This window comes from Bacteroides sp. AM54-2NS, assembly GCF_003602935.1.
GTDB lineage: Bacteria > Bacteroidota > Bacteroidia > Bacteroidales > Bacteroidaceae > Bacteroides > Bacteroides xylanisolvens.
Genome location: NZ_QTMZ01000001.1, coordinates 115,344 through 230,686, shown reverse-complemented (window position 1 = coordinate 230,686; position 115,343 = coordinate 115,344). Strand labels below are relative to the sequence as shown.

At 42.9% G+C, this 115,343-nt stretch carries 85 protein-coding genes, 1 tRNA gene and 11 pseudogenes (2 of these 97 cut by a window edge); 40 read left to right on the top strand and 57 right to left on the bottom strand.

Annotated features, from left to right (window positions below):
• The 5 genes from DXA05_RS00860 to DXA05_RS00840 form a co-directional block, all read left to right on the top strand.
• Positions 1-391, top strand: the final stretch of a protein-coding gene (locus DXA05_RS00860) for an arylsulfatase (RefSeq protein ID WP_008023830.1). It extends 1,115 nt beyond the left edge of the window; 391 of the gene's 1,506 nt are visible here — the last part of the coding sequence; its start codon lies off the left edge, out of view; its stop codon occupies positions 389-391.
• 22 nt (positions 392-413) lie between these two features.
• On the top strand, positions 414-1,574 hold the full coding sequence (locus tag DXA05_RS00855) for a glycoside hydrolase family 76 protein (protein ID WP_118218538.1): 1,161 nt from the start codon (positions 414-416) through the stop codon (positions 1,572-1,574).
• Positions 1,575-1,612: 38 nt separating this feature from the next.
• Positions 1,613-3,082, top strand: coding sequence for a glycoside hydrolase family 125 protein (locus DXA05_RS00850; protein WP_118218540.1), 1,470 nt, complete (start codon positions 1,613-1,615; stop codon positions 3,080-3,082).
• A gap of 162 nt (positions 3,083-3,244) precedes the next feature.
• Positions 3,245-4,312 carry a tyrosine-protein phosphatase gene (locus tag DXA05_RS00845; protein ID WP_118218542.1) on the top strand — a complete coding sequence of 356 codons (1,068 nt, stop codon included), beginning with the start codon at positions 3,245-3,247 and terminating at the stop codon, positions 4,310-4,312.
• A gap of 114 nt (positions 4,313-4,426) precedes the next feature.
• Complete coding sequence (locus DXA05_RS00840) at positions 4,427-6,352, top strand: DEAD/DEAH box helicase (RefSeq protein ID WP_128858647.1); 1,926 nt, start codon at positions 4,427-4,429, stop codon at positions 6,350-6,352.
• Positions 6,353-6,448: 96 nt separating this feature from the next.
• On the opposite strand, the gene DXA05_RS00835 is transcribed toward DXA05_RS00840, so the two are convergent.
• The 5 genes from DXA05_RS00835 to ruvB form a co-directional block, all read right to left on the bottom strand.
• The gene (locus DXA05_RS00835) at positions 6,449-8,590 is read right to left on the bottom strand and encodes a S46 family peptidase (protein WP_128858646.1); all 2,142 of its coding nucleotides are present in this window, start codon (positions 8,588-8,590) and stop codon (positions 6,449-6,451) included.
• Positions 8,591-8,609: 19 nt separating this feature from the next.
• The gene (locus DXA05_RS00830; protein WP_004313751.1) at positions 8,610-9,965 is read right to left on the bottom strand and encodes a TIGR00341 family protein; all 1,356 of its coding nucleotides are present in this window, start codon (positions 9,963-9,965) and stop codon (positions 8,610-8,612) included.
• 2 nt (positions 9,966-9,967) lie between these two features.
• Positions 9,968-11,464: an oligosaccharide flippase family protein gene (locus DXA05_RS00825; RefSeq protein ID WP_004313750.1), complete on the bottom strand. Its 1,497-nt coding sequence runs from the start codon at positions 11,462-11,464 to the stop codon at positions 9,968-9,970.
• Positions 11,465-11,494: 30 nt separating this feature from the next.
• The gene (locus DXA05_RS00820) at positions 11,495-12,268 is read right to left on the bottom strand and encodes a dienelactone hydrolase family protein (protein ID WP_032812014.1); all 774 of its coding nucleotides are present in this window, start codon (positions 12,266-12,268) and stop codon (positions 11,495-11,497) included.
• Positions 12,269-12,333: 65 nt separating this feature from the next.
• The gene (gene ruvB / locus DXA05_RS00815) at positions 12,334-13,365 is read right to left on the bottom strand and encodes a Holliday junction branch migration DNA helicase RuvB (RefSeq protein WP_004313748.1); all 1,032 of its coding nucleotides are present in this window, start codon (positions 13,363-13,365) and stop codon (positions 12,334-12,336) included.
• A gap of 127 nt (positions 13,366-13,492) precedes the next feature.
• Here ruvB and DXA05_RS00810 point away from each other — a divergent pair, with 127 nt between their 5' ends.
• Both DXA05_RS00810 and ybeY read left to right on the top strand, forming a co-directional pair.
• Positions 13,493-14,725, top strand: coding sequence for a nucleoside recognition domain-containing protein (locus tag DXA05_RS00810; RefSeq protein ID WP_128858645.1), 1,233 nt, complete (start codon positions 13,493-13,495; stop codon positions 14,723-14,725).
• Positions 14,726-14,741: 16 nt separating this feature from the next.
• A complete protein-coding gene (gene ybeY / locus DXA05_RS00805; protein WP_008770468.1) occupies positions 14,742-15,161 on the top strand; it encodes an rRNA maturation RNase YbeY in 420 nt (139 codons plus the stop codon).
• Between the two features lie 168 nt (positions 15,162-15,329).
• Here ybeY and DXA05_RS00800 read toward each other — a convergent pair whose 3' ends face one another.
• The 10 genes and pseudogenes from DXA05_RS00800 to DXA05_RS00755 all read right to left on the bottom strand — a co-directional run bounded on the left by DXA05_RS00800 (position 15,330) and on the right by DXA05_RS00755 (position 32,689).
• Positions 15,330-15,746, bottom strand: a complete 417-nt coding sequence (locus tag DXA05_RS00800; protein WP_008770469.1) for a lipocalin family protein — start codon at positions 15,744-15,746, stop codon at positions 15,330-15,332.
• 6 nt (positions 15,747-15,752) lie between these two features.
• Positions 15,753-18,476 carry a prolyl oligopeptidase family serine peptidase gene (locus DXA05_RS00795; RefSeq protein ID WP_128858644.1) on the bottom strand — a complete coding sequence of 908 codons (2,724 nt, stop codon included), beginning with the start codon at positions 18,474-18,476 and terminating at the stop codon, positions 15,753-15,755.
• Complete coding sequence (locus DXA05_RS00790; RefSeq protein WP_008770470.1) at positions 18,460-20,814, bottom strand: DPP IV N-terminal domain-containing protein; 2,355 nt, start codon at positions 20,812-20,814, stop codon at positions 18,460-18,462. Before DXA05_RS00790 ends, DXA05_RS00795 begins: the two co-directional genes overlap by 17 nt.
• Before the next feature lie 17 nt (positions 20,815-20,831).
• Positions 20,832-23,190 (bottom strand): annotated as a pseudogene (locus DXA05_RS00785) (DPP IV N-terminal domain-containing protein).
• Positions 23,191-23,235: 45 nt separating this feature from the next.
• A complete protein-coding gene (locus DXA05_RS00780) occupies positions 23,236-24,948 on the bottom strand; it encodes a PKD-like family lipoprotein (RefSeq protein ID WP_004313742.1) in 1,713 nt (570 codons plus the stop codon).
• Between the two features lie 17 nt (positions 24,949-24,965).
• Entirely contained in the window at positions 24,966-25,724 is a 759-nt protein-coding gene (locus DXA05_RS00775) for a DUF4843 domain-containing protein (protein ID WP_128858643.1), read from the bottom strand.
• Between the two features lie 43 nt (positions 25,725-25,767).
• Positions 25,768-27,282, bottom strand: coding sequence for a RagB/SusD family nutrient uptake outer membrane protein (locus tag DXA05_RS00770; protein ID WP_128858642.1), 1,515 nt, complete (start codon positions 27,280-27,282; stop codon positions 25,768-25,770).
• A gap of 10 nt (positions 27,283-27,292) precedes the next feature.
• Positions 27,293-30,633, bottom strand: a pseudogene (locus tag DXA05_RS00765) (SusC/RagA family TonB-linked outer membrane protein).
• 39 nt (positions 30,634-30,672) lie between these two features.
• Positions 30,673-31,872, bottom strand: coding sequence for a FecR domain-containing protein (locus DXA05_RS00760; RefSeq protein ID WP_128858641.1), 1,200 nt, complete (start codon positions 31,870-31,872; stop codon positions 30,673-30,675).
• Positions 31,873-32,119: 247 nt separating this feature from the next.
• Positions 32,120-32,689: an RNA polymerase sigma-70 factor gene (locus tag DXA05_RS00755; RefSeq protein ID WP_004307824.1), complete on the bottom strand. Its 570-nt coding sequence runs from the start codon at positions 32,687-32,689 to the stop codon at positions 32,120-32,122.
• A gap of 1,360 nt (positions 32,690-34,049) precedes the next feature.
• On the opposite strand from DXA05_RS00755, the pseudogene mnmG reads away from it, so the two are divergent.
• From mnmG to deoC, 6 genes and pseudogenes are all read left to right on the top strand, one after another.
• Positions 34,050-35,935, top strand: a pseudogene (mnmG, locus tag DXA05_RS00740) (tRNA uridine-5-carboxymethylaminomethyl(34) synthesis enzyme MnmG).
• Positions 35,936-35,985: 50 nt separating this feature from the next.
• Positions 35,986-36,516: an adenine phosphoribosyltransferase gene (locus tag DXA05_RS00735; RefSeq protein WP_004313735.1), complete on the top strand. Its 531-nt coding sequence runs from the start codon at positions 35,986-35,988 to the stop codon at positions 36,514-36,516.
• A 69-nt stretch (positions 36,517-36,585) separates the two neighbouring features.
• Positions 36,586-38,430, top strand: a complete 1,845-nt coding sequence (gene uvrC / locus DXA05_RS00730; protein WP_128858639.1) for an excinuclease ABC subunit UvrC — start codon at positions 36,586-36,588, stop codon at positions 38,428-38,430.
• A gap of 166 nt (positions 38,431-38,596) precedes the next feature.
• Entirely contained in the window at positions 38,597-39,049 is a 453-nt protein-coding gene (dtd, locus tag DXA05_RS00725) for a D-aminoacyl-tRNA deacylase (protein ID WP_004313732.1), read from the top strand.
• Positions 39,050-39,088: 39 nt separating this feature from the next.
• Complete coding sequence (locus DXA05_RS00720) at positions 39,089-39,427, top strand: nucleotide pyrophosphohydrolase (protein ID WP_009041169.1); 339 nt, start codon at positions 39,089-39,091, stop codon at positions 39,425-39,427.
• On the top strand, positions 39,414-40,316 hold the full coding sequence (gene deoC, locus DXA05_RS00715) for a deoxyribose-phosphate aldolase (RefSeq protein WP_004313730.1): 903 nt from the start codon (positions 39,414-39,416) through the stop codon (positions 40,314-40,316). The genes DXA05_RS00720 and deoC overlap by 14 nt, the downstream gene beginning before the upstream one ends.
• 183 nt (positions 40,317-40,499) lie before the next feature.
• Here deoC and DXA05_RS28265 read toward each other — a convergent pair whose 3' ends face one another.
• Positions 40,500-40,691, bottom strand: a complete 192-nt coding sequence (locus tag DXA05_RS28265) for a hypothetical protein (protein ID WP_008770476.1) — start codon at positions 40,689-40,691, stop codon at positions 40,500-40,502.
• 22 nt (positions 40,692-40,713) lie between these two features.
• On the opposite strand from DXA05_RS28265, the gene DXA05_RS00705 reads away from it, so the two are divergent.
• Entirely contained in the window at positions 40,714-41,394 is a 681-nt protein-coding gene (locus DXA05_RS00705) for a DUF1266 domain-containing protein (protein ID WP_055235650.1), read from the top strand.
• Here DXA05_RS00705 and DXA05_RS00700 read toward each other — a convergent pair whose 3' ends face one another.
• The gene (locus DXA05_RS00700) at positions 41,395-42,369 is read right to left on the bottom strand and encodes a polyprenyl synthetase family protein (RefSeq protein ID WP_055235632.1); all 975 of its coding nucleotides are present in this window, start codon (positions 42,367-42,369) and stop codon (positions 41,395-41,397) included.
• A gap of 88 nt (positions 42,370-42,457) precedes the next feature.
• Here DXA05_RS00700 and polA point away from each other — a divergent pair, with 88 nt between their 5' ends.
• Both polA and DXA05_RS00685 read left to right on the top strand, forming a co-directional pair.
• Positions 42,458-45,307, top strand: coding sequence for a DNA polymerase I (gene polA / locus DXA05_RS00695; protein WP_128858638.1), 2,850 nt, complete (start codon positions 42,458-42,460; stop codon positions 45,305-45,307).
• A 389-nt stretch (positions 45,308-45,696) separates the two neighbouring features.
• Positions 45,697-46,092, top strand: coding sequence for a DUF3836 domain-containing protein (locus DXA05_RS00685; RefSeq protein WP_128858636.1), 396 nt, complete (start codon positions 45,697-45,699; stop codon positions 46,090-46,092).
• An 89-nt stretch (positions 46,093-46,181) separates the two neighbouring features.
• On the opposite strand, the gene DXA05_RS00680 is transcribed toward DXA05_RS00685, so the two are convergent.
• Entirely contained in the window at positions 46,182-46,961 is a 780-nt protein-coding gene (locus DXA05_RS00680; protein ID WP_008641602.1) for a LytTR family DNA-binding domain-containing protein, read from the bottom strand.
• A pseudogene (locus DXA05_RS00675) lies at positions 46,958-48,999 on the bottom strand (histidine kinase). The gene DXA05_RS00680 and the pseudogene DXA05_RS00675 overlap by 4 nt, the downstream one beginning before the upstream one ends.
• Before the next feature lie 123 nt (positions 49,000-49,122).
• Here DXA05_RS00675 and DXA05_RS00670 point away from each other — a divergent pair.
• The 17 genes and pseudogenes from DXA05_RS00670 to DXA05_RS00575 all read left to right on the top strand — a co-directional run bounded on the left by DXA05_RS00670 (position 49,123) and on the right by DXA05_RS00575 (position 68,115).
• Complete coding sequence (locus tag DXA05_RS00670; protein WP_004296704.1) at positions 49,123-50,028, top strand: serine acetyltransferase; 906 nt, start codon at positions 49,123-49,125, stop codon at positions 50,026-50,028.
• Between the two features lie 16 nt (positions 50,029-50,044).
• Positions 50,045-51,484, top strand: coding sequence for a THUMP domain-containing protein (locus DXA05_RS00665; RefSeq protein WP_087321068.1), 1,440 nt, complete (start codon positions 50,045-50,047; stop codon positions 51,482-51,484).
• Between the two features lie 145 nt (positions 51,485-51,629).
• Complete coding sequence (locus DXA05_RS00660) at positions 51,630-52,211, top strand: ORF6N domain-containing protein (RefSeq protein WP_128858635.1); 582 nt, start codon at positions 51,630-51,632, stop codon at positions 52,209-52,211.
• Positions 52,204-54,402: a DPP IV N-terminal domain-containing protein gene (locus DXA05_RS00655; RefSeq protein WP_128858634.1), complete on the top strand. Its 2,199-nt coding sequence runs from the start codon at positions 52,204-52,206 to the stop codon at positions 54,400-54,402. Before DXA05_RS00660 ends, DXA05_RS00655 begins: the two co-directional genes overlap by 8 nt.
• A gap of 68 nt (positions 54,403-54,470) precedes the next feature.
• A pseudogene (gene purD / locus DXA05_RS00650) lies at positions 54,471-55,744 on the top strand (phosphoribosylamine--glycine ligase).
• Between the two features lie 113 nt (positions 55,745-55,857).
• Positions 55,858-56,868, top strand: a complete 1,011-nt coding sequence (locus tag DXA05_RS00645) for a hypothetical protein (protein WP_117683636.1) — start codon at positions 55,858-55,860, stop codon at positions 56,866-56,868.
• Entirely contained in the window at positions 56,853-57,332 is a 480-nt protein-coding gene (locus DXA05_RS00640; RefSeq protein WP_008023780.1) for a YqaA family protein, read from the top strand. The genes DXA05_RS00645 and DXA05_RS00640 overlap by 16 nt, the downstream gene beginning before the upstream one ends.
• A gap of 51 nt (positions 57,333-57,383) precedes the next feature.
• Complete coding sequence (gene mnmD / locus DXA05_RS00635) at positions 57,384-58,118, top strand: tRNA (5-methylaminomethyl-2-thiouridine)(34)-methyltransferase MnmD (RefSeq protein WP_087321035.1); 735 nt, start codon at positions 57,384-57,386, stop codon at positions 58,116-58,118.
• A 38-nt stretch (positions 58,119-58,156) separates the two neighbouring features.
• Positions 58,157-59,016 (top strand): annotated as a pseudogene (locus DXA05_RS00630) (zinc ABC transporter substrate-binding protein).
• Between the two features lie 105 nt (positions 59,017-59,121).
• Entirely contained in the window at positions 59,122-59,958 is an 837-nt protein-coding gene (locus DXA05_RS00625; protein WP_008770478.1) for a metal ABC transporter ATP-binding protein, read from the top strand.
• Positions 59,959-60,519: 561 nt separating this feature from the next.
• A pseudogene (locus tag DXA05_RS00620) lies at positions 60,520-63,932 on the top strand (DUF2723 domain-containing protein).
• Between the two features lie 111 nt (positions 63,933-64,043).
• Positions 64,044-64,658, top strand: coding sequence for a polysaccharide deacetylase family protein (locus tag DXA05_RS00615; RefSeq protein ID WP_128858633.1), 615 nt, complete (start codon positions 64,044-64,046; stop codon positions 64,656-64,658).
• 634 nt (positions 64,659-65,292) lie between these two features.
• Positions 65,293-65,523 carry a hypothetical protein gene (locus DXA05_RS00600; RefSeq protein ID WP_087318000.1) on the top strand — a complete coding sequence of 77 codons (231 nt, stop codon included), beginning with the start codon at positions 65,293-65,295 and terminating at the stop codon, positions 65,521-65,523.
• 99 nt (positions 65,524-65,622) lie between these two features.
• A complete protein-coding gene (locus DXA05_RS26330) occupies positions 65,623-66,114 on the top strand; it encodes a hypothetical protein (protein ID WP_165861457.1) in 492 nt (163 codons plus the stop codon).
• A gap of 20 nt (positions 66,115-66,134) precedes the next feature.
• The gene (locus DXA05_RS00585; protein ID WP_008023763.1) at positions 66,135-66,770 is read left to right on the top strand and encodes an outer membrane beta-barrel protein; all 636 of its coding nucleotides are present in this window, start codon (positions 66,135-66,137) and stop codon (positions 66,768-66,770) included.
• Between the two features lie 102 nt (positions 66,771-66,872).
• Complete coding sequence (locus tag DXA05_RS00580) at positions 66,873-67,595, top strand: hypothetical protein (RefSeq protein ID WP_128858632.1); 723 nt, start codon at positions 66,873-66,875, stop codon at positions 67,593-67,595.
• A gap of 49 nt (positions 67,596-67,644) precedes the next feature.
• Positions 67,645-68,115, top strand: coding sequence for a lipocalin family protein (locus DXA05_RS00575; RefSeq protein WP_087321050.1), 471 nt, complete (start codon positions 67,645-67,647; stop codon positions 68,113-68,115).
• Between the two features lie 117 nt (positions 68,116-68,232).
• Here DXA05_RS00575 and DXA05_RS00570 read toward each other — a convergent pair.
• From DXA05_RS00570 to metK, 14 genes and pseudogenes are all read right to left on the bottom strand, one after another.
• Positions 68,233-69,473 (bottom strand): annotated as a pseudogene (locus tag DXA05_RS00570) (DUF4861 domain-containing protein).
• A 258-nt stretch (positions 69,474-69,731) separates the two neighbouring features.
• Positions 69,732-70,535, bottom strand: coding sequence for a gluconate 5-dehydrogenase (locus tag DXA05_RS00565; RefSeq protein WP_049701506.1), 804 nt, complete (start codon positions 70,533-70,535; stop codon positions 69,732-69,734).
• Positions 70,536-70,575: 40 nt separating this feature from the next.
• Complete coding sequence (kduI, locus tag DXA05_RS00560) at positions 70,576-71,418, bottom strand: 5-dehydro-4-deoxy-D-glucuronate isomerase (RefSeq protein WP_008023755.1); 843 nt, start codon at positions 71,416-71,418, stop codon at positions 70,576-70,578.
• Positions 71,419-71,827: 409 nt separating this feature from the next.
• A tRNA-Gln gene (locus DXA05_RS00550) sits at positions 71,828-71,898 on the bottom strand.
• Between the two features lie 107 nt (positions 71,899-72,005).
• On the bottom strand, positions 72,006-73,298 hold the full coding sequence (tyrS, locus tag DXA05_RS00545) for a tyrosine--tRNA ligase (RefSeq protein WP_087317989.1): 1,293 nt from the start codon (positions 73,296-73,298) through the stop codon (positions 72,006-72,008).
• Between the two features lie 87 nt (positions 73,299-73,385).
• The gene (locus DXA05_RS00540) at positions 73,386-74,072 is read right to left on the bottom strand and encodes a TatD family hydrolase (RefSeq protein ID WP_087317990.1); all 687 of its coding nucleotides are present in this window, start codon (positions 74,070-74,072) and stop codon (positions 73,386-73,388) included.
• A gap of 24 nt (positions 74,073-74,096) precedes the next feature.
• Positions 74,097-74,318, bottom strand: a complete 222-nt coding sequence (gene yidD / locus DXA05_RS00535; protein ID WP_032841922.1) for a membrane protein insertion efficiency factor YidD — start codon at positions 74,316-74,318, stop codon at positions 74,097-74,099.
• A gap of 50 nt (positions 74,319-74,368) precedes the next feature.
• On the bottom strand, positions 74,369-74,758 hold the full coding sequence (gene rnpA, locus DXA05_RS00530; RefSeq protein ID WP_009040713.1) for a ribonuclease P protein component: 390 nt from the start codon (positions 74,756-74,758) through the stop codon (positions 74,369-74,371).
• Positions 74,759-74,763: 5 nt separating this feature from the next.
• Positions 74,764-75,510: a uroporphyrinogen-III synthase gene (locus tag DXA05_RS00525; protein ID WP_008023747.1), complete on the bottom strand. Its 747-nt coding sequence runs from the start codon at positions 75,508-75,510 to the stop codon at positions 74,764-74,766.
• A gap of 4 nt (positions 75,511-75,514) precedes the next feature.
• Complete coding sequence (locus DXA05_RS00520; protein WP_049701501.1) at positions 75,515-76,348, bottom strand: DUF4271 domain-containing protein; 834 nt, start codon at positions 76,346-76,348, stop codon at positions 75,515-75,517.
• Positions 76,345-76,932, bottom strand: a complete 588-nt coding sequence (locus DXA05_RS00515; protein ID WP_049702242.1) for a TIGR00730 family Rossman fold protein — start codon at positions 76,930-76,932, stop codon at positions 76,345-76,347. Before DXA05_RS00515 ends, DXA05_RS00520 begins: the two co-directional genes overlap by 4 nt.
• 500 nt (positions 76,933-77,432) lie before the next feature.
• Positions 77,433-77,804 (bottom strand): DUF3244 domain-containing protein, encoded by a 372-nt coding sequence (locus DXA05_RS00510; RefSeq protein WP_128858631.1) that lies wholly within the window; start codon positions 77,802-77,804, stop codon positions 77,433-77,435.
• Between the two features lie 126 nt (positions 77,805-77,930).
• Positions 77,931-79,598, bottom strand: coding sequence for a tetratricopeptide repeat protein (locus tag DXA05_RS00505; protein ID WP_120068316.1), 1,668 nt, complete (start codon positions 79,596-79,598; stop codon positions 77,931-77,933).
• Between the two features lie 182 nt (positions 79,599-79,780).
• Positions 79,781-81,073: a methionine adenosyltransferase gene (gene metK, locus DXA05_RS00500; protein WP_008023738.1), complete on the bottom strand. Its 1,293-nt coding sequence runs from the start codon at positions 81,071-81,073 to the stop codon at positions 79,781-79,783.
• A gap of 228 nt (positions 81,074-81,301) precedes the next feature.
• On the opposite strand from metK, the gene DXA05_RS00495 reads away from it, so the two are divergent.
• Entirely contained in the window at positions 81,302-81,490 is a 189-nt protein-coding gene (locus DXA05_RS00495) for a hypothetical protein (RefSeq protein ID WP_008023736.1), read from the top strand.
• On the opposite strand, the gene folK is transcribed toward DXA05_RS00495, so the two are convergent.
• The 17 genes from folK to DXA05_RS00415 all read right to left on the bottom strand — a co-directional run bounded on the left by folK (position 81,465) and on the right by DXA05_RS00415 (position 99,553).
• The gene (folK, locus tag DXA05_RS00490; RefSeq protein ID WP_128858630.1) at positions 81,465-81,950 is read right to left on the bottom strand and encodes a 2-amino-4-hydroxy-6-hydroxymethyldihydropteridine diphosphokinase; all 486 of its coding nucleotides are present in this window, start codon (positions 81,948-81,950) and stop codon (positions 81,465-81,467) included. The two genes, DXA05_RS00495 and folK, sit on opposite strands and share 26 nt — an antisense overlap.
• Positions 81,950-83,008 carry a tRNA preQ1(34) S-adenosylmethionine ribosyltransferase-isomerase QueA gene (gene queA, locus DXA05_RS00485; protein ID WP_004302895.1) on the bottom strand — a complete coding sequence of 353 codons (1,059 nt, stop codon included), beginning with the start codon at positions 83,006-83,008 and terminating at the stop codon, positions 81,950-81,952. The genes folK and queA overlap by 1 nt, the downstream gene beginning before the upstream one ends.
• 17 nt (positions 83,009-83,025) lie before the next feature.
• On the bottom strand, positions 83,026-83,748 hold the full coding sequence (truB, locus tag DXA05_RS00480; RefSeq protein WP_004302892.1) for a tRNA pseudouridine(55) synthase TruB: 723 nt from the start codon (positions 83,746-83,748) through the stop codon (positions 83,026-83,028).
• Positions 83,748-84,539, bottom strand: a complete 792-nt coding sequence (locus DXA05_RS00475) for an undecaprenyl-diphosphate phosphatase (RefSeq protein ID WP_128858629.1) — start codon at positions 84,537-84,539, stop codon at positions 83,748-83,750. The genes truB and DXA05_RS00475 overlap by 1 nt, the downstream gene beginning before the upstream one ends.
• 9 nt (positions 84,540-84,548) lie before the next feature.
• Positions 84,549-84,785, bottom strand: coding sequence for a DUF3098 domain-containing protein (locus DXA05_RS00470; RefSeq protein WP_128858628.1), 237 nt, complete (start codon positions 84,783-84,785; stop codon positions 84,549-84,551).
• Between the two features lie 113 nt (positions 84,786-84,898).
• Positions 84,899-85,780: a permease-like cell division protein FtsX gene (locus DXA05_RS00465; protein WP_128858627.1), complete on the bottom strand. Its 882-nt coding sequence runs from the start codon at positions 85,778-85,780 to the stop codon at positions 84,899-84,901.
• A gap of 3 nt (positions 85,781-85,783) precedes the next feature.
• A complete protein-coding gene (locus DXA05_RS00460; RefSeq protein ID WP_004298876.1) occupies positions 85,784-86,683 on the bottom strand; it encodes a methyltransferase domain-containing protein in 900 nt (299 codons plus the stop codon).
• Between the two features lie 388 nt (positions 86,684-87,071).
• On the bottom strand, positions 87,072-87,401 hold the full coding sequence (locus DXA05_RS00455) for a hypothetical protein (protein WP_128858626.1): 330 nt from the start codon (positions 87,399-87,401) through the stop codon (positions 87,072-87,074).
• A gap of 92 nt (positions 87,402-87,493) precedes the next feature.
• On the bottom strand, positions 87,494-87,874 hold the full coding sequence (locus DXA05_RS00450; protein WP_258998519.1) for an Imm65 family immunity protein: 381 nt from the start codon (positions 87,872-87,874) through the stop codon (positions 87,494-87,496).
• A 264-nt stretch (positions 87,875-88,138) separates the two neighbouring features.
• On the bottom strand, positions 88,139-88,516 hold the full coding sequence (locus DXA05_RS00445) for a hypothetical protein (protein ID WP_256331860.1): 378 nt from the start codon (positions 88,514-88,516) through the stop codon (positions 88,139-88,141).
• A 5-nt stretch (positions 88,517-88,521) separates the two neighbouring features.
• Positions 88,522-93,477, bottom strand: a complete 4,956-nt coding sequence (locus DXA05_RS00440) for an RHS repeat-associated core domain-containing protein (RefSeq protein ID WP_258998517.1) — start codon at positions 93,475-93,477, stop codon at positions 88,522-88,524.
• Between the two features lie 47 nt (positions 93,478-93,524).
• Positions 93,525-96,680, bottom strand: a complete 3,156-nt coding sequence (locus DXA05_RS00435; protein WP_128858625.1) for a hypothetical protein — start codon at positions 96,678-96,680, stop codon at positions 93,525-93,527.
• A 119-nt stretch (positions 96,681-96,799) separates the two neighbouring features.
• The gene (locus DXA05_RS26325; RefSeq protein WP_005681936.1) at positions 96,800-96,895 is read right to left on the bottom strand and encodes a smalltalk protein; all 96 of its coding nucleotides are present in this window, start codon (positions 96,893-96,895) and stop codon (positions 96,800-96,802) included.
• 5 nt (positions 96,896-96,900) lie between these two features.
• Positions 96,901-97,437 (bottom strand): N-acetylmuramoyl-L-alanine amidase, encoded by a 537-nt coding sequence (locus tag DXA05_RS00430; RefSeq protein WP_128858624.1) that lies wholly within the window; start codon positions 97,435-97,437, stop codon positions 96,901-96,903.
• A gap of 101 nt (positions 97,438-97,538) precedes the next feature.
• Positions 97,539-98,057 carry an HU family DNA-binding protein gene (locus tag DXA05_RS00425; RefSeq protein ID WP_004302871.1) on the bottom strand — a complete coding sequence of 173 codons (519 nt, stop codon included), beginning with the start codon at positions 98,055-98,057 and terminating at the stop codon, positions 97,539-97,541.
• A 203-nt stretch (positions 98,058-98,260) separates the two neighbouring features.
• Positions 98,261-99,130: a DUF4373 domain-containing protein gene (locus DXA05_RS00420; RefSeq protein ID WP_128858623.1), complete on the bottom strand. Its 870-nt coding sequence runs from the start codon at positions 99,128-99,130 to the stop codon at positions 98,261-98,263.
• 21 nt (positions 99,131-99,151) lie between these two features.
• On the bottom strand, positions 99,152-99,553 hold the full coding sequence (locus DXA05_RS00415) for a hypothetical protein (RefSeq protein WP_008023700.1): 402 nt from the start codon (positions 99,551-99,553) through the stop codon (positions 99,152-99,154).
• Positions 99,554-100,036: 483 nt separating this feature from the next.
• Between DXA05_RS00415 and DXA05_RS00410 the strand changes: the two genes are divergently transcribed.
• Entirely contained in the window at positions 100,037-100,750 is a 714-nt protein-coding gene (locus DXA05_RS00410; RefSeq protein ID WP_121960409.1) for a S24 family peptidase, read from the top strand.
• Between the two features lie 183 nt (positions 100,751-100,933).
• Here the strand turns inward: DXA05_RS00410 and miaB are convergent, their stop codons facing one another.
• Positions 100,934-102,307 (bottom strand): tRNA (N6-isopentenyl adenosine(37)-C2)-methylthiotransferase MiaB, encoded by a 1,374-nt coding sequence (gene miaB, locus DXA05_RS00405; RefSeq protein ID WP_004298847.1) that lies wholly within the window; start codon positions 102,305-102,307, stop codon positions 100,934-100,936.
• Positions 102,308-102,643: 336 nt separating this feature from the next.
• On the opposite strand from miaB, the gene DXA05_RS00400 reads away from it, so the two are divergent.
• Both DXA05_RS00400 and DXA05_RS00395 read left to right on the top strand, forming a co-directional pair.
• A complete protein-coding gene (locus DXA05_RS00400) occupies positions 102,644-103,105 on the top strand; it encodes a hypothetical protein (RefSeq protein ID WP_008023697.1) in 462 nt (153 codons plus the stop codon).
• Between the two features lie 143 nt (positions 103,106-103,248).
• The gene (locus DXA05_RS00395) at positions 103,249-104,748 is read left to right on the top strand and encodes an acetyl-CoA hydrolase/transferase family protein (RefSeq protein WP_004298843.1); all 1,500 of its coding nucleotides are present in this window, start codon (positions 103,249-103,251) and stop codon (positions 104,746-104,748) included.
• Positions 104,749-105,061: 313 nt separating this feature from the next.
• Here DXA05_RS00395 and dacB read toward each other — a convergent pair.
• From dacB to DXA05_RS00380, 3 genes and pseudogenes are all read right to left on the bottom strand, one after another.
• Positions 105,062-106,467, bottom strand: a pseudogene (gene dacB / locus DXA05_RS00390) (D-alanyl-D-alanine carboxypeptidase/D-alanyl-D-alanine-endopeptidase).
• A gap of 156 nt (positions 106,468-106,623) precedes the next feature.
• Positions 106,624-107,967 carry a dihydrolipoyl dehydrogenase gene (gene lpdA, locus DXA05_RS00385; RefSeq protein ID WP_118196221.1) on the bottom strand — a complete coding sequence of 448 codons (1,344 nt, stop codon included), beginning with the start codon at positions 107,965-107,967 and terminating at the stop codon, positions 106,624-106,626.
• A 41-nt stretch (positions 107,968-108,008) separates the two neighbouring features.
• Positions 108,009-108,461: a PH domain-containing protein gene (locus tag DXA05_RS00380; RefSeq protein ID WP_087318029.1), complete on the bottom strand. Its 453-nt coding sequence runs from the start codon at positions 108,459-108,461 to the stop codon at positions 108,009-108,011.
• Between the two features lie 106 nt (positions 108,462-108,567).
• Here DXA05_RS00380 and nadB point away from each other — a divergent pair.
• Positions 108,568-110,138, top strand: a pseudogene (nadB, locus tag DXA05_RS00375) (L-aspartate oxidase).
• 2 nt (positions 110,139-110,140) lie between these two features.
• Positions 110,141-110,416 (top strand): DUF4884 domain-containing protein, encoded by a 276-nt coding sequence (locus tag DXA05_RS00370; RefSeq protein ID WP_128858622.1) that lies wholly within the window; start codon positions 110,141-110,143, stop codon positions 110,414-110,416.
• A gap of 157 nt (positions 110,417-110,573) precedes the next feature.
• Here the strand turns inward: DXA05_RS00370 and rbr are convergent, their stop codons facing one another.
• On the bottom strand, positions 110,574-111,152 hold the full coding sequence (gene rbr, locus DXA05_RS00365; protein WP_004298806.1) for a rubrerythrin: 579 nt from the start codon (positions 111,150-111,152) through the stop codon (positions 110,574-110,576).
• A 249-nt stretch (positions 111,153-111,401) separates the two neighbouring features.
• Between rbr and sulP the strand changes: the two genes are divergently transcribed.
• On the top strand, positions 111,402-113,081 hold the full coding sequence (gene sulP, locus DXA05_RS00360; RefSeq protein ID WP_008641509.1) for a sulfate permease: 1,680 nt from the start codon (positions 111,402-111,404) through the stop codon (positions 113,079-113,081).
• A gap of 293 nt (positions 113,082-113,374) precedes the next feature.
• On the opposite strand, the gene DXA05_RS26760 is transcribed toward sulP, so the two are convergent.
• A complete protein-coding gene (locus DXA05_RS26760) occupies positions 113,375-113,899 on the bottom strand; it encodes an FN3 associated domain-containing protein (RefSeq protein WP_284515336.1) in 525 nt (174 codons plus the stop codon).
• A 225-nt stretch (positions 113,900-114,124) separates the two neighbouring features.
• Positions 114,125-115,343, bottom strand: a pseudogene (locus DXA05_RS26755) (beta-N-acetylhexosaminidase); its annotated part runs 214 nt beyond the window's last position; the annotation flags it as partial.

Genomic DNA, 115,343 nt, shown 5'->3' with positions numbered 1-115,343 from the left:
TGAAGAAGCTGTAGATAGTTACAGTATATGGCCTATATTAAGTAAGCAAGGGGCTTCTAACCGCAAAGACCTTGTTTATGAATCAGGAAAAGGATATCTGTCTCTGCGTACACCACAACTTAAACTAGTATTCAATGGAGGTTCAGGCGGATGGGGATACCCTAATAAACCCGCAGATCTAGCACAATTACCTCCAATGCAACTATTTAATCTTAAAGAAGATCCATCGGAGAAAGAAAATATTATTCACGATAAATGCTACGAGCAAGAAGTAAAAGAAATGACACAGCTCATTAGAAAGTACGTGAAAGAAGGACGTTCTACACCAGGAGCAGAAGTAGCAAACGATACTGAGAACGATTGGAAACAGGTAAATATTTTTATGCAATAATCATTTATAAAACAACAAAACCATGCATTACTTACTAGTGAACATTTTCTGTGCATTGACTCTATCAACAACCAGTCCTAACGCAGAAAGAGCCCAACAAACTTTGGATGCCCTCTACAAATATTATGCAGCACCCAATACTTGTTTGCTGCGCGAAAATTATCCTTCTGACCAGAACAACAAAGCAACTTATCTGGCGTCAGAAGAACAAGCAAAAAGACATAATGAATATTCTTATCTTTGGCCATATTCGGGTACATTCTCTGCAGTAAACGCACTGTTGGAGAGCACTGGAAACAAAAAATACAAGAAACTTCTGGAAAATAAAGTACTACCCGGACTAGAAGAGTATTTCGACACACGAAGAGAACCATTCGCTTACTCATCCTATATCAGTAATCAACCTCTCTCTGATCGCTTTTATGATGACAACGTTTGGTTAGGCATTGATTTTACCGATTCTTATCGTATGACTAAAAAACAAGCCTATCTGGAAAAAGCCGAACTGATATGGGAGTTCATTCTTAGCGGTAAAGACGAAGTGCTCGGAGGAGGGATCTACTGGTGTGAGCAGAAAAAAGAGTCCAAAAACACTTGTTCAAATGCACCGGGAGCCGTTTTTGCTCTCAAACTATTTCAGGCAACTCAAGACAGCACCTATTTGAAACAAGGGAAAGAGTTATACGAATGGACTAAAAAGAATTTAGAAGATCCAACAGATCATTTATACTTTGACAACATTGCACTCAACAAGAAAATCGGGCGTGCCAAATTCGCCTATAATAGCGGCCAAATGATGCAAGCAGCCGCCCTACTCTACCAAATTACAAAACAGAAAAACTATCTGGAAGATGCTCAAAATATAGCCGAAGCATGTCACAAGCACTTTTTCACTCATTTCACCTCGCCGAACGGACAAACATTTCAATTACTGAAAAAAGGAAATATCTGGTTCACAGCAGTCATGCTAAGAGGATTTATAGAACTTTATCACACAGATCACAATAAGACCTATCTAGCCGACTTCCAAAAAAGCCTTGATTATGCATGGCAATATGCCAGGGATGAACGGGGACTCTTCCAAACAGATTGGAGCGGAACAGATAAAAATGAGAAAAAATGGCTTTTGACACAAGCAGCTTTTGTAGAAATGTACGGCAGATTAGCCGGAATCAAATTATAATAACCACTTTTAATAATCCTCTCAAAAACACTGTAAAGATGAAGAAAAGAAACATCGGAATATGCATTATTACAACCACCCTATTAATGGGAAGTCATGCGAATGCTACTGAACTTATTCTTGCTAAAGATCATACCAATGTAGTCAATCAGGCAGCTGAAGTGGCCGCTTATAAAAGTAACCGTCCACCTGTAAACAAGCGTCTTTTTACATCAAAAGCTGTGGAAGCAGAAATTATCAGAGTAAAAAAGTTGCTTACTAACCAAAAATTGGCGTGGATGTTCGAGAATTGTTTTCCCAATACCCTTGAAACAACGGTTCATTATCGCACAACAGACGGCAAGCCTGATACTTTTGTTTATACAGGCGATATTCATGCCATGTGGCTACGTGACTCGGGAGCACAGGTTTGGCCTTATGTACAACTGGCCAATAAAGACCCGGAATTAAAGAAAATGCTTGAAGGAGTGATCCGCAGACAATTTAAATGTATCAATATTGATCCATACGCTAATGCTTTTAATGACGGAGCTGTCGGAGGGGAATGGATGTCCGACCTGACCGACATGAAACCTGAATTACATGAAAGAAAATGGGAAATAGATTCTCTATGTTATCCACTACGTCTGGCCTACCAATATTGGAAGGAAACCGGTGACGCCAGTATTTTCGACAGTGAATGGATACAAGCCATCACCAATATCCTGACTACTTTTAAGGAGCAACAACGCAAAGAAGGAGTGGGACCTTATAAATTTCAACGCAAAACAGAACGTGCACTCGATACATTGAACAATAATGGCCTAGGTGCTCCGGTAAATCCTGTCGGACTTATTGTTTCAGCTTTCCGCCCATCTGACGATGCTACAACCCTGCAATTTCTCGTGCCGTCTAACTTCTTCGCTGTTTCTTCGCTAAAGAAAGCTGCCGAAATTCTAAATGCTGTAAATCAAAATGCAGAACTGGCAAAACAATGCACAGATCTGGCAAAAGAAGTAGAAGCTGCACTAAAAAAATATGCGACTTATAATCACCCTAAATATGGTACAATTTATGCCTTTGAGGTAGATGGCTTCGGAAATCATTTCTTAATGGATGATGCTAATGTACCAAGTCTGCTGGCAATGCCTTACCTTGGTGATGTAGAAATCAACGATCCTATCTATCAAAATACACGCCGTTTTGTATGGAGCAAGGATAACCCTTATTTCTTCAAAGGAAAGGCAGGAGAAGGTATTGGCGGGCCTCACATCGGTTATGATATGGTATGGCCGATGAGCATCATGATGAAAGCATTTACCAGTCAGGACGATCAGGAGATCAAAGATTGTGTAAAAATGCTGATCAATACGGATGCAGGGACAGGCTTTATGCATGAATCTTTCCACAAAGATGACCCCAATAACTTCACCCGTGCTTGGTTTGCATGGCAAAATACCTTATTTGGCGAACTTATTCTAAAGTTAATCAATGAAGGAAAAACGGATTTATTAAACAGTATTCAATAAAGCTGATTCAAGCAACTTCTCATTCAGGGCGCTCTTCCACCGGAAGATGCGCCCTTTTTTAACACGTAAATTACTATTAACTTTGGCTAATTATCGCAAAGGAATTATCACATCTTCGGGTAATTCTTATCTTTGCAGTATACGATTCAAGACAAAGAAACTATGTATAAAAACCTGTTAAGCTGGCTTACTGTTTTATTAGTGCTCCCGTCGTGCTCCGGCACATCACCTGCTATATCTGTGGTGTGTGAGGAAAATAATATAGGAAACTGTATTATCAAATGGGAAACAACACCGATATTAAAAGGACAGGTAAAAGTATACACCTCTACTTCTCCGGAAATAATTCCGGAAGATTCTCCCATTGCAATGGCTAGCATCTCCAGTGGTAAAATGACAATCGTAACCAACGATCCGTCCCAACGTTATTACTACTTGATGGTGTTTAACAACAAATACCGTATCAAAGTAGCTACCCGCAACATCAATATCCCCGGTATACAGAACTTCCGCGACTTAGGAGGATACGAATCTGCCAACACCGGAAAATCTCTTCGTTGGGGAATGATATACCGTTCCGCACAAATAGACAGTATCCCTCCTTGTTCCCGCCAAGAGCTTAAGAATATGGGAATACGAACAATCATAGACTTACGTTCTGAAAGTGAACGCCAAAACTATCCGCAACTACATGATGACAAGTTTAAAATCGTACATATTCCCATCCTCACAGGGAACATGGAAAAAATTCTGCAAGGTATTCGGGAAGAAAAAATAAAAACTGATACCATCTACCGCCTCGTAGAACGAATGAACCGGGAATTAGTTACAAACTACCAAAAGGAATTCAAAGAGCTGTTCACCATTCTTCTCGACCGTAGCAATTATCCGGTTGTCATTCATTGTACATCCGGAAAAGGACGTACAGGAATTGTTTCCGCACTCTTACTCGCCGCTCTAGGCGTCAATGAAGATGTGATAATGGAAGATTATCGTTTGAGTAACGATTATTTCAATATCCCCAAAGCCTCTAAATACGCCTACAAATTGCCGATCAACTCTCAAGAAGCAATCACTACCATCTATTCGGCTAAAGAAGATTTCCTGAATGCCGCAAAGGAACAGGTTGAATCTGAATATGGGAGTGTACAAACCTATCTGAAAAAAGGAATCGGACTTTCTACGGAAGATTTAAAACAGTTGCGCAGCATTTTATTAACAGATAATTGATTGTTGATAAATGATAAATACGATGACGTCTACAATAATTATCCGTTATCAACCATTTATTATCAACTAAATTAACTATCTTTGCAGCTGAAATAAAAGATATACAGAGATTTAATGAAGACATTTGAAGAGCTTGGCGTTTCTCCGGAGATACGTAGAGCAATTGAAGAAATGGGATACGAGAATCCCATGCCGGTACAAGAGGAAGTGATTCCGTACCTTTTAGGAGAAAATAATGATGTAGTAGCTCTTGCACAGACAGGAACAGGTAAAACAGCCGCATTCGGTTTGCCCTTGCTCCAACAGATTGACGTAAAAAACAGAATTCCACAATCGCTTATCCTCTGCCCTACCCGCGAGCTTTGTCTCCAGATAGCAGGAGATCTGAACGACTATTCCAAATACATTGACGGACTGAAAGTGCTGCCTGTATATGGTGGTTCTTCCATTGATAGCCAAATACGCAGCCTGAAACGAGGTGTACATATCATCGTTGCCACACCAGGACGTCTGCTGGACCTGATGGAACGCAAAACCGTATCTTTATCTACCATCCACAACGTTGTAATGGATGAAGCGGACGAAATGCTTAATATGGGATTCACAGAGAGTATCAATGCCATCCTGGCTGATGTACCGCAAGAACGTAACACACTACTGTTTTCTGCAACAATGAGCCCGGAAATCGCACGTATCTCCAAGAACTACTTACGTAACGCGAAAGAAATAACTATTGGCCGTAAGAATGAAAGTACCAACAACGTTAAACACGTTGTTTATACCGTACAAGCTAAAGATAAATATGAAGCTTTAAAACGTATCGTCGATTACTACCCACAAATATACGGTATCATTTTCTGCCGTACCCGTAAAGAGACTCAAGAAATTGCAGACAAATTGATGCAGGAAGGTTACAATGCCGATTCTTTGCATGGCGAACTTTCCCAAGCACAACGGGATACCGTTATGCAGAAATTCCGCATCCGTAATCTGCAACTGCTCGTTGCAACTGACGTGGCTGCCCGTGGACTTGACGTAGACGATCTGACACATGTCATCAATTACGGATTGCCTGACGACACAGAAAGCTATACACATCGTAGCGGACGTACAGGGCGTGCCGGAAAAACCGGAACTTCCATTGCCATCATCAACCTCCGCGAAAAGGGAAAGATGAGAGAAATCGAACGGATTATCAGCAAAAAATTTATTGTCGGAGAAATGCCGACAGCGGCAGGTATCTGTCAGAAACAGCTGATTAAGGTAATTGATGATCTCGAAAAAGTAAAAGTGAACGAAGAAGAGATTGCCGACTTTATGCCGGAAATCTATCGCAAACTGGAATGGCTAAGCAAAGAGGACTTGATTAAACGAATGGTTTCTCACGAATTCAACCGTTTTGCAGAATATTACCGCAACCGTCCTGAAATAGAACAACCAACCGATATGCGTGCAGAACGCGCCGGACGTGGTGATCGTAAAGAAGGTGGTTTCGAGAAAAGAAGCCGAAAAGCTGCTCCAGGCTTCAACCGCTTATTTATCAATCTGGGTAAAACAGACAGCTTCTTTCCAAGTGATCTTATCGGACTGTTGAACAGCAATACAAGAGGGCGCATTGAATTGGGACGCATTGACCTGATGCAGAACTATTCTTTCTTTGAAGTACCCGAAAAGGAAGCGACCAATGTAATTAAAGCGCTGAACAAAGCTAAATGGAACGGACGTAAGGTCGTTATTGAAATAGCCGGTGAAGAAAGCGGAAAAGGACGCGAAAGCAGTTCTAATGAGCGCAAGGGAGGTAAACGATTCGGCGGCAAAAGTGACGAACGTGCACCACGCTATGAGAATAAGGATAGAAAATCGAGAGATGCTTCTGCAAAAGGTGCTAAATCAGCTAAAAAAGATAAACCTAGTCGTGCAGAACGAGGTTATTCTGATGCCCGTGGTCCAAAAAAGAAAGATGACTGGCAAGAATTTTTCAAAGACAAAGAGCCTGACTTCAGCGAGGAAGGATGGGCACGTAGAAAACCCAAAAAGTAAAAAGGAATTCATTTAAATAAAATAGAAAGGCAACTAACTACCACAGATTAGTTGCTTTCTATTTAGTAATATATATCTTTTATCGAAACATTTACTTCATCGAGCTATCTTCAACTCCTGAACAAGATTGCCCGCCTTACCATATTTCTCCATAATAAAGAGCATATACCGCACATCTACTCCGATGCAACGCTGCAAGTCAGGTTCAAATACGATGTCACTGCTCATTGCTTCCCAGTTGCCATCGAAAGCCAGCCCAAGCAATTCTCCTTTGGCATTGAACATGGCACTGCCGGAATTACCGCCTGTAATATCATTATTAGAAATAAAGCAAACATTCATGTCTCCCTGTGCATTGGCATATCTTCCGAAATCACCGGAAGAAAGCAAACTCAACAACTCGGGCTGGACGGCAAAGTCAATATCACCTGCATGTTCTTTCACCTTCTCAAAGATGCCTTTCACGGTGGTATAATAATCGTAAGTGGCCCCATCAAAAGGAGTATATCCCCCAACCGTTCCGAAACTAAGCCGCATAGTGGAATTGGCATCCGGATAGAAATTACGATCAGCATACATACGGCGCATGGCAGCGTTGAACAAGCGTTCCCCTTGCTCTATCTGCTCGGAAGCTTCGGAAATACTCTGATTCATCTCATAATACTTCACGATCAGGTCCAGACTCAAGGAAACAGCCGGGTCCTCTATCAGATTATACGTAGTATCCCGCTCCAGGAAACGTTTTAGGCCCTTAGGAGACGTTATATTGGACGTTGCATACAAAGAGTCTACATAAGCCTGAATATTCCCGTTATAGAGTGTATCTATCTTTTCATACATAGCAGGCAGATACTTCTTATCCACTTTCAACTGATACTCTTTGAGCATGGCAGCAAAAACCTCCTTATCAATGGAAAGATCAAGATTATCATACTTCTCCAATAACTTCTTCATGCGGGTAATCACCAGCTTCTCCTCGGCCTCAAAGTCGAAATTGAGAATTTCAAGAGCAAACTGCACCAATTCGGGACCATTGATAAACGATTCACCGAAATAAGCCAACGCACGATTTGTTTCCCGACGATTACTATAACTCAACTCCAGAGAAGAGAATAAACGAATCAGTTTCTCTCTTTCTTCCGGATGAGACTGAATCCAGTCGCGAAGTGCTGCTTCAGCCGCCCGTTTCTTTTCCAATACCTTCAGATGCTTGATGGCCTTGTTTGTCCCGATACTATTTTTCCAATAATTGGAGCTTTCATCGTATTTTGAAGCATACTTGATACGAATATCCGGACGACGATCCATCTCCCGTTTCCAAACTGCTTGTTTTACTCCCCGCACATCAATCATTGCCTGATTGATTCCATTCATCATCTCTTCGATACCATACGAAGAAAGATAGCGTTCCGTACTTCCCGGATAGCCAAGCGTCATGCAGAAAGAACCTTCTTTGTATCCATCCAAAGAGATGGGCGCTACATATTCAGGGTGATAAGGGACGTTGTCAGGAGAATAATCAGCCGGACCATTCTTGGTGTTTGCATAGATACGAAATACGCTGAAATCGCCCGTATGTCGCGGCCACATCCAATTGTCCGTATCCCATCCGAACTTCCCGACAGAAGAAGGAGGTGCAAAGACTAAACGAACATCGTTATAATCACGATAAACGGAAAGCCAGAATTCATTACCTGCATAATAAGCATCGACAATACCGGTCAGCGTAGAATCTTTTTCGGAAACTTCCATACCGATTACATTCATGATCGAATCGACAGCTACACGGCGTTCTGTTTCCGTTTTAGCATAGCGGGCAGCAGATAATACCCGTTTGGTTACGTCTTCCGTACGAAGCAGAAAACGGACATACAACTCCAGATTCGGCAGCTCTTCGTCAAGGCTACGTGCAAAAAAGCCATCTTTCAGATAATCATGTTCTACAGAAGAGTGTTGCTGGATACTGCTGAAACCACAATGATGATTGGTAAACACCAGACCGTCTTCGGAAACCACCACTCCCGAACAGAAACCTCCAAAGCTGACAACAGCATCTGAAAGAGAGGGTTTCTTCGGATTATATATTTTATTCACAGGCATTTGCAAACCAAGTTCTTTCATTACCCGGTCTGTCTGTTTGTTTTTGCGTAGGTTTCCCAGCAGCCACATTCCCTCATCGGCAAATACATTTGACAGACAGAGGGAAAAGACTATCAAGACGGTTAGTCTGAATTTCATATTACTATTTTTAGATTCATTATTCGGTAATCAGCCTCAACTTCTTCGCTCCTACACGGGCTTTCAGCCATTCGCTGATTTTCTGTTTCTCGGCAGCAGACGGATGTCTGTCGAATTTCAAAACAGCCAATGTTACCGTATCGGTCTTCATCGAGTCAACCCGCACTTCGAGCGAATGAGCGATGGAGAGCGTAGTGATGGAAGGGTAAAGCACTTTCAGTTCGGGCACTAATGTACGACTCATTGCATCATACGTTCTGTATTGTTCCAATGTTGTCTCCAGTTGGGAAATCTTCACTGCCTGTTGCTGAAGTCGCTGCTCGCTGTTTTTGTAGAAGTCTTCCATGACCATGGCACGGATAGAAGTCACATCTACCGCTTCATTGTTCATCCCCTGCAATACAACCAGCTTCGTATCTTCCAACTTATATTCTTTCATCTTGCTACGGGCAATAGAAATCGAAGCATCAGGCACTTCAGGACCAATCAAAACAACCCGCACTTCTTTATGTTCATAACTGATCTTTTTATCGAGTACCTGTGTATTCTCAAAGCTTAACTGATCGCTAATAAAACGATTGGCTGCCGCCTCATAGAAAGTGCTTTTTATAATTCCAAATGTCAGATAAACCGCAGGGCACATGGTAAGCACCACAATCAGAACGATGTATTTACGTACGGTCTTCTCACGGGTTTTATCTACAAATTCCTTCCGCTGGAAATGCATCACACGAACTCCGAGGAAAGTGGCCAGACTGATAAAAACAGAGTTGATGAAGTAAAGATAAAAAGCACCCAGGAAATAAATAAGATTACCGGAGGCCAGTCCGTAACCTGCCGTACAAAGCGGTGGCATCAATGCAGTAGCAATGGCAACGCCCGGAATCACATTTCCCTTTTCCTTGGTAGAGAGGGCTACCACACCTGCCAAACCACCAAAAAGCGCGATGAATACATCATAAATAGTGGGCGATGTACGTGCCAGCAACTCCGACTGTGAACCGGCAATAGGGGCAAGAAGGAAGAAGATAGTGGCCGTCGTCACACTGAAAGCGGTCGTTATGAGAAAGCTCTTTAAAGAGCGTTTCATTAATTCGAAGTCGTTCAGTCCGACAGAGAGTCCCACTCCCATAATAGGTCCCATCAACGGAGAAATCAACATGGCACCGATAATTACAGCAGTAGAATTTACATTCAATCCGAGTGATGCCATAAAGATGGCAAAAATCAGGATCCACAAATTGGCACCTTTGAACTCTACACCCTTACGGATAGAATCCACGGTGGCCAGTTCGTTATCCTTGTCTTTTTTCAAGTCCAGATATTCTCCTAGAAAGGACTTGATAGCAAACTTATTACGTTCATCTGTCTTCATAGTTATTTCTTCTTTATAAAGCGATTAATAACAGGAATCTGACTCAATGGTAAATCCTTCTTGATAATATAAGCTATAAATAGCAATAAGAGTACGGTACGGAAAGCGAGACGGAGCACCAGATTAGGGATAGGCACCTGTTCTCCAATAACGTAAAGCACCGCTGCCAGCAGAACATAAAGTCCGAGGCTTTTCAAATCATAACGAATCGGGTATTCTTTCTGCCCTATCCAGTAGGATAACAGCAAGATTACCGCATAGCCTGCAACAGAAGCCCATGCCGAAGCAAGATAGCCGTAAACCGGCACAAATAATATGTTCAATACAACAATAATGACACAGCCGATCACCGAGAAGTAAGCTCCCCAATAGGTCTTATCCGTCAGTTTATACCAAAAGGAAAGATTGAAATAAATCCCTTTACAGATTTCTGCAAGCATCACAATAGCTACCACTCCAAGACCTTCCCAGTAACCTTTTGCTACAAGATAACGCAGCAAATCGAGGTAGAACATTACAGCAAGGAAAGCCAACAATGAGAAGATAAGAAAATATTTCATCGCAGCCGCATACATTTTTCGGTTATCTCCTTCGCGGTCTTTACCAAACACAAACGGTTCGTAAGCGTAACGGAAAGCCTGTGTAAACATGGCCATCACCATCGCTATTTTGCTGGTTGCCGCATAGATACCCAGTTGTACCAACCCTTCCTGTCGATCTTCAAAGAGAAACGGATAGATCATCTTGTCAACAGTCTGATTTAGAATCCCTACCAAACCTAAGATTAATACCGGAAAAGAGTATACTACCATTCGCTTCAGCAACACCCGGTCCAACTTATAAGCAAAACCTGTCAGCTCTGGAATAAAGAAGAACATCTGGACAACCGAGATAATCAGGTTGCTAATGAAAATATATCCCACCAGATAGTCCGGATCATAAAACCAAGAGATGGTTGCCGGACAATGTACATTCAGCCACGGACACACCAACAGGAAAAACAGATTCAAACCGATGCCGCCAATGATAGAGAGCAGTTTGATAGCTGCAAACTTGACAGGGCGTTTCTTGTATCGCAAATAGGCAAAAGGAATGCATTGAAAAGAATCTAAAGCTACCACAACAGCCATCATAGCTATAAATTCCGGATGATCGCCATAATCCAGCAAATTGGAAATCGGTTGCAGGAACAACAGGCAAAGGAGAACGAAAATCAAAGATACGCCTCCTACTGACAATAGGGAGTTGGCATATACTTTCATCGGGTCTTCTCCCGATTTATTGGCGAAACGGAAGAATCCCGTTTCCATACCGAACGTAAGCAGTACGAGCATCAGGGCTGTAAACGCATACACGTTCGATACGACTCCGTAACCTCCGGTGGAAGCCGGTAATACTGCTGTATACAGGGGTACCAGCATATAGTTAAGGAATCGTCCGACAATACTACTTAACCCATAAATTGCAGTATCTTTAGCTAATGATTTTAGTCCAGCCATGTTTTATTAGTGATTATCATTCAGATTGGTTCAACGTTTCTTCTTTTGTTTGAACAACCAATCCATAAATCCGGGATAATTGAAAGCCGGATTCCAGCTTCCATGATTACAACCGGGAAATTCAATATATTCCACATCTGCACCGGCAGCTTTCAGTGCTTTATATGCTTCGCGAGAACCTTTCACCGGAACTACATCATCCGCATCTCCATGAAAGATACGGAACTTCACATCTTTGGCAGCCGACAACCGGTTTGGATTGACTATACCGCAGATAGGAATTGCAGCAGCAAATATCTCCGGGTAGCGTATTACTAAATCATACGTTCCCATCGCTCCCATTGAAAGACCGATAATATAAACCCGTTGCGTGTCCACTTCGGGCATCACCAGATAGGAATCGAGCAACTGTTTGAGTATCTGCAATATAGGACTGATCTCCTGTCCTACCGGCATTTCAGCAGGTATAAAAGACTTCGGACGTTCCGTATAAGCCCAGTAACCGTCTGTCGGACACTGCGGAATCAGCACAAAAGCAGGATACTTTTCTTGATTGACCGGATTAAGAAACATCTGTCCGCCATGAGTCAACTGTTTCTCATTATCATTTCCCCGTTCGCCGGCTCCATGCAAAAACAGCACGAGGGGGTACTTCTCACCCGGTTTCACCGATTCGGGGTGAATCATCCGGTAAGGTAAGGAATCTCCTTTAGAAGAAACAAAAATATCTCTTCCATATCCCTGTTGAGCCGATAGAGAAAGGCTCAAAAAGAGAAAAACAAATAAAGTAGTCCATTGCTTCATCATCCAACTATGCTTTATAAAGTTCTTTTATACCGTTAATACCACTTATCACATGACACTTTATGTTAGTCATTAAACAGTGTTTTCTGACTGTTATAAAGACTTCTTCCCAAATGCTTATAGGCAAGTTCGGTCACCTCACGTCCGCGGGGAGTACGTTTCATGAATCCTTCTTTTATCAGGAAAGGTTCGTAAACCTCCTCAATGGTTCCCGCATCTTCTCCTAAAGCCGTAGCAATGGTCGTTATACCGACAGGGCCGCCTTTAAACTTGTCTATAATGGTACAAAGTATCTTGTTGTCTATCTCATCCAGTCCGTACTTGTCGATATTCAATGCCTCCAGCGCAAACTGGGCAATCTCCGTATCGATAGAGCCGGTGCCTTTCACCTGTGCGAAGTCACGTACCCGGCGAAGCAAAGCATTGGCAATACGGGGTGTCCCACGACTGCGGGAAGCAATCTCCGAGGCTGCACGTACCGAGCAAGGCACATCCAGTATGGAGGCAGAACGACGGATGATATTGCTCAAAATATCATCGTCATAATACTCCAAATGAAGGTTAATACCAAAACGTGCACGAAGCGGAGCCGTCAGCAGACCGCTACGCGTGGTTGCACCAACCAGCGTGAAAGGATTCAAATCGATCTGGATACTGCGTGCCGAAGGTCCCTTATCAATCATAATATCGATGCGGTAATCTTCCATGGCCGAATATAGATATTCTTCCACTACGGGTGACAAACGATGAATTTCATCAATAAAAAGCACGTCATTCGGTTCGAGGCTGGTCAATACACCAGCCAGGTCACCCGGTTTATCTAGCACCGGACCGGAAGTTACTTTAAAGCCGACTCCCAATTCGTTGGCGATAATATTTGAAAGAGTTGTTTTTCCTAATCCGGGAGGACCATGCAACAGCACATGGTCGAGTGCTTCGCCACGCAGACGTGCCGCCTTCACAAAAATGCGAAGGTTTTCCACTACCTTGTCCTGGCCGCTAAAGTCTTCAAAGCTTAACGGACGGAGTGCATTCTCGAAATCCCGTTCTTTTGAAGTAAGCTGATGTTCGCGTATGTTAAAATCTTCCTGTTCCATTTATTTCTTGAAAAGTAGGAGACAAAGATAGAGATTTACATTCATTTTCAGTATAAGAAAGACGAAGATTTAGTTTATTTGAAACGTAATAACTACTTTTGCACTATCTATATACACGCTATCAACTATGGTTCTAAATTACATTTGGATAGGATTCTTTGTCGTCGCCTTTATCATCGCCCTTGTAAAAGTGATTTTTCTGGGAGATACGGAGATATTTACAGCTATCATGAACGCTACATTCGATTCTTCAAAGACAGCTTTCGAGATATCCTTGGGACTTACAGGCGTACTGGCTCTTTGGCTGGGTATCATGAAAATCGGAGAAAACAGTGGATTGATTAACGCACTGGCTCGCTTTCTTAGTCCGGTGCTTTGCCGACTGTTTCCAGATATTCCTAAAGGACATCCGGTGTTAGGGTCCATCTTCATGAATATGTCTGCCAATATGCTTGGCCTCGACAATGCAGCCACCCCATTAGGGCTGAAAGCGATGAAAGAGCTGCAGGAACTGAATCCGAAAAAGGACACTGCTTCCAATCCGATGATTATGTTTTTGGTGATTAATACATCCGGCCTTATCATCATTCCGATCAGTATCATGGTGTATCGTGCACAAATGGGGGCTGCACAGCCTACAGATGTATTTATCCCTATCCTGCTAAGTACTTTCATTTCCACTTTAGTAGGAGTCATAGCAGTCAGCATCGCTCAAAAGATAAACTTAATCAATAAGCCTATTCTCATTTTAATGGGCATTATTTGTCTTTTCTTTTCCGGCTTGATTTACTTGTTCCTAAGCGTTTCACGAGAGGATATGGGTACTTATTCTACATTGATAGCGAATATTCTGCTGTTCAGTGTCATCATCCTGTTTATTTTGACGGGAGTCAGGAAAAAAATCAATGTATATGATTCATTTGTGGAGGGAGCTAAAGAAGGCTTTACGACGGCTGTGCGCATCATTCCTTATCTGGTTGCTTTTCTTGTAGGAATTGCAGTGTTCCGCACTTCGGGAGCAATGGATTTTCTGGTGGGAGGCATCGGCTACATAGTAGGCTTATGCGGAGTGGACACGAGCTTTGTAGGAGCGCTGCCTACCGCATTGATGAAATCGCTTAGCGGTAGCGGTGCAAACGGATTGATGATCGATACGATGAAAGAACTAGGACCTGATTCGTTTGTAGGACGTATGAGTTGTGTAATTCGCGGAGCTTCGGACACCACATTCTACATTCTGGCCGTTTATTTCGGCAGTGTGGGGATCACCAAGACTCGTAATGCGGTGACTTGCGGTCTGATAGCAGACTTCTCGGGTATCATAGCCGCTATCTTAATCAGTTATTTATTTTTCTTTTAAATCATAACATTCAATTATGGCTGTAACTTATCAAACAGAAGGCGTAAAAATGCCTGATATCAAGAAACGTGAGACTACGGAATGGATAAAGGCCGTAGCTGCTTCTTACGGGAAAAGACTCGGTGAAATCGCTTATATCTTCTGCTCGGACGAAAAGATTCTGGAAGTAAACCGTCAGTATCTGCAACATGACTACTACACGGACATTATTACTTTCGATTATTGTGAAGGCGATCGTTTATCAGGTGACTTATTCATCAGTCTAGATACAATACATACGAATGCGGAGCAGTTTGGCACCTCATACGAAGACGAACTACATCGTGTGATTATCCACGGAATTCTTCACTTGTGCGGCATCAACGATAAAGGTCCCGGGGAGCGGGAGATTATGGAAGGTGCTGAAAACAAAGCATTATCTATACGAAAAGTGTAAACAAGCCTCAACAGCAAACGATTTCAATAAACAAACGATTTATTCAAACATACTATACTGTATAAATACTGTAAAACGAAGACGCCTCATCGTAATCACTACGACGAGGCGTTTTCATTAGCAACGTAATGCTAATTTAAACACTAAATTATTTAAGAGAGAGATTTATTACTTCTTATCAGGGGTTACTTCTGGAGTAACCAATTTCTTGATTGATTTCATATTCAGATACAGAAAGGCCAACCGCGGCTGTGCTTCCTGAACAACCAATTCCAATGAATCTGATGTTACATAACCAATACGTTCACGTGTTTTATACACTTCTACTTTTCCGTTATCTTCTTTACTAAATCCTTCTATAATCAAATAGCCGTTGTCGATCTTCCATGTTCTAAGATCTAAAGACGGTACATTGATAGCAGAACATTTACCGCCTTTTTTAAACTCAAACCCTTTGAGTTCCCCTGTAGATTCATAGGTATAAGGATTACACCATTTACCAATAATTTGTTTCTCCACTTTCTGTCCATAGCTGCTGAATGCAAAGCAAGACAGAACCATAACTGTCATTAATAGTTTCTTCATTTTAATTTATTTTTCTAGTAAATCATATTTCTGATCAATTCCACGTTCTCGCAAATGAATACCCTCTTTCATCCAACGCGGCTCTTTTGTTCCTTTCAGGTAATAATCAAAGAACTGTTTCATCCGGATAGTCCAGTCTTTCTGTGCAGCCTGATTACCAAGAAAATGCCCTTCGCCTTTGTAATTAAGATGCCATGCCGGACGTTGTAAACGACGCATAGCTAAATAAAGTGCACGACCTTGTTCGTAGGCAACAGCCTCATCCTTATCATTATGCCAAATTAATAATGGAGTATGTATTTTATCCGCTTCCACGATAGCAGAGCTTGCCAAATACTTATCTTTGGCTTCCCACAAACTCTTTCCCATACGGCTTTGCCATTCTTCATACATGAAATAACGCGGCAAACCGCTTCCACCACGAATACCCAAATAACCGGTTACCATATCAGTAATAGGAGCCCCGATATTAGCACAAGCGAATATATCCGTCTTCGTCACCAGATAACTAGTTTGGAAACCTGACCAACTATGTCCCTGAAGACCTATCTTTCCCGGATGCGCTATCCCCTGCTCTATCAAGTATTTCGTACCGCTTACTACTGCATCATAACTACTCTGTCCCGGTGTTCCTATGGTAAAATGCACATCCGGCATAAATACAATATACCCATTACTAACAAAGTACATCACATCCGCCATTGCACTACTCAACATTGGAGCATGATAAGTGTTCAGCCCTCCGGAATGTGTTTCATAGAACTGTACCAGAACAGGATATTCTTTCTTAGCGTCATAATCTTCCGGCAAGTAAAGTATTCCCTTGTTAGGCTTATTCTCATAATTAGTCCATTCCACTAACTTTGCAGTACCCCATTTGTATTCGCTTTGTTGAGGATTAGCATTCGTTATACGAATCGGATCAGAGAAATCCGATTTACTCCACCACAGATCACGGAATTCTGATATATTCTGACGATTCCAGATACAATACTTCTGATTGTCAGAAAAACGATGAATTGAATAGATATAAGGACCTTCTGCGAGCTTCTTCAAGCGACCTTTCATGTCAAGTGAATAAATACCTTCATCCATTGTATTTTCATCCCATACGCTGACTATAACCGTCTCGTCCGGATTGAATACTTCTTTGTCAATATTGCTGGTCATTTTACGGATAGATCTCTGATTTTTGCGACCATACCCCTTAGTGATGCATTCCGGTTGACGTTCTCCGGTCAAATCGATCTTCCACCAGTCATAAGCATCATAAATCAACACATTATTACCATCAGCAGTCCAACCAGCAATACCACAAGCAGGTGCAGGATTTGGTTTGTCATAAGTTTCCTCGAATATCGGATACCCAATAGCTGTTGAAATATCGGTAACCTCACCCGTTTTTCCGTCAAACTTATTCCATACTTGTGCAATAGGATCATACATCACAGCCCATTTGCCATTCATCGACCACCTCGGTCTTGTCCGGTAGCTACGTCCTACCAATTGCTTTTCTCCCGTATGTACATTCACAGAATAGATGTCAAACGGCATTTCATTAAGCCAGTCTTTCTGCGCACAATAAGGCGTTTCGTCTGTGTAAAGCACATTATGAATCTCTTCCGCACGATCCGGCTCCAACAAATCAGCATGCCCGGGAGCTACTTCCGTCAATTTTCGGGAAGCAATGTCATAGATATATTTCGAATATTGAGGACGGAAATAACGACTGCGTGTCTGCAAAGTAGGTACTTCATATTCATCCCAGGTCCACAACTCCAGCTCAAAACTCTTATCCGGCTTTATTTCCTCTTCTTTCTTATCTTTATTTATTTTTTCCTGATAAGGTCTGAGTTCCATTGTCAGAAACTTCTGGCTACTTGACAGGTTAGCCCGGACAAGTTCCATCCTTGCAGGGAGAACTATCTCTTTTCGGTCAAAGACCAAATCACAGGTGTTCTTCTTTAAGGAAAAGTTGTACCATAGTGAATCTTTAATACTGAACCCTCCTATCATCTGTTTTGCATTCAAGTTGAAAGAAACTGGTTCTTTCTTTACGGAACTCTGATAAATAGTCTGATAGGGTCCGGTTAATGGACCATAACACAATGCGTTACCTTTCGCTTGTTTACGTACAAAGATGATAGATTGTCCTTCGTTGTACAAGGTATAATAACCAATACTGTCAATTTGAAAGGAAGTGCCGTTTTTTAGATGACGAACTATCAAGCGGTCGAAAGATGGAACATGATTGATGGTATCCTTCGGCACATTTGTTACAGAAATTGAGTAAGGAATTCCTTTTGCTGGTCGGAAAGCTTCCTTATAAGTCCACTCGGTCTTTGTGCCTGAAGGCAGTTCTAACAGGATTGTTTTCGCATTCCCAGTAGAATCGGACACTTGATAATATGCAGCTTGATCTGAATTATAAAACTCAATATTTTCTACATCCTCCAACAGAATCTCCTTACGGGTGCGTGAGTCAAACAGGTACAAGATCTTTCCGTCTTTGTACTCGGGATTATATTCCATAGGAACTATACGATAAGTCACCCATCGCCCTGTCGGAGAAATATCAGGCGACTCTACACGCATCCATGACATACACGCGTCAATATCAATCGGCTTCTTCGGTGTTTGTGCCTTAATATTCTGACCAAATCCGATCAAAAGTCCTACTGCTATTCCGATTCTTATTATTGTCCTGTTCATCTTATCTTCTCCTTTCATCTTCTATCATATATTTATTCAGATCAATATCTGCATCCGCCGAATGATCGTTCAATAGTAAACGTGCGAAATGACGCCACATTTTATGTTCAAAGAATACTTCTGATTCACCAAAGAATCCATGAGTGCATTTCGGTAGTACAAACATATCAAAGTCTTTGTCTGCTTTAATCAATGCATGTACCAGACGTAATGTATTCGCCGGATTTACGGTATTATCGACCGCACCAGTAAATAACAACAAGCCATGCTTGTAATTCTTGGCTAGTTCCTGATTAGGGCGTACACGAACACTATAATCATAAGTCGTATGCTCCACTCCCAAGCTATCTTTCCCTGTTTTCACCTTTTCATCTACGCCAAAGTGAATTTCCACAAAGCCCTTATTATAGATTCTGTTATCATGGTTACCCGCCGAAGAGACAGCAGCTGAATAGAAGTCGGGATAAGTACATATAGCTGCAGCCGACATGAATCCTCCTCCGGAATGACCATAAATACCGACTTTTGTACCATCAATGAAAGGATAACGGGCAGCCAGTTGCTCAATAGCATACTTATCATCTGCCAATGGATAGTCACGCATATTGTTATATCCATATGTATGATATGCTTTTCCACGCATCGGAGTACCACCTCTATGACCTACAGTAATAACAATGAATCCCAGTTGCGCCAGACGGGTATTATATACATCATTCACAGTAAAGCGTGTCGGCACATACTCAAAAAAAGGTCCCGGATAGACGTTCGAAATAATGGGATAAACCTTCGTCGAGTCAAAATCTGCAGGTTTCCACATCACGCCATAAAGATCAGTCACACCATCAGCCGCTTTCACCTTAAAACGCTCCGGAGCTTTCCATCCCATCTCATAAACAGGTTGCAAGTCCGGTTTTTCCAGTTTCATAACCACCTTTCCACGTGAGTTGCGAACGACATTGACAGGTTCTTGTGAAACTGTGGAGTAGGAATCTACAATATAATGGTTAGAGGGAGAAATTCTAGCTTCATGTGATGCGTTTTCGGGTGTCAACAAACGAATAGCATTCAGTTGATCCAGTTTAGCTTCATAAAGGATATAATAATAAGGGTCGATGCTTTTCTCACGACCATAACCATAAAAATAAAATTTTCGACCGACAGTATCAATCTTTGCAATCGGACCAGCCACCCAAGTTCCGTCTGTCACCTGATTTTTCAGGTTTCCGGTAGCAGTATCATACAGATAGTAGTGTCCCCACCCGTTCCGTTCCGAACGAAATAATATTTCTTTTCCATCTTTCAGGAAAGACACGCTACGCATCTGATAATCAAGGTACGGCTTATTCTCTTCATGAATTACGACGCGTACCTGTCCAGTTTCGACATCCACCTCACAAATATCTGATTGATTCCAAGAGCGGTTATAACGTTGAAAATAGAGACGTTTACCATCATTTGTTGTATACAGTACATCGATATACTGATCAGGCCAACGATTGATATCTACTTTCTTCACTTCCCTTTTATCTACGTCGCCAAGTAAAAGTTCATATTGTGTCACGTCTTTATCTCCTGCCAACTCGGCTTTATAAGTCGTTAATTCAGGAAACTTTGACAATGAATTGATTAACCACAGATCGCGCACTTTCCGATTGTCCTCACGAACAGCATAAAAACGATGAGTACCCGGAAGCCAATGAGCTGATTCAGCCCCGAAACGTCCCTCCATCTTTCCTTCATCCTCACGATTGAATGTATAGTCCGGTCCCCCGTCTGTTGTCAACTGTACAGGTATTGTATCCTGTCCCTTTTTCGGATTTCCGACAAAATACAGGTTGTCTTTACTGGCATACAACATATACAAGCTATCCGGAGAATATTTCTTCCAGTATGGATCACCGTCTTTATAAATAGGCTTTTCATCGAGTTTCTTCAACACTTTCGTACGAATGTTATAGGTATATAGCCCACGGTCGAAGTCGAGACGAATTGTCTCATTATCTTTCATGAAAGTGAAAGACAGATGAGGAGCTGCAGCAGAGTAAGCTTTTTTGGTATATACTGCAATCTTACTCAAGAGTTCGGGGGTATCAAACAACAGACGTTTTTCCTTTTTCTTCGGATTCACATAATAGTATTTCTCTCCCTCACGGGTAGTGAAAGAATAGTAGAAGCAGTCCGTATCATTGATGAACGTAGGGTTGACTTCCGTAGAATACTTCATGATAGGATTCTGTGTCAGTAAACGAAACTTCTCCGCCAACTGATAATTTGCTTTTTGCTGTGCGCTGGCCATGCTGCATATTAATGCAACAGCCGCCAAGCACAGATATCTAAAAAGAGAGTTTTTCATAAAATTTTGTCTATGTCTTATTTGGTACAGTTTATATCCCCCCAATAATCTGCCCGGTTATCACCCAGCAAGTGTTTAGCAAAGAAGCGATACATCTTTTTCTCAAAATATTTATCTGCAGAGCCATATCCATGCCCTGCACCGGGTATTACCAACATATCGAAATCTTTGCCAGCTTCAATCAATGCTTGAGCTACACGATAAGTGTGTGCAGGATTAACATTCTTATCCATATCCCCCGTCACAAGCATCAGATGCCCTTTCAGATTCTTGGCAATCTCTGCATTAGACTTCACACTGAATTTGTACTCATATTCTTTCGTTTCGTTGCCCAAGCTGTCTTTCACAACCTTTTCAACTTCTTTCACGCCATTATAGCATTCGCCCCAACCACGATTATAGATACTATTATCGTGATTCCCGGAACAGGAAACGGCAGCCGTATAAAAGTCCGGATAAGTGAATATAGCAGCTGCAGCCATAAATCCGCCACCTGAGTGCCCGTATATACCTACTTTCTTGCCATTGATAAACGAGTGGCGTTGAGCCAACTGTTCGATTGCATATTTATCATCTGCAAGGGGATAATCGCGCATATTGCCATAACCGTAGCATGATAAGCTTTACCACGCATCGGAGTATCCCCTCTATGTCCTACAGTAATGACAATAAAACCTAGCTGTGCCATACGGGTACAATAGCTGTCATCCAATGTAAAGTTAGTAGGTACAAAGCCGAAATAAGGACCAGGATAAACGACTGAAATAATTGGATATTTCTTTTCAGGATTAAAATCAGACGGCTTCCACATCACTCCATATAAGTCGGTAATATTATCTGCTGCCTTTACAACAAAACGTTCCGGCTTTTTCCAACCCGATGCATAGACTAAGTCCAAGTCAGGTTTTGCCAACTCCATTATCACTTTGCCTTTTCTATCTTTCAGCATGATTTTAGGCTCCATGTCAACTCTTGAATATGTATCGATATAGTAATTATGAGATTTCAAGAAATTCACATTATGCTGCCCATCTTCTGTACTTAATGGAGTAACTCCTTCTTTGTCAATATCAACTTCGAAAAGCATATAATAGAAAGGATTTACTTTCTTATCTTTTCCATATCCATACAGATAAACTTTGCGTTTCAGTGTATCAATAGAATTAATGTAGCCTGTTACCCATTCACCAGAAGTCATCACATTCTTGAGGTTTCCATCGCCATCATAATGATAATAATGTCCCCAGCCAGTACGCTCTGAACGGAACAAAATATCCTTACCATCGTTCAAGATTGCCACATTACGAGCATGAGGATCACGATACGGTTTATCTTCTTCATGAATGATCTCCTTTACTTCCAAAGTTGAGAGATTAACCGAGCATACATCTACTTCATCCCAAGTACGTTTAGTGCGTTCAAAAAACAAATATTTGCTATCTGAGGTAACATGAAGAGGCATTACATACTGGTCTTTCCATTTGTCCACCTTCGCTTTCTTTGCCGTTTTTTCTACAATATCAATAATCGTCAAATCATTTTGAGTAACATATTTATCACCAGGGAACTCATATTTATATTTGACCAATGACGGTGAATCTTCTATTGAATTAATTACCCAAAAATCTCGTAATAAACGGTTATCATCACGCACTGCATATACATGACGATTATCCGGACACCAGCGTGCTAGCGTCGGTACTTCTCCGTCTTCTGCAGGTTCGTAATCATCTTCACGAGCATATGAAAAGTCTTTCATACCATCCGTAGTCAGTTGCACTTCAGTTGTATCTACTCCCAGTGACTTATTTCCTTTCACATACAAATTATGATTCTTTGCATACAAAATATATTTCTTGTCAGGAGAAAAGTTCATCCAAGTATAGCTTGGGTCTGATGATTCTTTCTTCTCTTCTTTCTTCTCAACTATTGTCAGTTTACCCGTCAAACGATTATAACTATACTGCTTACCCTTATAATCGAACTCAAATGAACGTTGATCTTTTGAAAAAGTAATAGATGAAATGTCCAGTTTATTTTTATCCACCACGCCTTTGGTGAATTCACTTAACTGCATAGCCATCTTACTTTTGTCAAAAAGAGGTTCACGTTTTCCTGCAGCAGGCATCACATAATAGTAATCTTTACCAGCTGTCGTTTGAAAATCAAACCAGAAATTATCTGTATCATTGATTTCCCGCGGATAAATCGATAGACTATTATTAGATAATTTACCTCCTAAGGTAATTCCTGAAACTCCTGTACCAACTCGTAATTGGCTAGTATTGTATCATGCTTGCCAGAGGCTTGTCCCCATCCTTGCAATGCAAAAATAAAAGACAAGCTGCCGACAATAAAAACTCGTTTTAATACCATAATGGCTATTTTATTACTATATGAATCACTTTTAAAGCTATTCTTCTAGAAAGAAAATGACATATAATCATCACCACTTCCCCATTTATAAAGGACATCTACAATTTCTCCAAAGTTCTTATTTTCTTCTGAAGTGGTTTCATTCGGGAATTGCTGTTTAAGAGAAACCGCCGTACACGTACCGTCTTTTAGTCTTGTTTCTACAACACTATATATATAAAAACTTCCGTCTTCCAAAGCAACCCCTAATTGCCCACTGTAAGGATACTTGTATTTACGTAAATTGGTGGTCACATCCATACCTGACAAGGTCTTGACAGCAGCAGGCAACGGCTCACCTAATGGCATCAAACTCCCTCTATATTCCACATCTCCATAAGAATCCCATCCGTATTGATAATAATAAAGCTGGTTTCCGCTGGCAATAACCACATAACGTTTATTTCCAAAATTAGCCATACCACGATAATCATTGATAACTCCTAAAGGAGCCTCATAATACCAACCATCCATACAACTAACGGATCTGCTATCTGCCTCTAACCCGAAATAACGCAATTCATATACTGATGTAGCTTCATCTTTCAGCAAAACCGTCCAAAAAGGATAAGCCATTGTAAAATCATTCCCTCCATCATATGGAGCTGGCAATGCATCTACCACTGTCTTTTTTATATTTGAGAAGTGATCTTCACCACTCGGATCGGCAATATTATACATATTCCCACTTTCAGAACTAGTCATTTCGCCGATAGCTGAACTCTCACTTCCAGCTACATTACCCACATCCAAAATGCCCACTAATGAATTATCTTCTTTTGTCAACGCAAGCATCACATTCGTATAATAGTAATTAAACTTATAGGCTTGGAACAAGCGACTGAATCGGGTTTCATTATTTAATCCTATAGACATATAGGTACCTGCATGAAAATCAGCCGCATCTGCCTTTTTTTCCCAATAAATTAGTCCATTCTTATCCAACAATGCCTTAGCCGTATAAGTCATGGCAGCTTCTATCGGAGAAAAATGAGCAGGAATATCCCCACGGAACTCTTCATCTGTGTACACTTCACGTTCCAGCGTATTGCCATTAAGCTCCACCCAGCGATCTTGTTTCACTACCAATTCATCGTATACGCTAATACCGTACTGAAGATTATAATCTATATAACCAATGTTATTCATCAATCCTTTCGGATTTGATCCCAAATTGGAAACGACATCACGCTTCACTATATGATAAACCAATGAATCACGAGTAAAGGTTTCCCCATTATACGTTACCTGATAATGTTGTGTTGTAGGTACAATGAAATGAAGCACAGAACGTCCGCCTTCATCCGACAGAATAGTCCATCCACGTTGAAACATAGACATCACCTTAATAATCGTAGATTTTCCGAACTGGACCCCCGACTTATTGTCGGTCACTGCAAATGTCACTTGATACGTACCGCTTTTGTCGGCTTTAAATGTATAAGTGGCACCACTTTCACCTGTCTGCAACTGTTTGTCTATGTACCATTCGTAGCTGACGTCGGGCGTAATGCTGTCTATCGTAAACTTAAATGTAGGCGCCAATACCAATTCGTCTCCCTCTATCAAGTTATATCCAGAATTGATATTCTCAATATTGAAATTACCACCTTGTAAGTCATTAATCTGCTTGTAGTTATAATTATTGTCATCATCCAAACAACCGGACATAACTCCGACAAAAACAGCCATCACTGCATATATTCCTAATTTTTTCATACTTTGCAATTTTATAGTTATCCTGCCACTTCCACAGTAATCACATTTCCATGCTCATCTTTCTCCCAATCTTCCTTTTTCTTTCCTTCGTTCATCTGCTTCAGGGTATTCTTCAGTCTTAATGAATATTTACGTAATATTTGCTTGTTCTTTCCATCGAACACCATATCATCTTTTTTCAACTCGTCCAAAAACATCTGATACTTCCTTTCCGAATATTCACCTAGATAAAACCAATCGACCGAGTTCCCCGGATTGGATTCTGATCCTGCATCAATCACCGACCACCAATGAGGTTTAAACAAACGATCGGTAACAGTAATAAAAGCACGAGAATATGAATGGTCACCTTGCTTCACCCCGTTTGCCTCCACTACCTGCAATGCCAATATTTTCGTTTCTTTCTCCAGCATTGGGGCATTCTTCAGTATCACATAAATGGTATCCGTGAGCAATCCCTTTCTAATCCTACAGTCTGTAGGCAGCACATATAAGTCGGCAGGCAAGGTTGTATATTCTGCATCTACACTTACATTAAAATGTAAATCATCTTCCTGTATTTGCCCGTAGACAGAGACTTCTACCGGTATTTCGGCATCCTCACCCTCATTATACATTTTAAAAGATACTGTAGTCGTGTCTTTTGTCATATCATTAGCAAATCTCAAATAGGCTGTATCGTTACTGTTGACCAGCAATCCCTTCTCTTCACACGAAACGAGCATCAGATCTGCAATACAAATCAACGCTCCCCATATAGCATATTTTATCTTCATTTTCATTTCTCCTAAATAGTTATTATGAAAATATTCCTTATATTTAAATATTTGATTCCGAATCAGGTTTCGGCAATACCACATTCTCATCAGTCGGCAAAATATCACTACTATAATAAGAGCTGGCGGGGATCAATCTATTCAACCGTTTATACATATAGAATATCTGCCCTTCACCCAGAAATTCACGACGGGCATCATTTACCAACAAATCTATAAACTCCGATTTATTTGTCACATTATCAAACTTCTTTGATATCCCTCTTCCTTTTTTCACCAATTCCAAATAGCCTCGTGCTTCTTTGGGTTTGGTATCAAAAATCGCTTCAGCAGCAATGTAATACACCTCAGACATACGTATCATAGGGAGCATACGGTTATTTGTTTTCCCTTCATTTGTACTCTCTGTCTGTTTGTTATACTTCAATGTGCGATAATAAAACCCATAATACTTCTCTTCCAATTGATACTTAAACCGCCAGTCGCTATTTATTTCATCCCCATACAGTTCTTTCGCAACATCACCATCAAGACACAAATAATTCTCCTCACTGGCCCCATCGGAACCATGATTTATTTCCTGATCCCATTCCACCAACTCCTTTGAAGAATAGAGCCCGAAAATAATATCATTATACATCTTCATATTTCCATTCCTAAAGCCAGACGAATTAGTTGAAGCCTCGAAATAGCCGGTTTTATTTTCTTCATCAATGATTTTCTTGGCTTCTGCATAAGCCTCTGCATTCTTTCCCGCATACAAGAAAACACGAGCCAACTCCGCCGTTACCGCATAATAATTCAGGCGATAGCCTCTGCTTTTTGCAAACAGGCTCTCTGAAACCGTTTCGATATTGAATCTAGCGTTCGCCCCCATACTAGATGTTGCATCCACTTCCTTCAGAATGCGCTGTGCTTCCTTCAAATCAGCAATAATCTGTTCCAAACAATAACTAACAGTTTGATGGTTGTTAACATAGCTAGGATAAACATTAACATAAGGAATAAAAGTACGGTCATCTTTCCCGAAACCAACAGATGAAGGAGATGGAGCATAAATACGAAGCAAATCAAATTGTATAAATGCGCGCAATCCGATAGCCTCACCCAAAATCATCTGCCGCTCACCATCAAGTCCACTAAAGAGATTAGGGTCAGCTTTGGCAGCCTGTTGAGCCAATTCATTACAATTGGCAACCACATTCCAAGCAGCATTCCACATGGCATCTGTGACAGGGACTAATTCTGTATTTTTAAACTGAAGCGCTGCCATATTTCTCATAGCTGTTCCACCACCTATACTTGGAGCTTGATCTATATAATAAGACTGTGCCCAGGCATCCATAATCCCCCAAGTAAGGTTACTTCCATACAAATTGAAAGTAGCCATCTTCCGGTAAATACCGTTCGTTGCCGTACGGAAACCATCACCAGAAGAGAACAAATATTCCTCCTTTATCTCATCAGAAGGATAAAGGTCAAGCCAATCTGAACACGAAGAGAGTGTCAAGACTACAAACGCAAAAGAAATAAACGTAGTATATATTTTTCGTATCATAATGGTATACTTAGAATTGTGCTTTAATAGAGAAATCAACCGTCCATGATTTCGGGTAACTTAAACCTCGCTCCTGACGGATAGAATTCCAGTTAATAAAATCGCGTGTACTTGCTTCCAATCGGAGCATATTTATTCCCAAATACTTCTTTATCCATTCCCGATTGAAATCATAGCTTAAAGTTAATGCACTCAAACGCAGATAAGCCTTATCCTGAACGAAGCGTGAAGTCGGCATAGTGCACTATCGGCATTTTTAATATCTTTAAACTGCGCAATATCTCCCGGCTGTTTCCATCTGTCGGTCAACACACGCAAGTCTACGTTTTGATATTGTATTCTGGCATTCTCCACCCGGTCTACCAAAGTCTGATTATACTCCTGCCCGCCCCATTCGTATTGGAAAGCAGCAAATAAGCTCCATTGTTTATAAGCAGCATTAAATCCGATAGAGCCATTAAATTTAGGTTCAGTATTACCAACAGCCACTTCTTGAGTGGCATTCCATGTGTCGGACACGCTACCATCGCGGTTTAAGAATATTTCCTTACCTGTAGTAGGATCAATACCCAAAGATTTCACAGCCCAAATGGAAGTAAGTGACTGTCCTTCCTCATATTGAGAAATTGGTACTCCATATTTAGAATTATAGCGGCCATACTCTTCATTCACTATATTCTCATAGAATTCTTTTACTCGCTGATTGTAGGCACGTTGCGAATCAGAAATTTTTAGAATCTTATTCTTGTTGTGTGCCATATTTCCCCATAACGCCACCAACCAGTCACGATTACGGAATACTTCGCCACGTACCTGCAACTCAAATCCCTGATTCAGTACTTCACCCATATTGTCTTTATAACTAGAGAAGCCGGAAGTTTGAGACAGGCTGACATCGTTCACCAAATCTATTGTTTTATCATGATAATAATCCGCATCCACCGTCAAGCGCCGATTCAGAAATTGCATTTCAATACCTACATTAAACTTATCAGTCTTTTCCCAAGTCAAGTTGTTATTTCCCAAAGCTTTCAACACTGCGCCAAAACCTGTTGCATACCATTCATCAAAAAGCGCTTCGTACATAGTCGTAGCAGCATAAGCTGGAAAACTAGCTTTACCAGTCCGCCCATACGATGCACGTACCTTCAATTTGTTAACTATCTCATTTCCTTTTAGAAACTCATAATTATGAATGTTCACCCCCAAACCTCCGGAGAAGAACGGTGCCCAGCGTTGCTTGGAGCCAAAATCAGATGACCCATCAAAACGAACGGAGAAATCAGCCAAATAAATATCATTCCATGTATAGTTTCCGGTAGCCCATGCACTGACCATGCGTGAAGTACCTTCGGTACGTGACGGCTTTTCATATATTTCGGCTGCATAATTCGATGAATGGAATTGTCCACTCGGGAATCCGCGGTAATGAACGTTTGTCGCATCTGATGAACCAGAAGATGCCTCCCATGCCACAGACAGATTTAAATTATGTTTATTGAAAGAACGTGTATAATATAAAGCTGCATTTGCATTCCAATTCAAACTATTTCCATCATCCACATAGAGGTCACCCAAGTTATGTCCACCTTCATTAGGAGCAGCCGTGGTTTTTGAAGACAGCGGGTCGATAAACCGTTCTCCACTAGAATATTTACGGTTCACACTAAATTGACCTCTAACAGTCCAGTAATCGGTCAGATACCAATTCAAACTCAAATTATTGGATACTTCATCATAAGCACTCCAAGTATAATTGCCAAGAGTCGCTTCGTATAGTGGGTTGTTAGCCTCGCGTAAATTGCTATTCTTCGAGAAGCTCAACCTTTTTCGCAATGTCCCGTCATCATTATAAGGTGTATCATAGGGTTGCAAAATGGTATAGTCACTAAACGAACCATAAGGCGACTCTTTCGATTTAGAATGAGTGAACGATACAGTGTTCTTCACTTGCAAAGACTTCATACGATAATCCAGAGAGAAACCAACACTATAGCGATCACGTCCTGACCCCTTCATCACACCATTCGCTGCATTGTAAGAAGCATCTACACCCCAACGCAAGTTTTGCGTACCTCCCTCTATAAAGAGGCTGTGTTTATGGTCGAATGCATTTCGTAGAGGCAGTACCATCCAATCAGTATCCACACCACGTTGAATTTGTGCAAATCTCTTATTATAATCAAGAATTTGATTTTCCATGTTACTATTATCGAAAAGTCCGGCAAGGCGTTCCATCTCCAGTTTTTCTGAAGCATTTGCCAGATTATAGTCGCTCAAGTCGGGCATTTCCACCATACCTGTAAAGTTGTAAGAGACACGCACTTCACCTGGTTTCGGAGTGACGGTAGTGATAACTACCACACCGTTAGCGGCACGCGAACCGTAAATAGCGGTAGCTGCAGCATCTTTTAGGATGGTCATGCTCTCTATGCGGCTGGGATCTAAGTCGTATACCTTTTCGATGCTAACTTCAAATCCATCCATAATGAATGTAGGCAGATTGGGATTATTTTCCAGATTCGATTTAGACAATTGATTCTTATCCAAATCTCTGGTACCTACCCCCGAACGTCCACGAATATACATTTCAGGCAATGCGTTCGGATCGGAACCAAACTGCGTATTGCTCATCAAACGAAAAGAAGGGTCGAATGACTGCATGGCATCCAAAACATTGGTTTGCGATACCTTACGCAACTCATCACCTGTTATTTGGGTAGAACTACCAGTAAAGCTTGATTTACGAACATTGCTATATCCGGTTACAACTACATCCTCTAATGTCTTCACATCATCCAACATAGTAATCTCAAGCATCTTCTTACGTGTAGCATCTACCTGAAGAGTCTGCTTTTTCATACCAATAAAAGAGATTTCCAAAGTCACCTTATCATCCTTAACATCCAAAGTAAACTCACCTTCAATATTGGTAGAAGTACCCGTACGAGTACCTTTTACGATGATGCTGGCTCCTGGAATCGGTTCCTTATTCGAATCAATAACCGTACCCCGAATACGGTTATCACGCTTCTCGGTCTGCAATTTACGAACAACAACAATACCATCTTTCACCACATAATCAAATCCCTGGGGATTTAAAATCAACTTTAGAGCGACTTCCCATTTCTCATTTTTTGCATTAATCGATACGGGAGGAACTCCTTTAAACATTTGTGAATTATACAACATATTCACGCCTGTTTGTTTCTTCACTGCATCCAAAACAGTCTCAATAGAGACGTTCTGCAGATTCAAAGTTACCGTCTTATCCTGTGACGGTAGAGCCCATGTGCTAAACGTGCAACACACTGCCACTAAAAAATATAGTAGCCATCGTTTTTCTCTCATAAATTAATGATTAAACTTTATCTAATATTCTATCTATTTTTACTCTTTCATTCCATCGTATATCAAGACTTTCCGGCCACTGATTTTATAAGTCAGATCGCCTGTCAGTTCCAAAGCATCCAAGAAAGAATTGATCGTTCCGTAACGTTTCAAACTACCACTGTAAGTTATATCGCGTAGATCTGGCGTTTCATAATAAACCTGTATATCATACCAGCGTTCGAATGTCTCCATAATCTCCCCTAAAGAGCGGTTTTTAAAGTTGTACACACCGTTTACCCAACCGATATATTCGTCCAAATCAACGGTACGTTTCTCTGTGCCATTGGCAGAAACTACTGCTTGTTCACCCGGCTGAAGAGTTACCGTTCCGACATTCGGTGCAGAAAATTGTACTTTGCCATGTACCAATGTAGTGTAACAAACGGAAGCATCGGTATAAGCATTCACATTAAACGCCGTACCAAGCACCATCACTTCGCCAAGATGAGTTTGTACCACAAACGGATGAGATTCATCCTGCATAACCTCAAAATAAGCCTCACCTTCCAGAGCTACAATCCTGCGTTTACCCGCAAAGCGTACCGGATAAGTCAACTTAGAACCAGCATTCAAATGAACTGTTGTTCCGTCAGCGAGGACCACAGTGTTTTCCCCTCCACGTGGTATGACTAGTTCATTTGATATTACCGGCTTCTCTACGACGCTTTTCTCTGTGTGTTGTGTTGTGGCGGTCGGTTTATATGACAGCACTCCTTCCTTATATTTTACCTGGACGCCGTCTACTATTACGTTAACTTCTTTCTTATGCACATCAATAATGCTACCATCAGGTAAAGTCAATTGTGCCTGTTGAACTCCCGGCTGAATCAATGGTCTGCTTTCCTCTTCAATCGAACCATAATTCGACATATAGAAAGATAAACCGATTACTAAAACAACAGCTGCTGCAACAGACCACCAAATTCGGAAAGCACGAGACTTCTTTATTACCTCCGGTTCCGTTTGTCCGATTTTCTGAAGGAAAGATTCATAGGCTTTCTTTGATGAATAATTTTTATATTCTTCAAATGCAACTCTTAATGTCTCACCATTCTGCAATTGTTCATACACTTTTTGTAAGTCCGGGCATTCCGCCAATCGCTTTTCAAGCTCTTGCTGTTCCGATTCATTAGCTTCTCCTAAAAGAGCTTTCTTCATTAAAGCGGCATCTTGATATACATTTTCGAACTTCTTCATCTTATTTTTCCTTTTTAAATCAAACAACTGTTTAATTTGCTTTATTATAGATATACATAACTCACAGAAAAGGGTGACAAAAAGATAATATTTTTTTGAGATAGAAATATAAAGGAGAGGATTTTAGAGGCAAGAATATAACATTATGTCACAATATAAAAGGAATCCGTTCGCTTTTAACAAAGAAAACAAATCTTAAGTAATCAATAAAAAGATAAAGATGTATCAAATTGACCTTTTTATCTTTTTAGAGAAATAAACAAAGAATAATAGAATGAACAGAGTCGCCCAGCCTCTCACGAAGGAATTTATAGCTGCGTGTCTTTTGAGTTTTAACAGTATTGATACTTATTTCTAAACGTTCCGCTATCTCTTCCCATGTATGTCCTTCGATTCTCATTAAGATAATCCGGCGTTGCTCGGACGGAAGTTCTTCGATATAGCAATAGAGTTGCCGGATAATTTCTTCTTTCACCGTCAATGCATAAATCATATCTTCGTCCTCCACGCTTTCTTCTTCGGCTAAAGAATTCAATATGGTATCATGAATTTGATTATTGCGTATATATAATAAGGTATTATTATAGCAGGCACGATAAAGATAATTGGTAAGCTCTTTAATATCAGAAAAGGTACGCTTCCCTTCCCATACAGAAATAAAAACGTCTTGCACCAAATCTTCTACCGCATCGGGGACCGGCAATATCTTTGATACATAAACACATAAGGCAGTATAAAAACGATCGTAGAAATCGCCCCACATCTTTTCATCCTTCCGGTTTACTCCCGCTACTATAGTGTCAATTTTATCGTTCATACTGTCACATTACCTGCGAAAAAAGGAAACAGAATTCATAAAAATCGCCGTAACTACTTACTTTTGCGACATTTACGATTGCAAATATATTGTTTTTTTTCAAAAACGCAGACTTTGCCGGCTTACAAAATAGAAAATAAAAAAGTTCTTTCTCATACATAGAGATTTTTTCACTTTCATCTTTCATCTATCACCAGACTTCTTGAAACAGTTTATTCATAGTACTTTCAAGCATGGTGATAGATTGCCGGTAACCTATCACCTTATCTTTCATCTATCACCACCATTTTATCGCTCTGATTTCTTGCTTTTTCCCTTCAATTTTACCGGGAATCTTGTCCTATGATAGCCACCAGACTTTATTTTTTTGATTTCAAATATGAGTCAGACAAGACAAATGCTGACAAAACAATCGTAAGCTATAGGACGGCGGTTCGTATCCCACAAGACGACGATCTGTTTCATGCTTTGAAACACTCTGTTTCATTACGGGAAACACTTTGTTTCACACCGAGAAACGAATCGTTTCAAGCCTTGAAACAAACTGTTTCAAATAGGGTTGAAACTAATTGAATCCAGGCAAATAACAAATTGCCCCAAAAGAAATTCGAACGAGCTTACCATACAGTTCAAATGAGAAGCAAAAGAAAATAATAGTTGGAAATGAAAGGGTACAAAAAAAGAGCGAATCATTCCGCTCCACCTTTAAAGAATCCCCATAAATGGGATTCTTCTTTTTCTTCATCTTTCATTTACTCTTTACCTGAAAACGTCTTTTTCCTAATACCTAATCAAAACAATCTTTTTCCTAAAAACTAATCTTAAAATCTAATACCTTAATTTTATAAACTAATACCTTTTAATTATTACCTTTTTCTAATACCTAAAATATAAGTAGTTTCACAACTACACTGCAAAGGTATAGCTGTTTGCGAAAACAGCAAAAGCCATCATGCAAAAAATTACATTCAGACTTATTTTTTTGACTTATGTCAAGACGTAGGGTAGATTTAGAGTGTAAACCTCACGTTTATTCCCACAACAATCCGTCTTCTCAACAAATCTTTCCTTTTACTCTCTAGTTGCATTCATAATTGAGCAAGTACACAACTAACAAAAAGAAAGCAAAACAGGGAATTTAAAACACAATCTATTACCATTCTATTTAAAAACATACAATCACAAAAAACAATAAGCGGGCTATTTTCGAACAATCTGCATATTTCTAACTCAAAATTACGGCGATTTTTTCAGTCAAACCGGATTCCTCCCCGGATTTTCAGAAGCAAAAACAGCTTGAAGATACAAGTCTCGCAACTTTTCCGTAACTTTGCAGCGTTTGATAATAAATAAGATAGGAATGGATTTTAAGTACGACGTAATTGTAATTGGTGCCGGACATGCTGGTTGTGAAGCAGCGGCAGCCGCAGCTAATTTAGGTTCCAAGACTTGTCTCATCACTATGGACATGAACAAAATTGGGCAGATGAGTTGCAACCCGGCTGTAGGAGGAATCGCCAAAGGACAAATTGTACGTGAAATAGATGCACTGGGTGGACAAATGGGATTGGTGACAGATGAAACAGCCATTCAGTTCCGAATTCTAAACCGTTCGAAAGGCCCTGCCATGTGGAGTCCCCGCGCCCAATGCGACCGGGCTAAGTTCATTTGGTCCTGGCGGGAGAAACTGGAAAATACACCCAACCTTCATATCTGGCAAGATACGGTATGCGAACTGCTCGTTGAAAACGGTGAGGTTACCGGATTGGTCACTGCGTGGGGTGTCACCTTCAAAGCGAAATGTATCGTGCTCACCGCAGGAACTTTCCTCAACGGACTGATGCACGTAGGTCGCCATCAATTACCGGGAGGAAGAATGGCCGAACCGGCTTCTTATCAATTGACCGAATCCATCGCCCGTCACGGCATCACCTATGGAAGAATGAAAACCGGTACTCCGGTACGAATCGATGCACGCAGCGTTCATTTTGACCAAATGGAAACACAAGCCGGCGAATGTGACTTCCACAAGTTCTCTTTCATGAATACCAGCACGCACCACTTAAAGCAACTTCAATGCTGGACATGCTACACTAATGAAGAAGTACATCGGATTTTGCGCGAAGGTTTGCCCGATTCTCCCCTATTCAACGGACAGATACAAAGTATCGGACCACGCTATTGCCCGAGCATCGAAACCAAGATTGTTACTTTCCCCGATAAAGACCAGCACCAATTATTCTTGGAACCGGAAGGCGAAACAACACAAGAGCTATATCTTAACGGATTCTCTTCTTCACTTCCGATGGAAATACAAATTGCGGCACTGAAACAAATCCCGGCTTTCAAAGATCTGGTTATCTATCGTCCGGGATATGCTATCGAATATGACTACTTCGATCCGACCCAATTAAAACATACGTTGGAATCGAAGATTATCAAAAACCTGTTCTTTGCCGGACAAGTGAACGGCACTACCGGATACGAGGAAGCAGGAGGACAAGGATTGATAGCCGGCATCAATGCGCATATCAACTGCCACGGCGGAGAAGCATTTACTCTGGCTCGCGACGAAGCATATATTGGCGTATTAATCGACGATTTGGTTACCAAAGGTGTGGATGAGCCCTACCGTATGTTTACCTCCCGTGCAGAATATCGCATTTTGCTTCGCATGGACGATGCGGATATGCGCCTGACAGAAAAAGCATTTAGCTTGGATTGGCAAAGGAAGATCGCTATCAATTGGTAAGAAGCAAGAAGGAAGCTGTGGAACAAATCGTTTCTTTCGCACGCAACTATTCGATGAAACCGGCATTAATTAATGATGCTCTCGAAAAGATAGGAACAACTCCCCTGCGTCAGGGATGCAAGTTGATAGAAATTCTAAACCGTCCGCAAGTGACAATTGAGAATATAATAGAACATGTTCCGGCGTTTCAGCGGGAACTGGAGAAAGCGACAAGTTCGGATCAGGATCGAAAAGAAGAGATTCTCGAAGCGGCTGAAATCTTAATCAAGTATCAAGGATACATTGACAGAGAACGGATGATTGCTGAAAAGCTGGCACGATTGGAAAGTATAAAGATCAAAGGAAAATTTGATTATTCCACCATTCAGTCCCTATCCACCGAAGCTAGGCAAAAGTTGGCAAAGATAGATCCGGAGACGATTGCGCAAGCGAGCAGAATTCCGGGAGTCTCTCCAAGCGACATCAACGTACTGCTCGTGCTTTCGGGACGATAGGCGGCAACGTTTCACGTGAAACAAATCATTTAAAGAAACGATATAATTCAATGATTATGAGCAAAGAAACACTAATCAAAAGTATTCGGGAAGTACCCGATTTCCCGATCCCCGGAATCCTGTTCTACGATGTCACCACCCTATTCAAAGATCCATGGTGCCTGCAAGAATTATCAAACATTATGTTTGATATGTATAAGGATAAAGGGATCACCAAAGTAGTAGGAATAGAATCAAGGGGCTTCATCATGGGACCGATTTTAGCCACCCGCCTGAACGCCGGTTTCATTCCTATCCGCAAGCCCGGCAAGCTCCCTGCAGAAACAATTGAAGAAAGCTACGACAAGGAATACGGAAAGGACACCGTGCAAATTCACAAAGACGCACTGGATGAGAATGATGTAGTTCTATTACACGACGACTTGCTGGCAACAGGAGGCACGATGAAAGCGGCTTGTGAATTGGTGAAAAGATTAAAACCTAAAAAGGTATATGTAAACTTCATCATTGAGTTGAAAGAACTGAATGGAAAATCAGTATTCGGAGACGACGTAGAAGTAGAATCGGTATTGACTTTATAAAGGATTTGCATCTATTTGCAGAGAATGTGTCAAAAGTAAGCAGCTAGCGATCTCTCATACCTAACGATTATGAATGTAGAACCGGAAAGCAAAACCAATGAATATCTGAAAGGGATTGTAGCCAACCTTCCCGAGAAACCGGGTATTTACCAATACCTGAATACGGAAGGAACGATTATATACGTTGGAAAGGCAAAAAATCTAAAGAAAAGAGTCTATTCTTATTTCAGCAAAGAGCATGAGCCGGGAAAGACGCGAATACTGGTCAGCAAAATCGCTGATATTCGCTATATCGTAGTCAACACAGAAGAAGATGCGTTATTGCTGGAGAATAATCTGATAAAGAAATATAAGCCGCGCTACAACGTTCTGTTAAAGGACGACAAGACCTACCCTTCTATTTGCGTGCAGAATGAATACTTTCCGAGAGTCTTCAAAACAAGAAAGGTTATCAGGAACGGCTCCTCTTATTATGGCCCGTACAGTCACATTCCATCAATGTATGCGGTATTGGACCTGATAAAGCATTTATATCCCTTGCGCACATGCAATTTAAACCTAAGTCCGGAAAACATACGGGCGGGCAAATTTAATGTATGTCTGGAATATCATATAAAAAACTGCGCCGGGCCATGCATCGGATTGCAATCACAGGAAGAATATCTCAAAAACATAGATGAAATCAAGGAAATCCTGAAAGGGAATACACAAGATATCAGCCGTATGTTACTGGAAAGGATGCAGACGCTGGCCGGCGAAATGAAGTTTGAAGAGGCACAGAAGGTTAAAGAGAAGTATCTTTTGATTGAGAGTTATCGTTCGAAATCGGAAGTAGTAAGCTCCGTATTGCACAATATCGACGTATTCTCAATCGAAGAAGACGAGTCGAACTCTGCTTTCATCAATTATCTGCACATTACAAATGGTGCCATCAATCAGGCTTTCACGTTCGAATACAAAAAGAAGCTGAACGAATCAAAAGAGGAGCTTTTAAGGCTTGGTATTATCGAAATGCGGGAACGCTACAAAAGCCAATCCAGAGAGATTATAGTGCCTTTTGAACTCGATTTGGAGTTAAACAATGTCGTATTTACCGTTCCACAGCGGGGAGATAAGAAGAAATTGCTGGATCTTTCGGTTCTAAACGTGAAACAGTACAAGGCCGATCGCCTAAAACAGGCGGAAAAATTGAATCCGGAGCAAAGAAGCATGCGTTTAATGAAAGAAATTCAGCAAGAATTGCATTTGGAAAGGCCGCCGCTGCAAATCGAGTGTTTTGATAACTCAAACATACAGGGTTCTGATGCCGTGGCAGCTTGTGTTGTATTTAAGAAGGCCAAGCCATCAAAGAAAGATTACCGGAAATACAATATAAAGACGGTTGTAGGACCTGATGACTATGCTTCCATGAAAGAGGTCGTCAGAAGGCGTTATCAACGCGCTATCGAAGAGAATTCTCCTCTACCCGACCTGATTATCACTGATGGTGGAAAAGGTCAAATGGAGGTCGTCAGAGAAGTCGTTGAAGACGAACTGAATCTGGCTATTCCTATTGCCGGACTGGCAAAGGACAACCGCCACCGCACATCGGAACTTCTTTTTGGATTTCCTCCGCAGACGATTGGTATCAAACAGCAAAGCCCATTATTCCGTCTGCTGACACAGATTCAGGATGAAGTACACCGTTTTGCTATTAGTTTCCATCGTGATAAACGCAGCAAAAGACAAGTTGCGTCCGCACTGGATAATATCAAAGGTATCGGAGAAAAGACAAAAACAGCACTGTTGAAAGAGTTTAAGAGCGTAAAACGAATAAAAGAAGCCTCTTTTGAGGAGATTGCCGTTATCATCGGAGAAGCGAAAGCCAAGACCGTAAAAGAGGGATTAAGCAATGAATCATCAAAAAATGAATAAGAAGCCGGCGGAGTGGAGCCAGTTATCTTCCTATCATTTTTAGGCCTAAATAATAAGCCATTAAAGCTTTCGGCAAAACCTTATAATATTTTCCTGTCAACACACCGTTTTCTCTTTCGAATTTTGTAAATTTGCCTTTCCTAACCACGAAATAGAATAAATAACAATGCGAATAGTTATACAACGGGTAAGCCATGCGTCAGTAACCATTGAAGGACACTGCAAATCGTCCATCGGAAAAGGGATGCTGATATTAGTTGGCATCGAAGAATCAGACGGGCAGGAAGACATCGACTGGCTCTGCAAAAAGATAGTAAATCTACGTATCTTCGACGATGAAAATGGGGTGATGAATAAGTCTATTTTAGAAGATGGAGGCGAAATTTTAGTTATCAGCCAGTTCACGCTACACGCTTCTACCAAAAAGGGAAATCGCCCCTCCTACATCAAAGCTGCCAAACCGGATATCTCTATCCCACTCTACGAGCAATTCTGCAAAGATTTAAGCGGTGCACTGGGAAAAGAAATAGGCACAGGAATCTTTGGAGCAGACATGAAAGTTGAACTTTTAAACGACGGTCCTGTTACTATATGCATGGATACCAAAAACAAAGAATAGATATTCCATACTAATCATTAATCACTAATCATTAAAAAAATGACTCTGGAAGAAGCACAGAAACAAGTGGACCAATGGGTGAAAACATACGGTGTCCGCTACTTCAGCGAGTTGACCAATATGGCAGTCCTGACGGAAGAAGTAGGAGAACTGGCCCGTGTCATGGCCCGCAAATATGGCGACCAATCCTTCAAGGAAGGAGAAAAAGACAACATAGATGAAGAGATAGCAGACGTCTTATGGGTGCTTCTCTGCATCGCCAACCAGACGGGAGTAGACATCACTGACGCTTTCCGGAAAAGCATGGAGAAGAAAACGAAACGAGATAATAAAAGACATATCAACAACCCAAAACTGAAAGATCATGGAAGAGAATAACTCACAGCCCAACAAGTACAAGGCCGCATTGGCAAAGTATAATACCAATCTGAGCGATGCAGATATTCAAGCTCGCGTAGCTGAATTGATTGAGAAAAAAGTGCCGGAGAACAACACGGAGGACGTTAAGAAATTCCTGTTCAACTGCATTGATCTGACCACCCTGAACAGTACTGACAGCGACGAAAGCGTGATGCACTTTACTGAAAAAGTCAATCAGTTTGACGACGAATATCCTGATCTGAAAAACGTAGCAGCCATCTGTGTGTACCCCAACTTTGCAGCCATCGTTAAAAACACGCTGGAAGTAGATGGAGTCAATATCGCCTGTGTATCAGGAGGTTTCCCCTCTTCACAGACATTTATTGAAGTGAAAGTGGCAGAAACAGCACTGGCCATTGCAGACGGTGCAGACGAAATAGATATTGTGATTTCCATCGGCAAGTTCCTTAGCGGAGACTACGAAGGAATGTGCGAAGAAATACAGGAACTAAAAGAAGTTTGCAAGGAACACCACCTTAAAGTAATCCTCGAAACAGGCGCATTAAAGAGTGCTTCCAACATCAAGAAAGCCTCTATCCTATCCATGTATTCGGGCGCAGACTTCATCAAGACATCTACCGGAAAGCAGCAGCCTGCCGCAACGCCGGAAGCCGCTTACGTGATGTGTGAAGCTATCAAAGAATACTATCAGAAGACAGGAAACAAGATTGGATTCAAACCGGCAGGTGGTATCAACACTGTTAACGATGCGATTATTTACTACACTATTGTAAAAGAACTATTAGGTGAAGAATGGCTGGATAATCAACTGTTCCGCTTGGGAACCAGCCGTTTAGCCAACCTCCTCCTTTCCGACATCAAAGGCGAAGAAATCAAGTTCTTCTAAAAATTAAAGGCTACATTAGCAATCAAATACGCCTTACCGCGCGACTCCCGTATCACGGGAATCGACGCGGTATTTTTATTTAAGAAAAACTAAACATAGTTACTGGACAATTCGGAAAAACAATTATCTTTGTAAACGGTTTAGCGATGAAAATATAGCTAATTAGTTATATTAGAGAACGTTTCATTTATTACCAGTTCCTGGAATTCGGCAAAATTCAAAGTTATGAATGGTAATAAGCAAACGGGTCTCACGCACCTTCATGTATATAATTTTGTTATATATCGAATGGAGCGTGGGACTGTTGCTTGTATACTCATAACGGCTTGCCGAAGCCTCAGGAAAATACATGGCAACAGTTCTCACGCTTTTCATGAACTTTATGGAGGTATTAAGGATGGACGCTTACACGAGAACCTTACGATTCAATCACAACCCTCTGAATCTCATCCTCGGAACAGAGAAAAAGAAGGGGCTACGCATCGGTTATATGGAAGCTGGACTGCAAGGCTTCTATCTCAACTCCATGGAGACCGGAGTCCATCCCCAAAAGCTATCCAGACTGCTGGCAGAAGAGTTCCACTGCACCGATACCGAGTCCGTCACCGGATTATTCCAGTTCCTGATTAACGAAGGAGACAGAGTCTCCTACCAGATTATGCTCCCCTGCTTACTCTCCACAGAGAACATCAACGAGTTCGAAAGTATCATCCAAAAGCGCTTTTTCGGAGTAGAACGCTTCATCCGGCAAGGAAAGAATCTATACAAATTCGTGAAATATACAGAAGAAAGAAGAGACCCGATTATATGGATAAATGACTTAGAAAAAGGGATTATCGGATGGGACATGGGATTGCTTGTCAGCTTGGCGCGCGCCTCCCAAACATGCGGGCACATCAGCAAGGAACAAGCCTGGAAGTACATAGAACAAGCAGCCCAATTATGTTCGTTAGATCTTCATACAGCTGAAGAAATAGACAAGAGTTTCCTTTTAGGAAAAGCGATGAAATCGGGAAAGATAGAAGATTGGGATCGATTATTATCGTGCTATTCACTCCTGGGCAGGCACAGGAAGTAACTATTTTTCGCGGTCTACCACGTAATCCAAGTAAGCCCGGAGAGCTACACAAATATCAGATTCCGGCAAAGAAGCCAGTAAATCAAAAGCCTTTTGCTTATAGACATTCATCGTCTGAACGGCATATTCAATACCCCCGTTTTCTTTGATAAACGAGATCAAACGGGCAATTTCATCGGGAGTAGCTGTACCCTCCTTTACCTTGATTGCCAATTCTTGCGCCTCATCATTTTTTGTCGTGTTCAATACATACAAAGCGGGCAATGTCAGTTTACCTTCAAGCATATCATTACCTGTCGGTTTGCCAATCTCTCTATTATCAAAGTAATCGAAAATATCATCTTTTATCTGGAAGCAGATACCAATATATTCGCCCAACAAACGGGCTAGTTCGGCTTCTCCCTCCCCTACACCTACCGAAAAAGCGGCAGCTTTCGTACAGGCGGCAAAAAGAGCGGCAGTCTTCTTACGAATTACATCAAAGTAAACCTCCTCAGAAAAGCTATGATTACTTACATTTGAAAGCTGAAGCAACTCGCCGTCAGCAAGATCCTGTCCAAGAGTAGACACCAGTTGAATAATGCGGTGACTATTCGTCAGTTCGGCATGCACCAGGCTGGTTGCCAGTAGATAGTCGCCCGTCAGCACGGCTACTTTATTATTAAAGATAGCATTCACCGAGAGTTGTCCACGGCGTTCGGTACTTTCATCCACGACGTCGTCATGTACTAAACTGGCTGTATGAAGAAGTTCCAATGAAACAGCTGCATGAAGAGTGGAAGGACATACAGCACCATAAAGACGTGCCACCAGCAAAACAAGAATAGGACGCATCATCTTACCATTCCTCTGCCGTATGTGAGATACGACACTATCGAGCAATGCATTTGAACTGGAGAGAGAACTATCAAAAAGTTCTTTGAAGTCTCTCAGTTCTGCTTCAATCGGAGTTCTGATGAGTGAGATGCTGTCCATTAATTACACAATTTGAGCACAAAAGTAATAATAAAACGCTGAATACCGTATTTTTTTGTACTTTTACCATGAAAAATTAATTAAATCTATGGATTCAAGTAATAAATTATTTCTTTTAGACGCTTATGCACTGATATACCGGGCGTATTACGCCTTTATTAAGAACCCAAGAATCAATTCCAAAGGATTCAACACTTCAGCTATACTGGGTTTTGTAAACACCCTCGAAGAAGTGCTGAAAAAAGAGAATCCCACTCATATAGGAGTAGCCTTCGACCCTGCAGGACCTACCTTCCGCCACGAAGCTTTCGAACAATATAAAGCGCAGCGTGAAGAAACTCCGGAAGCGATCCGTCTTTCCGTACCTATTATAAAGGATATTATTCGTGCTTACCGCATCCCTATTCTGGAAGTTGCAGGCTACGAAGCCGACGACGTGATAGGTACGCTTGCCACCGAAGCCGGCCGCCAAGGTATCACCACCTATATGATGACTCCCGACAAAGATTACGGACAGTTGGTAAGCGACAAGGTATTTATGTACCGTCCCAAGCACACAGGAGGTTTCGAAGTGATGGGTGTTGAAGAAGTGAAAGCCAAGTTTGACATTCAGTCTCCGGCACAAGTGATTGACATGCTCGGACTGATGGGAGACTCTTCGGATAATATCCCCGGATGTCCCGGAGTAGGAGAAAAGACTGCTCAAAAACTGATTTCCGAATTCGGAAGCATCGAAAATTTATTAGAGCATACCGACCAACTGAAAGGTGCACTGAAAACAAAAGTGGAAACGAACCGGGAAATGATTACTTTCTCGAAATTCCTCGCCACGATTAAAATCGATGTGCCCATCCAACTTGAAATGGATTCTCTTGTCCGCGAAGAAGCAGACGAAGATTCACTTCGCAGTATTTTCGAAGAACTGGAATTTAGAACGCTCATCGATCGGGTACTAAAAAAAGAGGTTTCCGGAAATGGAATAACCTCCACTCCCGGAAGCAAAGTAGCCACCGGAAAAAGCGCCCCCTCTCCTCTTCCACTTTTCCCCGAAGAAGGAGGCGGAATACAAGGCGATTTGTTTGCGAATTTCACGCCCAATGAGCCGGATGAAGCAAAAAAATCGAATCTAGAGACGTTAGAATCGCAGCCACACAACTATCAACTCATTGATACAGAGGAGAAAAGAAGAGAAATTATTCAAAAGTTACTTACATCGAAAATTCTCTCGTTAGATACGGAGACCACTGGAACCGAACCAATGGATGCCGAATTGGTCGGAATGAGTTTTTCCATTGCCGAAAATGAAGCATTTTATGTTCCTGTTCCATCAGATCGGGACGAAGCGTTAAAAATCGTAAATGAGTTCCGTCCGGTCTTCGAAAATGAGAATTCGTTAAAAGTCGGACAGAATATCAAGTACGATATGATCGTTCTTCAAAATTATGGTGCAGTAGTAAAAGGTCCGCTTTTCGATACGATGATCGCTCACTATGTTCTTCAACCGGAACTTCGTCATGGTATGGATTACCTGGCAGAAATTTATCTGCATTATCAGACCATCCATATTGACGAACTGATAGGCCCCAAAGGAAAGAATCAGAAGAACATGCGCGACCTCGACCCGAAAGATGTATATCTGTACGCTTGCGAAGATGCGGACATCACTCTGAAACTGAAAAACGTATTGGAGAAAGAGCTGAAAGAAAATGACGCCGAACGTTTATTCTATGATATAGAAATGCCTCTTGTTCCGGTATTAGTCAATATCGAACGGAACGGAGTATTGCTGGACACGGAAGCACTGCAACAATCATCCGCTCATTTCACCGCCCAGATGGAGCAAATCGAAAAAGAAATCTACGAACTGGCCGGTGAGACCTTCAACATCGCTTCACCCAAGCAAGTCGGCGAAGTCTTATTTGACAAACTGAAGATTATAGAAAAAGCGAAAAAGACCAAGACCGGGCAGTATGTCACCTCGGAAGAAGTGCTCGAAAGCCTCCGGCATAAACATCCTGTGGTAGAAAAGATTCTGGAACATCGCGGACTGAAAAAGCTATTGGGCACGTATATCGATGCGCTTCCCCTACTTATCAACCCACGCACAGGAAGGGTGCATACCTCTTTCAACCAGACCGTAACCGCTACGGGACGCCTTAGTTCAAGTAACCCGAACTTACAAAATATCCCTATCCGCGACGAGAATGGAAAAGAAATCCGTAAAGCATTCATCCCCGATGAAGGCTGCCTCTTCTTCTCTGCCGACTATTCGCAAATCGAATTGCGTATTATGGCACACCTTAGCGAGGATAAGAATATGATTGATGCTTTCCTTAGCAACCACGATATTCATGCTGCCACCGCTGCCAAAATCTATAAGATTGATCTGAAAGATGTAGGTTCCGACATGCGCCGTAAAGCCAAGACTGCCAATTTCGGTATCATCTATGGCATATCCGTATTTGGCCTTGCCGAACGAATGAATGTAGATCGCAAAGAAGCCAAAGAACTAATCGACGGTTACTTTGAGACTTATCCGGGAGTGAAAGCCTATATGGACAAAAGTATTCAGGTGGCCCAGGAAAAAGGTTATGTGGAAACAATTTTCCATCGGAAACGCTTCTTGCCGGACATCAACTCCCGCAATGCCGTTGTACGCGGGTATGCGGAACGAAATGCCATCAACGCCCCTATCCAGGGAAGTGCGGCAGATATTATAAAAGTAGCGATGGCACGTATCTATCAACGGTTCCAGGCCGAAGGAATACAAGCTAAAATGATCCTACAAGTACATGACGAATTAAATTTCAGCGTTCCTGTCAATGAAAAAGAGCGTGTAGAAGAAATTGTCATCGAAGAAATGGAGAAAGCATACCGCATGCACGTCCCCTTGAAAGCAGATTGCGGATGGGGCAAAAACTGGCTTGAGGCACATTAAACCATCAAGTGGATAAAGGCCACCTCAATAAGGAATTGCTATCTTTTAGATACTAATTGCGCAGGGAGACTCTACCTTATCCAAGGTCTCCGCTTACAAAATAGAAGCAAGTATAGATAATAACATTATTTAACTCATTATCCAGAAAGCTAGAAAAAGGATTCCTTTTTCGACGAAGTGATTCATTCTATATCCGGCAGATTGACTGCCGGATATTTTTTTGTCACCAATCTTGGCAAAAAGCAACCCATCTCCGACCCTACACCTTGACATTTTGACAATCTTTTATCCTTAAAAATGCATAAATACCAAATTAATATGTAGATTTGCAGCGTAAAACCAACACATTTGATAGACAAATGAAAGTATAACTCAAAACTTAAATAGCCATGAAAGCAAAAGTATCTTTAAAAATGTTCGTTTTATCTGCAGCTCTTCTTGTTGTGTCGCTTGCTACTTCTGCACGTAGCTACGACAATCAATTGATTTATAATCCAATCGAAGAGAATGGTATGACAGTAGGACAGACCGTTTACAAAATGGACGGAAACACACTTGCCAACTACATGAAGTACAACTACAAGTACGATGACAATAAACGTATGATTGAAAGCGAAGCCTTAAAGTGGAATAGCAGCAAGGACGAATGGGAAAAAGACCTACGCATCAACTATACGTATGAAGGCAAGACCGTTACTACCAATTATTATAAATGGAACGCTAAAAAACAAGCCTACGTACTAGTACCAGAAATGACCGTTACGATGGATAATACAAATATGTAACATAAACTCTCTCTCATTCTAATATTCTAACAAAAAAGATACGCCGCTTCTGCTGAAGAAGTGGCGTATCGCAATTTATAAGGTCTACATTACAAAACAAAGAAACGTTCTTGCAGTTCTTTCAGATAACTTCGAGAAATCATCAGATCGTTTTTATCGTGAAAAGGTGGATAGAGTTGGCAACACTTACCATCAATCATTGCCAAATAATTAACATTTACAATAGCCGATTGGCTAATCTGCACAAAAGCTTGTGAATAACTGATAATATCTTCTGCTTTTGTATTCCGCTTCAAATTCAGGCGAGTCTGATTGAACAAGACTACCTGCCATTGACGCTTGTCTTTCAGATACTCAAAAAAGCCGATTTCTTCCAGGCGTAAAAGCTTGAAACCCGTCACTGTACTAATCATAAACATGCCCTGTTGTGGCATTAATGCACTGATAGAAGAGGCAAAAGAAGGCAAAAGAGGAAGCGAAGCAGAGGTCATCGCCTTCCGGTAACGCTCCATAATCACTTTCAGGTCTTCCGCTTCAAAAGGCTTTAACAGGAAGTCGAAAGCCGACTCACGCAATGCCTGAAGCAAGTATTTATCATAAGAGGTGTAAAACACCACCTTCATATCCCACAAAATATCCTCTCTAATTTCACTTAGCAGGTTAAGCCCCAATGTATCCGGAAGCTCCACATCGAGAAACAATAAATCCGGATGCAACTCCATAATCATCTTTTTACCCTTTGCACCATTCCCTGCAATTCCTTTTACTTCAAATTCACGATAGGGCTCTAACTCGCGGCGCAAAGCATCAATCGCTGTACGTTCATCGTCAACGATGACTACCTTATACTTTTCTTCTGTCTCCATCATAAATCATAAGAAAAACGAAACGGGATATATACCGACACTTCCGTACCGGTTTGTCCATCGCTTCTGTTGGTTATATCAAAACGTATTTTATCACTCTTGTTCTTTGTATTCAGTAATTGAATGGTCTGATACAACACTTTCAATCCTGTACCTGTACCCCGTGTGGCGGAAACTACCTGCGGGAGATACCCGCGTCCGTTGTCGGTAACCGTTATACGAATCCCATTTGTTTCACGGGAAACATATACACTTAGTTCCTTTTTTCCGTCCTTTCCCGCCAGTCCATGCTTAATCGCATTTTCTACCGAAATTTGTACAATCATAGAAGGAATCATGATGCGGGTTGCATCCAATCCGTCCTCCACTGTGACCGTCGCTACAAAATCCTCCCCCACACGTCCGCGCTCCAATTCGATGTATGTACGCACGAAATCCAGTTCGTCTTGCAAAGATACACTCAACTTCTCGGTCAGTTCGAGGCTCCGACGAAGATACTTCACCAGCTCCATCAGATTATGTTTCACCTCTTCCGAGCCGTTAAACTGGTTGATTTCACGTCCCAATACATTAAAAGTGAAATGAGGAGAAATACGGCTCCGCAAGTTCTCCATGCGAACCCGGTTGATTTGCTGGAAGAAACGCTGACGAAGAAACTCCCTCTTTTTACGCATATACCAGACAACCACCACTACTCCCGCCACAAGCAGCACGCAGACAAGCACCCAGATAAATACGCTCAATTTGAGCACCCTCATCTCTCCTGCCTGTCGCTGAATCTGCATTTCTTTACGAAGCACGATTGTATCTTGCCGGTAGCGCATATCCAGTTCGGCAACACGCATCTGTACTCGTTCGCTACGAATGGAATCATCCAGATGACAATCGCGTTTCAGATACTCATAGGCATGACGGTAATCACCAATCTGTTCAAAATAATGTTGTAGATACTGATTGCGTATAGTCAGCATATTGGCGTCAAGATGACCGACAGGAGCAGTCCGGGCAATCATTGTTTTCGCTTGAGCTATATTTCCTTTCTTCAATGCCAGTTCAATCATCTGGGTTTCGATGTAATGTACGGCCGAGTTATGCTGTATATCGGAGAAGAATCGATAACTCTCGTCCAGACAGACCTGTGCGGAGTCCAGTTTGTCAGTCAGCAGGTACAATTCTCCCAGGTTTACTTTGATAAAATTCTGTTCAAACACCATCTGCGGATAAGAAGAGACAAGCACATTGGCCCTGCGCATATACTTCAAAGCTCCTGATAGTCTTTCCGGTAATAATAATGATTACCGCGATTGTTGAGATAAGTCCATCGTTCGCTCACGTTCATCTCATCGAAATACTGTCCGGCCAATTCATAGTAATGATTGGATAAATCGAAATCCCGCAGTTCCATATAGGTTTGCCCTAATCCGTAGTAGACAGGGAATTTCGCGTGCTCGGACAAGTTTAGCGAATCACAGAGAAACAGGGCACGACGATAATACGAAGCAGTGTGTGCCAAGTCACTGCGATGCAGGTAGGCATCAGCAGTATTGATACAAATATCCGGGAGCAGGTGCAGTTTCTTTCCTCTCAGACGATATTCGTAGGCTTTCTTATAGTCGGTAATTGCAGAATCAGGGCGGTTCAGTTGCATCCACACGTTGCCTTCGATATTATAAACATCGGATAATACATCATTCCATTGGGGAGATTGGAGAGATTGGGAAGCATTGCGGGAAAATTCCTTTACCCGACGGTTGTAATAGAGTATAGAATCAAAATCGGAAGAGACAAAGAATGTTTTCCCATAAAGGGCAAGCAGACGATAATAGACCTGGGAATCTTGCGTCTGTGTCAGTGCGTCAAGCACCTGTGAGCGGGAATAATGCACATTGGAAAACAAAGAATCCTGTACACGAACTTCCAGAGAATCAACCAACACCTGTTCGCACGAAGAGTTATTGCGGTGTCTATCAGCATATCCGCAACTCAACAACATCAACAACCCCAACAGTCCAAATAGTTTCATAGCAGTCTTCTGATTCATCAGTCCCCTTATTCATGTCATGTTTTGAATGTGACAAAAATACATTATTTATCCTGAATCCCAGCGAATTTTATTATTTTTTTTAATACCTTTGTGCCCATATAAATATGAGTAACTGACCTAATGAGTCCACTGAACTTCACCCACATTTTGACACAGGCAGTCGATGAGCTATCGGAAAGCGAATCTTATAAAGGACTGTTTCATCAGCACAAAGATGGCGAACCACTGCCCTCTGCTAAAGTATTGTATGAAATTATTGAGCTTTCACGCTCCATTCTCTTCCCCGGATACTACGGAAATTCTACTATTAACAGCCGGACAATTAATTATCACATCGGCGTCAACATTGAAAAATTGTTTGACTTACTTTGTGAGCAAATCCTGGCCGGATTGTGTTTTAGCACTTCCATAGAGGGGAAATGCAACGTCTGCTCCGACTCGAAACGAGAAGAGGCTGCACGTCTTGCTGCTAAATTCATCAGTAAGCTACCTGCCATGAGAAGAATATTGGCAACCGATGTAGAAGCCGCCTATAACGGCGACCCGGCTGCCGAAAGTTATGGAGAGGTAATTTTCTGCTATCCGGCCATTAAAGCGATCAGCAATTACCGTATCGCGCATGAACTGCTGGAACTGGGTGTTCCTTTGATTCCCCGCATCATCACGGAGATGGCGCATAGCGAAACGGGAATTGATATCCATCCGGCCGCAAAGATTGGCACTCACTTCACTATCGACCATGGTACAGGTGTCGTTATCGGTGCCACGAGTATTATCGGAAATAACGTCAAGCTATATCAGGGCGTCACACTGGGAGCCAAGAGTTTCCCGCTGGATGCCGACGGAAAACCAATCAAGGGAATCCCCCGCCATCCGATCCTGGAAGACAATGTGATTGTTTATTCCAACGCCACTATTTTGGGAAGAATCACCATCGGACGTGACGCAACCGTAGGCGGTAATATCTGGGTAACGGAGAATGTTCCTGCAGGAGCAAGAATCGTACAAACTAAAGCAAAAAAATAAAATCAAAAGAATCTATATGAGCGAACAATTCGAGATGATAGCCAAGACTTTCCAGGGACTGGAAGAGATACTTGCAGAAGAACTGACAGCATTAGGAGCCAACGACATTCAAATAGGACGCCGCATGGTTTCATTCACAGGGGATAAACGTATGATGTATAAGGCGAATTTTTGCCTTCGCACCGCCATCCGTATCCTGAAACCAATTAAAAACTTTACAGCCAAAGATGCCGATGAGGTTTATAATCAAATACAGGCTATTCCATGGGAAGAATATCTCGATGTGAACAAGACGTTCGCTATCGATGCAGTAGTATTCAGCGATGAGTTCCGCCATTCGAAATTCGTTTCGTATAAGGTGAAAGATGCGATTGTGGATTATTTCCGTGATAAAACAGGAAAACGTCCGTCGGTACGTATCAACAATCCGGATGTACTTCTGAATATTCATATTGCACAGACTACCTGTACGTTGTCTTTGGACTCGTCCGGAGAATCACTTCACCGTCGCGGTTATCGCCAGGAAGCAGTAGAAGCCCCGTTAAATGAGGTATTGGCTGCCGGCATGATTCTAATGACCGGATGGCGAGGAGAGTGTGATTTGATCGACCCGATGTGTGGTTCGGGTACTATCCCTGTCGAAGCGGCACTGATTGCTAAGAATATCGCTCCGGGAGTATTCCGTAAAGGATTTGCTTTTGAGAAATGGGTAGATTTCGATGCGGATATGTTCGATGAGATTTACAATGATGACAGTCAGGAGCGCGAATTTGCTCATAAGATTTACGGATACGATAACAATCCGAAAGCTAATGAGATTGCGACTCATAATATAAAAGCTGCCGGTGTATCGAAAGACATCGTGTTGAAGCTGCAGCCGTTCCAGCAGTTTGAACAGCCGCAGGAGAAGTCGATTATCATCACTAACCCGCCATACGGTGAACGTATTTCCACTAATGATTTGCTTGGACTTTATCAGATGATCGGTGAACGTCTGAAACATGCGTTTGTAGGAAACGAGGCATGGGTGCTTTCTTATCGGGAAGAGTGTTTCGACCAGATTGGTCTGAAAGCAAGTCAGAAAGTTCCTTTGTTCAATGGACCGTTGGAGTGTGAGTTCCGCAAATATGAGATTTTTGACGGAAAATACAAAGAGTTCAAGAGCCAGGAAGAGGGAGAAGAAAAGAAAGAGGCTGAAGGAGAACAGGCTCCAAGATTCAGAGAAAGAAAAGAATTTAAGCCACGCCGCGAAGGTGAGTTCAAACCGCGTCGGGATGGTGAATCCAGACCTCGCAGAGAGGGAGAATACAAGCCGCGCAGAGAAGGTGGTGAGTTCAAAGGTGGTGACAGAGATAGAAAGCCGCGGGGAGAGTTCCGCGGAGGAAGAGATTCGAGAGGCCCGAGAGAGTTTAAAGGAAATCGGGAGCCGAGGATTCCGAAGAAGGAAGAGGAATAAACCATTCTAATTCCAACAATTTATTCACCCTGTAATTCACTAGTTAATAATTAATTAAAAACTTGAAGTTCCAAATTGGAACTTCAAGTTTACATCATAGTTCTAATGTTCAGTCACAAATTGGAACCTGTCTAAAGAAAAAAAGATGGATGATATAGCCATTATAGAAAACAAAATATACGAAATCAGAGGGCAAAAAGTTATGCTTGACTTTGATTTGGCAGAAATGTATGGAGTTGAGACTAAACGCCTCAAAGAACAAGTACGTCGTAATATTGAACGCTTTCCTGCAGAATTCATGTTCGAGCTAACAAAGGAAGAAGTTGCAATTTCAAGGTCGCAAATTGCGACCTTGAAAACAGGACAAGGATATAACATCAAATATCTTCCGTTTGCATTTACTGAATATGGTATAGTTATGTTATCCAGCGTCCTCAAATCCAAGACCGCTGTGGAAGTAAATATCAATATTATCCGTGCTTTTGTACGTATGCGCCAATATCTTCTATCCAATATACCTAAAAAGGAGTTGGAAGAATTAAAACAACGCATCGAATATCTCGAAGAAGATATTACCTCTGATAGGGAAAGTTACGAAAAACAATTTGACGACCTATTTAATGCCTTTGCTAAAATAAGTGTAATTATCCAATCAAGACAGACTCCCTTGGACAGAGTAAAAATAGAAGGATTTAAAAACAATAATAAAGAAAAGAGCAATGAGTAAAATTGGAAAAAGAGCCATGCTTTTATTGTTGGCACTACCAATCGGATTCAATGTTATGGCACAAGAAACCAAAAAGCCGACACTGGAAGAATTGATTCCGGGTGGCGAGAGTTACCGCTATGCAGACAACCTGTACGGACTGCAATGGTGGGGTGACGAATGTATCAAGCCGGGCGTAGATACCCTTTATTCTATCCAACCCAAAACGGGAAAGGAAACAATGGTTATCACTCGTGAACAGATCAACAAAGTGCTTGAAGAGAACAAAGCAGGAAAGTTATCACACCTGTATTCCGTCAGTTTCCCATGGGCCGATAAGCCACAAATGCTATTCAAGATAGCAGGAAAGTTCATTGTATATGATTTCAAGAACAATCAAGTTGTCAGCACTCTCAAACCCAAAGACGGAGCAGATAATGAAGACTATTGCGCAGCCAGTGGAAACGTGGCATACACGATAGGTAACAATCTGTATGTGAACGAAAAAGCGGTAACTAATGAACCCGAAGGCATCGTTTGCGGACAGACTGTACACCGCAATGAATTCGGTATCAACAAAGGCACTTTCTGGAGCCCGAAAGGCAACCTGCTCGCTTTCTACCGCATGGACGAGAGCATGGTGACACAATACCCGCTTGTAGACATCACTGCACGCGTAGGCGAAGTGAACAATGTACGTTATCCGATGGCAGGAATGACGAGTCATCAGGTAAAAGTGGGTATTTACAACCCTGCTACCGGTAAAAGCATTTATCTGAACGCAGGTGATCCCACAGACCGTTATTTCACCAATATCAGCTGGTCACCGGATGAAAAAAGCCTCTACCTGATTGAAGTAAACCGTGACCAGAACCACGCCAAACTTTGCCAGTACAACGCAGAAACAGGAGAGCCGATGGGCGTTCTCTACGAAGAAATGCATCCTAAATACGTGGAGCCACAAAACGCAATCGTATTTTTGCCGTGGGACCCTACCAAGTTCATCTATCAAAGTCAGCGTGACGGCTACAATCATCTTTATCTCTTTGATGCCGATGCAGCTAACATGAAAGGTGAAACTTATAACAGCGCCAACGGTGGTACTTATTTCCAGGCCGGCAAAGTCAAACAACTGACCAAAGGCAACTGGCTGGTCAGCGACGTCCTAGGATTCAACACAAAGCGTAAAGAAATCATCTTCACAGCCGTAGAAGGCTTGAGAAGCGGACATTTCGCTGTAAACGTGAGCAATGGAAAAATAAGCCAACCGTTCGAGAACTGCAAAGAAAGCGAACATAGCGGCATGCTTAGCGCTTCCGGCACTTATCTTATCGACCGTTATTCAACAAAAGACCAGCCTCGCATCATCAACCTGGTAGACACCAAAAACTTCAAAGAAACAGCCAATCTGCTGACTGCTGAAAGCCCTTACGAAGGCTACCAAATGCCAAGCATCGAAACCGGAACAATCAAAGCGGCAGACGGCACCACCGACCTGCATTATCGCCTGATGAAACCGGCCAACTTTGACCCGGCCAAGAAATATCCCGTCATCGTATACGTCTACGGAGGTCCTCACGCGCAATGTGTCACCGGAGGATGGCAGAACGGCGCACGTGGATGGGACACATACATGGCAGGTAAAGGCTATATCATGTTTACCATCGACAATCGTGGCAGCAGCAACCGTGGACTGGCATTTGAAAATGCCACCTTCCGCCGTCTTGGCATCGAAGAAGGTAAAGACCAGGTAAAAGGTGTTGAATTCCTGAAATCCCTCCCCTACGTAGACAGCGAACGCATCGGCGTACACGGATGGAGCTTCGGAGGACACATGACTACCGCCTTGATGCTTCGTTACCCGGAAATATTCAAAGTAGGCGTTGCCGGAGGCCCGGTAATCGACTGGGGGTATTATGAAGTGATGTACGGCGAACGCTATATGGATACACCGGAAAGCAACCCGGAAGGCTACAAAGAATGTAATCTGAAAAACCTTGCCGGCCAACTGAAAGGTCACCTATTGATTATTCACGACGACCACGACGACACCTGCGTGCCACAGCACACCCTGTCGTTCATGAAAGCCTGTGTAGATGCCCGCACTTATCCCGACCTGTTTATCTACCCGTGCCACAAGCACAACGTAGCAGGACGCGACCGTGTACATCTGCATGAGAAAATCACCCGGTACTTTGAGCAGAACTTATAAAACTGACAAAGACACCACCGTATCCATACAAATCATAGATAACAGTATAAATCCATAACAATACAAAGATGAAGATATTATTACTAGGCTCGGGCGGCCGCGAACATGCACTGGCATGGAAAATTGCCCAAAGTCCGAAAGTTGAAAAACTATACATTGCTCCGGGAAATGCCGGAACAACTGCCGTAGGCGAGAATGTCAACATCAAAGCAACCGATTTTGAAGCAATCAGTGCTTTTGCTCTAAAAGAGAACATCCAAATGATAGTAGTAGGCCCCGAAGATCCGTTGGTAAAAGGATCTACGATTACTTCCAAAACCGTCCGGAGCTAAAGCATATTGCCGTGATCGGTCCTTCGGCTCAAGGAGCGCAACTGGAAGGCAGCAAGGAGTTTGCCAAAGGCTTCATGATGCGCCACAACATCCCGACAGCCCGCTACAAAAGCATCACTTCCGAAAACCTCGAAGAGGGCCTCGCTTTCCTCGAAACGTTGGAAGCTCCCTACGTATTGAAGGCTGATGGCCTTTGTGCCGGGAAAGGAGTTCTCATCCTTCCTACGCTGGATGAAGCGAAAAAAGAACTGAAAGAAATGCTCGGCGGCATGTTCGGTTCCGCATCGGCAACCGTTGTAATTGAAGAATTCTTGAGCGGTATCGAGTGCTCTGTATTCGTACTGACAGACGGAGACAACTACAAAGTCCTCCCTGTAGCGAAAGACTACAAACGTATCGGTGAAGGCGACAAAGGATTGAATACAGGCGGTATGGGTAGCGTTACTCCGGTTCCGTTTGCTGATGAAGTATATATGGAGAAAGTACGCACACGCATCATCGAACCGACCATCAATGGTCTGAAAGAAGAAAAGATCACCTACAAAGGTTTCATCTTCCTCGGTCTTATCAAGGTGAAAGGCGAGCCGATGGTTATCGAATACAACGTCCGCATGGGCGACCCGGAAACAGAAAGCGTAATGTTGCGCATCCAAAGCGACTTCGTAGAGTTGCTTGAAGGCACAGCGGCAGGCAATCTGAACGAGAAAACACTGGTGATGGACCCACGTTCGGCCGGCTGCGTCATTCTTGTCAGCGGCGGTTACCCCGAAGCCTACGAAAAAGGATTCCCTATCAGCGGACTGGAACAGGCTGCCGCCACCGACAGCATCATCTTCCATGCCGGAACAGCCATGAAAGACGGACAAGTGGTGACGAACGGAGGACGTGTGATTGCCGTTTGCTCTTACGGTGCAACGAAAGAAGAAGCACTGGCACAGAGCTACAAAGTGGCAGACATGATCGACTTCGACAAGAAGTATTTCCGCCGCGACATCGGATTCGATTTGTAAGAAACAACCTGAATGATACGCCACGGCAGGCATAAATCCCCTATTTGCACGGCATATAGATCCTACAAAGCGATGATATATGCCCGCCGGGCAGCAAAAGAACTGACAGACCAATGAGAAATAAAAGACTACAAAGTCAAGTGACGGCAGGACGGTGGACCCTGCCTGCCGTTATCTTTATCTGCGCCCTATGCTGGGTGTTGACTTACTTTTTATTTCCCGACTCCATAGCCTCAACAACACCCAAGGAGAGCTCTTCTTTCTTGCAATCCACCCGCGATTTACTGCTTCCGGGATGGGCAGAACGAATTGTCAGCTTCCTGGTTTACGCAATCATCGGCTACTTTCTAATAGAATTGAACAACCAGTTCAGCATTATCCGCATGAGGGCTTCCATGCAGACAGCTATTTATTTCCTGCTGGTCACCGTCTGCCCGGGAATGCATTTACTATACATAGGAGACATTGTCGCCCTCGGTTCTCTTATTTCCATTTATTTTCTGTTTAAAAGCTATCAGCAAGCTCAAGCTGCGGGCTATCTATTCTATTCCTTCTTCTTTATCGGAGCGGGAAGTATTCTTTTCCCACAGCTCACCATCCTCTCGGTGCTTTGGTTGCTCGAAGCCTACCGTTTCCAGTCGCTCACTCCGCGTAGTTTCTGCGGCGCGCTGCTCGGATGGATGCTGCCCTACTGGATGCTGTTCGGACACGCCTTCTTCTATAACGAGATGGAGTTGTTCTACCGCCCTTTCAACCAGCTATTAGCTTTCGGAGAAGTCTTTAACTTACAAATCCTTCAACCCTGGGAATTGGCTATACTGGGCTATCTGCTCGTGATGTTTATCGTCAGTGCTGTCCATTGCATCGCTGCCGGATTTGAGGATAAGATACGCACACGTGCCTATCTCCAGTTTTTGATAGACCTGACGCTCTTCCTGTTCCTGCTGATTGCCTTGCAACCGATATATTGCAGTGCCCTGCTGCCTTTGCTTATCATAAACAACAGCATCCTGATCGGGCATTTCTTTGTACTGACCAATAGTAAAAGTTCGAATGTGTTCTTTATCATTTCATTGGTCGGCCTCATCCTCTTATTTGCTTTTAATATATGGACGCTTTTGTAGATTCAATGATACAACTCCTCATAGAATGGGGACTTCCGGGATTATTCATCTCGGCTTTATTGGCTGGGAGCATCGTGCCTTTCAGTTCCGAACTGGTACTGGTGGCATTGGTGAAACTCGGCTTGCCCCCGATAGCCTGTCTGATATCCGCCACTCTGGGCAATACAGTGGGCGGAATGACCTGTTACTACATGGGGCGCCTGGGCAAAATTAGCTGGATTGAGAAATACTTCAAGGTAAAGAAAGAAAAGGTAGACAAAATGGTGAAATTCCTGCAAGGGAAAGGGGCATTGATGGCATTCTTCACCTTTCTTCCTGCCATTGGAGAGGTGATCGCCATTGCACTGGGATTTATGCGAAGCAACACATGGCTTACTATTGTTTCCATGTTTGTCGGCAAACTGATACGTTATATCCTTCTCCTGTATGTGCTCGAAAGTGCCTGGGATGCTATGGCGGGGTAGAGGCCTTTTTTAAGTATTAAGTATTAGGTATTAAGTATTAAAGATTGAGTGATGGAAAGAATAATTGAGAGAACCGATGACGGGAGCGCTACTCTGTTTGTTCCGGAATTGAATGAACATTATCATTCGACGAAAGGGGCACGCACGGAGTCTCAACATATATTCATCGATATGGGGCTGAAAGCCTCTCCTGCCGCTACTCCACGTGTTCTTGAAATTGGTTTCGGGACAGGACTCAACGCTTGGCTCACCCTTGAAGAAGCGGAAAGAAGCAGACGAAATATACACTATACAGGGTTGGAACTCTATCCACTAGACTGGCAGACAGTAGAACAGCTAGGATATATCTCCAGCGATGAACAGCTTACCATACATCGGAAGCAAACAACAATCAATGAGCAATTTACCCCGAATGAAGAAGAACAACAATCGGCTATCGAATTGTTTAAGCAGCTTCATACATCGCCCTGGGAAAAAGACGTGCAGCTTACACCGCACTTCACCTTACGAAAAATAGAAACGGACGTGAATAAGTGGAGAGTTGAGAACTCTCCATTTAACCTAGTCTATTTCGACGCCTTCGCCCCGGAAAAGCAACCGGAAATGTGGTCGCAAGAACTATTCAACCGCCTCTATGTTTTATTAGATAGAGACGGAATTCTGACTACCTACTGTGCCAAAGGTGTAGTACGCCGAATGTTGCAGACAGCCGGATTCACAGTAGAACGCCTCCCCGGACCTCCGGGTGGTAAACGGGAAATATTACGGGCCCGGAAACAAGAGTAGAAACAAGATAAGATTGAAACCCCGAAACAGAAAAAATCATGAAACAACAACTAAAAGATATGAGAACACTTTTCCTTCTTGGTACCTGCCTCCTGATAGCAGCCTGCACAGGACGTTCCTCCCAAGCAAGTAACGATGACGAGACAAAGCCGGTGATAACCGTCACACTGGAACCGCAACGTTATTTCACCGAGGCTATTGCCGGAGATAAATTCAAAGTAGTCAGCATGGTGCCCAAAGGTTCCAGTCCGGAGACATACGATCCTATCCCCCAGCAACTTGTTTCTTTAGGAGACAGCAAAGCCTATTTCCGCATCGGGTACATCGGTTTCGAACAAACCTGGATGGACCGCCTAATGAACAACACTCCCCATATCCAAGTGTTCGACACCTCGAAAGGAATCGACCTCATACTCAATAATGATGACCATGGCCATGCCCACGGCCACAACAGTCACGACGGCCATATCCACGCCGTAGAGCCACACGTATGGAATTCTACCAGTAATGCTTTAATCATCGCCGGAAACACCTACAAAGCCCTTAGCCAACTGGATAAAGCAAACGAACCATATTATAGAAACCGTTACGACTCTCTCTGTCAGCGCATCCAGCACACCGACAGCCTGATTCGCCGGCAACTCTCCACCCCCGAAGCAGCCAAAGCTTCATGATTTATCATCCGGCTCTCTCCTACTTCGCCCGCGACTACGGATTGCATCAAATTTCAATCGAAGAAGGAGGCAAAGAACCCTCTCCCGCTCATCTGAAAGACCTGATAGACGTCTGTCAGGCGGAAAATGTAGGCGTTATCTTCGTTCAACCGGAGTTTGACAAACGCAATGCGGAAACCATCGCGCAGCAAACCGGAACGAAAGTGGTCCCTATCAACCGTTAAGTTATGACTGGGAGGAAGAAATGCTGAATGTAGCCAAGGCCCTTGCGCCGCAAGCTGCCACCAAATAAACGTATAAAGAAAGAACCAATCAAGCCCTTTCCAATGATGAAACCGATAATCGAAATAAAGAATCTTTCCGCCGGATATGACGGTCGCACTGTTCTCCACGATGTTAATCTAAGCATCTACGAACGGGATTTTCTAGGTATTATAGGTCCGAACGGAGGCGGCAAAACAACGCTTATAAAGTGCATCCTCGGTTTATTGAAACCAACCGGAGGGGAAATTATATTCCATACTCCCGAGAAGGCTCCCATAAGAACATCTACGGAAGGAACTTCGACAGAAACATCTGCCAAAAACTCCCACCAAAGTTCTTCCGCGAAATCCCAGCTTTTCCTCGGTTACCTACCGCAATATAGCACCATAGACCGAAAGTTCCCTATTTCCGTGGAAGAAGTGATCCTGTCCGGATTGAGCATACAGAAGTCGCTCACCTCCCGGTTCACTCCCGAACAGAGAGAGAAAGGCAAACAGATTATCGCCCGCATGGGGCTTGAAGGGCTTGAAAGCCGCTCTATCGGACAATTAAGCGGTGGACAACTGCAACGTGCCCTGTTAGGACGTGCCATCATCTCGGACCCTGCAGTGCTGATTCTCGATGAACCCAGCACGTATATCGACAAGCGTTTCGAAGCACGCCTTTATGAGTTATTGGCTGAAATCAATAAAGAATGTGCCATTATCCTTGTCAGTCACGACATCGGCACTGTATTGCAACAGGTAAAATCCATCGCTTGCGTCAACGAAACGCTGGATTACCATCCGGACACGGGTGTCACTACCGAATGGCTGGAAAGAAACTTCAACTGCCCCATCGAGCTATTGGGACACGGCACACTACCTCATCGGGTTTTAGGAGAACATCATCACCATCATTAAAGGATACACATATTCAATATCCCAAGCATATATATACAGCAACCCAAGTATTAATACCTGAAATCTCAACCATTAACAGCTGATATTACAAGTGTTAACACCTAACGGCCAAGCTATTAATAGTAAACTTCCGTTGTATTAATAGTAAACTTGTTCTTCTCTAACAGGAAAGTTATGCTTGACTAAGGATAATCTATAAACGCAAGTTACGTTTATAAAATGCAAGCTTTGTTTTTATAATTGCAAGCTTCATTTATAAAAACAAAACTTGCAATTATAGTTTATGACTAATGAAAAGGAAGTTTGTTATTAAGGCAAAAGAAGTTCACTAACAGGATAAAGGAAGTTTATCTCTAATACACCAGAGCTTATTTATTAAAGGACTAAAAATAATTTCCTTACTTGCCAACACACAAGTTCCCGCCTTCCGGAAGAGTGAAAGAGATAGTAAATCACCCCTCCGTTACTTAATATTTCTTACTTTCTTCCTCATTATCCTTACAAATCACTATCTTTGCGACCTCATAATTTGTTTTTAACGAATAAACTACGATAGTGCTAATGAAACAGTACAGAACCGTAAACAACCTTATGGGTTGGCTTACATTCATCATTGCGGCAACCGTCTACTGCCTGACAATAGAACCGACCGCAAGTTTCTGGGATTGCCCGGAGTTCATAACCACCGGCTATAAACTGGAAGTCGGACACCCGCCCGGCGCGCCTTTCTTCATGCTAGTGGCGAATCTGTTTTCTCAATTTGCTTCCGACGTAACAACTGTTGCTAAAATGGTGAATTACATGAGTGCCTCATGAGTGGCGCCTGTATCCTGTTCCTTTTCTGGAGCATCACCCATCTGGTACGCAAACTGATTATCACTGACGAAAACAATATCACCAAAGGACAGCTTATCACAGTGATGGGTAGCGGACTGATCGGTGCACTGGTTTATACATTCAGTGACACATTCTGGTTCTCGGCCGTGGAAGGTGAAGTATATGCCTTCTCCTCCCTGTTTACCGCTGTTGTTTTCTGGTTGATTCTGAAATGGGAAGACGTAGCCGACCAGCCGCACAGCGACCGTTGGATTATCCTCATCGCCTATCTGACCGGATTGAGTATCGGTGTGCACTTATTGAACTTGCTTTGTCTGCCTGCCATCGTATTGGTATACTACTACAAAAAAACGCCGAATGCTACCGCCAAAGGTTCGTTAATAGCGCTATTAGGTTCAATGGTGCTCGTTGCAGCCGTGCTTTACGGCATCGTACCGGGTATCGTGAAAGTAGGCGGCTGGTTTGAACTGTTGTTCGTCAACGGACTCGGAATGTCATTCAATTCGGGCGTAGTGGTTTATATCATTCTGCTTGCGGCCGCTCTGATCTGGGGTGTATACGAAAGTTACACCGAAAAGAACAAAGCGCGCATGGCTATCTCCTTTATCCTGACGATCGCTTTGCTGGGTATCCCATTCTACGGACACGGAGCCAGCAGTATCATCATCGGTATTTTGGTTATTGCCGCACTGGGACTTTATCTTGCTCCGAGTGTACAGGCTAAAATCAAAGAGAGATGGCGTATCACCGCCCGCACCATGAACACAGCCTTGCTGTGCACCATGATGATCGTAATCGGGTATTCTTCTTACGCACTGATCGTTATCCGTTCTACTGCCAACACTCCGATGGACCAAAACTCACCGGAGGATATATTCACCCTAGGCGAATACCTCGGCCGTGAACAATACGGAACCCGTCCGCTCTTCTACGGTCCTGCTTTCTCTTCGAAAGTGGCACTCGACGTAAAAGACGGCTATTGTATTCCGCGCCAGTCGGAAGCAGGAAGCAAGTTTGTCCGCAAGGAAAAGACTTCTCCCGACGAAAAAGACTCTTATATCGAACTTCCCGGACGTGTGGAATACGAATATGCGCAGAATATGTTTTTCCCGCGTATGTACAGCTCGTCACACGCACCACTCTACAAGCAATGGGTAGACATCAAAGGACACGACGTTCCTTACGACCAGTGCGGAGAAATGGTAATGGTGAACATGCCTAACCAATGGGAAAATATCAAGTTCTTCTTCTCCTACCAGTTGAACTTCATGTACTGGCGTTATTTCATGTGGAACTTTGCCGGACGGCAGAACGACATACAGGGTAGCGGAGAAATTGAACACGGCAACTGGATCACCGGTATTCCGTTTATCGACAACTTACTGGTAGGTAATCAGGAACTGCTTCCGCAGGATCTCAAAAACAATAAAGGACACAACGTATTCTACTGTCTGCCGCTGATTCTCGGCTTAATCGGACTCTTCTGGCAGGCTTATCATAGCCAGCGGGGTATCCAGCAATTCTGGGTGGTCTTCTTCCTGTTCTTCATGACAGGTATCGCTATCGTGCTCTACCTCAACCAAACCCCTGCACAGCCCCGTGAACGAGATTACGCGTATGCCGGTTCATTCTACGCCTTTGCCATCTGGGTAGGTATGGGAGTGGCAGGTATCATCCGTATGCTGCGAGAATACTGTAAGATGCAGGAACTTCCGGCAGCCGTATTGGCTTCAGTGCTCTGTTTGTTCGTCCCTATCCAAATGGCGGGACAGACTTGGGATGACCACGACCGTAGCGGACGCTTCGTTGCCCGCGACTTCGGACAGAACTACCTGATGACCTTACAGGAAAAAGGAAATCCGATTATCTATACCAATGGTGATAATGATACTTTCCCATTGTGGTACAACCAGGAAACAGAAGGCTTCCGTACAGATGCTCGCACCTGTAACCTAAGTTACTTGCAAACAGACTGGTATATCGACCAAATGAAACGTCCGGCCTACGATTCCCCGTCGCTTCCTATCACTTGGGACCGTGTGGAATATGTGGAAGGACAAAATGAATATATCCCTATCCATACGGAAATGAAGGCCTTCATCGACAGCTATTTCAAACAGGCAAACGAACTGGCTGCACAGGGAGACACTACCATATTATCACTCGTTCACTCCATTTTCGGTGAGAATCCATACGAATTGAAGGAAATCATCAACCGCTGGATGCTCGGTAAGAACGACCAGTTGAAAGAGCTTCTCAAAAAGACTGGAAAAGATATCCAACTGCCGCTTATCCCTACGGACAGCATCGTAATGAAGGTGGACAAAGAAGCCGTACGCCGCTCCGGCATGAAGATACCGGAAGCTCTGGGCGACTCTATCCCCGAATACATGACAATCACCCTTAGAGACGCCAACGGCAACCCGAAACGCGCCCTCTACAAGAGTGAACTGATGATGCTCGAAATGCTTGCCAATGCCAACTGGGAACGTCCTATCTATATGGCAATCACCGTAGGAAGCGAAAACCATCTGGGTATGGGTAACCACTTTATGCAGGAAGGTCTTGCCTACCGTTTCACTCCGTTTGATACAGACAAACTGGACAGCAAGATTGACAGCGAAAAGATGTACGACAATCTGATGAACAAGTTCAAGTTCGGCGGTATCGACAAACCGGGTATCTATATCGACGAGAACGTGATGCGTATGTGCTACACGCACCGCCGTATCTTCACGCAACTCGTAGGCCAGCTTATCAAAGAAGGCAAGAAGGATAAGGCACTCGCCGCACTCGACTACGCCGAAAAGATGATTCCGTCATACAACGTACCGTACGACTGGGCAAACGGCGCCTTCCAAATGGCAGAATCTTATTACCAACTGGGACAGAACGAGAAAGCCAACAAGATCATCGACGAGCTTGCCAACAAATCGCTCGAATACATGATCTGGTATCTTAGCCTGAACGATAACCAGCTTGCCATCGCCGGCGAAAACTTCGTGTACAACGCCAGCTTGCTTGACGCCGAAGTCCGCTTAATGGAAAAATACAAATCAGAAGAACTCGCGAAACATTACTCCACGCAACTCGACCAACTTTATAACGAGTACGTGACAAGAATGAAAGGGAAATAAATAGTAAGTATTAAGTATCAGGTATTAAGTATTACCATAGGCTTCCGACATGTTTTCCGCATGGATAATACTTAATACTTATTACTTAATACTTGTTTAACACAGACTCTCATGTTTATAGAACAACCACCTTGGCTTTTCCGGGCGTTGTATCCACAAGCTATCTTCCGGATGGATCCGAATGAACGGGCAGTCTATCTGACTTTTGACGACGGTCCCATCCCTGAAGTAACTCCCTGGGTACTGGAAGTATTGGAAAAGCATCATATTAAAGCTACCTTCTTTATGGTAGGCGACAATATACGCAAGCACCCGGATGAATACCGGATGGTGGTAGAACACGGACACCGCATCGGTAACCATACCTTCAACCACATCCGTGGATTTGAATATTCTAATCCGGATTACCTCGCAAACGCCAGAAAGGTAGACGAAATTATCCATTCCGATCTCTTCCGTCCGCCACACGGACACATGGGGTTCCGGCAGTATTATACCTTGCGCTATCATTACCGCATTATCATGTGGGATCTCGTAACTCGTGATTATAGTAAACGGATGCGCCCGGAACAGGTATTGAACAATGTGAAGCGCTATGCACGCAACGGTTCCATCATCACTTTCCATGATTCGCTGAAGTCTTGGAATAACGGTAACCTGCAATATGCACTTCCTCGTGCCATTGAGTTCCTGAAAAAGGAAGGGTATGAGTTCAAGGTGTTATAGAAAGTCTCCAATGAGCCAAAAAGCTCCCTGATAAGAAGATAAAAATATAAGCCGAGGTCTTGCGCCCCGGCTTTTGTAGTTTAAGGCCTGTTTCGTGCCCGAAATTGGGAGATCACTCCTCTTTCTTATAAGATGTCAGTACAAGCGCATTTCGCCCGGCAAAGGGGAAAAAGAGGGCAAAATAACCGGTATTCAAAAAGTTTCTGATTCACATTACCCTTTCCATCCGTATTTTTTTATACATTTGCAACGGTCTCTTCCGCAGAAAGCCTCCGGGTGGCGAGGGAGAGATGTTTATATTGAGAAGACGTTTACAAGCGTTTGTCATTTATGTTCAAAACTTCGCAAACTTTGACCTATCGGAATGACTAACAGCAACAAAGACGTCCTCCTGATGTGTATTTATATACATCCGTGCCTCACTTTGATAAACAAAGGGGGGCTACGGGTGTTGTACATATCGGCGTGGGCTTTCTGCGTTGTTCGTTCCCGATAATTGGCATTGCGAAGGCCTTGAACATGGAACGGACGAAGGTGAGAGATTCCCACGCCATTTCTATATATTCCTGTCAATAATAGATTGAATTGTCCGCCCAACGGGAGTCCGGGGGACACACATAAGCAGAATAGGCACATGATTCATGCAGGACAACTTATTGAACGCACGCTTCACGAACAGGGACGCACCGTCACCTGGTTCGCTACCCAACTATGCTGCACACGCCCCAATGTTTACAAGATATTCCGGAAAGAGAATATTGACATCCACCTGCTCTGGCGCATCTCCTACATCCTCGGCCACGATTTCTTCCGCGATCTGTCTGACAGTATCAACACCGGAAACTTCCCCAGTGTATCCAAATAGGATACAATTCCGTATCGTTCTTGGAACTATGTTTTCACCCGGTAGTATACTCCTTTCGCATACCTTTGCAGGCATATTAACATATAATCACAAAAGGACATGAAAACGAAAAAACTATTTCTGATTATTGCTCTGGTTATCGGTTGTGCCGTCGGAGCCCATGCGCAAAAGACGGTCTTCAAGTTTCGCGACGCACAGGCACGTGCAGGCGATGCAGTTACTGAAGTTTGTGTCAAACCTACAGTTGTCGAGGTGAAAATACTGGAAGATAAGGGACGGATCAAGGATGAATGGACACTAAGCAAAGAGGAAGTGGAAATCGCCATGAAAGGAGAACTTGACAACATCCGTGCATGGGGGACGTATCTGTCCACCATCAAATATAACTGCGATGTCATCATGGGAGCCACTTTCAAAGTGGAAGATAATGAAAAAACAGGTGGGTACACGGTTACGGTGGTAGGTTATCCCGGAATCTTCGTCAACTGGCATCCGGCCACTAAGGACGATTACGAATGGATTCGCCTACAGAAGTTGTCACCCACAGATGGAAAAAGCCAGATAGCGCCCGTCGTTAAGAATAAGAATTAATCACTAAAATATCAATAACAATGAAAAAAGTATTATCAATGGTTGCCGCACTTTTACTGTGCGTAGGAGCTCAAGCACAAATCGTATCATCCAGAAGTGCAATCGTCAAAACTGAAAAGCAAGCCAGCAGCACACAATGGTTCTTACGTGCAGGCCTGAATATCATGAACTTCTCCGGTGACGGAGCCGAAGGAGCTGATTCAAACATCGGATATAATGCTACATTTGGCTATCAGAAGCCTTTAGGCAGTACAGGAGGATACTGGGGGATGGAGTTTGGACTTGGTTCCCGTGGTTTCAAAGTGGACGACACGAAATGTATGGCTCACAACATACAATATTCTCCGTTCACATTCGGATGGAAATTTGCTGTGGCGGACAACGTCCGTATCGACCCGCATGTAGGAGTCTTCGCTAGTTACGATTACACAAGCAAAATGAAAGAAGATGGAGAAAGCATCAGTTGGGGTGATTATGCAGATTATATGGAGGTTGACTACAATCATTTTGATGCAGGTATGAATATCGGCGTAGGAGTCTGGTATGACCGTTTCAATCTAGATCTTACCTATCAACGCGGATTTATAGATGCATTCAGCGATGCCGACGGATTCAAGACCAGTAACTTTATGATTCGTCTGGGTATTGCCTTCTAAGGACAACCAAACCTCAATAAACCATATTATTTATTCAGCGTCCACGATCTTTTCTTTTCACAAAAAGGGCCGTGGATGCTGTTTTCTTAAAAAGAACGGAATATGATGACCAAACGACAATTTCTGGTAATCTTGTATCTACTGGTAGGAATTATCCCACTAACAGCACAGACCTTCACCGAACAGAAAAAGAACTATCCTGTCAGTGCAGACGGCAATAAATATGTGGTCAGCGGATTTACCCCTTTCAGCGATATGCAAGACGAAAACATCTACGCTAATGTACTGCTATGGATCGTCAAGAATGTCTGTCCACAGTTACGGGAAGGAATAACGGAGGTCAACGTACCGGCTAAAAACTTCAGTTGCGATCTGATACTTGCCTCGCAGGCAGACTCAAATCAAAAGAATACTTACTATTGCAAAGCCCTGTTTCAAGTAAAGGACGGTAAACTGGTTTATTATCTTTCCAATATACGGATAGAGTCATCAGCAGTGATAATGAAAAAAATCACTCCTATGGAGAAGCTACAACCGGACAAGAAAGCATCTCACAAAGAAATCATGGATGATTTCGTACAGGTTGAATCGCAAGTATTGAACAAAATGTTCGACTTCATCATAACGAACCAGCTTTCACCGATTACTCATTGGAATGAAATCAACATCAACAAGCCGGTGAAAGGCATGACGGAAGATGAATGTCTACTGGCTTTCGGCAAACCGCAGACTATTCAAGAATCAAATGGAGAAGTGCAATGGATGTATTCCAGCTCGTTCTACCTGTTCTTCAAGAACGGACATGTGGAAACTATTATCAAATAGAGTCTAAAAAACGAATCCTCTCAAAATCAAACAATTAAAACAATTTATTATGAAAACAATCTGGAAAGCAACTGTTTGCATAGTTGCAGTATTACTGTCGTTCAGCATTTATTCCTGTGGCGACGACGACGATGAGACTGTCGGTTCACGCGATTTATTGTTAGGAACATGGAATGGAGTGTATTATCTTTCACAAGAATGGGAAGATGGTGAAAAGGTAAGTGACTCTAAAGAAGATTTTGTAAATGGAACCAACCGTTATTCCATAGAGTTCAAGGAAGACGGTACGTATGTAGAAAAAGATGTCTACAACTCCTCCGGAAGTACTAATTATTATCATGGTACATGGAGCTACTCCGGTAATAAGCTGACTCTCATCGACACTGAAGAGGATAATTACACAGAAGTGTGGACAGTGACCACAATGACAGAAAATGAATTAGTCTATGAACTTCGTGAAAAAGAGAAAGAAGATGGAACAACATACGAATATTACGAACAACACGCTTTTACGAGATAATTCAAAGGCGTTATAACGCAAAAACTTTCTTTCTTTTTCAGGAAGATAAAATTAAGCAAAGGTTTCTTTTTACCAAAGAAACCTTTGCTTAATCTATTGGAAAAGCAATTCAACACATCAATATGCTACTGTCAGCGGAGTGCGCAACTTCTGCGCATATTCAGCCATATATTTATTCCAGGCATCCGGAGTCTTGATAGCGGCCTTATCCCAGGCAGAACCCCAATAATAAGTATATTCAGAACCCGGCTCATATTCGCTGATAGCCAAAACATGACCGTCGGCTCCGCCACGTTCTTTCTTTTCCTTTTCAGAAAGAAGAACCACTTTCGCTTCTTTCACCTGTGCAGGAAATGCAGCACCGACAAATATCTTGCCGTTTGCACCGCTACGATCTGTTGTAGGATCTACGTAAGTGATATAGCCATTGGCAGCATCTGCCACAGTCGCACCGTCCGGTTCACGCAATACAAGTCCGGTAGTCACCGGCATTGCTTCTTTCAGATTGGTATATGAAACAATCGTTTTGTTGAGATAAGAACCTGCATCCAGTGAGATTACACGAGTCTCCACTACATTAGAGTCTCCACGGACTACCAGCGGATTAAATTCCAGCTTCACCGTGAAACGCAGCGGACCATTATCAAGGATTTCCTGTGTACGATAGCAGTAAGGATAGATAATAGTGTCACCTGCCATCAGAGCAGCAACACCGGCACCCAACGTAGGTCCTACGGCATAGCAATCCATGCCATATCCATGATCGATATGGTAAGAGATAGCTTTTTGTAGTTCGGAGGCAGCTTTAGGATCTGTCTTTTTCAATTCAGCTATCTTGCACGCTTTTCAGGATTCAGTTCTTCCGCATAGAGAGATTCCAGAATTGGTTCCGTTGTGTTGTACTTCGTGAAAAGATCGTAGCCAAAACCACGCTCTCCACGGGCTTGCAAGGCAGGACCATACGCACGGAATCCGCCAAGATCATTCTCCCAGGCAACGTCGTCCAGACGTTCGGGATAATATTTACCGCAAGCAACGACATCGAAAGGCGCCGGTGTACCCGGTTGAATAGTGTAAACAGCCGTTCCGTTCGCTTCTACCGTAGCGGGGAAAACAACCTTTTCGTCATACGTCACCTGATAAGGCACTTGCTGACCGTCAACATCAAGCACTACAATCTGCGCTGTATCTGCCAGTTTCAACTTGGCAACAACATCGCTCATCGGCACTTCAACCATCTCTCCCACCCGTTCAAGAGCCAGCGGATTGGTCACTGTGATTGTCATTGACTGTTTACTGTCGGCACAGGAAGCAAACCCTATCAAGGCTACAGCAAACAGAATTAATATCTTTTTCATAATTAGTCTACATTGAATGAATAATATATACTTTGCAAATAGAGGCTATTATATCCGCATCTGTTGGATATATAGATCCAACGCATCAGCTATATATATCCAACGTGTTGGATATATATGTTCAACACGTTGGGCATATATGTCCAATAAGTCGGTCCTATAGCTCCTGCAAAGGGAATGATAAAAAATAAGGTGACAGATGAAAAGAGGATGCTCTTTGCCATTCTATCACCTTATCGGAATCTCTTCTATCTTACATTATTTCGGCTGTTTTCCGATATAAGCAAGGATACCACCATCTACATAAAGAACGTGGCCGTTGACAGCGTTAGAAGCTTCAGAAGCAAGGAATACAGCAGGACCTGTCAGTTCTTCAGGATCCAACCAACGACCGGCAGGAGTCTTGGCGCAGATGAATGAATCGAATGGGTGACGGCTTCCGTCTGCTTGTTTCTCACGAAGAGGAGCAGTTTGCGGAGTAGCGATGTAACCCGGGCCGATACCGTTACACTGAATGTTGTATTCACCATATTCAGAGCAGATATTGCGAGTCAGCATCTTCAGTCCACCCTTAGCGGCAGCGTAAGCAGATACAGTTTCACGACCCAGTTCGGACATCATAGAGCAGATGTTGATGATCTTACCTGCACGTTTTTCCATCATAGCAGGAAGAACAGCCTTAGCAACGATGAACGGAGCATTCAAGTCGATGTCGATTACACGACGGAAATCAGCAGCATCCATCTCGTGCATAGGAACACGACGGATAATACCTGCATTATTTACAAGGATATCAATTGTACCTACTTCTTTGGCAATCGTAGCCACCATAGCCTGAACAGCCGGTTCGTCTGTCACGTCGCATACATAACCGTGAGCTTTGATACCTTTTTCTGCATAAGCTGCCATTCCTTTGTCTACCAACTCTTGATTGATGTCGTTAAAACAAACTTTAGCGCCTTGTTCTGCGAATGCAGAAGCAATAGCAAAACCGATACCATAAGAAGCACCTGTAACGAGCGCTACTTTACCTTCCAAAGAAAAATTCAAATACTGATTCATAATTCTTTTTATTATTAAATTAGGAAAACTATTGGATTTGTTATTTCAAATCTGTAATCAACGAGAAGTCCTGATCGCCATAGTCGAGGTTCTCACCACCCATTCCCCAGATAAAGGTATAGTTGTGGGTAGCAGCAGCCGAGTGGATAGACCATTCGGGCGAAAGAACAGCCTGATCGCCTTTCATCCATACGTGACGTGTTTCGCCTACCTCACCCATAAAATGGCAGATAGCATGATCTTCGGGAATCTCGAAATAGAAGTAGGCTTCCATACGACGGCTGTGTACGTGGGCCGGCATCGTATTCCATACACTTCCCGGAGCCAGTTCCGTCATACCCATCTGCAACTGGCAGGTGGGCAACACCTGATTCACCAGCATCTTATTGATATTACGGTGGTTGGAGCCTTCCAAAGAACCCATTTCAGCTACTACGGCATCGGCTTTCGTCACCTTACGGTCGGGATAATTGCGATGTGCAGTCAGTGAGTTGAAGTAGAATTTGGCAGGATGAGCAGCGTCCTTGCTTTCGAAAGTCACTTCACGGTCGCCCGAACCCAGATAAAGAGCTTCTTTATAATCCAGTTCGAAGGTTGCGTCGCCCGCTTTCACAATACCGGGACCGCCGACATTGTAAATACCCATTTCGCGACGGGTGAGGAAGAACGGAGCTTTCAGCGGATCGATTGCTTCAAGCGTCAGCACCTCTCCTACCGGCAGCGCACCACCTACCACCATACGGTCGTACATGGAATATACCATATTTACTTCATTGGGGACAAATATCTTTTCAATTAAGAAATCTCTGCGGATTCTTGTAGTATCATAACTTTTTGCATCTTCAGGATGCGCAGCATAGCGAATTTCATAGTTCGTTTTCATACCTTATTTATTTATAGTTATTGAATAAGTTCTCTTTCTACGTGCACTTCGTTTACGTACACGATGCAAAAATAGCAAAAGAAAACGGGTTTACCTTGCAATTTTGTTCCAATTATCCACCAAAAATGTCCAGAATCTGTGCAATGTACACTTTTTTAACGAACTATAATACGATTTGGGAGAGATTTCTACCTAATACAGTTTGAACCTTCTATAATAAAATACAAGCTATTCAACGACCAACACGATAAGCATTAAAATAGTCAATATAACGAATAAAATAAGATTAATGAATTCTATATACGCTGATCCCCTATATACTTCAATTTTATAAGGATATACAAAAACGACGACTTCAGAGTCACGAAAGAAAAGCCCCGAAAGATGTCTCTTTCGGGGCTTTTCTTCGTTGGACTACCAAGATTCGAACTTGGACAAACAGAACCAAAACCTGTTGTGCTACCATTACACCATAGTCCAAACTTATGTGCTTTCTGTTAAAAAGCGGTGCAAAGATAGAGGTTTGCAAGCAAACCTCCAAATATTTCGTTCACTTTTTTACATTCTATCGAGTGAATCGTGCATTATTACTTTGCAATCAGCAAAAAATAGTTCTTTTTACCGCGCTGAACAAGCAGATATTTCTCATCGAGCAAGTCAGCAGTTGTGATTACCTGATCAAAGACCGTTAGTTTCTCTTTGTTCAACGAAACGCCACCGCCTTGAACCAACTTACGCATCTCACCTTTCGAAGCAAATACAGCCGCATTATCGACGAACAAATCTACTGCCTTCACTCCTTCTGCCAACGCATCACGGGAAATCTCAAATTGGGGTACTCCTTCAAATACAGCCAGCAATGTATCCTCGTCCAATTTGCGCAAAGCGTCGGAAGTAGCATTACCAAACAAAATATTGGATGCGTCAACCGCTGCGTTATAATCTTCTTCCGAGTGAACCATCACAGTTACTTCTTTAGCCAGACGTTTCTGAAGGAGACGCAAGTGCGGAGCAGCCTGATGTTCGGCAATCAGTGCTTCAATTTCTTCTTTTTCGATAGAAGTGAAGATTTTGATATAACGCTCGGCATCGGAGTCGCTTACATTCAGCCAGAATTGATAGAACTTGTAAGGTGAAGTATAGCGAGGGTCCAGCCAGATATTTCCGGATTCTGTTTTACCAAACTTACCGCCGTCAGCTTTTGTAATCAGCGGGCAAGTCAGTGCGAACACCTCTCCCCCATTGGTACGGCGGATCAATTCGGCACCGGTAGTAATGTTTCCCCATTGGTCGGAACCACCCATCTGAAGCTTACAGCCCTTTGTTTCATACAAATGAAGGAAGTCATATCCTTGAAGCAACTGATAAGTGAACTCGGTAAATGACAATCCATCACGCGCTTCACCATTCAGACGGCGTTTTACAGAGTCTTTTGCCATCATATAATTCACAGTAATGTGCTTACCTACTTCGCGAGCAAAATCGAGGAAAGTGAAATCTTTCATCCAGTCATAATTGTTCACCAGTTCGGCACGGTTAGGCACATCCGACTCGAAGTCGAGGAACTTGGCAAGCTGATTTTTAATACATGCCTGATTGTGACGCAATGTTTCCTCGTTCAGCAGGTTACGTTCTGCTGATTTTCCGGAAGGGTCTCCAATCATACCTGTAGCGCCACCGATCAGTGCCAACGGCTTATGACCGCAGCGTTGGAAATGACGAAGGATCATCACTCCACAAAGGTGACCAATGTGTAGCGAATCAGCAGTCGGGTCGATACCCAAATAGGCAGTCACCTGCTCTTTGCTTAACAACTCTTCTGTTCCCGGCATAATGTCCTGCAACATGCCACGCCATCTCAATTCTTCTACAAAATTCATCGTATTACTCTATTAATTAGTTGTTTTTTATTGTATTTCAATCCCATGTGCGACAAAAGTACGACTCTTTCTCGGAAGATACAACTCTTATGCCCTAAAAAAGACATTTTGGATATTTCGGCGGATCGTCTCACGCAACACTTCCACTTCTACCCCACGCACTTTGGCTGCCCGACACAGGATATCTTCAATATCAAGCGAACTGTTGTCCGTTTCCAGAAACAACCGTTCGTCGGGTACTGTCTGCATCGTTTCATCAGGATAATGTTCTCCAAAAGAGAGATAAAAGCCCTTTTTCAACAACTGCATCGCCTGCTCCGTTTTTCCACGGAAACCATGCCATATCCAAGCTTGTTGGGGACGAAATTCTTTTTTCACTGCTAACAGCTCGTCCATTGCTTTCACGCAGTGGATAATCAACGGCAAACCATACTCTTCCGACAGCCTCACCTGCGCTTTAAACACCGTTAACTGAAGTTCCATTGAAGCTACTGCCAATTTATCCAATCCCGCTTCTCCTACGGCGACAAACTGCTTTTTCCGCAACTGCTGCTTAAGATAATCCAAAAGCTGTCCGGCATTATGCTCTGTCAACTCCCAGGGATGAATGCCGACAGAATAATAATATCCCCTATCCACTTCCACATCTCCTGCGAAAGGCATATACAATGGAGAGTCCGCCAACAGCGGATAATTCACGATAGATTTTCCCAGAGAATCGGCCTCCAGTTTATGAGTATGAATATCCAAAATGTCAGTCACATTCTTTTTCATCTTCTATTTCTCATTTTAATTGCTTCAAGGTACGGGATCATAGCCGGAACCACCCCAGGGATGGCATCGCAGAATACGCCGGACAGCGAGGTAAAGCCCCTTTACAGGACCGTGTTTCTTAATTGCTTCGACAGCATAAGCCGAACAAGTTGGCGTGAATCGACAAGAGGGAGGAGTAAGAGGCGAAATACAAACCCGATAAAAGTAGATGGGAACAAGCAACAAGAAAGAGAATACTTTCCTCAAAATTCCCGTTACGAATACCCACAGGGCAGATATCCGGGAGTTACGAGGTTTCATGAGGATAGTTTTTCAGAGATGCGCGCAAGCGCTATTTTCATCTTTTCTTCCAATTCGGAAGTTGCAATAAGCTCGTCCGACAGATAGATAAAGGCAACGGCTAACCGCTGCTCCCGGCGTTGCAATTCGTCCACCAGGAGAGATTTGTTCTTCCGGTAGGCTTCGCGTATCTGACGTTTCACACGGTTGCGTTTCACCGCTCGTTTAAAACGACGTTTCGATACACTGATTAGTATAGAAGCAGGAGCCTCGCCCTGCTCAACAGGCATATATACAACGCGTATCGGAAAGATGGAAAACGACTTCGAAACGCCGCCTTCAAACATCTTTCCGATCAAAATTTTACTATTCAGCCTTTCGGCTTTACACAAAGTATATATACCCACTCTGTTTATTTATTGTTTTCTCTGATAAACATATCAAGTGCGGCAGTCATTGACGGAGCCTGCACCGTAGGAGCTTCAAGGTCCAGACGGAGACCTGCGTCACGTACAGCCTGTGCGGTAGTAGAGCCGAAAGTGCCGATCTTAATCTCTCTCTGATTAAAATCAGGGAAGTTCTTCTTCAATGAAGTCACTCCGGCAGGGCTGAAGAACACTAACATGTCATAATCAAACTCCTCGTCCGGTGTAAAGTCGTTGCTCACTGTACGGTACATCACAGCTTCTGTATGCTGAATGTTATTCTTGTCGAGCAAGTTTTTCACATCGTCATTGTGTACGTCTGACATCGGAACGAGATATTTCTCCGTTTTATGCTTCACAATGGAAGGTATCAGGTCCTCAATCTTTCCGGTAGCTCCGAAGAAGATCTTACGCTTGCGGTATTGCACATATTTCTGAATATACAATGCAACAGCTTCCGTCACGCAGAAATACTTCATCGTTTCGGGAATTGTCACGCGCAATTCAGTACACAAAGTGAAAAAATGGTCAATAGCATGGCGCGAAGTGAATATTACGGCAGTGTGGTCGAGAATCGAAATTTTCTGTTGCCGAAATTCTTTCGCCGAAAGACTTTCAACCTTAATAAATGGTCGGAAATCTATTTTAACGCCATACTTTTCAGCTATGTCGTAATAGGGAGATTTCTCTGACGCAGGCTTAGGCTGCGACACTAGTACTTTTTTAATTTTCAACGTCCTAAAATTTTATTAGCAAAATATTGTTCATTTGAATCATACCTTGATAGAGTAGCAAACAAGGTACTATTTCAAGAGCGCAAAAGTACAAAATTAATAGGAAAAGCCCGCTAAATTGATGAAAAAAAAGCTTTATCCACTTATAAAACATCAATATTTTAGTGAAAATTAAAATAATAGCCCCAATTATGACCAAATTTGTGAGACTTAAATCAAAATAAACTAGAAAAAGAACGAATGGAAAGAGGGCAAATCCGACATAATATATGAGCGCAGAATAGGATTCCAGCCATATATTTGTCTTATTTTTATCAAAAAACGTCCACCCAAGAAACATGTAAATCAGCCATTTTAGTAAGAAATAAGCAAGGCAGAATCCAACGTAGATACCCAGCAAAAGGAGGGGGGATACCCGGTTCATCAAAGCAGGGCATGTATCATGAAAATAATTGAGAAATGTGATACCCGACAAGACACAAGTCTGCAACACAAGCACAAGGAGATAACGCACATCGGCTGCCGTAGAACTATCAAAAATACTCGTTCGTTCACGGTGCAATACAAAGTCTTTCACCTGTTGGGAGAGAAATTTCTTTCCGCGCGCCAAGGCTATGGAGGAAAGAAAGAAGCAAGCCAGCAAGGTCAACGCAATGGCATCGTCCGTGCGGGGAGAGTAGGAGATAGGTGTCCCCTCAAAGCCGGAATCAACTTCTTGCACAGCATGAAGATCAACCAACTGCAGACTATCAGTGTCCGCCTTTGCCGGACTAGTCTGGTTCTGCCGAAGAAGGGACAGCGTATCCGCACTTCGGGAACTTAATATATCGCCTATCATATCGCCGCAAATTTACGAATGGAAATGTCCCATACAGGAGTTTCATAAAGCAATTGAACCGCTTCTTCCGGCGTCTGCGCCACTTTCCATATATCACCATGCTGCCGGCGCATAAAGTTCTCATCAATAGCCTTTTCAAGCATTTCGAGGAGTGGATCGAAGAATCCGTTTATATTGAGGATTACAATCGGATTGAGATATAATCCCAATTGTTTCCAGGTAATAATCTCCAGCAGCTCTTCAAGGGTACCGCATCCACCGGGCAAAGCAATAATGCCATCGCTCAAATCTGCCATCTTCCGCTTGCGTTCGTGCATGGATTCTACTTCAATCAGTTCTGTCAATCCCGTATGATGCCAGTTTTGCTCTACCATAAAACGAGGAATCACACCTGTCACCTCACCACCATTTTTCAATACAGCATCTGCCATAGAACGCATCAGGCCAATACTTCCGGCTCCATTTATCAAACGAATACGGTGTTCGGCAAGCAAACGGCCGAGAGTATCGGCTGCTTGGAAGTAAACAGCGTCTATCTTGGTACTGGAAGCACTATATACACATACGGAATTTATCTGATTCATCTTCATCACTATCCATTATTATATCGAGAAGGCAAAATTACGAAAAAATTCCGTTATTCACATTCAACTTAATCAGAGATCATTTTTATCTCTACATTTATCTATCCCTATAAAAAAAATCTTGGACTCCTTATCCAGAAGTCCAAGAACCTTTCTCACAAAGAATACATCTATCACAGATATCTCATCTACTAACAGGTGTATCAAATTGTTGCTGAATGAACTTTATTATTCGAATCATAAAATCATTCGAACACCCTACCAGTAGTATTCAGCATACAATTTAAAAAAGTGATTTTAATTCTACGTTTCAATATACCTTTATGCGCCTTTCACAAGGTTTATTAAGCCCACGGATAGAATTTACCGATCTTTCCCCTTTCGGTCATCTAATCGCCATTTCAGCAATGCGCCATATATTTCAACAGCGGGGCTTCATCAGTTAATGATTTAGGTATATCATCATTATGTTAGTTGCAAATAATATATATTTCAAAGATTTATTCTAATTCAAAATCTCCGGTAAAGGCCTCCTTTGGAAGTTGTATCTCCAAAGTATATTTACCTTTCTCCTCACCTGTAAGATCAATATAAACCTTATCTACATTTAAATCAGTAGACGTATAAACAACTTCATCTGTTTCTGCATTCTTTATGATAACAGTCACAGTAGGAACAGTAGAAAGAAGGTCGATAGACAACAATGAGTTTTCAATAAAAGCAGCAGGAGTAACAGGGACAGATCGATGTTGTACCTCTGTTTTATTCTTTAGCCTGATTTGACGTGCAGATATCATTTCATGTGCAAAGGAAAACATACTTACTTGAAGTAAGACAGTCAACAACAAAAAAGGTAAAAATTTAGCTTTCATAATAAATGGGTTTAAAATTTCGCTTCAAAAATACACAGATGAAGTAAAATAAACGATTTTTATGTGGTAACAATGGTAACAGTTCTCCATTTAGATGTAAAACAGAGCTAGAAAAACCTATATATATCACTGAAGATCAACACCAAACACACGATCAAAAATTTGAGTATCCATTTTGTTCTTTATACGATTTTTGCGTGTCTTAAGAGCATCAGACGTGGCATCCATCAACTCCATCATAACAGTTTTTGAACAACAAAGCAATGAAAGAACACAATAAAATAGATCATCACCTGTTAAAGCCGGATAGCGCTCCTTCAAATTCATCATCACATCAACAAATGCATTAGAAATGGTAGAACGTATATCTTTCCTCAAGCTACGCATTGCCAATAATTGCTTATGAGTTGCTTTCTCCAACGCTTCCAATTGATCGTAACAATCAGTTGTTTTAAGTACAGATATACATAATTGAATTTGTTGCTCTGTCAACTCCGATCTTTTCTTATCTAAATCTTCTTTATTAGATTCAGAAACCTCTTCTTCTTTGAGTAACATAGTATCCACCCGCCTTTGGGTTAATTCACGTTGCAATGCTATATAACGCTTTTTCCTCTTCCTATCATTCCACATAAAACAAAAGACACAAATAATCATCAAGAAAAAGAATGTAAAAACCAAAGTAAAAACCAACATTTTAGTATGCTCCGACAATAACCTCTTATGTTCTTCTAATTGATGCTTATCCATTAACCGATTGAGTTCTTCATTGTCATTCATAATCTGCATAGAATCATAAAGTACTCTATATGCATCCATATTTTCTGTTGCGACCTTCCATTCACCTCTTTTCTTTGCAATTTGATGCATTCCATCATAACAAACAGCCTTGCCATAAATATTAAGTCGATCTATATTCTTACTAAAGAAATAACTGGCAGAATCAAGCCTATTTAAGTTCAACATAATTTGAGCTTTTGACAAACAGACATTAACAGCATCGTCTCCTTGTATCATCATTGCTTTTGACACATATTTATCGGCCTGAACATAGTCTTTTTTTTCATTGTAAACCATAGCAAGATCATGATAAAGAGCCCCTATCAAACTAGAGTCTTGCTCTGCTGATGCATAGTCAAGAGCTTTTTGATAATAAAACAATGCGCTATCCTTCTTATTTTGCAATAAACAGATACGCGCAATGCCTCTCAATGGGTATGTCTGCTGACTTTCCCCCTCCAATATCTGATAAGCTTGACGATAAGCCTCAATCGCTATATCATACAAATCATCTTTTTCATAGCAGTCTGCAAGATTATCATAAATCATTGCTAAGAATTCATCCCTAACAGGCATCAATCGAATTGCTGTCAAATACTCTTCTACAGCAAATGAAGTATACCCCATCTCCCGATAAGTAGCTCCCCAGTAATAATGAGCCTTTGCAGCACGCAAACTTTTCTTCTTATCACCATAATAGTCAACAGCCGTTTTTATCAATGAATCATCCTCTAAAGCAATATAGTTTTTATGCCGTGCCTGGGTGAGCAGTAGCGCATAAAGCGCCCGGTCAGCACGTGGCATTTTCTGCGGACAGGTAATTGATTCCAAAATAGATAAGGCACTGTCAGGACATGTCTCCATTAATGAATCAGCGCATAATAACAATGGATTCTTCACTGAAGGAGAGGAACAGGAAGAAAGAGAGACAGACATAAAAATGCTACCTACGCTGACAAGTAAAATAGAGAACACCAATAAATAGCGTTTAGAACAACAACATCTTGTTTTCATTTAGCAGTCTGTTTTATTTTACGATACAAAAGTAGCAATTTCCGATAAAACATACTTAGTAGCCAAAAAACATTTATTTAAATATAACTTATTAAAAATCAAGAGCTACAACTTCAATTTCCATTAAAGGAAGTTGAAATTGCAGCTCTTTCTTAACAAGTTAAGCCCTGTTTCAGACTGTTTTACAGACCAAAAGCAGCTTTAATTTTATCTACGTAGTCGAGTTTTTCCCATGTAAAGAGTTCCACTTCCACAGTTTTGTCTCCTTCGTAACGAGAGAAAAATTTCTTCGTTATCACTTGCGGTTCACGTCCCATGTGACCGTAAGCAGCTGTTTCCTGATAAATAGGATTACGAAGTTTCAGACGTTCCTCGATAGCTTTCGGACGAAGATCGAACAATTGGTCGATAACACGCGCAATCTCGCCATCAGTCATGTTGACGTGAGAACGGCCGTAAGTATCGACAAAGATATTGATCGGACGAGCCACACCGATAGCATAGCTCACCTGTACAAGCATTTCGTCTGCTACACCTGCCGCAACCATATTCTTTGCGATGTGACGTGCTGCATAAGCTGCACTACGGTCTACCTTACTAGGATCTTTTCCGGAGAAAGCGCCACCACCGTGAGCACCTTTACCGCCATAAGTATCAACGATAATCTTACGACCGGTCAAACCGGTATCTCCGTGAGGACCACCGATTACAAATTTTCCGGTAGGATTCACATGATAGATGATTTTATCATTGAACAGTGCCAATACCTTATCGTGATGAATAGAAGCAATTACACGAGGCATCAGAATCTCGATCACATCACGGCGGATGATAGACAACATTTCTTCGTCAGCTTTCAGTTGAGCAGCTTGAGAGTCATCTTCCGGTTGGATAAAGTCATCATGTTGTGTAGAAACAACGATTGTATCGATACGAACAGGCGTTCCGTTGTCATCATATTCGATAGTAACCTGGCTTTTGGCATCGGGGCGGAGGTAAGTCATTACCTTTCCTTCACGACGGATGTCGGCCAGCACTTGCAGAATGCGGTGTGCCAAATCAAGAGAAAGCGGCATGTAGTTTTCCGTTTCATTGGTAGCATAACCAAACATCATTCCCTGGTCGCCTGCACCCTGTTCCATCGGATCCTGACGCTCTACACCACGGTTGATATCGGGGCTTTGCTCATGAATAGCGGAAAGTACACCACAAGAGTTGCTTTCGAACATGTACTCTCCTTTGGTATAACCGATTTTCTTAATCACTTCGCGTGCGATGAGTTGTAGGTCAACGTACGCTTTTGTTTTCACTTCACCCGCTAGCACCACTTGTCCGGTAGTCACTAGTGTTTCGCAAGCTACTTTCGAACTGGGGTCGTAAGCCAACAGTTTGTCAAGCACGGCATCCGATATTTGATCGGCTACCTTGTCGGGGTGTCCTTCTGACACCGATTCGGATGTAAATAAGTATCCCATCTTTCTTAAATTAAGAATTAAAAAATAAGAATCAAGAATGAGAGAGTAGGAGAGGCGAGTGCTGCAAAGGATAAGCCGAAAGGCGTCAATCAGACGTGTTTTAGCATTTTTTTCCGTGGTTGCAAGCTACTCAAATCTGTCCACACTTTCATTTCGGTTGCAAAGATAAAGAGATTTTGGAGATAATGAGTATCTTTGCCACGTATTTAACACATAAATAGATTTATAATGATTCTAAATAAGAAATTAAAAACGCTTTTGGTGCTGGCGCTCTATGTAGGATTCACGATTGCTATCTACGCCATTGTTTGCCATTTCATCGACAAGCCGTTTCAGGAGATTCATTTGCTGTATGCAGTACTGATAGGATGCATCGCCTATTTGCCGGTGTTTATTGCGGAGAAAAAGAAGAAGTAAGCTCTTTCATCGTTTTTCCGAGTACCGGATGCACTAATCCGGGAGCAATTTCCGCCAGTGGTTTCATAACGAAGTCACGTTCTGCCATCAACGGATGGGGGAGGGTTAACTCTGCTCCGGAAGCAGAGGTCACAGAAAGCACTAAATCTTCATAAAGTAACAGGTCAATATCAATCAGGCGGTCGCTATATATTCCATTGACGGACTTTTTGGTACGCCCCAGCTCCTTTTCAATCATTTGCGTCTCTTGCAATACTTCCAATGGAGATAATTCCGTCTCTACACAAGCGGCCGCATTCAGGAAACTGTTTTCAGAAGCAAATCCCCAAGGGGCAGTAACATAAAAAGCAGACAGGGAAACTACGTTCCCTACCTGCTCTTCTATTTTTTGCACGGCACCCCGGAGATTCTGTTCTTTATCTCCAAGGTTAGTGCCGAGTCCCAAATATACTTTTGCCATTATTTGTCCAGAATCAGCATTGCATCTCCATACGTGCCGAAACGGTAACCTTCCTTCAAAGCTACATGGTAAGCATCCATCACCTGGTCATAACCACCGAAAGCAGCTACAATCATCAGCAGGGTAGAAAGCGGCATGTGGAAATTGGAAATCATTGAATTGGCTACGGTAAACTCATACGGAGGGAAGATAAACTTATTAGTCCACCCTTCGAATTCCTTCAAATGTCCGTCGGTGCTGACTGCGCTTTCAATAGCACGCATTACGGTCGTACCTACCGCACAAACATTTCTGCCGTTATCTTTGGCACGGTTAACGGTTTTCACCGCCATTTCGTTTACAAACATTTGTTCCGAATCCATCTTATGCTTTGTCAAGTCTTCTACGTCAATGTCGCGGAAGTTACCCAAACCAGCGTGCAAAGTGATATATGCAAAATCTATACCTTTGATTTCCAAACGTTTCATCAACTCACGGCTGAAGTGCAAACTAGCAGTCGGAGCAGTCACCGCACCTTCGTTCTTCGCAAAGATAGACTGGAAACGTTCAGCATCTTCCGGTTCCACGGGACGGTTGATGATAGAGTGGGGAAGGGGAGTCTCACCCAAAGAGTACAAAGCCTTTTTGAACTCATCATGAGGTCCGTCATAAAGGAAACGGAGCGTACGCCCACGGGAAGTGGTGTTATCAATCACTTCGGCCACCATCGAATCATCCGGACCGAAATACAGTTTGTTACCGATACGGATCTTACGTGCCGGATCGACCAATACATCCCACAAACGAAGTTCTTCATTCAACTCACGCAACAAGAATACTTCGATACGAGCACCTGTCTTTTCCTTGTTACCATACAAACGGGCAGGGAATACCTTCGTATCGTTGAATATAAACACATCTTTATCATCAAAGTAGTCCAACACATCTTTGAACATCTTGTGCTCAATCTTACCTGTATTACGATGCAATACCATCAAACGAGACTCATCCCTATATTTCATAGGATGTAGAGCGATCTTATCCTCGGGTAACTTAAATTTGAATTGTGATAATTTCATATCTATTCCTTATTACGTTAATTATTTTCTTCCTCATTTTCTATTTCCTGTCCGTCAATCCACTCTTTAAAGTGTTCGGGGTTCAGGCAGTCTTCCAACCGGACGTCACCTACACGGGTGCGGATCAATCCTGTCAGATGAGCTCCGCTATGGAGCGCTTCACCAATATCACGCGCCAGAGCACGAATATATGTTCCTTTGCTGCATACGACACGGATTTGAATCATCGGTTCCGGGTCGTCCAGGCGACATTCCAGCAATTCAATCTCGTCGATAACAAGCTGCTTTGCCTTTAGTTCGACTTCTTCGCCTTTCCGGGCCAGTTCGTAGGCACGTTTACCATCTACCATACAGGCAGAGAAAGCAGGAGGCACCTGATCGATGGCACCGATAAAGCGCGTCAACACTTCTTCCACCAGCTCCCTTGTGATATGCTCGGTAGGGTAGGTGGCATCTATTTCATGTTCCAAATCGTATGACGGGGTAGTAGCACCCAAACGCAACGTTGCGACGTACTCCTTCGTGTGATATTGAAACTCTTCTATTCGTTTGGTTGCCTTGCCTGTGCATACAATCATCACCCCCGTTGCAAGAGGATCCAACGTTCCGGCATGGCCGACTTTTAGTTTCTTCACTCCGATCCGACGGCAAATATGATAGCGGGCGTGCCCTACTACCTTAAATGAAGTCCAGCCAAGAGGTTTATTGAAAAACAGTACTTCTCCTTTTTTAAAATTCATCAGCTCAATATAATCGTTACCAACCCTGCTATCGCGCAATAAATAGCGAAATAGATCAGTTTTCCTTTCTTCACCACATTAATCATCCACTTACAAGCCAGGCAACCCGCCACGAAAGCAGCCAGAAAACCGACAATCAGCGAAAACGCAGGAATATCACCTACCACATCTTCGCCCTTCATCATCTTCATTCCATCGAGTAACGCTTCCCCCAAGATAGGCGGAATAACCATCAGGAAAGAAAATTGTGCCAATTTCGCCTTGTTGTCACCCAACAGAAGCCCCGTAGCAATGGTAGACCCCGAACGGGATAACCCCGGCATAACCGCGCAAGCTTGTGCGATACCGATAATCAAAGCATCCTTCATCGAGATTTTTTCTTTCTGACGCGGCTTATAGTAATAAGAGAAAGTCAGCAGGGCGGCAGTCAACAACAACATACAGCCCACAATCAGCAGTCCCGAACCGAAAATCGTCTCCACATAATCCTTAAAGAACACTCCTACGATACCAATCGGGATCATTGAAATCAATATGTTGATGACATATCGCGTCTCATCATTCATCCTGAACTTGAACAAGCCGCGGAAAATCCAGTCTATCTCCTTCCACAGAATCACCAATGTACTACACACCGTAGCTACATGTACCACAATCGTGAATGCCAGATTCTCCTCCCCCTGTATCCCAAACAATGCCGACCCAATGGCCAAATGACCACTACTGCTTACAGGCAAGTACTCTGTCAACCCCTGAATCAGCCCAAGGATTAATGCTTCTAACCAACTCATATTTCTTTATTATTCTACTTTTGTTTTAGGTTTACGCAACACGGCATATATCATAGACAAGAAACCAAACAGGCAAACGACCGGCGCTACCTTGATTCTGCGTACACTGAAAATATCGGGTTCAAAAGAGGTTTCGGACGATGTAGGTCCCGTCATCAATAGAAAGCCGATAATAACAATCGCCATCCCTATCGCGAGCAAGATAAAGTTCACTTTATCAAAGGCAAATTTCTGCTTGTCAGACATAGTTTATTTAATTACAAATTACTAATTACAATCATTCCCTTAATCTATCAGCCGGGCGTTACGGATGCTAACCACACACAAACACAGGTTTGCAATCAGCCGTTCGCCATCCGCTAAATATAGTACAGGCTGTTTGCTTTCATTCTCAAGTATTTATTCATCGAGAAATAGGCGCATAGCCACGTTATTACAATTCCAAATACCAATACGCTTGCACAGACAATCAACATGACTTCGGGCGTGATGACCTGAAGCAATTCCTGCTCGTACGTCACCGCCCAATAGGCGGTTCCCATCAATACGGAATCGGCAACAATGGCTGCCAGTATTCCGCTCCATACATTCTTTCGGAGGAATGGTCCTCGAATGAATCCCCAACTCGCCCCTACCAGTTTCATTGTATGAATGAGGAAGCGTTTCGAGTAGATGGCCAGCCTTATTGTATTGTTTATCAGAGCAAAAGAAATAAAAGTGAGCACCACTGCCAGAGCGAGTAGCACCAGGCTGATATTTCGTATATTATCATTCACAGCGTCAATCAGTTCCTTTCGATAGAGCACGTCTTGAATATTGGTGTTCTTTTTAATCATTTTCTCTATCCTCGCGATGCTGTCGGAGTTGGCATAGTCGGAATGGAGCTTGATTTCGATGGAAGCGGTAAAGGGGTTATAGCCCAGGAATTCTTCCGGGTCAGTTCCCATTGCCTCCGTCTGCTCTTTCAATGCTTGTTTTTTAGAGATGTATTCAGATTGTTTCACGAAAGGTTCCTGATTCAGTTTTTTCTGAAGTTTCAGTATATCCGCTTCTTTCATGTCGTCACTGATAAGAACGGAGAAACTGATATTCTCGCGGACATATACGGAAAGATTGTGCGCCGTCAATACGAAAAAGACAACCAGTCCTAACAGCAGCAACACCAGTGTCGTACTGATACTCGACGTGATGAACTGCATGTCGAAGATTGAACCTGACTTATATTTGTTTTGATTTCCCATGCGTTATCTCTTTTTTCGGAATACATAAATCATGGAACTACTGCGTTCTTTCCGTCCTAAAGCATTAAACCATGCTAACGTTCCGGCAAACATCCCTTTCAGGAAACTGCACGAACTGCCACGATGTTTTTCGCTCAACATGGATACGTAGAACGCATCGAACGGCATCGGATGACGCGCCGCCATGATAAAGCCATGACGGGAAGCCAGTTGTTGTATAGTGCCCGGAGTGAAATGCCAGAGATGACGGGGAACGTCGTATGCCGCCCAATACTCGCCATAGCGTTGAGCATCATAAGAAGAGCAGTTGGGTACGGCTACAATCAATACTCCTTTTTCTGTCAGCAACTCATGAAGTCGCTGCCACACTTCACCAAGGTGTTCCAGATGTTCCATCACATGCCAAAGGGTGATGACATCAAAACTGCCGGGAGCAAACTCTTTCAGAGCCGATTCGGGCTTTACATCCAGATCGAAATGCAACTTCGCAAACTCACGTGCCTGCGGACTTTTCTCCACCGCCTCCACTTTCCAGCCCCGGCGAACCATCGTGTCGGAAAAGTAACCGGTTCCCGTACCTATATCAAGCAAACGCCCTGTTTTACGATGCGCTTCCTTAGCTACCAGGCGCGCTTTGCGGCCCAGCATATAGGAACGTACATAATGGTAGATATTATTCATCGCGCCTTTGCGCGTATCAGTGTGAGAGATATAGTCGGGAGTCTCATAATACTTGCCTATCTCTGCTTCCACGGGGACTCCTTGTGTGAATGTAAATCCACAGTCCTCACACGAATACAGTTCAAACTGTTCGCCCGAAGCATAAAAATCCGTACAAGTCATGACGCGTTTCAAGTGCGCACCGCCACACACCGGACAAGCATTTATACTGAGTTTCTCCATTAACTATCTAAGCAAAATTAAGTGCTGCCTCGAATGACAAGACAACACTATACCCGAATTTGGTGCAAAGAAACAAATAAAAAGTGATGGATTGGGGTTTCGTTAAGGACTTTTAATAGATAAACCAATTAAGACATCAGTATCTACAATTAGGCTAGCTGAAATATCAAGTACATATTCTGTATGCGTAGACATGTTGCTAGGCAAATTTAATCTATTATATTGAGAAAGCAACCTTTCATTTCCGCATTTATAAAAAGATACCCTGACACAGAATATTTTCTAATTCCATATCAGGGTAAGACACTCTGTTTTATCGAACAATAATATAAAAAAACTACCCTGACACTTAAGAATATTTCTATAACATGTCAAGGTAGTAATCGAGTTATAAATCAGGGAATTTTACAAGTTTTTCAAAATTAGTTTTCCATATATCAAGTTCAAATAGAACTCCATCAACATCCACATTTAAGGATGCAATAACCTCAACTCCATCAATATCTGTAAATTGAAATTCACTAATTTGTCTACCCAATTTCCTACTTTCATTTATTTTCCCCTGTGGAAACAAATACAAACTACCCATTTCCCCATCATCCATTGGACATACTAATAAGCCATTTTTCCAATCTTCAGACATTTCTAAAGATGACTTATGAACAAGTAATTCAATAAGTTGTTCCTCTTGCTTAGTCGGTATTCTATAAAATTTCATGTATTCTTCCTATATTAAATGTTCCATCAGAAAGTTTAAAAGCTGTATACTGTATATTTCGACCACCTATTCTAATAATCTGATTGAAAGGTCTACCAAAGTTGCGGATATTCAAAAAGAAAAGCCGATGATAATACCTTTTTTACCAAAGTTGACCCATTTTCATATTTTCGAAGAGCCAATACCCACCCATCGTCCAAATGGAGATTCTCATGAAAATTAGAATCTGCCACAATTCCTTTTTCAAACAATTCAGTTCGCGACATTTCCTGCTCATCTAATTCTATAAAACAAAGATATTTCCCTTTATAGGTCATCACTTTAGAAGGTAACTCTGCACCATCCGAACCTGGAGAATCCGACCCTTTAATACTATAAATAATGCTGGAATCATTTGATAATACTTCATTTATTTCAATATATGGAGTCTGTAGATATCCACTATCTATCAATACTTTAACTTGTTCTGCCACTCGTTGATGTATCTCCACTGGCGAAAAAGAGGGGGGAAACACATCCTCCCAATAAAATAAATAAGATAACATAAACCAAGTTCTTCATAAGTATATTATTAATATTTTACATATCGTACTAAATCTGTATTACCCAATATTCGAATAGATTTTACCCGACTTTGATTTTTAGTATATTCGTACAACATTCCTTTTCTATCTTTCTTTAGTCCATTATCTTTTAGATAAACTGCATTTCTGCGCTGGGCAGGAGATAGTGCTAAATTACAATGGAATTTGCCTGTAATATTTCGAAATTAATAAAGAGTTACTGTTTGCACAATCAAAATCTATCCAAATAGTTTTTTGTAAAAAATAAAAAAATCGCTGTTCTATCAATACATTATTTAGCTTTGCAGAAACCTTATAAAAGCCAATTTTCATATTTCTTTTTTCTAACAATCTTGGAAGTTCATAAGCCTTTATAAAACCACTATATACTATTTTATCATTCAATGAAATAATAGTATTAATATCTTGGCTATTTTCATACGAGTTCCCTACAAAGATCAATGTAGATCTAGATGCAAAACAAACAATACATACACATAATAACATCAGCCCGACTGTTACCATTAATACTTTTCTATTTTTCAAATTCATTTATATCATCTCCATTTAAGACCTAAACTATAGACATCAACAATATTATTATCATAGTGAACATATGGATAAGGTATTTTTCTATTCATATAATTCAAGGAATTACTACCTCTATTTATATTATATTGTTGTTGCAGCATAACTTTTCTTTGTGTCGAATTACTATTGTGAAAAACACCTCCTTGTTTCATTATATTAAATGGATTCTTTGAATGTAGCAATCCGGCTGCATGTCCAAATTCATGAGTTGCAGTAAAGGTGTTATTGTGAGACAGATTATTAGACAATAAATTATCATTCGCAAAATCCCTTGACGCCAAAGTCATTACTTTTCCACCAGACATACTTGTAACTCCACGAGCCCCTTCACCATCACTATCCGCCAATACAAATAAATGGTCTGCACTTTCAACATCCTTCATAGAAGTTGCCACTTTGAGATCCATATCAACCTTTAAATTATAAGTTTTGCCATCACTCCATTCAAATTCTCCTTCATAAGTACTTTTTATATCAGAAACTATATCTTTGGCAGCTCTCTTCATATTTATATTATCACTTGAATTATTGAATATTTTGGCAGTTACATGCATAGTCACAATATTGTCATTTAAAGTATACCAAATACTATCTCCGTTTATATCTATATTATTCACTGGATTATTTGCTCCATATTGATAAGGAGATAGAGAAACATACTTTTCTAAAAATCTATCAGTCTTCATAAATCTTCCCAATGTTGCATCATACATTCTTGCTCCATAATCATACCAGTCCAATCCGCCTTTCCGATCCAACTCCTTACCATTATACTTATAAGGCTGCATATCATTCTTCGCATTAGACATCAGTCCACCAAAAGGGTAATAATCATTCACTTCATCGACTTTACCTGTCTCATCAGTAACCACACGAATATTTCCCTGATGATCTTTAATGTAGAAATGGAACTTGTTGTCCTGAAAGCTGTAGTAACCCGCCTCATTCAACAACATCTCCAGAGTGCCGTTCTCATAGATCGCATTGCCACAATAAACGGTGGACGTGACGTTATTGTTTATAGTATGCGTGGTACGGACTTTCCTGCCGTCTGCAGCATATTCATATTCAATACTATTCCCGTCAGCAAAGCTAATGTGACTAGGCAAATTTAAGATATTATATTGAATTCCAGTTATCTTTTTGTTTAAATCTTTGGTCAGATTGCCATTTTTATCATATTCATACTCTACCGTTTCATTGACATTATCCTTAAACTCCATACCGTTACCAAATACAGAGTTAGTGGCATTGTCATAAACAGACTGTAATTGATTCCCATGGTAGGTCAGATTCAGATTATCAACCAAACCATAAGAATCCGTATCGGTTTGACCATATCTAAGTAAACCCAAGATATTACCCATTTTGTCATAGCCAGTTATTTGCTCATTGAAGCGGTTCCGGTTTTGTTTTAAGTTAGTACCTTCTCCATAAATAGCATCTTTCAAACGGGAGAGACCGTCATAAGTGAAACTGTAACCCTTTTCTTGCGGATCAATAACTGTAGCCATACCATTTTCGCCACTACGCCAACACATACGACTGATATTACCATTATAACAGGGAGTAGTTCCCTCTAGTGTTTCCTGATAGTTAAGCGTCTGATTAAACAATGGACCATTAATGCCTTTTACCCATGAACGAAGATTATATGCATAATCAGTTCGTAACTCATATACACCATTACGTTTATCTGTTTTCAAACGACCTATCTCATCATACACATTGTCTACTAAAACAATAGGAGTATTATCATTCAACTGATAGCTAGTCTTCAATAGACGGTTGGCATGGTCATACGTATGCCGGTGCAATTCTACGGTTGGTCCAGTGCCAGGAAATGTATGTATACGTTTTTCTTCCAAGGGATTTCCCGAGAAATTATAAGCTGTATGGACAATCTCCGTACCACCCAACTCATTATTACCCCTTTGCTGGATGATCCGGTAACGGTCGTCATAATACATTACCGAATACGTAAAAGTACCCGGACGGGAAGAGAGGAGCGATGTCCAAACCCCGGTCAGCTGCCCTTTACAACCACCTGCATTCCGCTTGCCATAGCCTGTTTCCTCTACGTAAACAGTGGTTATATTATTAGGGATGCCGTTCTTGCCCAAAAACTCATAGTGGTCGTAATAGTTGGCAGACAGGAGGCTCGGAGAATTTAAGGTTATACCTTCCAATTGATAGCCTTTCAACCCGTTCTCTTCATTTGCCCAATCGGCATACACGACGATAGTATCCAAAGGATTGGAAGCATAATCCAACGTATTCGCACAAACTCCGGTCAATACTGTCCGCCCGAAAGCATCGGGAATACTGAAACTCCACTCGTTCCGTTCACGCTGTTCACCGTCTTGGGTAAAAATAGGGCGGTCGGCAGCGTCATAAACGGTATAAACAGGATCGCATCCCGGAAGTTTCTTGTAGATACAGCGGTTATATTTGTCATAATGATAAATATAGGCATATTGCTGAAGAACGGGAGCCGTTTCAGACCATTCTCCTTCATCAAAAAAATAATCGGCTGCCATCGGAGGCAACACCATACACAGGTTGCCATAGTTATCATAAACATGGTACGTATCATAAGATAGTTGATTATCATCAGACTGACGAACGAGAACTATGCGACCGGCCTGGTCTTTAAATTCATAACTCACATGATTATCTTCATCTATCGTGCGAACCACTTCCAATGTTCCGGCATCATATTCACCCGCACAAACCAAACTGTTATTCTTTATGCTATAGCGACACACAATAAAGCAACTGTCGACCCGATCAACAGCATCTTTACTTCCGATGTTAGTCAACACGTCTGTTTTGACCGGATGGTTTTTCCAGGCGGATCCGGGACTATACTTCTTGACAATCCGGTTCAATGAAGAACTATCATATTCAGGATAGCTGAAAGGAGAGCTGTCTTTCTCGTAATAACTTGCTTTACAAACGGCCTCACTGACTTCTGCGGATGGAAGAAAGGCACCGCCGGCAGTCGATTCTGCTACCGGAAGCCAAAGTTTAGACTCGCGGTTAATTCCGTCATACTCCTGCAATGTGAGCAGGTCGGTCCTATAAGGAGTGGCACCGTGAGAAATATGCAGGGAAGGATTGCCGAAATGGTCAAAATATTGTATCTCGCGAAGATAATCACGGGTCTGCAGTCGGGAGAGATCATCTGTGGCGACAGTGGGAGTCAGGGTAATCACACAGGGCTGGCCCTCGGTCGTACACAATGCGTCACTAAAGTTCGGTGCCTCTATCGTTGTTGTAATCCGCCCGTTATCGACACTGCCTTCCGAAACAACATAATAGGTGCCTGAAGGAAGTTTCTTGACCTCGATGCGGGCATGTTTCTCATTCTCACACTGACCTTCTCCCGCATAATTGTCATTGCTATAAAGGAGCTCACCGGATTCATTCAAGATGCTCATATAGGTATCTTCCAGTTCCGAACCGCAATGACTGAACACCACATCCATCTCCTTTTGCAATACCAACTTATAAAATACGTCATTCGTAGGCTTTGCCGGATAAGCATCCGTATAGTCTATAGAGGTATCTCGAGTATCGGAAAAGAAGAGCCCTGCCTTATATGTCCCGGCGTTGATAGCAAATGCTTTTGTGTCTCCCGTTTGTGCAAGAAGCTGCCCGTTCACGGATAGGGAAATGTTCCCATTCTCTTCTGCGTCGGTCACAATATAATAGACGCCCGGAAACAACACGGGTATATGGATGCGGGCACTTTTGGCATTTACACAAGTTCCGTCACCATCCGAATCATCATTGGAATACAGTAACTCCTGCGTTTGAGAAAACAATTGCAAATAGGTGTCCGCAACTTCCGAACCGCAATTATCGACGGTTAGTTCCATCGGGTTTTCAATCTCCAACCGATAGAAAACTTCATTACCGGCTTTCTCCGGAAAGTTGCCGGACATGAGTTCCGAGTTCTGAACATCCGTATATTGAAAGCTGTCCGCCCGGCTGCCTATATCAATAGGACGAGAGAAACTAATACCGGGAGCGTATGTCCGCCCGCTCAGGTGCATCTTATAATTGACTCCCCAAATAGGTGCATCAACATAAATATAAATATAATAAGTGCCCGTCCCCAAGTCATACACATTCAGTTCGTAGTCTGTACCAAGCTTTTGCGTGCGGATGGGAACAACAGGATTATGTAAAGCAGAAAGAAGGTGAACACTGTAAGAATCTTCTTTCTTAGGACACTCAGTTCCATCATCATCCAGACAAACTTCCATCGGCTCCGTCAGCGTGAAACGATAAATTAGATCATGCCGAAAATAATTATCCCAATAGCTGTCACTGGCATTATAATCACATTGATACGGATCCGTATTTATAAATTCGGTCAACGCGAAATTCTCACCAAATGTCCCTAGCTCAAACGGATTGTAAAAATCTTCACCTGCTTCCCGAGGGGTTGTCTTTACATAAATAGTAACATCTTCCGCATCCACCGGTTTATACCCTTCATAGATATTAGGTTTAGCAACCAGATAGTACACGCCAGGCAGCAGACCATATCCACAATCTCCCCATGCTTCCTCTATATAAATATCACGACTCAAAAGAATGCCCGAAGAATTGAGCAAGAAAACAGTACCGCTATAAGTAATACTGGGTTTTGCACTGGCTCTAATCTTCATAGGCTGCGTCACTGTCAATTTGTAGAAAACATCCTTGGATATCAACACTCCCGTATTATCCATATCAGTCGGAGGTGTGAATCCACAGTTAAAATGGGCTGTATTTTGAGTATCTTCATAAGTAAACGGTTCCGAATACGTACCCATATCGATGGCTGTTGCCATTCGTTCTTCCAAAGACTGCCCCCACGAATAGACAGAGCAGAACAACAAGAAAAATAAACATATATAAGTTTTCATAAAAAATCAATTTCATTGTCAAGTTAAACCATTCATTGAATTACTTATCATTTACCAAAATGATAAATATACTGTTGAAGCATTACCTTACGGGCGTCCGTATCCAGATAATAACTATCTGTCAGCCGGCTATAATTATCATATTCAAATTTCGTTATGACATTATTGGGATCGGTAATGGAAACAACTCCCTGCAAAGGGGTATATTCATGAGTGGTAACCCGCGTATTACCGGGAAGTCTCTCACGAAGAGAGTTTATTTGATCCCATATCTCTTTGGTAGGTACGGCAAGTGACGACCAATCACCGAAAACGTCTTCGATGTCTCCATCATAACCAAGCACCGCAGCCACCTGCTGCCGGGTAGCATTTTCTATCTTGGCTATAGGATAGCGGTTGCGATATCCCCAAATGAAGAGAACAGGCGTATCGTCTTTTGCCATAATTTCGCATACATTGCTATTACTGTCATACGATTGGTAAACGACTTCATCACGAAAGTCCGCCATTCGGTCGGTTTTAAATTGCACCCTATCCGGAAGGCATGTGCCGGACTTAAACAAGATTCTCTTTTCCGTGCATTGCTCGTCTTCGACGTGTTTATGCAAAGAGAGTATAGCAGGATAGCCATCCAGGTAGGCGTAGTGATCCGCAAACTGCACGCCGTCACTGTTTGTAAAATCCACCCTACACGGCTTCAACGAAGAACCAGGCCTGGAAAGATAGCCATCGTCATACGCATATTGCTTTTCTGTCGACATCACCCGTCGTCTCCCGTTCACTTTGCAATAATATAGTGTCGTTTCTTTATCGAGTGCCCAATATGTTTCGCAATCCAAATAATAAGTGGTCCTCATATTCGTAGCAGAATGGGTATTGTCATTGTCAGCCACAAATACCGGTTTGCCAAGCAGGCTATTCGGTTTTTTCATGTACAAATCAACATCCACTATCAGCTTCCGGACAGGAAGATCCACAGGAATGTTATACGGGCCCGCGATTACTTTCTTATATTCGTATCGGGTAGATGACACTAGCTCTTGCCCATCGAAACGGTCCATACGCATAAGAACCCCGTTTCTCTGATTGGTCGCAGAATAACCTGTGACAAAGTCATCAGAAGGTTCATAAGGATGTCCGGGAAGCATCCGCCCGAGTCGATTCAATACGCTTTCCGGCTGATTCAATATAAACTTCCGGACAGAAGCGGACGTATTCTCTCCACCTTCCCAATGCAGAACGTCCTCAAAAGCATGTGTATCCACATTATAATAATAGACGGTCTTTTGTGAAATGCCTCCTCCCAATATCTCCTCACTGACAACATTGTACATCACCGGACTTCCGTTACGAAATGTGATATTAGAGACAGGCATTGAATGATAGACAGTCAAATACTCGTTCCAAAGGCTCTGACCGTTATCCATTACTTGTGTTTCCGTGGAACAATAATCGCGTTCTGTAACTATGTGCTTGATAGCCCCGCCACCCCAAATGGGTTCATACTTTTCATCATTGACGACCGTCAGGCCATATCTATAATTCTTACAGATTCTTTTCCTTGTTTTCGGATCGTAAGTTTCTATGCTCTTCACCCGCAATCCGCCAACCGGATAAAGGTAGTCTCGATACTCCGACTGTTGGCTGTTGTCGCGAAACGCGCCATAATTACCTTCATAAGAAAAAGAGGTTTCAATACCTTGCGGATCTGTTATCCGGTCAAGAATACCCACAATGTTACCAGACGCTTCACGGTCTATTCCGACTGTATTCTCAAATAATACAGTGTCTTTTCTTCCCGTGTTATTGGTATCCGGTAAAAGTATTCTTTTTGAAAAGTTCGGTACCGTCAACTTGTTACCATTAGCACTCGCTTCCGAACCGTTCATAAATCCCCAATGATCTACAGCCTTCGTATAGATGGAAGGAACGCTGTTTACACCCACATACCTGAATGAATAAGTTTGCGATTCTACACCGGGAGCGGAGATACGTACAGAATCAAGTTTGGTCAAAGAGGTTTTTCCATTATAGGGAGTTACATAAAAGGTAATGGTACGCACCAGTTCTCCATTCTCATCTGTCACTTGCATTTTATCTAATACACTTGTATTGTTAGGCACTTCACCTACTGCTTTATAACTGACAGACAATCTGTTTCCCATAAAATTCACCTGTGTCAATCGGGTAGTACTCATTCTACCCTCCGCACAGTAACTACCTGACGGGTAACTCATATTCGCTACATAGCTCGAAACGCTCTCTTTATTGGCATTGGGCAAGGAGGAGGAACCTGACGATCTGCCTGCGGTAATTTGATAATAGTTATTGCCACCGCTTTTTTGTTCCATCAGATACAATTTAGGACTCCCGTCTTTATCCCTTTCATCAAAGACCAGCCTGTCATTCAAATTATAATAAGCACTAGGTTCCCATTGATTCTGAAGGGTTTGATACTGAAAACTAACCAATGTAGGATGTGGATAACGGGCTGAACAAATAGAAGTACACATCCAGCGGGTAATAATATCATTCATCGTCTCGTGTACGCCATTGAACAGATATTTGACTCCATTTCCATCTGTTATATTCATATCACTTTCAGCATACCTTACCACATCGCTGTTATGAGGCACAGTAATAAGAGGGGAAGACCTGTCTGAAAAATATCCGCTTCCACCGCCACCCGGCAACTTATAAGTGAACTTATCCGGACGCGTATCCCGTTTATTATCTACCATCTCCCCATAATAAATCAATCGGTCTCTTTCATCACCGGGGACTGTATTTTGAGAAAAATATCGATCAAACCATCCATAATAGTCATTGTCTGCTACCCCGATCACCTGGCGGGCTATAGACGGTTCGAGATTCAATGTCCATCCTGCTCCCGCATATCCGCTTCCTTCTTTGGGCTTAAGCCCCGAAGCATGATAAGACAAAGTAACAGGTATGGTAACCTCTCCTGCTACAATATCATACAAGGGAATAGTTATGTTAGGTACTCCTGTACAATGATCTACAGGATAAGACTGATATTTCACCATAGCCGTAGCCGTTGGGGAAAGTGGTACAAGTCGTGGAACATCCAGCTTAATCCCATCTTCACTCTGCCCCTTAGCAGATAAAACCGCGAAAAAGGCTGATAATATAAGAAACAGCCTCTTTAGTATTATTTTTTTATTCGTATATAGATTATTCATAACTCGTTTTTTCTATTATTTATCAATAAAATAGTTTAGTCAATACAAAATGAATTAGCAGAGTCCTTCCATTTCACACAATCATGATCTATGGAAGGACTACTACTTAATTTTCTGCTTTACAAATTCATCGCATTAGCGCCCAAAACGCCAGCCAAAGCTGAAGCCACTGCGATAACCACCTTCAGGATCATATCCCATACTGATTTCTTCATTGCCATCATTTACCTCCTTTCTGTTCTTTAATGTGTTGTGTTACTCTGTGTTTCTCCGTACTTCCAGTCTCATCAGTTCTATCGGCAAATGCTCCGAACTCATTGAATTCCTTTGCCACCTCAAAGCACGGGCACTGTTTAATCCATTCTTCCGATTCTATCTCACCGTTTCCGTTCAAGTCCGGTGAAAGATCCCGGTGTCCGCATACCCGGCAGCCGGGGAATTTCTCCTGTAGTTGCCCGACGAGTTGCCGGAGCGTAGCCCGTTGTGCCGGAGTCCGGGTATCTGCCGGGCGTCCCCGGCAGTCCAGACCACCTTCATAGCAGATACCTATTGAATGAATATTGAAACCTTTCACATGTGCTCCGATGCGTTCGATGGGGCGGGTGAGGTGCACTGTTCCATCCTTGCGGATGTAGTAGTGATAGCCTGTTCCGTTGAATCCGCGACGCCGGTGCAACCGGTCCAAATCTTCCGGAGAAAGTGTACAATCCTCCCTCGTGGCGCTGCAATGCACCACAATCAAGTTGATAATCCTCATGTTAGTGGATGATTTCTAGTTTAGTTAAAAGTCAAATGTTTAGTTAAGCCTACGAAGTTTGTCGTTTACATTTTGTGTACTCCCCACCGCCGTGACATCATTTATGCAGCCGGATCGGGCGCTTCTCCGCCTCCTTCATTACCGCCTCCACCGGGCTTGTCGCTTCCACCAGAGTTGCCGCCTCCTGCACTACCCGCATCGGAAACAAGTTTATCATAACGGGCACACTTCGCACCGGTCACCATCGAACGGGTAGCGGTAGTGCGGTCATGATTCTTAGTCGTTGTCGGTTGGAAGCGGACAGTAAGCGTAGCCTGTGCAGCCGACACTTCGTCAGAAGTTTCCACACCTTTGCCACGAGCCACCATCACCATACGGAAGGTACCAAGACCGTCCACGCTTACGCTTTCCGAAGATTGCAAGTGTTGCCCCATCACCGTCACCAGGTTATCGAGTGTGTTTTTTACGTCACCCGGAGAGAGGGAAGAGTAGGCTGCTATTTCTTTCGAAAGTTGTGCGGAATCTACGTTTCCCGAACGTACAACTCGGGGGTAGAAGAGTTTTTTACCGCTTTTTTTGTCTTCCAGAGTTGACTGGAAGGGTTTGTACAATACTGGCATAATTGTAATAGTTTTTAGTCGTTAATAATTCTAGTTTGTCTGTGTCTTTAAGCTTATCGACAATGCAAATATAAGACTTATTTCTGTCTGTGCAAGAGATTTTAAAAGTGTGCGTTAATAAATTCGTTAATATAAAAATTCGTCACTATACTACTAATTTACAATATATTATGCAATATATTGGCATCATAATCCTCATTAATTCAGTTATTCAGGACACTCAACAAATAATGACCGGGCAGTTTGATTTTTCCGGCACTTGCCCGAATGACGCCGAAACCCTTCCAAACCTTACCACCGATTTCTCCGTAATTACTTTTCAGCACGATTGTATACTGTTCGGAGGGAGGAATATGATAAAGGCGAAGGTTATCCAACAGTCCGGAAAGGTTGCGCGGGTGTCCGTCAGCAGGAGCTTGCATCCGGTCAATATCCGACTGTGTCAGTTCACGTTTCTTCTTCGCCGGTTTTCTGTTAGAAAAATCTCCTCCCTCTTCTTCCTCATCCCCTCCTTTGGGCAAAGGAGGGTTAGGGAGGATGTTTTCTTTCCTTTCTTTTTCTTTTCTTTTTATGAGGGTGCTTTTTGTTGCAGTATCCGGGGATTCTGTTACAGTATCGAGGGTTTGCGTTACAATATCCGGGGTTTCTGCAACAGCATCCGGAAGGGTGGAGTGTACGGTTTCCTCATCCGGCAGCAGACAGTAGTCCGGAGAAATATGACGGCGGCTGCGGCGTTTAGTGATAAAAAGGAACTGCCGCTGAATGTCGGCGGAAGTCAGGATGCCGTAACGTTCGTAGAGAGAGGAATCGAAGAAACCGTACTCCACAAACAGATGAAGCACCCGGCGGACACTATCGTTGTCCGTGCTGAAGAGCTGGTCGGAGAGTTCGTCATAGAAGTCATCGTCGACATGAATATAATAACCCTCGCCCGAATATAGATAAGACAGGGTATAGAGCAGGATCGTGAAGGCGGAATCGCCTTCACGCTTCATCACACGCCGTACGACACGGTCGTGCATAAAATCGGTATTCAAAGGGAAATAGTCAAGCCCTTGTTTTATTCGTCCCATGATATAAATTGTTTTTATAAATCAGTCCGCCAATTCTAATTTTGATCCTGATTTTGATTCTAATTCCAATTCAAAGACTGATCCGGATTGAGATTCAGAACCTGATTCGTATTCAAATTCCGATTCACGGACTTTCCGCCTTTTCCGTTCAATGCTGGCAGCTACGGTTTCAAGGGCATGCAGAATAAGTTCCCGCCGCAACGTGGGATCTTCCGTAGAGGTAATTACCGGATAACTGCTTTCCCTGTCGCATGCCAGGGAGCGTTTCTCGTTCTTCCGGTGGTTCCGGCTGACAGTTTTACGACATTCCTTACAGTAGTTGCCGGGAAGACCGGTTTTCTTATTGATATAAAAGGCACTTGCCGGAAGAGAGCGTTTGCAACATCCGCAAACGCACAGTGTTTGTACTTTTGAGCTTTTCATTTTGTTATCCAATTATAAATTATAAATGCTAGTTTTTATCAGTCAGGTCTGTAATCATCCAAATATGGAGTATTCGTATACAATATGTTATCCTTTTGTTATCCTATTGCCAGGTATTAACATCTGGCATTTCAGGTATTAATGGTTAGAGAAATAGCTATTAACAGTTGAGGGAATAGCTGTTAACAGGTATCAGCAAGCTTTCCGCAGGCGGCGGATGAGAAATTTTCAAGGTTTCGGTGTTTTTCTTGAAGTTTTGCATGGCATATCCGTTTTTAATTTATATTTTTGAAACGTTTTCTATTAATCAATGGGGCAAAGATAGAATATTTTTTCATAAATAAAACAATAGTTTTCATTTTTAATCCCAACTATTTTACAAGTCATTGATTATAAACATATAGTAAACATATTTTTTTAGTCAGCCATTTTATAGCTGCCATTTATAAATCCGGGATTAGTCTTTTAAATAAAAAAAACAGAATGGATACAAATTTGGATGTATTAAGTATCATCAAGCGTGCCAAACAGGCATTAAACCTAAAAAGAGACAGCGAACTAGCTGAATATCTGGGAGTTTCGAGAGCTACAGTCACCAATTGGGGCGCACGAAACAGCATCGATTTCCGCTTGTTACTCGACAAATTGGGGGATAAGGTGGACTACAACTGGCTATTATTGGGAAAAGGGAATCCGAAACATCAGCCGAGACATTGCGAAAGCGAACTGGTGCAGGGAGAAGTCGAGATTATACACAATCCGAAAACACCCGAACCAATAGACGACCGTAGCGTGACATTATACGACATTACGGCAGCTGCGAACCTGAAAACATTGTTCACCAATAAAAAGCAGTATGCACTGGGGAAGATATTGATTCCCAATATATCCGTCTGCGACGGGGCGGTCTACGTCAACGGAGACAGCATGTACCCTATATTGAAATCGGGAGACATTATCGGATACAAGGAAATCAGCAGTTTCGACAACGTCATTTACGGGGAAATATACCTGGTGTCGTTTATGATTGACGGAGACGAGTATCTGGCAGTAAAATACGTAAACCGTTCGGAGAAGGAAGGTCATCTCAAACTGGTAAGTTATAACACACACCACGAACCGATGGATATTCCATTCGCGTCCATCAACGCAATGGCAATTGTGAAGTTCTCCATCAGGAGACACATGATGATGTAAGTTTCACCACCGAGGACGCAGAGGACACAGAGGAACACTGATTTTTTATATTAATCCTCAAAGCCTCCACAGGATGTGTTGTATAAGCGCAGTTGCCACATACCGTACAGGCAGTCACAACTACAAGACAGCCACGACTATGAGAATAAGACCTCTGTGTCCTCTGCGTCCTCTGTGGCGAAATCAGATTTCTTCCCCTTTCAGCGTAGCCGAACTGGCCTCTGTGACACGCACATTGACGAAATCACCGACACGATGCGTCCCTCTGTCGAACACCACCACACGGTTTTGTTCCGTGCGGCCGAACAGTTGATCGCGCGAACGCTTGGAAACACCTTCCACAAGCACTTCATACGTCTTTCCGATGCAACGCTGGTTGGATTCGGCAGACAGACGGTTCTGTAAAGCGATAATCTCATTCAGGCGGCGGACTTTCACCTCTTCGGGCACATTATCTTCAAGATGTTTCGATGCATACGTTCCCGGACGCTCGGAATATTTAAACATGAAAGCAGCATCGTACCCACACGCTTCCATCAGCGAAAGCGACATGGCATGATCTTCTTCCGTTTCAGAATGAAAACCGGAGAAAATATCGGTAGTCAGTCCGCAATCGGGGATGATGCGTTTGATAGCTGCCACCCGGTCCAGATACCATTCACGGGTATACTTACGGTTCATCAGTTTCAGGATGCGGGAACTACCGCTCTGCACAGGCAGATGAATATGTTTACATACATTCGGCACTTGCGCAATCACCTCCAACGTTTCGTCACTCATATCCTTCGGATGAGAAGTCGTGAAACGAATACGTACCCCCGGAGCGGCCTCGGCCACTGTTCGGAGCAACATCGGGAAGGTAACCACTTCTCCTGTCGGCCTCTCAAAACGGTATGAGTTGACATTTTGTCCCAACAGGGTGACTTCTTTATAGCCTTTTGCCACCAAATCTGCCACTTCATTGAGAATGCTTTCCACGTCACGGCTACGCTCACGTCCGCGAGTATAGGGAACGATGCAATAAGTGCAGAAATTGTTACAACCACGCATGATGGACACAAAGCCGGAAATATGATTGCCACAGATACGCGACGGAATCACATCCCGATAAGTTTCGGTAGTAGAAAGCTCCACATTGATTGCTTTCTCGCCAGTCTCTACGGCAGCAATCAAATCGGGCAACGTCAGGTAAGCATCCGGACCGACTACCAGGTCGACATGATGATTCGTTATCAGATCATCCTTTACCCGTTCGGCCATACAGCCCAGCACACCCACAATCAAGCGCTTTTTCTTTTTCTTCAGCGAGTGGAAAAACTCCAGGCGGTTCAGGATCTTCTGCTCCGCATTGTCGCGGATAGAACAAGTGTTCATAAACACAGCGTCAGCCTCTTCCAGCGTTTCAGCTACGGAATAACCCGCCATTTGCATCACCGATGCAATCACCTCACTGTCGGCTACGTTCATCTGGCAGCCGTATGTTTCGATAAACAACTTCTTGTTGTCATCAGTCATTTCAGTTGCGGATTTAAAGTCCGCTCCCGTTAATTCGTTCATACTTAAATCTTAGTTTAAAAATTCGGATGCAAAGATACGGCTTCACTTTCAATAAGTGGTTAATTGACACAGAAATAACGCAAAAATTGATGATTTGGCAAGCAAATTTGTAATTTATGTTAAGAGGATAAACATTTTCCATCCATATACTTGGCAAATTTAAATTTATTTTTCACATTTGTGCAATGAAAGAAACATTAGATTTTTTCATAGTTAAGGTTTAGGTTAAAAAAATTAAGGGGAGCTGTGAAGCTGCCCTTTTTTCATGCCCAAATGTTAGTTCAAACCAGATAAAATGCCTACCTTTGGCGGATAACTATTTAGATGTGAAGCACAATGGAAGATTTTTTGAAATTTCTCTTGATAGCAGGCGTCATTCTTGTGGGAATATTCAAAGAGGTGAATAAAAACAGCAAGGCGAAAAAGGCTAAAGCCAAGCACCCCGTTCCCACAATGCCATCTCCGGTTGAAGTAAACCCCGATGCCGCTCCTATGCCCGAAGCTTGGGGCAGGCCCAAATCCCTGGAAGAGCTGTTCCAGCCGATTCTTCGCGAACAACCGGCTTCCAAACAATTTTCCAAACAGCAAACTTCGAAACAAAAAAAGAAAAAAGAAGAAGTATCCGTGGCTGCATCTCTTGCGAACAGTGTCGCACAGGATGAACAAAACAGTCGGCAAGGTGCTCACTATAATACTCCTCACGATTCACCCGACAATAAAGAAGACTTTACGATTCATTCGGCAGAAGAAGCACGCCGAGCCATTATCTGGGGAGAAATACTTCAACGGAAATACTGACCGACAGTCGGAGGAGACTTCTTTTAAGTATCAAGTATTAAGTATTAAACATGGAGTATCAGGTGTCAACCTGTATACATACATTTTGAGCGAATTTTCAACTAATTAGATATCAACTGTATTTAACACGAAATTTACTATTTATGTCACTCAATCGTATTTCGGCAGCGGAAGCTGCAAGCCTGATTAAACATGGCTACAACATCGGCCTAAGCGGATTTACTCCCGCCGGAACGGCCAAGGCTGTAACAGCCGAACTCGCAAAAATTGCTGAAGCAGAACATGCGAAAGGAAACCCGTTTCAAGTAGGAATTTTTACAGGAGCATCGACAGGAGAGTCCTGCGACGGCGTACTGTCACGTGCCAAAGCGATCCGCTACCGCGCCCCTTATACTACCAACTCTGATTTCCGCAAAGCTGTGAACAACGGAGAGATTGCCTACAACGACATACACCTCTCACAAATGGCACAGGAAGTGCGCTACGGATTCATGGGCAAAGTGAACGTGGCCATCATCGAGGCGTGCGAAGTGACTCCGGACGGAAAGATTTATCTGACTGCTGCCGGTGGTATCGCTCCGACCATCTGCCGTCTGGCCGACCAGATCATCGTAGAGTTGAACAGCGCACACAGCAAATCCTGTATGGGTCTGCATGACGTGTACGAACCGCTCGACCCGCCTTACCGCCGCGAAATTCCTATCTATAAACCGAGTGACCGCATCGGACTGCCTTACGTTCAGGTAGACCCGAAAAAGATTATAGGCGTAGTAGAAACCAACTGGCCGGACGAAGCCCGTTCTTTCGCCGCTGCCGATCCGTTGACCGACAAAATCGGACAGAATGTTGCCGACTTCCTCGCTGCCGACATGAAACGCGGTATCATTCCGTCTACTTTCTTACCCCTGCAATCGGGTGTAGGAAACATCGCCAACGCCGTACTTGGTGCATTGGGACGTGATAAAACGATTCCTCCATTCGAAATGTACACAGAGGTAATACAGAACTCCGTGATCGGACTGATTCGCGAAGGACGTATCAAATTTGGTAGTGCCTGCTCACTGACAGTTACAAACGACTGTCTGGAAGGTATTTACAACGATATGGATTTCTTCCGCGATAAATTGGTTCTCCGTCCGTCGGAAATCTCAAACAGCCCGGAAATAGTACGCCGTCTCGGTATCATTTCTATCAATACAGCCATCGAAGTCGACCTGTACGGCAACGTAAACTCTACCCATATCGGCGGAACAAAAATGATGAACGGTATCGGTGGTTCGGGAGACTTTACCCGCAACGCTTACATCTCTATCTTCACTTGTCCGTCTGTGGCTAAGGAAGGTAAGATCAGTGCAATCGTACCGATGGTATCCCACCACGACCACACGGAGCACGATGTCAATATCGTCATCACCGAGCAAGGTGTTGCCGATCTTCGTGGCAAGAGTCCGAAAGAACGCGCACAAGCCATCATCGAAAACTGTGCTCATCCTGACTACAAAGAGCTTCTTTGGGATTACCTCAAACTGGCCGGCAACCGCGCGCAGACTCCACACGCTATTCAGGCTGCACTTGGTATGCACGCAGAGTTGGCTAAGAGCGGCGATATGAAGAATACCAATTGGGCTGAATACGCCAAGTAAATAGAATATAGGATTTACAATATTCGATTCTAAACAAGTATAATTGTATTCTCTGGTAAACAAAATCCAACGATTTTTGCTTATTAGAGAATACAATTATCTTTTTATAGAAAAATCAATAAGTTATAGAAGAATCAATAAGCACTCTATAAAGAGTAGAAACTTAACCTATGACAACATAGAAATCGGATTCAACAACGAAATTCCACTTGGGTTGTTTTGGGGTGTCAAAACACTTTTCTTTAGGAAAGTGCTTCTGCTGCACAGAGCTTTAGCAGGGATAAGTCTTTCAAGTTGGGTATTATGGCACCATCTATTTCCCAATAATCACCTCACACACCTTATCCTGAAATGCCCGTGCCTTAGCTGCCGAAAGCACATTCTGGTTCATAATGGCAAAGGCTACTTCATGTCCGTTTTTCATCTTCAGATAGCCCGCAAGCGCATTTATTGCCGTAAACGAACCTGTTTTGGCATGAACATTCCGGAAGGCAGGAGTACCTTTCATCCGGAATTTCAATGTTCCGTCCACTCCGCCAACGGGAAGAGATTTATATAACATCTGAAACACCTCTGTTTGCGAGTACGCATATTTCAGAAAATCCACCAGCAGGGCAGGAGAGAGGTAATTATAATTGGACAGTCCGCAACCGTCGGCAATCTTATAGTCTTTCGGGTCATGCCCCAGGCGACGGATCAATTTCATAATCTCGACAATACCATCTTCGGCAGCTACCTGCTTCTTTCCCGTAGCCTGCGCCCCTAAGCGACAGAGCAATGCTTCCGCATTGAGATTATCACTCTCTTTCATCAACTGGTTCAGCACTTTCTGCACGGGAGTATTCCAGCAAGCCATCCGTTCTACAGTCACACTATCACGAGGCAATTCGGCAAAGCCATACGACTGGGGAGTCGTGATTCCTTTCCCACGAAGACGCTCCAGGAAAGTATGCATAAAGAAACGGGGAGAGTCGTAGATGTTTACATCGTCCTTTCTGATTGAAGTGACATTGCCCGAAACAAGGAGATTGTTTCCATTCGTCAACCAGTCTCTCGTGAAAGAGAATTTTCCGGCAGAAGAGGTACGTGTTTTCGTCTGATTCGTCACTGTATAATAGGAGGATACAGGTTGGCAGGAAACACTCGCGGTATCTCCCTGCACCGTAGAAGGAACGACAGAAACCTGTACAGTCCCCTTGCAGAACATCAATGGAGAGAGATAGGCTGATAGCCCGCAGGGGTATCGTCCCATGCCCATCCACTACCCCAATAAAGAGAGTCTTTCATCGAAACATCGCCGTACACCTGTCCGTTAATCACCGAAAAAGGGAAAGTGATTACCTCTTCTATCAATGAATCCATCGACTGGCTGTTAAATTCAGGATCGAATCCGCCTACCACATACAGGTTGCCTTGCAAAGTATCATGTTCTATCACGCCATCGTGCCATACTTCCGTGCGGAAAGGTTCGGCAGCTTCGGGGCGGGAGAGTGCGGTAATAGCCGTCAGCAGCTTCATGGTAGAGGCAGGACGGGAAAGTTTCTCCGCACGATAGTTATAAAGTGATTTCTTAGCCGTCAGATCGTAGACGGATATACCGACCTCGGATGCTTCGGGGAGCATCTTCTTGATAAGCGAATCTATCCGGGAGAAATTTTGTTGTCCCCAAAGTGGCAACAAACAAACTGAAAGGGCGACCAACAAAAGACTTTTTTTCATACAATACAGTTTATGATATCAACAAATGTACAATGACACATCACCATACAAACTATTGCCAATAAGGCCGGAATGATTATATATTTTCTCATCATATATTTGATTTTATCAGTAAGATACCCGCATCAATGAACGATCGCAGATATCGGAATCCGTTTATAACACTTCCCGGAAAATCTCTCCTACCGTAGGATGTGGGAAAACAATCTTTTTCCATTGCGCCGCCGTCAATCCGAGCTCAATGGCAGTGCCCGCAAGAGTGATAATCTCCGAAGCCGGATTGCCCAATACATGGGCTCCAATCACCCGTTGCTGTTCATCCAACAATACTTTACAGACTCCGTTCACGCCTTCATTCTCCGCCACAAAACGACCGGAGTAAGCCATCGGTAGTTTGATAACCTGATAAGTGATACCTTTTGCCAACGCCGATTCCTCCGTTTCACCCACTCCAGCAATCTCCGGATTGGTATAGACTACGCCCGGAATAGCCCGATAACTCATGGCATCTTCCTTTCCCAAGATGGAATGTACGGCAACTTCCGCTTCACGAACAGCCGTATGGGCGAGCAAAGAGAATCCTGTCAGGTCACCACAAACATACACGCCCGGCACAGAAGTCTGCATCTTTTCATTAACTCTGATAGCGCCACGCTCTGTCTTCTCCAAATTCAAGTTTTCGAGCCCGAAACCTTTCGCCACCGGGCGACGGCCGACACTCATCAACAGCTTCTCTGCAATGACACTGCCGTTTCCCTCCGCGTTCTCATAAGAAACAACAGCCCCTTCTTCCGTTTGCGACAAGCCGACCACTTTCGTACTAAGCAGGAATTTAATACCTCGTTTTGTATATTCTGCACGGAGCAAAGCGGAAAGCTCCTTATCCATTCCACCCAGGATTTCGTCCATCATCTCAACCACCGTCACTTGTACTCCCAAACTATTGAAGAACGACGCAAACTCCATACCGATTACCCCGCCACCAACAATAGCCAGAGAAGCCGGCAATTCTTTACTGTCCAAAGCATCCCTGTGCGTCCAGTAGTTCACCGCGTCCACTCCCGGAATAGGGGGAATGAAAGTTTCCGAACCCGTACATAATATCAGATTCTCTCCTTCGTAAGTCTCTTCCCCGCAGCGAACCGTATTTTTATCAATGATCTGCGCTTCTCCTGATACAATTGTAACATTGTTGGCAGTCAGCTTCGCTTTCACTCCCAGCACCAGTTTACGCACTACCTTACTTTTACGCGCTATTATCTTAGGCAAATCGAAAGAGACTTCCGGGATATTGACTGCATACTTTGATGCATGTTTTGCACTGTCATAAGTCTTTGCCGAATACAACAATGTTTTCGTAGGAATACAACCTTCATTCAGACAGACGCCACCCAGACTATTCTTTTCGATAAGCAATACGCTCAAACCGCCTTTACCGGCAGTTTCGGCAGCCGTATATCCCGCAGGACCGCCACCAATGATAATTACTTGATATTTCATAGTATATAATCAGTTAATCTTTTCATTATTATCAAAACATGCTACGATTCATCTGCTTGAGAGTCTACAGGGTCTATTGCCTCCGTGGCCTTTATTTTCTTTGCGAACATTCTCTTTTCGAGTAGTTCTGCAAATTCCTGTTCCTTGACAGGCATCACCGAAACAAACTTCCCTTTTCCGTATTCTATCAGGATATAATCCGTCACCGAGAAGCGGCCGAATTTCATGGAATGGTATTTCCTGACTGCGGTAATTTCGGAAAGCGGGATGATCTTCTTGCGAATAAAACGACCACGTGAGACTTCCAGATCACCGTTTGTTGTCAATGTATAAGTAGTGTGTATAATTTGTTCGATCACTACAATCAGCATCAACATAAACAGTACCGCCACTAAGATATACTTACACCACAATGCGCCGACGGCATTCACAGTAAGCACCACCAACAGGAAATATTGGTACCAGGCGATGCGGGCATGAAAAATTCGATTCATTTTGTCAGATTTTTGCCTGCAAGGTAGCAATTTTATGAATTAGTGACAACGAAAAGTACAACGAAGTAACTTATTTTGTAGCTTTGCGGTGAGAAATAACAAGATTATGGTAAGAAAATTCGATTTCCTCGTTATCGGTTCCGGAATTGCCGGTATGAGTTTTGCGCTGAAAGTGGCGCACAAAGGTAAAGTTGCTCTTATCTGTAAAAGTGGGCTGGAAGAAGCCAATACGTACTTCGCCCAGGGAGGTGTAGCCTCCGTCACCAACCTTCTGGTGGATAATTTCGACAAGCACATTGAAGACACAATGATTGCCGGCGACTGGATCAGTAACCGTGCCGCAGTAGAAAAAGTAGTGCGCGAAGCTCCCGCACAAATTGAAGAACTGATTAAGTGGGGAGTGGACTTTGACAAGAACGAGAAAGGCGAATTTGACTTGCACCGCGAAGGCGGACACTCGGAGTTCCGTATTCTTCACCATAAAGACAATACGGGAGCAGAAATTCAGGACAGCCTGATTAAAGCCGTACAACGCCATCCGAATATCACGGTCATCGAAAACCAGTTTGCCATTGAAATCCTGACACAGCATCACCTGGGAGTGACTGTAACCCGCCAGACACCGGACATCAAATGTTATGGTGCTTATATCCTCGATCCGAAAACGGGAAAAGTAGATACCTATCTTGCTAAAGTGACGCTAATGGCTACCGGTGGAGTAGGGGCTGTTTATAAAACAACCACTAACCCGCTAGTCGCTACCGGAGACGGTATCGCCATGGTTTACCGTGCCAAAGGTACGGTGAAGGATATGGAGTTTGTACAATTCCACCCTACCGCCCTGTATCATCCGGGAGACCGCCCTTCTTTCCTGATAACGGAAGCAATGCGTGGTTACGGAGGTGTACTGCGTACAATGGACGGCAAAGAGTTCATGCAGAAATATGATCCCCGTCTTTCGCTCGCTCCCCGTGACATCGTGGCACGCGCCATCGACAACGAGATGAAGAACCGTGGAGACGACCATGTATACCTGGACGTCACCCACAAAGATCCCGAAGAAACAAAGAAACACTTCCCCAATATCTACGAGAAATGTCTTAGCCTGGGCATCGACATCACGAAAGATACATCCCGGTAGCCCCGGCCGCCCATTATCTCTGCGGAGGTATCCTTGTCGACCTGGACGGACAATCTTCTATCGAACGCCTTTATGCCGTGGGAGAATGTTCCTGCACAGGATTGCATGGAGGCAACCGCCTGGCTTCCAACTCACTGATAGAAGCAGTCGTATATGCCGACGCTGCTGCCAAACACAGTCTGCAAGTGGTCGATCAATATTCTTATAATGAAGATATTCCCGAATGGAACGATGAAGGAACCCGTTCGCCGGAAGAAATGGTGCTCATTACGCAAAGTATGAAGGAAGTGAACCAGATTATGAGTACGTATGTAGGTATTGTCCGCAGCGACCTCCGTCTGAAACGTGCCTGGGACAGACTCGATATTATCTACGAAGAGACTGAAAGCCTGTTCAAACGTAGCGTAGCGTCCAGAGAAATCTGCGAATTGCGTAATATGGTGAATGTGGGTTATCTGATTATGCGCCAAGCAATGGAGCGTAAGGAAAGCCGCGGATTACATTATACGATAGATTATCCTCACGTGAAGAAATGATTATGAAAACATTGATTCGGACCTTTATTCTTTTCTTCTGCATAACGGGACTAGCTTCCTGCTATGCAGGTATTCCACTGAAAAGCGGAAAATCGGAAAATAACCAGACTTATGAAGTCAGTTATCTGTTCGAGCACGACGGAGTGAAAGTGTACCGTTTTCTCGATCTGGGAAACTATGTGTATTTCACGACCCGGGGAGATGTAACCAGTATCAAGAATGATTCAACGGAAGAGAGGACGATTACTATTTATAAAGACAGTATACCAAACCGATAACGAAAAGAGGCTGTCTAATTAGTCTCTTTTTAACGATTTCACCCCTATCAGCAGTTCAAATAATGACTCTGACAGGGGTGATTTCTTTTTTTCGGGGCATGTTAGACAGCCTCTTCCTTTATTTAAATCATTCGAGATTTATCTATTCATCCGTAGATTAATAGTTTTCCTTCTTCACCTCGAAATAAGCCTGTGGATGCAGACATGCCGGGCAAACTTCAGGAGCTTCCTTACCGATTTCAATGTAACCGCAGTTACGGCATTGCCATACCACTTCGCCTTCTTTAGCGAATACAGTCATATTTTCGATGTTATTTACGAAGGCAAGATATCTTTCTTCGTGACCTTTTTCTGCGATGGAGATATTGCGGTACATAGCAGCAATCATCGGGAAACCTTCCTGTTCTGCCACGTCAGCAAAGTGAGGATAATCCAGTGACCATTCTTCATGTTCACCCGCTGCGGCAGCGCGAAGATTTTCAAGTGTATTACCAATTACACCGGCCGGATAGCTGGCAGTGATTTCTACCATACCGCCTTCGAGGAACTTAAACATACGTTTTGCATGTTCTTTTTCCTGATCGGCAGTTTCAGTGAAAATAGCCGCAATTTGTTCGTAGCCTTCTTTTTTAGCTGCACTTGCGAAATAAGTGTAACGCATTCTAGCCTGTGATTCTCCTGCGAATGAAGTCAACAGATTTTTCTCTGTTTGAGTTCCTTTAATACTCTTAGCCATAATTCTATATATATTTTAAATTGGTTGATTACCAAACGTAACTTGTCGTACTATTTATAACGCAAATATAAACGATTTGTTCACAATAAACCACCTTTTCTTAATGAATAAAAACTATCACCTCATTGATGAAATCTATCAACAGACAAATAGTATGTTCAAAAACATACTTATTTCGATTATTTTATCTAATTTTGCAACCTCTACTTTGCAAAAAAGTACAGAGTACACGTATAATAACATCTAAAAATGAAGCTATTTGAATTTAAACCCAAACTGGTTTCTTGTCTAAAGAATTATTCGAAAGAAACGTTTATGGCGGACCTGATGGCCGGCATCATCGTAGGTATCGTAGCGCTTCCACTGGCTATCGCTTTCGGTATCGCTTCGGGAGTTTCGCCCGAAAAAGGTATTATCACCGCTATCATTGCGGGATTCATCATTTCCCTGTTGGGAGGCAGCAAAGTCCAGATCGGCGGTCCTACGGGAGCATTTATCGTCATTATCTATGGCATCATACAACAATACGGCGAGGCCGGACTGATTGTAGCCACGCTGATGGCGGGCGTACTCCTTGTATTATTAGGAGTGTTCAAGCTGGGAGCGGTCATCAAATTCATTCCTTACCCTATCATCGTCGGATTTACCAGCGGTATCGCCGTCACTATTTTCACAACCCAGATTGCCGATATTTTCGGTTTATCTTTCGGAGACGAGAAAGTGCCGGGAGACTTCGTCGGGAAGTGGCTGATTTATTTCCGACACTTCGACACGATCAACTGGTGGAATACCATCGTTAGTATTGTCAGCATTATTATTATCGCCATCACTCCGAAGTTCTCAAAGAAAATTCCCGGCTCGCTGATTGCCATCATCGTAGTCACGGTAGCCGTTTACCTGATGAAAACTTTCGGAGGGATCGACTGCATCCAGACAATCGGCGACCGCTTCACCATCAAATCGGAGTTGCCCGATGCCGTTGTGCCTGCGTTGGATTGGGAAGCTATCAGGGAACTGTTTCCGGTGGCTATCACCATTGCCGTATTGGGAGCTATCGAGTCGCTGCTGTCTGCCACGGTAGCCGACGGTGTGATAGGCGACCGCCACGATTCCAATACAGAACTGATTGCACAGGGAGCTGCCAATATCATAGCTCCTCTGTTCGGAGGTATTCCTGCCACCGGAGCCATCGCCCGTACCATGACGAATATCAACAACGGGGGTAAGACACCGATAGCCGGAATCATCCATGCAGTAGTATTGCTGTTGATTCTGCTCTTCCTGATGCCACTCGCACAATATATCCCGATGGCATGCCTTGCCGGAGTACTGGTCATCGTATCTTACAACATGAGCGGATGGCGTGTATTCAGAGCTTTACTGAAGAATCCGAAATCGGACGTTACCGTACTGCTTATCACGTTCTTCCTGACCGTTATCTTCGACCTGACCGTCGCTATCGAGGTAGGATTGGTGATTGCTTGCGTTCTCTTTATGAAACGTGTCATGGAGACTACCGAAATCTCGGTGATTACCGATGAGATTGACCCGAATAAAGAATCGGATATTACCGTACACGAAGAAAACCTGATGATTCCCAAAGGTATAGAGGTATACGAAATCAACGGCCCTTATTTCTTCGGCATCGCTACCAAGTTTGAAGAAACAATGACACAACTGGGAGACCGCCCAAAAGTACGTATCATCCGTATGCGCAAGGTTCCGTTCATCGACTCCACAGGTATTCATAACCTGACTGCTCTCTGCGAAATGTCGCAGAAGGAAAAGACTACCATTATTCTTTCGGGAGTCAACGATAACGTGCATAATGTACTGGAAAAAGCCGGATTCTACGAGTTGCTGGGAAAAGAGAATATCTGTCCGAATATCAACGTAGCATTGGAAAGAGCAAAAAGTCTGGTAGAATAACGCTAATTATCAACTACTTACAGGAGCTATATACCGTGCATGTTGGACATATAGATCCAATGTGTATGGCATATATGACCTGCGTGTTGGATCTATATGTCCAACACGCAAGCTATATATAGTCTATTTAATCAATCGCCACCTTACTAGACTTAAAAAATAATCCGCGCTTATGCGCCGCCCTCCACACCTGCCTGGCTTGTCTTACTCCAGCATCACTTCATCAAAAAAGATTCTCGATGTCTGTCCCGGTCTCACATGAGATGCAGGACAAACTCCCGGACCTTTGGCGGTCACACGTACATAACGGGCCTGTGTGCCTCCCAGTTCAATGACAGGTTTTCTATAAAATTCCCTTCACGGAAAATCTCTTCAGACGTGAAGCTCTGCACAACGGCTTCGCGGAACTTGGAGTTATCATCCGAAACTTCCACCCTCACGGATGCCGGTTTATGGATAGCCATTCCATTGTTCGTGATGCATCCCAATGTCAACGTGTTCAGCATTTCCGGCTTCAGCAAGTCAATCGTAAAAGAGACAGAGTCATTGTCCGCCCATGAGCACCACTCGAAATCCGAATATTTCAGGCTTCCGCGTATTCCATTCGTCAGGAGCTTTTCAGTCGGATTGGTTCCCAGTACAGGTTTGGCGGTAGCCAAGTTCCATCGGACAGGAAGTATCAATGTCTTTCCCATCTGTCTGCCGTACGCAAAAGTTGCACCTTTTAGGGTAAGCGCCTCTTTTACAGGCACTATTTTTTCGTAGAGCGGTGAAGTTGCCGTAGGTTCGCTGCCGTCCGTCGTATAATGTATCTCCATATCGGGGCGGATACATTCCAGTTTCACCTCAAGCATTCCGTTGTTTGGAGTTACTGTATGCTGGATATTGTACATTGAATGGGCGTAAACGATGCCTTTAGCTGTCAGATGTTCATTATAGGCATCCAGTCCTTTCAAAAACGCAGTCCAGTCCTTGTGTTCAGGCTGTGTCCATGCCACTTCCGCCAGGGCGGCAAGACGGGGGAACACTAAATAATCGACATCTTCCGGCTTATTGCAGAACTCCGTCCACATAGATGCCTGTACGCCCTTTAACAAAGAAGCATATTCCGGTTTCCAGTCCGCTTGCACAGGTTCGTAATCGTAGATGTCTTTCAGCGTGTTATTTCCAAAATAAGTTTGGGGTTCGAACCATTGCGGGCCTTGATAACGAATCAGATACAAGATGCGGGCAGGGGTCATAATGAACTGATGTCCTTTTTCCGCGGCTTTCAAAGCAGCCGTACCAAGTCCGCGCCAGCCTTGGATGATAACACCTTCCGGCAGGAAACTGCTATTTGTCAGTTCATCCCAACCTATCACTCGCGTCCTTTGCTGCGTACATAGTCGCTCATCCGTTTCATAAAGTAACCTTGCAGGTCTTCTTCGTTGGCAAGGTGCTCTTTCTTTATCCGTTCCTGGCAAAGCGGGCATTTTTTCCAGTACCCTTTCTGCGCCTCATCTCCTCCCAGATGAATATATCGTGAAGGGAAGATTGCCATCACTTCATCTAAAACATCTTGCAAGAATGTAAATGCACTATCGTTTCCGGCACAATAAATCACTCCCGAATTACTTCCGCCCAAACCCGGAATTACTCCGATGTAACTGTCTACTACGGGGCAGGCCAGTTGCGGATAGGCAGCCAGTGCAGCGTTGCTGTGAGCCGGCATATCTATTTCGGGGATAATTTCTATCTGGCGGTCGGCAGCATAGGAGACCATTTCTTTAATATCTTCCTGTGTATAAAATCCACCGATAGGAGTGGGTTCACCCGGTTCGGCGTTACGGCGGAAATAGAAGGGAACGTCCATGCGGTTCACTCTCCATGCTCCCACTTCCGTCAAACGGGGATATTTCTTGATTTCCAATCGCCAGCCGTTATCGTCCGTGAGATGGAAATGAAGCGTATTGATTTTGAGCATGCCCATACAGTCGATGATACGCAACACGTTTTCCTTGGGAATGAAGAAACGGGCGGCATCCAGCATCAATGCCCGATAGCCGAAGCGTGGCTCATCCTGAATGGTTACTGCGGGGATACTCCATCGGATATTCTTAGCCTGTTGATTGCCTTCAACAGCCGACGGCAACAATAGGCGGATGGTCTGTAATGCATAGAAAAAGCCTTTTATATCCGATGCCTTTACCTGAATCTGTTCCGGAGTAACTGCCAACTGATAGGCTTCGCTTTTTAAAGAAGAGTCGGTTGTAAAGCAGACAT

Excerpts from the sequence above, each read along its gene's own strand:
- sulP (WP_008641509.1), top strand. The coding sequence starts at position 111,402 with ATGAAGCTATTTGAATTTAAACCCAAACTGGTTTCTTGTCTAAAGAAT.
- DXA05_RS00445 (WP_256331860.1), bottom strand. The coding sequence starts at position 88,516 with ATGAATTTGAAAAATAGAAAAGTATTAATGGTAACAGTCGGGCTGATG.
- DXA05_RS00505 (WP_120068316.1), bottom strand. The coding sequence starts at position 79,598 with ATGAAAACAAGATGTTGTTGTTCTAAACGCTATTTATTGGTGTTCTCT.
- polA (WP_128858638.1), top strand. The coding sequence starts at position 42,458 with ATGGATTCAAGTAATAAATTATTTCTTTTAGACGCTTATGCACTGATA.
- DXA05_RS00465 (WP_128858627.1), bottom strand. The coding sequence starts at position 85,780 with ATGGGAAATCAAAACAAATATAAGTCAGGTTCAATCTTCGACATGCAG.
- DXA05_RS00835 (WP_128858646.1), bottom strand. The coding sequence starts at position 8,590 with ATGAAATTCAGACTAACCGTCTTGATAGTCTTTTCCCTCTGTCTGTCA.
- DXA05_RS00795 (WP_128858644.1), bottom strand. The coding sequence starts at position 18,476 with ATGAAAGGAGAAGATAAGATGAACAGGACAATAATAAGAATCGGAATA.
- DXA05_RS00780 (WP_004313742.1), bottom strand. The coding sequence starts at position 24,948 with ATGAAAAAATTAGGAATATATGCAGTGATGGCTGTTTTTGTCGGAGTT.
- DXA05_RS00705 (WP_055235650.1), top strand. The coding sequence starts at position 40,714 with ATGGACGCTTACACGAGAACCTTACGATTCAATCACAACCCTCTGAAT.
- ruvB (WP_004313748.1), bottom strand. The coding sequence starts at position 13,365 with ATGGAACAGGAAGATTTTAACATACGCGAACATCAGCTTACTTCAAAA.
- DXA05_RS00830 (WP_004313751.1), bottom strand. The coding sequence starts at position 9,965 with ATGAAGACAGATGAACGTAATAAGTTTGCTATCAAGTCCTTTCTAGGA.
- DXA05_RS26325 (WP_005681936.1), bottom strand. The coding sequence starts at position 96,895 with ATGAAGAAATCAGTATGGGATATGATCCTGAAGGTGGTTATCGCAGTG.
- DXA05_RS00540 (WP_087317990.1), bottom strand. The coding sequence starts at position 74,072 with ATGAAAAAGAATGTGACTGACATTTTGGATATTCATACTCATAAACTG.
- DXA05_RS00420 (WP_128858623.1), bottom strand. The coding sequence starts at position 99,130 with ATGGGACGAATAAAACAAGGGCTTGACTATTTCCCTTTGAATACCGAT.
- DXA05_RS00600 (WP_087318000.1), top strand. The coding sequence starts at position 65,293 with ATGATTCATGCAGGACAACTTATTGAACGCACGCTTCACGAACAGGGA.
- DXA05_RS00825 (WP_004313750.1), bottom strand. The coding sequence starts at position 11,464 with ATGGCTGGACTAAAATCATTAGCTAAAGATACTGCAATTTATGGGTTA.
- folK (WP_128858630.1), bottom strand. The coding sequence starts at position 81,950 with ATGGCAAAAGTATATTTGGGACTCGGCACTAACCTTGGAGATAAAGAA.
- lpdA (WP_118196221.1), bottom strand. The coding sequence starts at position 107,967 with ATGAAATATCAAGTAATTATCATTGGTGGCGGTCCTGCGGGATATACG.
- DXA05_RS00700 (WP_055235632.1), bottom strand. The coding sequence starts at position 42,369 with ATGGACAGCATCTCACTCATCAGAACTCCGATTGAAGCAGAACTGAGA.
- DXA05_RS00615 (WP_128858633.1), top strand. The coding sequence starts at position 64,044 with ATGTTTATAGAACAACCACCTTGGCTTTTCCGGGCGTTGTATCCACAA.
- DXA05_RS00515 (WP_049702242.1), bottom strand. The coding sequence starts at position 76,932 with ATGAATCAGATAAATTCCGTATGTGTATATAGTGCTTCCAGTACCAAG.
- DXA05_RS00755 (WP_004307824.1), bottom strand. The coding sequence starts at position 32,689 with ATGAACGATAAAATTGACACTATAGTAGCGGGAGTAAACCGGAAGGAT.
- DXA05_RS00680 (WP_008641602.1), bottom strand. The coding sequence starts at position 46,961 with ATGATGGAGACAGAAGAAAAGTATAAGGTAGTCATCGTTGACGATGAA.
- DXA05_RS00400 (WP_008023697.1), top strand. The coding sequence starts at position 102,644 with ATGGAAGATTTTTTGAAATTTCTCTTGATAGCAGGCGTCATTCTTGTG.
- DXA05_RS00520 (WP_049701501.1), bottom strand. The coding sequence starts at position 76,348 with ATGATAGGCGATATATTAAGTTCCCGAAGTGCGGATACGCTGTCCCTT.
- DXA05_RS00770 (WP_128858642.1), bottom strand. The coding sequence starts at position 27,282 with ATGATACGAAAAATATATACTACGTTTATTTCTTTTGCGTTTGTAGTC.
- DXA05_RS00585 (WP_008023763.1), top strand. The coding sequence starts at position 66,135 with ATGAAAAAAGTATTATCAATGGTTGCCGCACTTTTACTGTGCGTAGGA.
- DXA05_RS00790 (WP_008770470.1), bottom strand. The coding sequence starts at position 20,814 with ATGAAAAACTCTCTTTTTAGATATCTGTGCTTGGCGGCTGTTGCATTA.
- dtd (WP_004313732.1), top strand. The coding sequence starts at position 38,597 with ATGCGAATAGTTATACAACGGGTAAGCCATGCGTCAGTAACCATTGAA.
- DXA05_RS26760 (WP_284515336.1), bottom strand. The coding sequence starts at position 113,899 with ATGGAGATACATTATACGACGGACGGCAGCGAACCTACGGCAACTTCA.
- DXA05_RS00425 (WP_004302871.1), bottom strand. The coding sequence starts at position 98,057 with ATGCCAGTATTGTACAAACCCTTCCAGTCAACTCTGGAAGACAAAAAA.
- DXA05_RS00850 (WP_118218540.1), top strand. The coding sequence starts at position 1,613 with ATGAAGAAAAGAAACATCGGAATATGCATTATTACAACCACCCTATTA.
- DXA05_RS00720 (WP_009041169.1), top strand. The coding sequence starts at position 39,089 with ATGACTCTGGAAGAAGCACAGAAACAAGTGGACCAATGGGTGAAAACA.
- DXA05_RS00510 (WP_128858631.1), bottom strand. The coding sequence starts at position 77,804 with ATGAAAGCTAAATTTTTACCTTTTTTGTTGTTGACTGTCTTACTTCAA.
- DXA05_RS28265 (WP_008770476.1), bottom strand. The coding sequence starts at position 40,691 with ATGAAAAGCGTGAGAACTGTTGCCATGTATTTTCCTGAGGCTTCGGCA.
- deoC (WP_004313730.1), top strand. The coding sequence starts at position 39,414 with ATGGAAGAGAATAACTCACAGCCCAACAAGTACAAGGCCGCATTGGCA.
- queA (WP_004302895.1), bottom strand. The coding sequence starts at position 83,008 with ATGAAATTATCACAATTCAAATTTAAGTTACCCGAGGATAAGATCGCT.
- DXA05_RS00580 (WP_128858632.1), top strand. The coding sequence starts at position 66,873 with ATGATGACCAAACGACAATTTCTGGTAATCTTGTATCTACTGGTAGGA.
- ybeY (WP_008770468.1), top strand. The coding sequence starts at position 14,742 with ATGGCTGTAACTTATCAAACAGAAGGCGTAAAAATGCCTGATATCAAG.
- DXA05_RS00380 (WP_087318029.1), bottom strand. The coding sequence starts at position 108,461 with ATGAATCGAATTTTTCATGCCCGCATCGCCTGGTACCAATATTTCCTG.
- DXA05_RS00475 (WP_128858629.1), bottom strand. The coding sequence starts at position 84,539 with ATGAGTTGGTTAGAAGCATTAATCCTTGGGCTGATTCAGGGGTTGACA.
- DXA05_RS00645 (WP_117683636.1), top strand. The coding sequence starts at position 55,858 with ATGAGAAATAAAAGACTACAAAGTCAAGTGACGGCAGGACGGTGGACC.
- DXA05_RS00440 (WP_258998517.1), bottom strand. The coding sequence starts at position 93,477 with ATGAAAACTTATATATGTTTATTTTTCTTGTTGTTCTGCTCTGTCTAT.
- kduI (WP_008023755.1), bottom strand. The coding sequence starts at position 71,418 with ATGAAAACGAACTATGAAATTCGCTATGCTGCGCATCCTGAAGATGCA.
- DXA05_RS00625 (WP_008770478.1), top strand. The coding sequence starts at position 59,122 with ATGAAACCGATAATCGAAATAAAGAATCTTTCCGCCGGATATGACGGT.
- DXA05_RS00735 (WP_004313735.1), top strand. The coding sequence starts at position 35,986 with ATGATTATGAGCAAAGAAACACTAATCAAAAGTATTCGGGAAGTACCC.
- DXA05_RS00855 (WP_118218538.1), top strand. The coding sequence starts at position 414 with ATGCATTACTTACTAGTGAACATTTTCTGTGCATTGACTCTATCAACA.
- DXA05_RS00775 (WP_128858643.1), bottom strand. The coding sequence starts at position 25,724 with ATGAAGATAAAATATGCTATATGGGGAGCGTTGATTTGTATTGCAGAT.
- DXA05_RS00370 (WP_128858622.1), top strand. The coding sequence starts at position 110,141 with ATGAAAACATTGATTCGGACCTTTATTCTTTTCTTCTGCATAACGGGA.
- DXA05_RS26330 (WP_165861457.1), top strand. The coding sequence starts at position 65,623 with ATGAAAACGAAAAAACTATTTCTGATTATTGCTCTGGTTATCGGTTGT.
- DXA05_RS00840 (WP_128858647.1), top strand. The coding sequence starts at position 4,427 with ATGAAGACATTTGAAGAGCTTGGCGTTTCTCCGGAGATACGTAGAGCA.
- DXA05_RS00810 (WP_128858645.1), top strand. The coding sequence starts at position 13,493 with ATGGTTCTAAATTACATTTGGATAGGATTCTTTGTCGTCGCCTTTATC.
- DXA05_RS00670 (WP_004296704.1), top strand. The coding sequence starts at position 49,123 with ATGAGTCCACTGAACTTCACCCACATTTTGACACAGGCAGTCGATGAG.
- DXA05_RS00565 (WP_049701506.1), bottom strand. The coding sequence starts at position 70,535 with ATGAATCAGTATTTGAATTTTTCTTTGGAAGGTAAAGTAGCGCTCGTT.
- DXA05_RS00460 (WP_004298876.1), bottom strand. The coding sequence starts at position 86,683 with ATGGAGAAACTCAGTATAAATGCTTGTCCGGTGTGTGGCGGTGCGCAC.
- DXA05_RS00845 (WP_118218542.1), top strand. The coding sequence starts at position 3,245 with ATGTATAAAAACCTGTTAAGCTGGCTTACTGTTTTATTAGTGCTCCCG.
- tyrS (WP_087317989.1), bottom strand. The coding sequence starts at position 73,298 with ATGAATTTTGTAGAAGAATTGAGATGGCGTGGCATGTTGCAGGACATT.
- uvrC (WP_128858639.1), top strand. The coding sequence starts at position 36,586 with ATGAATGTAGAACCGGAAAGCAAAACCAATGAATATCTGAAAGGGATT.
- rbr (WP_004298806.1), bottom strand. The coding sequence starts at position 111,152 with ATGGCTAAGAGTATTAAAGGAACTCAAACAGAGAAAAATCTGTTGACT.
- DXA05_RS00415 (WP_008023700.1), bottom strand. The coding sequence starts at position 99,553 with ATGAAAAGCTCAAAAGTACAAACACTGTGCGTTTGCGGATGTTGCAAA.
- DXA05_RS00660 (WP_128858635.1), top strand. The coding sequence starts at position 51,630 with ATGGATGATATAGCCATTATAGAAAACAAAATATACGAAATCAGAGGG.
- DXA05_RS00820 (WP_032812014.1), bottom strand. The coding sequence starts at position 12,268 with ATGAAGCAATGGACTACTTTATTTGTTTTTCTCTTTTTGAGCCTTTCT.
- DXA05_RS00495 (WP_008023736.1), top strand. The coding sequence starts at position 81,302 with ATGATTCTAAATAAGAAATTAAAAACGCTTTTGGTGCTGGCGCTCTAT.
- DXA05_RS00665 (WP_087321068.1), top strand. The coding sequence starts at position 50,045 with ATGAGCGAACAATTCGAGATGATAGCCAAGACTTTCCAGGGACTGGAA.
- DXA05_RS00430 (WP_128858624.1), bottom strand. The coding sequence starts at position 97,437 with ATGAGGATTATCAACTTGATTGTGGTGCATTGCAGCGCCACGAGGGAG.
- truB (WP_004302892.1), bottom strand. The coding sequence starts at position 83,748 with ATGAATTTTAAAAAAGGAGAAGTACTGTTTTTCAATAAACCTCTTGGC.
- DXA05_RS00800 (WP_008770469.1), bottom strand. The coding sequence starts at position 15,746 with ATGAAGAAACTATTAATGACAGTTATGGTTCTGTCTTGCTTTGCATTC.
- DXA05_RS00395 (WP_004298843.1), top strand. The coding sequence starts at position 103,249 with ATGTCACTCAATCGTATTTCGGCAGCGGAAGCTGCAAGCCTGATTAAA.
- DXA05_RS00455 (WP_128858626.1), bottom strand. The coding sequence starts at position 87,401 with ATGAAATTTTATAGAATACCGACTAAGCAAGAGGAACAACTTATTGAA.
- mnmD (WP_087321035.1), top strand. The coding sequence starts at position 57,384 with ATGGAAAGAATAATTGAGAGAACCGATGACGGGAGCGCTACTCTGTTT.
- DXA05_RS00655 (WP_128858634.1), top strand. The coding sequence starts at position 52,204 with ATGAGTAAAATTGGAAAAAGAGCCATGCTTTTATTGTTGGCACTACCA.
- DXA05_RS00685 (WP_128858636.1), top strand. The coding sequence starts at position 45,697 with ATGAAAGCAAAAGTATCTTTAAAAATGTTCGTTTTATCTGCAGCTCTT.
- DXA05_RS00435 (WP_128858625.1), bottom strand. The coding sequence starts at position 96,680 with ATGAATAATCTATATACGAATAAAAAAATAATACTAAAGAGGCTGTTT.
- DXA05_RS00410 (WP_121960409.1), top strand. The coding sequence starts at position 100,037 with ATGGATACAAATTTGGATGTATTAAGTATCATCAAGCGTGCCAAACAG.
- metK (WP_008023738.1), bottom strand. The coding sequence starts at position 81,073 with ATGGGATACTTATTTACATCCGAATCGGTGTCAGAAGGACACCCCGAC.
- DXA05_RS00575 (WP_087321050.1), top strand. The coding sequence starts at position 67,645 with ATGAAAACAATCTGGAAAGCAACTGTTTGCATAGTTGCAGTATTACTG.
- DXA05_RS00470 (WP_128858628.1), bottom strand. The coding sequence starts at position 84,785 with ATGTCTGACAAGCAGAAATTTGCCTTTGATAAAGTGAACTTTATCTTG.
- DXA05_RS00760 (WP_128858641.1), bottom strand. The coding sequence starts at position 31,872 with ATGAAGAAGTTCGAAAATGTATATCAAGATGCCGCTTTAATGAAGAAA.
- DXA05_RS00640 (WP_008023780.1), top strand. The coding sequence starts at position 56,853 with ATGGACGCTTTTGTAGATTCAATGATACAACTCCTCATAGAATGGGGA.
- miaB (WP_004298847.1), bottom strand. The coding sequence starts at position 102,307 with ATGAACGAATTAACGGGAGCGGACTTTAAATCCGCAACTGAAATGACT.